The organism is Sphingomonas sp. Leaf5 (assembly GCF_001421155.1).
GTDB lineage: Bacteria > Pseudomonadota > Alphaproteobacteria > Sphingomonadales > Sphingomonadaceae > Sphingomonas.
In genome coordinates this window covers 1-114,691 of the sequence record NZ_LMJZ01000024.1, presented here as the reverse complement: position 1 = coordinate 114,691, position 114,691 = coordinate 1, and the positions used below count along the sequence as shown (strand labels likewise).

The following is a 114,691-nucleotide window of genomic DNA, read 5'->3' as shown; positions in this document are numbered from 1 at the left end:
CGGCAACGGCGTCCTCGACATCGGCGACCTCGGCACGCAGATCGCGCGCACCAACACCGCGACCCAGCGGCAGCGGATCAATGGCGGTCGCGCCGATCTCGGCTGGGATCTGGGCGGCGGTAGCCGGTTCGATTTCGGCGGCACCTATACCGATGCGCAGATGACCAGTGCGCGGGTGCAGACGCAGCAGCAGCTGGGCGACTGGGGCATCACCGATCCTGGCATCGTGCAACGGCTGGCGTCGAACGTCGTCAAGACCTTCTGCCTCGACTGCAAGTTCGACACGTTCAGCCCGGCGGACGTGAAGCGCACCGCGTTCCGCGGCAACGCGGTCGTGCTGAACGACCTGTTCTCGAACTTCTATGCCGCCAACCCGATCAACACGACCGCCAATGATTTCGACAGCGTCGGCGAAAAGATCTGGGGCGTGTACGGCCAGATCACGTGGAAGGGCGAGATTGCCGGGCGCACCGCCAACCTGGTGTTCGGCACCCGCTACGAAGAGACGAAGGTCCGCTCGACCGCGTTGCAGGCGATCCCGTCGGCGATCAAATGGGATGCCGACAACGACTTCTCGTCGGTCATCTCGTCGTCCGCGTCGACCGTGTCGCAACGTGGCAGCTATACCAACCTGCTGCCGGCGGTCGATTTCAACATCGAGGTGCTCGACAATGTCGTCGCCCGCGCATCGGCCAGCCGCACGCTCGCCCGCGCCGATTACGGCAACCTGTTCGCATCGACCACGGCGGGCGCGCCTTCGCGGCCGGTGGCACTGGGCGGTCGTCCCACCGGTAACTCGGGCAATGCCGGGTTGCTGCCGCTGGTATCCGATAACTTCGACGTCTCGGTCGAATGGTATTACAAGCCGTCGAGCTATGTCTCGCTCGGGTTCTTCGACAAGCGGGTGCGCAACTTCATCGGGACCGGCGTCTTCAACCGCAGCCTGTTCGACCTGCGCGATCCGTCGTCGGGTGCGGCGGGCACGCGGTCGGGCACGGCGGCCGACCGGCTGCGCGCGCTGGGTGCCGACCTCAGCGACGTCAACCTGTTCACCTACACCGCGCTGCTCAGCCAGAATGGCGGCAACACCGCTCAGGCCGACGCCAATTTCCAGGCGAACCGGAACGCGGCGGGCGCGCTGAACCAGGATTACGTCAACAGCATCCTGCAATCGGTCGACATCTTCGCCAATGGACAGGACCCGCTCTACGACTTCGCAGTGTCGCAGCCGGTCAACAACCGAGACGGCCATATCTACGGCTTCGAACTGGCCGGGCAGCACTTCTTCGGCAACACCGGCTTCGGCGTGCAGGCGTCGTACACGAAGGTGTATGGCGACGTGAATGCCGATATCGCCGCCGACCCCAGCGTCAACGTGTTCGCGCTGACGGGGCTTGGCGACAGCGCCAACGGCTCGATCATCTATGACAAGAGCGGGCTGTCGGCGCGCGTGTCGTACAACTGGCGCGACAAGTTCCTTGCCGCGACCAACCAGGGCGACAGCCGCAACCCGTTGTTCGTCGCGCCGTTCGGTACGCTCGACTTCAACATCAGCTACGACCTGAACGACCGCATGGCGCTGTCGATCGAGGGCGTGAACCTGACCAGCGAGCCGCTGGTGCAATATGGACGCGATCGCAACGCGCTGGTGTTCGCGCAGGAACTGAAGCCGCGCTTCCTGCTCGGTGCCCGCTACCGCTTCTGATCACGGTCAAGTGACTGGAAAGGGCCGTTCGGACCGCCGAACGGCTCTTTTCTTTGCAACCCCTTCTTCATACCATGGCGGCACCCTGCCCCAAGGATCGCGATGCCCAACCCCGTGTTGCTCAACAATGTCGACCATCATGACCTGACCGTCGCGGTGGTGCACGACGCCGCGCATGGCGACGCGGTGAATCAGGTGCTGCTGTTCCCCAACGAGTTCGAGGCGGCACAGCGCGACTATCCGATCCTGTTCCGGCGCGACGATCGCGGCGGCGTCTATGCCGTCGCGCTGCTCGGGCTCGACCCGGACGACAATCTGTTCCTCGGTTCCGATGGCGGCTGGCCGGCAAGCTATATTCCCGCCGTCCGCCAGCGCGGACCGTTCGCGCCCGATCCGGCGGGCGAAGGCGTGCGCATCAACCTCGACGACCCGCGCGTGCGGCGCGACGGTTCGGGCGAGCCGCTCTATCTGCGCCATGGCGGCACCGCGCCCTATCTCGCGCATGTCGAGGCGGTGCTGAGCGTCATTCGTGAGGGGCAGGCGATCAACGCCCCGCTCTTTGCCGCATGGGAGGCAGCCGGATTGCTGCGCCCGACCACGATCGACGTCGATCTGGGTGACGGCCAGACCTGTGCCATCGCCGACATCCTCGTCATCGCCGACGACCGGCTCGATGCGCTGGATGCCGACACGCTGGCGACGCTGCATCGTAGCGGTGCGCTGCGCGCCGCATTCATGGCGTCGGCGTCGCTCGACAATATCCCGCGGCTGATCGAACGGCGGCAACGGCGGCACGCCGCATGACCCACCCGCGCGTCGTCCGGTCGATCGAGGCGGCGCGCACGGGCGGCTGGTCGCCGGCGGCGCTGGTCGCGGCGAACGAACCGGTGGTGCTGCGCGGCCTTGCCGCCGGCTGGCCGCTGGTCGCGGCGGGGCGCGACGGCCCGGACGCCGCCATCGCCTACCTCAAGCGGTTCGACAGCGGGCGGCCGGTCGTCGCCTTTACCGGCGATGCGGCGATGGGCGGGCGGTTCTTCTACCGCGACGATTGCAGCGGGTTTAATTTCGATGCGGACCGGGTCGGGCTGACCGCCTGTCTCGACCGCATCGTCGACGGACTCGACGATCCCGCCGCCCCCGCCATCTATGTCGGGTCGACCGATCTCGACCTGTACCTCCCCGGACTGCGCGGCGAGAACGACCTGCCATGGCCCGCCGGGACGCCCACGCCGATGGTCAGCATCTGGATCGGCAACCGCACGACCGCCGCGACGCATTACGACATGTCGAACAACCTTGCCGCGTGCATGGTCGGACGGCGACGCTTCACCCTGTTCCCGCCCGATCAGGTCGCGAACCTCTATCCAGGCCCGCTCGAACCGACGCCCGGCGGACAGGTGGTGAGCATGGTCGATCTGCGCGCGCCCGATCACGACCGTTTTCCCCGCTTTGCCGAGGCGATGGCGCATGCGCAGGTCGCGGAGCTGGAGCCGGGCGACGTCCTCTTCTACCCGGCTTTATGGTGGCATAATGTCGAGGCGCTCTCGCCGTTCAACGCCATGATAAATTACTGGTGGAACGACGCCCCGGCGTATGCCGACAGCCCGATGACGACCCTGCTACACGCGCTGCTGTCGCTGCGGGACCGCCCGGCGGCGGAGCGCGCCGCATGGGCGGCGATGTTCGACCATTATGTGTGGAGCGGCGGCGAGGAAGCCCGCGCGCATCTGCCCGCCGCGATCCAGGGCGACCTCGCCCCGCTCGACGAAGCCGCCGCCCGCCGGTTGCGCGCGCGCCTGTTGCAAAGGCTGAACCGATGACGCGCATGCGGATCGTGATCGCGGGCGGCGGCACCGCCGGCTGGCTCGCCGCCGCGCTGCTGACCCGGCAGCTGTCGTCGCTGGTCGAGGTGACGCTGGTCGAGTCCGAAGACATCGGTACGGTCGGCGTCGGCGAAGCGACGATCCCGACCATCCGTTCGTTCCACGCGCTGCTCGGCCTGGACGAAGCCGACTTCATGGGCGCGACCGGGGCCAGCTTCAAACTGGGCATCGCGTTCGAAAACTGGGCGCGCGCAGGCGACCGTTACCTCCACTCGTTCGGCGAGGTCGGGCGATCGACGTGGATGGGCGATTTCCAGCATTTCTGGCTGGAGGCACGGGCGCAGGGCGTGGCGGGGCCGATCGGTGCCTATTGCCTCGAACACGAGGCGGCCGAGGCGGGACGGTTCGCGACCGGGCCGGACGCGCCGCTTAACTATGCCTATCATTTCGATGCCGGCCGCTACGCGGCCTATTTGCGCACCCGCAGCGAGGCGCAGGGGCTGACCCGGGTCGAGGGCAGGATCGCCCGTGTCGAACGCGTGGGCGAGAGCGGCGACATCGCCGCGCTTGTGCTGGACGACGGACGGCGCGTCGCGGGCGACCTGTTCCTCGACTGCACCGGGTTCCACGCGCTGCTGATCGAACAGACGCTGGGCGTAGGGTTCGAGGATTGGGGCCATTGGCTGCCGACCGATCGCGCGCTGGCGGTGCAGACGGTCGCGACCGGCCCCGCGCCGCCCTATACCCGCGCCATCGCCCATGACGCCGGCTGGCGCTGGCAGATCCCGCTCCAGCACCGGGTCGGCAACGGGCTGGTCTACAGCTCGCGCCATTTGAGCGACGATGCCGCACGCGACCGGCTGCTGGCGTCGATCGAGGGGCAGACCCTGACCGAGCCGCGGTTGATCCGGTTCCGCACCGGGCGGCGGTTGACGACATGGGAACGCAATTGCGTGGCGATCAGCCTTTCGAGCGGGTTCGTCGAACCGCTCGAATCAACCAGTATCCATATGGTCATGATCGCGCTCACCCGCCTCGTCCAGCTGCTGCCGTTCGGCCATCCGGGCGAAGCGGCACGGGCGCGCTTCAATGAACAGTCGCGCCGCGAGATCGAAGCGGTGCGCGATTTCGTGCTGCTGCACTATCATCTGAACCAGCGGCCCGAACCCTTCTGGCGCGAACGGCGCGAGATCGCGCCGCCCGACACGCTGGCGGAACGCATCGCGTTGTTCGCGCAAGGGGCGCATGCCTATCAATCCGCCGACGATCTGTTCCGCGTCGGATCATGGTTGCAGGTGATGCTGGGCCAGCGGCTGGAACCGGCGGCCCATCACCCGCTGGCGAAAATGATGCCGCCGGGGCAGCTGGCCGCCGTGCTGCGCGACCTGAACGACGGAATCGCGGCGGGGGTAGCGGCGCTGCCGACGCATCAGCAGTTTCTCGACCAGTATTGCCGCAGCGGCGCGTGACGCGAGCGTCGGCGGATCGGCGCTACTCGCCGCGCCGATAGGGGCTGTGGATATTGTCGAGCCAGCCCGCGACCGTACGCGACGCCGGCACCACCGTTCCGCGCGGACGACGGGCAGCGGCGATATCGACGGTCGCCCCCTCGAAATGCAGTCCGGCGCGCCCGTTTTCGACCCAGCGTACGGTCGCCTCGACATGGTGGACGGTACCCATGGTGACCAATACCCGGTCGCCGGCGGCAAGATCGGCGAGATTGTCGATGCAAGTGCCCGTTTCGGACAGGTTGCGGACACGACATTCGACGACCTGACCGCGGGTTTCGATCCGCGCGTTCAGGATCACGCTGTGACGGCGCGGTCGTTCGGCGGACGATGCATCATCTTCGTTCATGACGACCATATCCTGGGGGATCGTCGGTCGGTGCCGGGCGGGCACCCGGCATCCGCGAAATTGGTGCCCCTGGCCGGGCTCGAACCAGCACTCCTCTCGGAATCCGATTTTGAGTCGGACGCGTCTACCAATTTCACCACAGGGGCACGCAGCGGTCCGTTAGCGCAAGCCGACAGCGCCTGCAACCGTCAGGAAAACACGTCGACGTCGTTGCTGCCATGGGGGTCCTTGGGATCGGGACCATAGCGGTTCGGCCCCGGCGTTCCGGGCAGGCACATGAAGATCAGCACGATCAGTCCGCCGACATAGGGAATGAAGCTGAGCAGCACCAACCACCCGGTCCGGTTCTGATCATGGAATCGCCGCACCTGCACCGCGATCGACGGGACGATCAGGGCAAGCCCCATCAGCCCCAACAGTATCAGCCACAGCGCCGGCAACCCGTTCGCCGGCGTGAAGTCGCTGTCATAGCTGAAGGCGCCGGACATCGCCGCAATCAAGCCGATCAGGATCGCGGCGATCAGATAGCCGAGCGAGAACATCCAGTATTCGAGCCGCCGGGACCGCCCCGAAAAATCCGCGTAACGCCGAAGCGGCAGCGTCATCCAATACATCGTCCATCTCCCCGTCATCGTCGCACCATATCGTCATCGTTGCGGTTCGCCGCGCCAATGGCAATGCTTCAATTGACCGGTGCCCGCCGCCGGTAACTCAGCGCTTCCGCGACATGTACCCGACCGACGCCTTCCGCCCCCGCCAGATCGGCGATCGTCCGGCTGACCCGCAGCACGCGGTGAAACCCGCGCGCCGACAGCCGCATCGTTTCCGCCGCCTGTGCCAGCAATGCCCGCGCCGCCACGTCGAGCACTGCTGCCTGTTCCAGCACGCTGCCGTCCGCCTCGGCATTGGTCCGCACGCTGGTTGCGGCATAGCGTTCGCGCTGCACCGCCCGCGCACTTGCCACCCGCGCCGCCACCTCCGCCGATCCCTCGGACGGCGGCGGCAGGACCAGATCGGCGGCGCTCACCGCTGCCATTTCGATCGCCAGGTCGATCCGGTCGAGCAACGGCCCCGATACCTTCGCCTGATAATCGGCGGCACAGCGCGGCGCCCGAGCACAGGCGAGCGCCGGATCGCCCAGATGCCCGCAACGGCACGGGTTCATCGCCGCGATCAGCTGCACCCGCGCCGGGAAGGTCACATGCGCGTTGGCCCGCGCGACGCTGACCTGCCCCGTCTCCAATGGCTGGCGCAGCGAATCGAGCACCGCGCGTTGAAATTCAGGCAGTTCGTCGAGGAACAACACGCCCAGATGCGCCATGCTGATCTCCCCCGGCTTCACCCGCAGCCCGCCCCCGGTCAGCGCCGCCATCGACGCCGAGTGGTGCGGCGTTCGGAACGGCCGCACCCGCGTCATCCGCCCGCCGGTCAGCGACCCCGCGACCGACGCGACCATCGACACTTCCAGCGCCTCGGCCGCATCGAGCGGCGGCAGGATGCCCGGCAGACAGGACGCCAGCAGCGACTTGCCCGCGCCCGGCGGGCCGACCATCAGCAGGTTGTGACCGCCCGCCGCCGCGATCTCCAGCGCCCGCTTGGCCGTCTCCTGCCCCTTCACCTGGCGCAGGTCGTTGCCGCTCCATGCGTCCTCCGCGCCGCCGGGCTGCGGATTGCCGAGCAGTTGTTCGCCCTTCAGATGGTTCAGCAGCGACAGCAGATCGGGTGCCGCGATCACCGGCGTGCCGGCCCATGCCGCCTCCGCCCCCTGTTCGGCCGGGCAGATCAGCGAACGCCCCTCGCCGCTTGCCAGCATCGCCGCCAGCAGCACGCCGGGCGATCCCGCGATCCGCCCGTCGAGGCTCAACTCACCGACGACGACAAAGTCGGCCAGCCCCTCGGCATCCACCACGCCCATCGCCGCCAACAGGCCCAGCGCGATCGGCAGGTCGTAATGCGATCCTTCCTTGGGCAGGTCCGCCGGCGACAGATTGACCGTGATGCGTTTGGGCGGCAGCGCCAGCCCGATCGCGGCGATCGCGGCGCGCACCCGTTCGCGGCTTTCGCCCACCGCCTTGTCGGCCAGTCCGACCACGACGAATGCGGGGACGCCCGGTGCCAATTGCACCTGCACCTCCACCCGCCGCGCCTCCAGCCCGAGATACGCCGCCGTCGATACGATCGCGACCATGAATGCCCCTGTTCCCCGTGTCCGGTCGTGTCCCGCATCAGGTCGGCCCGGTCAAGCGACCGCGCATCGCAGGCGTCTTGAACCGGCAACACACGGGTGGCATGGCAACCTATCATGCAGATCCTCCTCCTGGCGCTCGGTGCCTTGCTGATCCTCGCGACGCCGGTCGTCGCGGTGCTGCCGGGACCGGTCGGGATCTTCACCTTCGCCGCCGGGCTGGCGCTGATCCTGCGCAACTCGCGCCGGGCGCGCCGCCGCTTCGCGCGGACCATGCGCCGCTTCCCGCGACTGCGCGCGATGTCGGACCGGGCGCTGCGCCGTCCCAGTGCCAAGCGGCGGCGGCTGCGCGCGGAGACCATCCCGACCTCCGTTGACTTGAAGGCGGTGCATCGCTAAGGGGCTCGTCACGCGGCCGCCGTCACTGGCGGCTTTTTACGTTCTAGCAGTTTGAATACCCGGGGAATGAGTGATGAAGCGGACTTTTCAGCCGAGCAACCTGGTACGGGCCCGTCGTCACGGCTTCCGCTCGCGCATGGCGACGCCGGGCGGCCGCAACGTGATCCGCGCCCGCCGCTCGCGCGGCCGGAAGAAGCTGTCGGCCTGACCAAGATGCTTCGCCGCCGGGATTATCTGGCGGCGAATGCGGGACGCCGGGCGCCTATGCCCGGCTTCGTCCTGCTGGTGCGACAGCGCCGGGCGGACGAACTGGCCGAATCGCCGAATGCGATGCGAATCGGCATTACCGTATCGAAGAAGGTTGGAAACGCCGTCGTCCGCAACCGGATGAAACGGCGTTTTCGCGCGCTTGCCGCCGAAATGCTGCCCGATATGGGCGTCGCCGGTGCCGATCATGTGCTGATCGGACGCGCGAGCGGCATCGAACGCCCTTTCGACGATCTCAAGGCCGACCTGACCAAGGCATTGCGCAAGGTACGGCGGTGACCGGTGATGGCGAATCGCTCCGGCCGGGCATCGCCGCGCGCCTGCTGATGCTGGTCGCGCGCGCATGGCAATTGGGGCCGTCGCTGATCCTGCCGCCGTCCTGCCGCTATCAACCTTCCTGTTCGGCCTATGCAATCACCGCCATTGCCCGCTATGGCGCGGCAAAGGGGGGGTGGCTGGCCGCGAAACGGATCGCGCGCTGCCATCCCTGGGGCGGGCACGGCCACGACCCGGTGCCTTAGAGCCTGAGGATTTCGCGTGAAGAACGACCAGAAGAATTTCCTGCTGTTCGCGGTACTGGCTGCGCTGGTGCTGTTCGGCTGGCCGTATATCGCCAACCACTTCTTTCCGGCTGCCAATCCGCCGGTAACGAAGCTGGAGGACGGAAAGAGCAAGGCCGTAGCCAATCCGGCGACCGATCCGGCCGCCGACACCGCGAACGCGATTCGCGACCGGGCGCTCGTGCTGCGCGAAACCCCGCGCATTCCGATCGAAACGCCTGCCGTGCACGGATCGATCAACCTGCGCGGCGGGCGGATCGACGATCTGGTGCTGGTGAAGCACAAGGAAACGATTGACGCCAACTCGCCGCCGGTCCGGCTGCTGTCGCCGTCGGGCACCGTCGATGCCTATTTCGCGCAGTTCGGCTGGAGCGGCACCGGCGTGTCGGCCCCGCCCGCCGATGCGCAGTGGACCGCCAGCGGTACGAAGCTGACTCCGCAGACCCCGGTCACGCTGTCGACCACGGTCGGCACACAGCGGTACCAGATGCAGATCTCGGTCGACGACGGCTATATGTTCACCGTCCGCCAGAGCGTCGCCAATGCCGGACCGCAGCCGATCCAGGTCGCGACCTACGGCCTGCTCAGCCGCCGCGGCGCGCCGGTCGACAAGGATACGATGACGATCCAGGTCGGCCCGGTCTACGAAGCCGGCAACGGCGTGAAGTTCGACGTCAACTACAAGGACATCGACGAAAAGCCCGAAACCTTCGCCACCAAGGGCGGCTGGATCGGTTTCACCGACCATTACTGGATGACCGCGCTGATCCCCGATCAGGGCGTACAGCACACGCTGACGCTCAAGGGCGGCGACCAGCGGCATCAGGCCGATTATCGTTCGCCGACGCTGGCGACGCTCGCACCGGGGCAGGCGCTGATGCAGAGCGTCCGCTTCTTTGCGGGTGCCAAGGAGAACAAGCTGCTCAACGCCTATGAAGCGCAGGGCGTGCCCTATTTCTCGCGCTCGATCGACTGGGGCTGGTTCCGCATCGTGGAGGAGCCGATCTTCGTCTATCTCGACTGGCTGTTCCGTCTGGTCGGCAATTTCGGCGTCGCGATCATCCTCCTGACGGTCACGATCCGTGGCCTGATGTTCCCGATCGCCCAGCGCCAGTTCGCCTCGATGGCGGCAATGCGCGCCATCCAGCCGAAGCTGAAGGCGTTGCAGGAGCGGTACAAGGACGACAAGCCGCAGTTGCAGCAAAAGATGATGCAGCTGTACAAGGAGGAAAAGGTCAATCCGGTCGCCGGCTGTCTGCCGACGCTGATCCAGATTCCGATCTTCTACGCGCTGTACAAGGTGCTGTTGCTGACCATCGAGATGCGGCACCAGCCGTTCGTCGGCTGGATCAAGGATCTGTCGGCCCCCGATCCGGCGACGATCCTGAACCTGTTCGGCTATCTCGACTTCACCCTGCCGCACTTCCTCGCGATCGGCGTCGTACCGGTGCTGCTCGGCATCTCGATGTACTTCCAGTTCAAGCTGAACCCCGCCCCGATGGACGACATGCAGAAGCAGGTCTTCGGCCTGATGCCATGGGTGCTGATGTTCATCATGGCTCCGTTCGCGGTCGGGTTGCAGGTCTACTGGATCACGTCGAACCTGCTGACCATCGCGCAGCAGCAGTTGCTCTATGCCCGGCATCCGGCGCTCAAGCAGGCGGCTGCGAAGTGAACGACCTGCCACCCCCGCCGCCGGGCGACGACCGCTTCGATCCCGACCAGATCGAAGCGGCGCGCAAGATCTTTGCCGGACCGATCCAGTTCCTGAAGTCCGCGCCGGCGCTGGAGCATCTGCCCAGCCCCGACGTGCCCGAGATCGCCTTTGCCGGCCGGTCGAACGTCGGCAAATCGTCGCTGCTCAACGCGCTGACCGGCCGCACTTCGCTGGCGCGGACCTCGGTCACGCCGGGGCGGACGCAGGAACTGAACTTCTTCGACATCGGCACGCCGCTGAAACTGCGGCTGGTCGACATGCCCGGCTATGGTTTCGCCAAGGCACCCAAGGACATGGTCCGCAAGTGGCGCTATCTGGTGAACGACTATCTGCGCGGGCGGCAGGTGTTGAAGCGGACGCTGGTGCTGATCGACTCGCGCCACGGCATCAAGGACGTCGACCGCGACGTGTTCGAAATGCTCGACAAGGCAGCGACCAGCTATCGCATCGTCCTGACCAAGACCGACAAGATCAAGGCGACCGAACTGGAAGCGGTGTACGAAGCGGTCGGCGACGAAGTCCGCAAGCGTCCGGCCGCGCACCCCGACGTCATCTCGACGTCGAGCGAAAAGGGCATGGGCATCGCCGAACTGCGCGCGGCGGTCATCGAGTCGATCGGCTGACGTCGCGTCCGCCGATGGCTCGACACGCCACGGGCGACGTGGCACGAGCGGCCGCATGCTGAAGCTCATCATCGGGAACAAGGCCTATTCCTCCTGGTCGCTGCGCGGCTGGCTGGCGGCCAAGCTGTCGGGCCTGCCGTTCGAGGAGGTCGTCGTGCCCCTCTACGACGCCGACTGGGACAAGCGCCGCGAGGGTGACGAGTTCGCGCCGTCGTCGGGCAAGGTCCCGATCCTGTGGGACGGCGACGAGATCGTCGTGTGGGACAGTCTGGCGATCGTCGAATATCTGAACGAGAAATCGGGCGGCGACAAATTCTGGCCGGCCGATCCCGCTGCGCGCGCGATGGCGCGGTCGATGGCGGCGGAAATGCATTCGGGCTTCGCGCCGCTGCGCCGCAAGCACAGCATGAACGTCCGCCAGGTCTATGACCCGACCCGGCCCGACGACGATGTCGCCGCCGACCTGTCGCGCATCTACGAGCTATGGGCGCAGGCGCGCGCGCGGTTCGGACACGGCGGCGACTTCCTGTTCGGGGAATTCGGCGCGGCGGACATCATGTTCGCACCGGTCGCGACACGGATCGTCACCTATTCGCTGCCCTGCCCGCGCTTTGCGATGGGGTACATCATCACCCTCATCAACCATCCATGGATGCAGGACTGGATCGCCAGTGCGCAGGAAGAGGAGTGGGTGCTCGAGCAATATGAGCAAGCGGTGAAGTAAACTCCTCCCCGCTCGCGGGGAGGAATTACGCTAAAAACGCCGCGATCGCGGCGCCCAGTTCGCGCTTCACCACCGCGCTCATATGGTTCCCCGGCGTCTCGACCAGCCGCGCATCGGGCAGCAGGTCGGCGAGCGCGCGGTGGCTGCCATTGTCGTCATCCTCCTCGCCGGCCAGCACCAGCACCGGCTGGCCGATCGCCGCCAGTTGCTCGCGCGAGGTATCGACGAAGGTGTCGAGGATGCCGAGCAGCGCCACCGGATCGCCGCCGGTGGTCTTTAGGAACGCCTCCGCCATCCATTCATTCGACCCGCGTTCGAAACTGCCGAGGTTGGTCAGGATGCGCCGGAAATGCGCCGCGCGCCGCCCGGTATCGAGCAACCCCTCCAGCCCCATGCCGCTCAGCACCAGCCTGCCCGGCGTCGCGCCCATCGTCACCATCCGCACCGCCGTGCGCGCGCCGAGCGAATAGCCGCCCAGATCATAATCGGTCAGCCCGAGATGCTCGATCAGCGCCATGCCGTCGCGGGCCAGCGCATCGGGCGGATAGGCGGCGGCGTCCTGCGGCCGGGCGCTGAGGCCGTGCGCGCGCAGGTCGGGCAGGATCACCCGCCGGCCGAGCGCCGCGATCTTCGCGGCATGGCCGTATTTGATCCAGTTGGTCTGCGCATCGCTGAAATAGCCATGGATCAGCACGACCGGCCGCCCCTCGCCCAGTTCGCTCCAGGCGATTTCGACCCCGTCGAAACTGGCGAAGCGATGCGTCGTAGGTTCAGGATGTGCCAAGTGCGTTCTTCCAGCGTTCGACGGTGGGGCCATGTTCGTCCGCGCGATATTCGGGCAGGCCGCGTGTGTCGAGCCATTGCGGATGGCGGCTTTCGACCCCGAAATGATGGTGCGGTCGGAACCGCGCCGGTTCGTCGAAGCTGCCGATCGTCAGATCGATGTTGTCGCCATCGGGAAATTCGAAGCTGATCGGCGTCCCGCAATCGCGACAGAAACCGCGCCTGGCGATCGGCGAGGACGCGTATAGATCGGGCTGTAGATCCCATGCCACGTCGTGCCTGGCCACGTTCTTGAACGCGATCGAGACGCCGCCGGTCGCGCGCTGGCACATGCGACAATGGCAGAGATAGGCGTCATCGTCACGGATCGTCACCGTATAGCGGATCCGCCCGCACTGGCATCCGCCCGACATGATCTCGGCCATGCGACATCCTTTCGTTGCCACCCCACAACCGCATGGCCCCTGTGCGGGTTCCGGTCATGGTCGGCGTCCGAATTAGCCGCTTCACCTGCCGCCCGATCCGCGATAGATATCCGCGCAATAAAAGAACATGGGAGAGGGTGCCGGCCTGACCGGAGATCGACGCCATCGCCCCCGCCCTGCCCCACAACGGCGTACCGCACAGCCGGTCCGAAGATGTCTATGCCATCGTCGTCGGATGTGTGATGATCGCGCTCGGGCTCGCGTTACTGCGTGCCGCAGGTCTGGTCACCGGCGGCATTGCCGGCATCGCGTTGCTGGTGTCCTATCTGGTGCCGCTGCCGACCGGCGTGCTGTTCACGCTGATCAACATCCCGTTCTTTCTGTTCGCCAAACGGGCGATGGGGACGCGGTTCATGGTGCGCACGATCGCGGTCAATGCCGGGATCGCGCTGTTCTCCACGATGGCGCGCTATGGGTTCCGGATCGTCGAAGTGCATCCGGCCTTTGCCGCGATTGCCGGCGGTACCGTCATCGGCATGGGCATCCTCGCGCTTGCCCGGCACGATGCCGGGGTCGGCGGAACCGGTGTCGTGACGCTGTGGCTGCAACGCACGCGCGGCTGGAATGCGGGACGGACACAGATCGCGATCGACCTCGGCATTCTCGCGACGTCGTTCGCGGTGGTGGCACCGGTGCAGGTCGCATGGTCGGCATTGAGCGCAGCGGCGATCAGCGGCATCCTGATCGCATGGCACCGGCCGGGACGCTACACGGGGTACTAAGGGCGATCGATGTTCACGAACCGATCACATCTCTCCCCTCCCTTCCAGGGAGGGGAGCAACATCGTAAAATCGTCGACGAATATCGATCGGCCCAAGGCCTGATGCGTTAGCGTTTACCCTCAAGCCACCAATACCGGCCGGCCATGGTCGCGCAACATCGTCGCGGCGCGTTCGGTTGCCGCGCGGATATCGTCGGCCAGCGATTTGACCTCGCGTGCCACCACCGCGAAACCGGTACCCGCCTCGCCCGCCCGTGCTGCCTCGATCGCGGCATTCAGCGCGACCAGCCGCGTCTGGGCAGTGATATCGCCGATCGACGCGACGATCCCGGCCAACTGGTTCATCGCCGACTGCAACGCTTCCCGCTGTTCCTCCAGCGCCGTGCGGAAGCGGTTGCCCTCGTCCAGCCGCGCCTGCACCTCGCGTTCCAGTACGATCTGCCGGGTCATGTCGGTGCCGATCTTGACGATCGTCGACGGGCGCCCCTGCGGATCGAGCACCGGATTATAGGTCCCCTGCAACCACACGTCGCGACCCTGTCGATCGATCCGGCGGTATAGTCCGCCCTCGAACGCTCCCGCCGCCAGCTTGCGCCAGAATGCGGCATAGGCCGGCGATACGGCGTCGGCCAACGAACAGAAGATGCGGTGATGCCGTCCGCGAACCTCGCTTAGGGTATAGCCCATGGTGCCGAGGAACGCGTCGTTGGCCCATAAGATCGTGCCGTCGAGCGCGAATTCGATCACCGCCTGCGACCGGCAGATCGCTTCCCATGCACCCCGGTGCACGGCATCGTCGCGGACGGTTCCCGTATCCATGCGCCGACCCTAGCACGGATCGGTTAACGACCCTTTAGGACATGCGCGTGCTTCGAACCGAACTGCGTCCGCGAACGTACCGTCAGTCCTTGCGCAAGTGGCGACGTCCCAGCAATTCAGCGATTTGCACGGCGTTCAGCGCCGCACCCTTGCGCAGATTGTCCGACACGCACCACAGCGCCAGACCATTCTCGACCGTCGAATCCTCGCGCACGCGGCTGACATAGGTCGCGAAGTCGCCGACGCATTCGATCGGCGTCGCGTATCCGCCGTCCTCGCGCTTGTCGACCAGCATGATGCCGGGAGCCTCGCGCAGGATCTTCTGCGCATCTTCGGCCGACAGCTCGTTTTCCATCTCGATGTGGATCGCTTCGCTGTGACCGACGAACACAGGCACGCGGACACAGGTCGCGACGACCTTGATCTTGGGGTCGAGGATCTTCTTGGTCTCGACCACCATCTTCCACTCCTCCTTGGTCGACCCGTCGTCGAGGAAGCTGTCGATGTGCGGGATCACGTTGAACGCGATCTGCTTGGTGAACTTCTTGGGGTCCGCACTGTCGCCGACGAAGATGTTGCGGCTCTGTTCGAACAGCTCGTCCATGCCCGCCTTGCCCGCGCCCGACACCGATTGATAGGTGGCGACGACGACGCGCGTGATCTTGGCGGCATCGTGGATCGGCTTCAGCGCCACGACCATCTGCGCGGTCGAGCAATTGGGGTTCGCAATGATATTCTTCACGCGATATCCGTCGATCGCCTCGGGGTTCACTTCGGGCACGATCAGCGGCACGTCGGGGTCCATGCGGTACAGCGACGAATTGTCGATCACGGTGCAGCCGGCGGCGGCGAACTTCGGCGCATAGACCGCGGTCGCTTCGCTGCCGATCGCGAACAACGCCATGTCCCAGCCGGCCGGGTCGAAATGCTCGATATTCTGGATCTTGTACTGCTTGCCGGTCTCACCGAAATCGGCCATGTCGCCGGCCGAGCGCGACGATGCCAATACTGCCAGATCGTCGATCGGAAATTCGCGCTCCGCCAGGATGTTGAGCATTTCGCGACCGACATTGCCGGTCGCCCCGGCGACGACTACCCGATATCCCACTTGCTTACTCCGCGATCAAATCTTGCGCGCGGAATAGCCCTTTCGCAGCTTTTGTAAAGTCACGCCGCCGCCAGCGTCGGCCCCGGCAGGACCTCCGGCACCCCCCGCGGATGGCGGAATGGCTGGTGCTGCCAATAGGCGAGACTGCGCCACGCCCATTCCAGCGGCCCCATCGCGAAGAACCGTGCCCAGATCAACGCGGCGAGCGCACTTACGACGATGACCCCGGTCGCGATCGCGAACTGCCCGGCATGGCCGTAGCGGCCCCACAGGTTGAAGCCGTACGGCGCGAACAGGATGTGCAGCCCGATGATCTGTTCGACGAAATAGACCGAGAACGCCATCCGCCCGACCGTCTTTAGCGGCGCAAGGACCCGCGTGCCCGCGACCGATCTCATGGCCAGATTGACGGCCGCGACATGGCCGATGCTCACCGCGATCCGCGCCGCCTCCTGCGTGAACCAGATCGTCTTGGCCGTGGGCAGCATCGGCATCAATTCGACCACCCCGATCGCGCGCGCGGTCAGGCCGAAGCCATAGGTGGCGAGCATCAGCCCGAGATAGAAGCGCGACGTCCGCCCGCCCTGGATGATCCGCCATTTCCACAGCGCGATTCCGATCAGCATCGTGCAGAACGCCTCGACGACGACCATCACCAGCAATCCCTTGCCGATCATGAACTTCATCCAGCCGTCCCAGTAATAGCTGGCATAGGGCAGCCAGCCGCCGGCATGCGCCTTGCGCTCCTTGACCAGATCCTTCGCCATTTTCTCGTTCGGCCGGCGACGCTCCAGCTTCTTGTTCCATTCGGCCAGCGCCTTGGCATCGTCCTTCGCCACCGGTGTGGCCGCGATCCGTGCCGCCTGCGCCCGCTCGACCTTCGTCTGGAGGGCGACCCGGTCGACATACTCCATGCCGCCCATCGCCAGATTGGCCACCATCATCAGACTGCCCAGCGCGACCAGCGCCTTCGGCCCCAACAGGCGGAACGGGAACAGGAACAGCGACGCGATCGCATAGACGGTCAGGATATCGCCGACCCACAGCACGACGAACACGTTGACCAGCCCGAAGAACAACAGCCACAGCGTCCGGCGATAGAACAGGTCGGCGACTGCCACCGGCCCGTCGGGCCGCATCGCCCGCGCGGTCAGCACCATGAAGCCCGCCCCGAACAGCAGCTCGAGCACGCCGCGCTGCGTCCCTTCGAGGAAGATCGTGACGAAGCCCCACGCGACCCGGTCGATCGGCGTCCACCCGATCCAGCGGAAGTCGGCGAACAGCAGCGTCGTCGCCGACGCCTGCATCGTCACGTTCATATAATAGATGGCAAGGATCGCCAGACCCCGCAGGACGTCCAGCACCTCGATCCGCGCACGCCCCGTGACCGGTGCGATTCCGCCCGCAACTTCCCCCATCGCCCGACTCCCCCAAGCCCCTGCGCCGAAACGCTAGGCGCGGGGAAAGTCGGACGTCAATACGCCATTTGGAGGTTACTTCCCGACGACCTGCCGATCGAGGAAATCGAGGATCGTCTCCCACAGATGTTCGCTGATCCCCGGTCCGCCGACGCGGTGGGTCTGCCCCGGATACAGCATCAATTCGAACGGCGTCGCCGATTTCTGCATCGCCGCCATCATCGCCGTCGAATGTTCGAGCACGACGTTGTCGTCGGCCATGCCGTGGATCAGCAGCAGCGGATCGCGGATTTTCGCCGCATCACCCACCGTCGCCGATGCCGCATAGGCTTCGGGCACGGTACGCGGATCGCCCATATAGCGTTCGGTATAATGGGTGTCGTACAATTCCCAGCGCGACACCGGCGCGCCCGACACGCCCGCCGCGAACACCCCAGGGGCCTTTTCGAGCATCTTGAGCGTCATATAGCCGCCATAGGACCAGCCATAGGTCGCGATCTTGTCCGGCGCGACGAACGGCAGCGTCTTCAGATAATTGGCCCCGGCGATCTGGTCGTCGACCTCGACCGTGCCCATCGCCTGATGAATCTGGTCCTCGAACGCCTTGCCGCGTTCGGGCGAACCGCGATTGTCGATCTCGAACCAGATCCAGCCGCGGTCGACCAGATACTGGCGCAGCGCCCCGCCCCATGCCCGGCGCACGACCTGACTACCCGGCCCGCCATAATGCGAGAAGAACACCGGATAGCGCTTGCCCGGCTCCAGCTTCGGCGTGATCATGTTCCAGTACAGCGTCGACCCGTCGGCGGCCTTGATCGTTCCGAACTCGGTCGGACGATGGCTGGCGACATAGGGCGCATAGGGGTGATCGCCGGTCAGCGCATTTTCGTTGATCCACGCGATCCGCTTGGCGGCGGTATCGGCCAGATAGGTCTGCGACGGCTGATCGGGGTTGGAGCGCGACACGATCAGCCGCGACGCCTTTCCATCCATCGACGCGCTGTACGACCAGCCCGGCTCGGTCATCCGCGTGACCACGCCCGGCTTGTTCAGGTCGACGCGGTACAGCTGCCGTTCGAGCACGTCGTCCTTGTTCGCGAGGAAATAGACGCGCCCCTTCGCCTCGTCGACCCCGGCCAGATCGGACACCATCCATTTACCGCTGGTCAGCTGCGCCCATTTGCCGCCCTTCCAGCGGTACAGATGGGCATAGCCGTCGCGTTCAGACGTCCAGATCAGGCTGCCATCCTTCATCAGGTGATAGGCGTCGGACAGGTTGACCCAGCTCTTCGGCCCGGTTTCCTCGGTGAACAGGATCGTCGCCGCCCCCGTCGCCGGATCGACGCGCAGCATGTCGAGCTTCGTCTGCGTCCGGTTCTGCCGCTGGACCAGCAGCGCCTTGCCATCGGGGGTCCAGTCGACCCGCGCCAGATAGATGTCGGGATCGGGGCCGAGATCGACCTTCACCTTGCCCGACCCGTCCGGCTTCATGACATAGAGCTCGACCAGCACGTTGGGCGTTCCCGCCTTGGGATAGCGCTGCTGATAGATGCTGGTCCCCTCCGCCCCGATCGCGGAGCGGGTGACGATGCCGACCGGTGCCTCGTCGAAGCGTTCGACCGCGACCAGGGCGTCGTCGGGCGACCACCAATATCCGGTGCGGCGGTTCATTTCCTCCTGCGCGACGAACTCCGCCTCGCCGAAATGGACGGTATCCTTGCCCTCGGTCGTGACCGGCGTCTCACGCCCGGTCTTCAGGTCGAGCGTCACCAGATTCTGGTCGCGCACGAAGCTGACATAGCGCCCCTCGGGGCTGACCACCGGGTTCAGCTCGCCGCTCTCGCTATTGGTCAGCCGGCGGACATTGCCGTCGATCGACGCGAGATACAGGTCGCCGTCGAGCGGCACGAGGATCGACTTGCCATCGGGTGCCCAGTCATAGGCGAGGATGCCACGCTTGCCGGTCAGCGACCGGTCACGCTCGCGCTGCATCTTTTCGGCTTCGGACAGCGCGGCGCCGGTGCCGACCTTCTTCGAATCGACCAGCATCCGCCATTCGCGGCTGGTCGTGTCCATCGCCCACAGGTCGAACCGCTCGCGCTCATCGGCACGGTTGCGCAACAGCGTCACATATTTGCCGTCGGGCGACAGGCGCAGATTCTGTGGGGCCGCCCCGTTCAGGTCGGGACTGGCAAAGACCCGTTCGAGCGTCAGGTCGCCCGGCTTCGCCGGTTCACTCGCCATGCCGGCCTGACCCATTGCCAGCAACGCCGCACCCATCAACCATTTGACCATATTGCCCCGTATGTCCTGCGGTCCAACCGCGTCGATCGTATCAACGGTTATCGCTTCCCCGGGGGCGCAGGTAAATGGGGGAGTTTGGGCCTACTTTCTCCCCTCCCTGGAAGGGAGGGGCCGGGGGTGGGTCGGCTTGCGAGGGAGCGTTACGCCAACCAACTGGCCGACCCACCCCCGCCCCCTCCCTTGTCAGGGAGGGGAGAGTGTCGTCTCCCCTACATCGCCTCGCCCGGATCGACGCCCCACAGCCGCGCCTGCTCGACATAGCCGCCGCGCCCGCGCACGTCGAAGAAGCACCACGCGCCGTTGCACCGCGACAGCCGCCCGACCACGCCCGGCGCCGCGCGCCACACCACCGCCGCACCCGATTGCGGCGATGCGCGCAGTTCGATCACCTCGCGCCCGACAAAGGCGGTGCGACGGTCGCTGAGCAACCCGACCTGCAACCAGCCGCGCGTGCCATCGGGGTCCTCGACCCGGCGCCAGTCCTGATAGATATCGACGACCTTGATCGGCAAATCGGCCCGCCGATACACCCATTGCGTCGGGTAATTCTTGCCGGGACCGCTGCGCATCCGCGCCTCACCCGCCGCGATCGACGCGTAATAAGGCGGCTTGCGGCGCTGCGCCTCCGCCGATCCGGTCGCCAGCACCACCAGCATCGACGCGACCGCGATCGATCGCCTTGCGAAGCGCATGTTATCGTCCCCTTTTGTCCGAACCCCGCCTCTATCGGCAACCGCACCGTGCCCGCAAGCCGTTGACGCAGGTTCGCCCAGTCGCCAATCCGGTACCCATGACCGGTTCCACTCCCCCGCCCCGCCATCCGCGAGTCCAGGTGACGCGGCGTCTGCCGGCGGCGACCGAGGGGCGGATGGCGACGCTGTTCGACACGGTGTTCAGCCCCGACGACCACGCCTTTACCCGCGACGAACTGGCCGCCGCGATGGCCGATTGCGACGTGCTGGTCCCCGCCGTCACCGACGTGATCGATGCCGCGCTGATCGACGCCGCGCCCGATCGCCTGCGCCTGATCGCCAATTACGGCGCGGGCGTGAACCATATCGACCTGAAGGCGGCCCGCGCCCGCCGGATCATCGTCACCAACACGCCGGGCGTCCTGACCGAAGATACCGCCGACATGGTCATGGCGCTGATCCTCACCGTGCCGCGCCGGCTGGCCGAGGGCGAGAAGCTTGTCCGGTCGGGCGAGTGGAAGGGGTGGAGCCCCGGCGGGATGCTCGGCCACCGCATCGGCGGCAAGGCGCTGGGCATCATCGGCATGGGCCGCATCGGTCAGGCGGTCGCACGGCGCGCCCGCGCCTTCGGCCTGTCGATCCATTACTACAACCGCCACCGCCTGCCCGACGTGGCCGAGGCCGAACTGGGCGCGATCTGGCACGCCGACCTCGACGAAATGCTGGGCGTGATCGACCTGCTGACGATCCACACCCCGCGCAATGCCGACAGCGAAAACCTGCTCGACGCCCGCCGCATCGCCCGCCTGCGCCGCCACGCCTATCTCATCAACGCCTCACGCGGCGGCATCGTCGACGAAGAGGCGCTGATCGACGCGCTGGAGCGCGGACGCCTCGCCGGTGCCGGGCTGGATGTATGGGCGCACGAACCGGCGATCGACCCGCGCCTGCTGGCCCTACCGAACGTGGTAATGACCCCGCATATGGGTTCGGCGACGCTGGAAGGCCGCGTGGCGATGGGGGAAAAGGTGATTACCAACATCCGGGTATGGGCCGACGGGCATCGGCCGCCGGATCAGGTGTTGGAGGGGTTGCGGTAACGCGAATGGTCGAAAGGCAGATTTCAACCAAGAGCCAACAGTAGATCATGTCCAGCGCATGAACGCTGCCGTTGCTGTCAATCTACCGTTTGCCGACCATCATGCTGCGTGTAGCATCGCAAGTAATTTGGTTCGTTACTTTCTGATACCACCAATCTGATGACTCGCGCGCATTGTCTATCCGCTCCTGCGACAGATATGCAGATGGTTGGTCCAGTTGTTCCGACCACAGCCCTAAGCCGAAACCGATTTGCAACGCCTTTATCCGCCACCATGGCACGGTTTCTGCGACTGCGAAAATAATATCCATGCGATACATCGACTGCGCTGCCTCTTTCAGCGTCGATTGCGGATCGCTTACTCGTTCAACAATTGCGGATAGTTGTAACCGGCCTCCGCAGCGTTCAGCAATGTCCACCAACGTGGTGTCCGGTTCCAACTCGCCGCTGTACCAACTTGGGTATTGGAGCAAGGTCGAGGAGCGTGGCCACATCTCGTTCAGCATTTGTTGCCGCGTCGCCCTCAGAGACAAAACGTTTACGCCCGGCCTACCAAACATTTGCACGCCGATTAGCAGCAAGGCGATTGCTGCCATTGCGCCTCCTAGTCGTCGAGCGATCATGCGCTCAGCGTAGCAAAGGCATCGCTCCGTTCAATGTCCGACTTACCGCCAAAGCAGGCTATTCCAAACTTTCCTACACAGCCCCTGACTGCCAACATCGCCGCCGGTCCCTGCCAAACCCGCGCTCTTTGACACCGCTGCTCCACGCAACAAACAAACACTGTGCAAGTGTGACCTTTGTGACCTTTGGCGGAAATGCCCGGCCCAATCGACATGGAAGGGAGCCGACTGAAGATAGCGCAACCGATCGAAATTTACGTCACCCCGGACTTGATCGAGACCTCTGCGAAAGTACTGATTCCTGCCCCCCTGCCGTACCCCCGCATAGGCGGAGGTCCAGGGTTCCAAGCGCAAGCCGTTGTTCTGCTTAACTCTGGCCCCCCGCCTGCGCGGGGGTACGGCGACTTTCTGGCCAAGTTTGCGACTTTCGCAGAGGTCCCGACTTGATCCGGGGTGACGACGAACGGTACGACATCGCGAAACGGCGACCGCCCTTACCCGTCCAGCCCCGCCAACCACTCGCCGATCATCGCCTGCCCCGCCCGGACCGCCGCCGGACCCAGCGTCCGATATTCCTCGGTCAGGCTGCCGCGATGCTTCGGGCAATCGAGATAATCGAGCCACGCCTCGAACCGCGCATCCTCGCCCATCTCGGCATGGAATTGCAGCGCCAGCAGGTTGCGCCCCCGCCGGAACCCCTGCCGATAGCGCGGCGTCGTCGCCAGCAACTCGGTCCCGTCGGGCAAATCGAAGGTATCGCCATGCCAGTGCAGCACCGGCACCCCCGCGACATGGCGCAGCGGGCTCGTCAGGTCCGGCGTCAGGTCGACCGGCGCGAAACCGATCTCGCACCCGCTGCCCTTGTACACGTCGGACCCCATTGCCGCCGCCATCATCTGCGCGCCGAGGCAGATGCCCAGCGTCGGACGATCCGCCACCAGCCGCCGCGACAGCGCGGCGATCTCGCCTGGAATCCATGGATGCTCGGCCACGTCATAGACGCCCATCGGCCCGCCCATGACGATCAACAGGTCGGGCGCGGTCAGGTCGGCGGTCGCGAAGGCCGGATCGGTCACGTCGATCCGGTCGATCGCATATCCCGCCGCCTCTACCGGGGCACGGTATCCGGCACAGCCTTCATAGGGAACGTGGCGAACGATCAGCGCGGATTTCATGGGGCATAGTCTATCGCGCCGCAGGTTAATGGCACCTGTAATGTTTCTTTGTGTTGCAATGGGACGGGTTTGGAACCCCGGCGACGCAAAATCATTACCCGGACGTAGCGTAAACAGGAGTAACCCGATGAGAAAGATCGTGACTATCGCCCTCGCCCTCGCCGCCGGCAGCTCGCTGACCGCCTGTTCGACGCTGCGCGGCGGTGCGATCGGCGCGGCGGGCGGTGCCGGCATCGCGGCGGCGACCGGCGGCAATGTCGAAAAGGGCGCGGCAGTAGGCGGCGTCGGCGGTGCGGTGGTCGGGACCGTCGTCGACGATTGATGCGGAACGACCGGGGCGGCACAACGCCGCTCCGGTCAGCCGTTCAGCAGCGCGATCCGGGCGAGATCCTTCTCCCGCCCGAACCGCGCGAGCATCGCCACCAGTTCCGCCCGGTCGGGCACCGGTACCGTTAGCCCTTCGCCCACCTCGACCAAGATCCGCGATCGAGGCCGGATCGGCTCCCACCGGCCCGCATGGCAGAGTTCGAAACCGGCCATGCACTCTACCTCGACCCCAGCCACGTCCAGCGCGGCATAGAAGCGCGACCGGAATAGGCCGTTATCATCCGGCGTGCGGACCCGGACCCCGGGCAGTGCGCGGATCAGCGCGACATCCTCGATCCCGATCAGAAGATCGATGTCGCCGACCGCGACCGGCCGCCGGGAATGGAGTGCGACCGCCGCCCCGGCGATGACCCACCAGGGTGCCGTCGCGGCCCGCAACACGCCGACCATCATCGCCAGCGCGTGGCGATGCGCCGCCGACAGCCCGGCCATCAATCGCCGGTGAGGATGCGGTCGACCAGCTGCTTCACGCTCGGCACGAAGCCGTTCGAATAGAAGGGGTCACGCTTGAAATTATACGCGGCATGGCCGGCGAACATCAGGTTCCGGTCGGTCGGCCCGCCATGGGCGATGTCCTGCAACGTCTTCTGGATACAGAAGCTGCGCGGATCGGCCAGTCGTCCGGTCGAATTGGTCTCGCTATCGGCCCAGCTCGAAAAGCTGCACTGCGACAGGCAGCCCATGCAATCCGCCTGATCCTTGCGAATGACGCCCTTCTCCTCGGGCGTCACGAACACCAGCGTATTGTCTGGGGTCTTGAGCGCGTCGGTGAAGCCCAGCCCGAACCATTCGCGCGCACGGAACAGATCGCCCTGCGTCACCCAGAAATTCCTGCCCTTCACCCCGACGTCGAGCTGGAAGACATGGTCGCCCGCCTCCTGCGTCGAAAAGGCGATCTGCCGCTCCGACCGCGCTTCGAGGCTGCGGAGGAACGGGTTGCGGACCGCCGACGAATAGAAGCCGGTCGGGCTGAACCGGTGCAACAGCACCTCGCCCCGCTCGATCTCCATCAGCTTCGCCTTCCACTCGGGCGGAATCGGGCTTTCCTGCGTCAGCAGCGGGCGAGTGCCGAACTGGAACGCGATCTTGCCCAGCTCGGGATTGTCGATCCACTCGTTCCAGTCGCGCAGATACCACACGCCGCCGGCCATCACGATCGGCACGTCGTCGGAAATGCCGCCCTCGCGCATCGTCGCGCGCAATTCCTTCACGCGGGGATAGGGGTCCTGCGGCTCCAGCGGGTTCTCGGCGTTCGACAGGCCGTTATGCCCGCCGGCCAGCCACGGGTCCTCATACACCACCGCTGCCAGCCACTCCGCCGCCTTCGAATAGGCACGCTTCCACAGCGCGCGGAACGCACGGCCCGACGACACGATCGGCAGATAGCTGACGCCGTAGGACGCGGTGATCTCGGACAGCTTGTACGGCATGCCCGCGCCGCAGGTGACGCCCGACACCAGCCCGCGCGTCCGCTCCAGCACGCCGTGCAGGATGCGCTGCGCCCCGCCCATTTCCCACAGGACGTTGATGTTGATCGCGCCGTTGCCGCCGGCGATCTCCCATGCGCGCCGCACCTGCTGCACCGCACCCTCGATCGCATAGTCGATCAGTTCCTCATGGCGTTCGCGGCGGGTCAGCGCCTTGTACACCTGCGGGATGATCTTGCCCTCGGCATCATAGCTGTCGGCATTGACCGCAGACACGGTGCCGATGCCGCCTGCCGCCGCCCATGCACCGGCCGATGCGTGATTGGTCGCGGCAACGCCCTTGCCCCCTTCGATCAGCGGCCAGACTTCGCGACCGTTATAGACGATGGGCGACAGACCTTTGAACAACATAACCTCCAGCGGGAACTTCGGTGCGGGCGGACGGGCCGACGATCGCATAGGAGCGTCATTAATCGCAGCGGACGCCGAACGCGAGCAAATTGCGTGGATCGCACGGTGCCGCACCCGCTGAACCACGTTACCCGCCGCCGGGCCGGGTCTGGCAAGCTGCTACCCCAACGCCCCCGGCCGCCCGATCGCGCGTTCGTACAGCGCCTTGTAGCTCGCGATCATGGTCGTCTCGTCGAACTCGGCATAGGCCTTGGCGCGGTTGCTCTCGCCGACATACTGGCGGGCGGCGGCATCGACGGCCAGCGACTGCAACCGGTCGCGCAGATGCACTTCTATCCGGTCGTTGCCCAGATACGGCCGGTTCGGGTCGGACACCATCCGCGCGATATCGCCGACCGGGGGCGCGACGATCGGCAGCCCCGCCGCCATCGCCTCCATCACCGAAATCGGCTGCTGCTCGCTCTTCGACGACAGCGCGAAAATATCGAACAGCCCCATATAGCGCCACGCCTCGGGCAGGAATCCGGGCAGGTGGACGCGGTCGTCGATCCCCATCGCCTCGGCCGCGTCGAGGATCGCCTGCCGCTCCGGCCCCTCACCGACGATCACCAGCCGTACCTTGACCGAAATCCCGCCGACCGACCGCACCAGCAGCGGCAGGTCCTTCACATCGCGCAGTCCTGCGACGCAGCCGATCACGATCTCACCCGGCTTGCGCCGAAAGCCGGGGATCGCATCGGGTGCCGGCCCGTGCGCGAACCGGGCGACCGGCACGCCGTTGCCGATCAGGTGCAGTCGTCCCTCGGGCTGTTTCCACGCCGTCTGTGCGACCTGCAACAGCCGCTGCGACGGGACGACCAGCGCATCGGCAGCGCCCAGTGCGAAGCGGCGATACAGGTTGCGCACCGGGTTCAGCCGGGTCGCCTCGTCCTCGTTGAAGCCGTCCTCGTGATGGATCACCGGCGGCGCGCCCTTGGCGAACACGCGCTTCGCCATCACCCCGTCGATCGCGCCCCAGTTATAGGTCAGCACCAGATCGAAGCGGCGCATGAACTTCGCGATCGCCTCGAACCGGGCGACCGATGGCTTGCCGGTCAGCGGCGGCGGGTTCTGCGCGATCTCATAGCGGATGTGGTTGCCGATCGCCGCCTGCGCCTCGGTCCGCTCGGGTACGCCCGATACGATCGTGTGGACCGCGTTCGATCCCCACGCGTGCATCAGCCGCACCGCCCGCGCCTCCTTGCCGCCATAGGCGAAGGAGGAATGGAGGTGGAGAATGCGGACCGGCGCGGTCACGCCCCCGCCACCCGCGCCAGCAACCGGTCGATCGCCGCCGCTGCCGCCGGTTCGGTCAGCGTCGGGGCATGGCCGACCCGCGCGACCGTCGTCAGGTCGGCGCTATCGATCCGCTCGGCCATCGCCGCACCGACCTGTGCGGGCAGGATATCGGACAATTCGCCGCGAACGATCGACACCGGCTTGCCCGCCAATGCCGCATAGGCGCGCCACATGTCCGGCCCCGCCTCGTTGCCCGGCACGCGGAACGGCTCGGCGATCTTCATGTCATAGTCGAGGAGGATGCGGCCCGCCGAATTCAGCCGGTGTACCCGCTTGGCCATGTGCAGCCAGTCCTGCACCTCATACCCCGGATAGACGTCGCCGTTATTCTCCGCGACCGCGCGCGCCGCGTGCATCCACGTCGGATGGCTGACCTGCCGGCCGACATAGCCGCGGATGCGCCCCAGCCCGACCGGATCGAGTTCCGGCCCGACATCGTTCAGCAGCGCCGCCGCGATCCGGTCCCGATCGGTCGCGGCCAGCAGCATCGTCAGGATACCGCCCAGCGAGGTGCCGAACGCGACGACCTGCGGCAATTCCAGCTGGTTCAGCAGCGCCTCGACATCCTGCAGATAGACGAGCGGCACATAGGTCATCGGATCGCGGGCATAGCCGCTCTCGCCGCGCCCGCGCATCTCGGGCACGATCAACCGCCATTCGCCCGCCAGCCGGTCGGCGACATCCTCCCAGTCGCGCGCATTGCGGGTCAGCCCGTGCAGGCACAGGATCGCCGGTCGATCGGCCGGTCCGCCATAGTCGCGATAATGCAGCCGGAGGCCGTCGTTCGACCACCAATAGCCATCGGTGAAGCGTTGCTTGTCGGATAGCGCCATCGCCCCCCATATCGCCGCATGGCCGAAAACCCGCAACCCGCTCGCTATCGCCCCCGCACCGATATTATGGGTCTCGGCGATCCGTTCTACGACGCCGTGGCCCCGGCCTCGTTCCCGACGCACATCTTGCGCTTTCGCAACGACGACGCGGCGGCGCAGATCGGAATCGGGTCGGGCGACGGCACCGCCGACACCCTGCCCCTGACCGACGAAGCATGGCTCGACCATTTCGGCCGCTTCACCCCCCTGCCCGGCAGCATCCCGCAACCGCTGGCGCTGCGCTATCACGGCCACCAGTTTCAGTCGTACAACCCCGATATCGGCGACGGACGCGGCTTCCTGTTCGCGCAGGCGACCGACCACCGCGACCGTCTGCTCGACCTCGGTACCAAGGGGTCGGGCCAGACGCCGTATAGCCGGTTCGGCGACGGGCGTCTGACGCTGAAAGGGGGCGTGCGCGAAGTGCTGGCGACCGAGATGCTGGGGGCGCTCAACGTCCCCACCTCGCGCAGCTTCTCGCTGATCGAGACCGGCGAGGAGCTGGTCCGCGGCGACGAACCGTCGCCGACCCGTTCGGCGGTGCTGGTCCGGCTGAACCACAGCCATGTCCGCATCGGCACGTTTCAGCGGCTCGCCTACGAACGCGACGCCGAAGCGATGCACCGGCTGGTCGACTATGTCCTGACCCGCCTGCATCGTCGCACACCGGGCAGCACGCCGGCGATCGACCTGTTCGACGAAGTGGTCGGTCGGGTCGCCACACTCGCAGCGCGGTTCATGGCGGCCGGGTTCGTGCACGGCGTGCTCAACACCGACAACATCAACGTCACCGGTGAGAGCTTCGACTATGGTCCGTGGCGGTTCGCCCCGACCTGGGACGCGGGCTTCACCGCCGCTTATTTCGACCATCATGGCCTTTACGCCTTTGGTCGTCAGCCCAACGCGATGCACTGGAACGTCATGCAACTGGCGGTGGCGCTGCGCACCGTGGTCGACGCACCGCCGCTGATCGAGGTGCTGGAAACCTTCCCCGAACGTCATGCCGCGGCGGCAGCCGAGGCGTTGCTATGGCGGCTGGGCGTCCGGCCCCGTGATTCCGCCAGCGACCGCGCGCTCGCCGATGCGGTTACGACCGCGCTCGCCACCTCGCAGATGCCGATCGACGATTTCTATTTCGAAGCGTTCGGCGGCTGGCTTCCCGAAGGCGACGACTGGACCACGTTCGAGGAAGTCCGCGCGCGGCTGTCCGATTATCGTCCGCGCCGCGACCGCAGTCATTCCTATTGGTCCGACGGCACACCCTGTTCGATGCTGATCGGCGAGGTCGAGGCGATCTGGGCCGCCATCGCCGAACGCGACGACTGGACACCGTTCCACGAAAAGGTCGCCGCGATCCGCCGCATGGGACAGGCGCTTGCCTGAACGTGACCGATCGTAGCACATAACTGGCATCGTCGCGCGATCTGGTCCAAGGATGCGCAGCAAACAGGAGCCGGATACAACCACGCATGGCCGAACTCGTCTCGACCGAACCCGCAACCGGCGCGACCCTGTGGCGCGCTCCGATCGGCGATGCCGATACCGAAGTCGCCGCCGCCCGTGCCGGCTGGGCCGGCTGGGCCTCGCGCTCGCTCGCCTACCGGATCGAGGCGATGCGCCGCTTCGCCAATGTCGTGCGCAGCCGGTCGGAGGCGTTTGCCGATGTGATCGCCCGCGAAACCGGCAAGCCGCTGTGGGAAGCGCGGACCGAGGTCGAAACGGTCATCGCGAAGGTCGAGATTTCGATCACCGCCTATGGTGAACGCACCAGCCAGCGCCGGCTGGAGGCGCAGTCGAATTCGCGCATGGCGCTCCGCCACAAACCGCATGGCGTGCTGGCGGTATTGGGGCCGTATAATTTCCCGGCGCATCTGCCCAACGGCCACATCATCCCGGCGCTAATCGCCGGCAATGCGGTCGTGTTCAAACCGTCCGAGAAGACCCCGGCGAGCGGCGCGTTCCTTGTCGACTGCTACCGCGCGGGCGGCGTGCCCGAGGATTGCGTCCGGCTGCTGATCGGCGGTCCCGAACAGGGGCGCGCGCTTGCCGACCATCCCGATATCGACGGCTTGCTCTTCACCGGATCGGCCCGCACCGGCATCGCGCTCAACCGCCAGTTCGCCGAAACGCCCGACAAGATCCTCGCGCTCGAAATGGGCGGCAATAACCCGATCATCGTCTGGAGCACGCCCGACCTGTATGCCGCCGCCGTGCTGGTGGTGCAGTCGGCGTTCACCTCGGCTGGACAACGCTGCACCGCCGCGCGTCGCCTGATCGTCGAACGGCGGCTGGCCGAACCGCTGCTGGCCGAGATCAACCGGCTGTGCGAACGCCTGATCATCGGCGAACCCCATGCCGATCCCGCACCGTTCATGGGGCCGGTCATCGACAACGAAGCTGCCGATCAGTTGACGGAAAGCTTCCTGTCGCTCACCTCCCGCGGTGGGCGTCCGCTCCGCTTCCTGCAGCGGCTGGTCGACGGGCGTCCGTTCCTGACCCCCGGCATCATCGACATGTCGGATACCGCCGAACGCAGCGACGTCGAACTGTTCGGGCCGTTGTTGCAGGTGTTCCGCGTCGACAGCTTCGAAGCCGCCATCGCCGAGGCAAACAATACCCGCTACGGCCTGTCGGCGTCGCTGATATCGTCCGATCCGCAGCTGTATGACGGCTTCTGGGCCAATATCCGCGCCGGCATCGTCAACTGGAACCGCCCGACCAACGGCGCGTCCTCCGCCGCGCCGTTCGGCGGGATCGGCTGGTCGGGCAATCACCGCCCCTCCGCCTATTACGCCGCCGACTATTGCGCCTATCCGGTCGTATCGACCGAAGCCGAGCAGGCGCGCGCGTCGATCGGTATCGGGCTGCGCAACCAATAGGCCGCTAAACAATCCCTTCCCGCCTCCCAAGCAAGCGTCGGTTGCTTGGGGGCGGCGTCACCCGCATCTACGCTATCATGGCAACGCTACTCGATCCGAACGCGCGCGGGCGCGTCATTCTCGTCGGGGCGGGTCCGGGCGATCCCGGCCTGCTGACCGTCCGCGCGGTGGAGGCGCTCAAGACCGCCGACGTCGTCGTCCATGACGGGCTGATCGATCCGCGCGTGCTCGATCTGGCTCCGGCGACCGCACAGCGCATCTCGGTCGCCAAGCAGCGCGCCCGCCACACCCTGCCGCAGGAATCGATCAACGCGCTGATCGTCGCCCACGTGAAGACGGGCGCGATCGTGATCCGGTTGAAGGGCGGCGACCCGTTCATCTTCGGCCGCGGCGGCGAGGAGGTGGACGCGGTGCGCGCCGCCGGCCTGCCGGTAGAGGTCATTCCCGGCGTCTCGGCGGCGCTCGGCTGTGCGGCCGGCGCGATGCTGCCGCTGACCCATCGCGACTGGTCGTCGGCGGTCAGCTTCGTCGCCGGCCAGTGCAAGGGCCTGTCCGATCAGGACTGGTCGGGCCTTGCCGGACAGGGCCGCACGCTGGTGATCTACATGGGCGTCGCGACTGCGGAGGCCATTGCCGACAAGCTGATGGCCGATGGCGTCGCCCCCGACATGCCGGTCGCGGTGCTGGAACGCGGCACCTATGCCGACGCCCGTGCGCTGCGCACCCTTCTCGCCGATCTCGGCCCGATGGTCGCGCGTGAGGATGTGAAGAGCCCGGCGGTGATCGTCGTAGGGGAAGTCGTGCAACTGGCCGATGCCGAGGACAAGCTCGGCAACTGGGCTAAGGCTGCGGAGGCACTGGCATGAAGCTGCTGACCGGAAACGATCTCGCCAGCGGCGACGTGACGTGGTGGACCGGCCGCGACTGGTCCCGCCATGTCGAGGACGCCGCCGATGTCGGCGAGGACGGCGAACGCATCGCCTCGGTCGAGGAAGCGGCGCGGCGGGTCAACGTGCCCTATGTGATCGATGCGGTGGCGACGCCCGAAGGCCCTCGCCCGGCGCATATCAAGGACCGCATCCGGGCGCTGGGTCCGACGGTGCGAACCGACCTGACGCTCAAGCCCGCCGATCCGCAAGCCGGAGCGTGGGTCATATAAATCCTCCCCGGCACGGGGAGGGGGACCATGCACAGCATGGTGGAGGGGGTTGGCCTGCTCCACGACGGTTGCGTTGCGCGGCACTCCCCCTCCACCAGCCTGCGGCCGGTCCCCCTCCCCGCCAAGCGGGGAGGATTTAGGAAGAAGCGATGTACCAGTACGATACCTATGACCAGTCGATCGTCGATGCCCGGGTCGCGGAATTCCGCGATCAGGTCGAACGCCGCCTGTCGGGCCATCTGACCGAGGACCAGTTCAAGCCGCTGCGGCTGATGAACGGCCTTTATCTCCAGCTTCACGCCTATATGCTGCGCGTCGCCATCCCCTACGGCACGCTGTCGTCGGCGCAAATGCGGGTGCTCGCTGACATCGCGCGCACCCATGATCGCGGCTATGGCCACTTCACGACGCGGCAGAACCTCCAGTTCAACTGGATCAAGCTGGCCGACACACCCGACATTCTGGAAAAGCTGGCGAAGTTCGAGATGCACGCCATCCAGACCAGCGGCAACTGCATCCGCAACATCAGTTCCGACCAGTTCGCCGGTGCTGCCGCCGACGAGACGACCGATCCGCGTCCATGGGCGGAATTGCTGCGCCAGTGGAGCACCTTCCACCCCGAATTCAGCTACCTGCCGCGCAAATTCAAGATCGCGGTGATCGCGGCGGACGAAGACCGCGCGGCGATGCGGCTGCACGACATCGGTCTGCGCATCGTCGAACGCGACGGCGTGGCCGGTGCGCAGGTCTATGTCGGCGGCGGCATGGGCCGCACCCCGATGATCGCGCCGCTGGTCAACGACTTCGTGCCGCTGTCGGACCTGATGAGCTATCTGGAAGCCGCCTTGCGCGTCTACAATCGCTACGGCCGCCGCGACAATATGTACAAGGCGCGGATCAAGATCCTGATCCACGAGATCGGCGTCGACAAATACCGTGCCGAGGTCGCCGACGAATTCGCGCATATCAAGACGCTGGGCATCGACCCGCCGCAGGCCGAATTCGACCGCATCGCCGCCTTCTTCGCCGATCCGGCCTATGCCGACACGTCCGGCGACGCGCCGATCGATCGCAGCGACGCCGGCTTCGCGGCATGGCTCGACCAGAATACCCATGCGCACAAGCGTGCCGGTTACACGATCGTCACGATCAGCCTGAAGCCGGCCGGCGGCATCCCCGGTGACGCATCGGCCGATCAGATCGACGCAATGGCCGATCTGGCCGAGGCGCACAGCTTTGCCGAACTGCGTGTCACCCATGCGCAGAACATCGTCCTGCCGCATGTCCGTTCGGTCGATCTGCGCACGGTCTATGACCGGCTGGTCGCGATCGGGCTGGCCGAGGCCAATCTCGACCTCATCACCGACATCATCGCCTGCCCCGGCCTCGATTATTGCAGCCTTGCCAATGCGCGGTCGATCCCGCTCGCGCAGAAGATCGCCGATCGCTTCGCCGATCCGGTGCGCCAGCGCGATCTGGGCGAATTGAAGCTGAAGATCAGCGGCTGCATCAACGCCTGCGGCCATCATCACGCCGGGCATATCGGCATTCTCGGCGTCGACCGGAAGGGTACCGAGAATTTCCAGCTGTTGCTCGGGGGATCGGGTGCGGAGGACGTGTCGCTCGCCAAGATCACCGGCCCCGGCTTCTCGGAGGACGGCGTGGTCGACGCGATCGAGCGGGTGACCGACCGCTATCTCGCCGAACGTGCGACCGGCGAGCGTTTCGTCGACACCTATCGCCGGATCGGCATGGAACCGTTCAAGGAGGCCATTTATGGTTGAGCCACTGCGCCTGCGCGACGACGCTGCGCATGACGAACCCGCCGTCACCCTCGACGCGTTTCTGGGTCAGTCGAACGCTACCGCTGTGCGGATCGAGGCGGGCGACGATGCGCGCCTGCTCCTTCCGCATCTCGACCGGCTGGCGCTGATCGAGATCAGCTTTCCGAAGTTTCGCGATGGGCGCGGCTATTCCGCCGGACGTATCCTGCGCGAGGCCGGCTATACCGGCGAATTGCGGGCCGAGGGCGATGTGCTCGTCGACCAAATTCCGCTGATGCGCCGCTGCGGCTTCGACAGTTTCGCCCCCGCCGCACCGGTCGATGCCGCCGCACTGGCGCGCGCGTTCGAACGCTATGACCATGTCTATCAATCGGCGGCCGACGCGCAGGTGCCGGTGTGGAAATTACGTCATGGCTGATGCCGACCCCGATATTCGCGTCCGCGACCGGCTGGACATCGCCCCGCGCTTCACCACCGCCGATGCGCAGGCGCTGAACGACCGCTTTCAGGGCGTATCGACGCACGACATGCTGACCGTGGCGTTGCGCGAACGCCTGCTCGGCAATGTCGCGGCAGTGTCTTCGTTCGGGGCGGAGTCGGCGGTGTTGCTGCACCTGATCGCATCGGTCGACCGGTCGGTGCCGGTACTGTTCCTCGAAACCGGCAAGCATTTCCCCGAAACGCTCGCGTATCGCGACCTGCTGGTCGACCGGCTGGGCCTGACCGATTTCCGCAACCTGCGCCCCGATCCGACGCTGCTGGCGGCAAAGGACGCGACCGGGTTGCGCTGGTCCTACGACCCCGATGGCTGCTGCGACCTTCGCAAGGTCGAACCGCTTGCGCGCGGTCTGGCCGGGTTCGACGCCAGCTTCACCGGTCGGAAAGCGTTCCAGTCGACGACCCGCACTGCACTGCCGCGCTTCGAAATCGACACATCGGACACGGTCGGCCGGCTGAAGATCAATCCGCTCATCACCTGGACGCCGGCCGATATCGACGCGTACTTCGCCGAACATGACCTGCCACGCCACCCGCTGGTCGAACAAGGTTTTCCGTCGATCGGCTGCCAGCCCTGCACCAACCGCGTAAAGCCGGGCGAAGACCCGCGCTCGGGCCGCTGGGCCGGTTGGGAAAAGGTCGAATGCGGCATCCACACGCCGCTACCAGACGGGGATCCGAACCTCCCGAGCTTCTGACCCACGCTTGCCCCGCCCCGGTTTCCGGCGCAAAGCGGCGCGATGCAGCAATCGGCAGTCGCCTATTTCACCAACGGCCGGATCATCATCGCACCGGTCTCCCGCACCATGTCGGGCGATACCATCGCGACCGATCCCAAATGGTTCGGCAAATCGGCAAAAAAGTCCGTCGTCGCACAGTCGATAGGCGATGCCCTGTCGGGATCGCACAGCGGCGTAGCCGATCCGACGCCCGAACAATGGAAACGCCAGTTCATCCCCTTTCAGGACGCGGCGGCGGTCAAGAACTTCAAAACGTTCATGCGCGAGGCTCGGCGCGTCGATATCGACCGGACCGGTAACACGGTCGTGCTTACGCCCTCCGACAATCTCGGCGCGAACAACGGTTTCGAACCGCGGCCGGACGATGCAAAAACGGTCACCACCGGCCATGACGAGGCGGTGGCCGCCGCACTGCTGGTCCTGCTCGGGTTACGGCCGGATCCGGCATCCACTTCCACCGAAGCCTGACCCACACGTCGCCCCGGCACAGGCTGGGGTCTGTTGCGGCACCTGCTACGTTCTGTCTGTAAGAGACCCCGGCCTGCGCCGGGGTGACGTCGACAGCGGGAAAGCGATCCGCCGCAAACGTCACCCCGGCGCAGGCCGGGGTTTCCAGGTTACGCTGCCCTTACGCCCAAGGCTTGGTCCGCACCGCATGGTCCGCTGCACGCGCGGTCAGCGCCATGAAGGTCAGCGACGGGTTGACGCACGATACCGATGCCATCTGCGCGCCATCGGTGACGTACAGGTTCGACGCGTCATGCGCCTGGCTCCAGCCGTTCAGCACCGACTTGCGCGGATCGGCACCCATGCGGGCACCGCCCATCTCGTGGATCGCGTCGCCGGGGACATGCTCCCCTTCGTAACTGCGAACGTTGGTCAGGCCCGCCGCCTTCAGCATCTTCTCGCCCTCGATGCGGGAATCGGCCATCATCTTCAGCTCGTTCTCACGGAACTTCACGTCGAACTTCATCAACGGCACGCCGAACCGGTCGACCTTGTTCGTATGCAGCGAAACCCGATTGTCGGCATAGGGCAGGCATTCGCCGAACGCGCCCATCCCGAACTTCCACGGGCCATATTGCCGCATGCCGTGCTTCATGTCCTTGCCGAAACCGACCGGGGCCATCGGCTCGCGCCGGGCGCTGCCCTGATAGCCATAGCCTCGACGGAAGCCGACGCCTTCCTCGCCCTTCAGGTTGCGGAAGCGCGGGACATAGACTCCGCCCGGCCGCCGGCCATATTCGATCATGTCGGTCATGCCGGGGACATCGCCTTCGACCCCGACGCGGAAGATATGGTCCATGACATAGCGGCCCAGCGTACCGCTGGCGTCGAAATGACTGCGCCCGCCGCCGCCCATCCGCGAATTCATCAGGATCTGCGTCGATGCCATGGCCGACGCACACAGGAAGACCAGGTTCGCCTGCACCGTTTCCGCCTGCCCCGTCTTGGCATCGACGAAGCGGACGCCGGTCACCTTCTTGCGGGCGGCATCATATTCGAGGTTGGTGACGACTGCATCCGACCGCAGCGTCAGCCGCCCCGTCGCCCGTGCCGCCGGCAGCGTCACCGCCTGCGTCGAGAAATAGGCACCGAACGAACAGCCATTGCCGCACTGATTGCGGAACTGGCACTTGCTGCGGTTCTGATCCGGCTTGTCCTCGGTCATGTTGGACAGGCGAGTGTTGATTAGTTTGCGGCCCGGAAACTTGGTTTCCAGCTCCTGCTTCAACCACTTTTCCGCGACGTTCATCGGCATCGGCGGCTGGAATTCGCTGTCGGGCAGGTACGGCAGATTTTCACGCGATCCCGATACGCCGATATATTTTTCGACATAGCTGTACCACGGCGCGACGTCGTCATAGCCGATCGGCCACGCACCATCGACGCCTTCGCGCTTGTTCGCCTCGAAATCGTCGGCGCTCCACCGGAACGTCCAGCGTCCCCAGATCAGCGATTTGCCGCCCACGGCACCGGGGCGAATCCAGTAGAATTTCTCGCCTTCGTCGAACGCATAGGGGTTCAACCGGTCGTCATTGTAGAAGGACCGGTTGCTCGGCGAGACATAGCCATGTTTGGCGATGAAATAGTCGCTGTCCATCAGCGGCTTGGGCATCTGATTGCGCGCCGGCACCTCATAGGCCGGCTTGCCGTCGTACGGATAGCCATCGATATGCTCGACCATGCGGCCACGGTCGAGCATCAGGACGCGCAGGCCCTTTTCGGTCAATTCCTTGGCGGCGAACCCGCCGCTGACGCCCGATCCGATGACGATCGCGTCGAACCTGTTGGTGACTGCCATGTTTCCCCTCCCAGGGTATTTGTTTAGTAACGCAGCGCCTTGAGCGTCCGGAAACTGGTGGTGACGTCGGGCAGATAGGGCGCGGGTGCCTGATCATTCTCGACATAGAAGTGACGGACGCCGGCACTGCCGCGACGGCGGAACAGCGCAGCGAAATCGGTCTTGCCGGCACCGACCGCGGTCATGCTGCCATCGGCGCGCGCGTCCTTGACGTGGTACGCATAGAGCCGCGGCCCGAGCCGGTCGATCCATGCGCCGACATCCTCGCCGGCATGGCCGACCCAGTACAGGTCGAGCTCGATCTTCACCAGCGCCGGATCGGTCGCCTTCAGCAATCGCTCGTACAGGCTGACCCCGCCCGGCTTCACCGTGAATTCGAAGTCGTGGTTATGATAGGCGAAGCCCAGCCCGGCCTTGCGCAGGTCGGTTGCGAAGCGGTTGAAGTTCGGCATCGCCGCATTCCAGCCGGCTTCGTTGCGATGCTGGTCGACCATGTACGGCAGAACGACCGTATCGGCCCCAAGCGTCTTGGCCATTTCGACCTGCTTGTCGAACGCGCCGAGCAACGCTTCGTACGGCACGTGGATCGACGGTGCCTTGAGGCCCAGCCGGTCCATCGTCCGCCGCAGCAGCTTGTGGTCCATGGCGTCATAGCCGCCACCGCCATATTCGACTTCCTTATAGCCGATACGGGCGAGGTCGCCGAGCGTCTTGACCGGGTCCTTCTGGAACAGGTCGCGCACCGTATAGAGCTGAAGCCCGACGGCCTTGATCTGCGCCGCCTGCGCGATGCCGGTGACGCCGAGTGCGGCGATGCCGCCTGCCCCGGCCAAGACGTGCCTGCGATTGACGATCATGCGCTGTACACCTTGTTGACCTGCGAATAGGGAAAGGCACCGTTATATTCGCCCGGTACCGGCAGATATTCGCGCTCCTGCGTCATGCCGATTTCCGACGTATAATAGCCGGCGATGACCAGCTGGCGGAATGCTTCGAAGAAGGTCTTGCCGCCCGGAATCTGGTCGTTCATCGCCAGCGTCAGCAAAGCGTCCTGCTGCGCCGGCGTCGCCTTGGCACCCGTGACCTTATAGTCCGCCATGCTGCGCTTCTCGATCGCATCCAGCCCGGCGACGATCGGCACCCGCTCAGCCGGATAGGACCAGTCGGCGAGTAGCTTCTCGATATAGGCCGGCACGCCCGCGGCGATCGCGCCCGGCGTATCGGTGGTCGGGATGACGCGTTCGCTCAAGCCCGTCATCAGCGCGCGTTGCGGCGCGGTGAACACGGCGGCGCTCGGCGGACCATCGCTGATCGTCGGCACGCCGACCGGTCCTTGCGCTCCGACAGCGCGCGCGAGCGGCGCGTACAGCGCGGTGCCGAACATCGCCGCGACACCGGCCAGAGCCGTCCTGCGATCGATCATTTGCTGTTCTCCTTCAGATCCTGCGCGATCGCGCTCTCGGGCAGCGGTCGTACCCAGATGTTGCGGAACGACACCGGCGAGTCATGATCCTGCAACTGGATCGGCGCGGCATCGCCATGCGCCTCGTATTTGGCGATCTGCCGCCAGATCGTCGTGCCCAGCATCGCCTGATGATTTTGCACCACCACCCCGTTCAGGATCGCGGTGACATAGGCCGGTCGCACCAGCGACCCGTCGGCGGCAAAGCGCGGCCGTTCGAACACGACGTCATAGGTCTGCCATTCGCCGGGTTTGCGCGACGCATTCACCAGCGGCGGCTTGAAGCCATAGACCGCGCCGACCGTGCCATCGGCATAGGTCGGGTTCTGATAGCCATCTAGGATCTGCACCTCGTAGCGCTGCATGAACCAGATGCCGCTATTGCCGCGATCCTGCGACGTCTTGGTCGGCGGATTGGGGCTGCGGAATTCGAGGTGAAGCTGCACGTCGCCGAAGCTCTGCTTCGACACCAGATCGCCGCCACCTTTGCCACCCGGCCCTCGCGCCGGTACGGTCATCACACCGTCCTTGACCGGCCATGGCGTACCCTTTGGCGACCACGCGTCGGTCGAGCGCCCGTCGAACAGCACGATCGCATCGGACGGCGCACCGCCCGGCTGTTCCGCGGGCGTCACGACCGTCGGCGTCGGCCGGTCGGCATCGTGAACCTTCCACTGTCCGCCCGGCAGTATCGGCGTATCCCTGAAACCCGGCTTGTCCTGCGCACCGGCGGAGCCCGCCAGCGCCATCAGCACCGATCCGAGCACCGTTATCGTACGGAGCCTCATCATCCCCTCCCCTTCATGCCTGGTCGATCCGGCGATAGGCTGCGACCAGCGCATCCTCCCCCGGCCGACCCTTGATCGAATTGCCATGTTCCATGCCGATCACGCCGGCATAGCGCTTGTTCCGCAGCCATTTGACGACGGTGGCATAGTTGATTTCGCCGGTCCCCGGCTCGTTGCGGCCGGGATTGTCGCCGAACTGGATATAGCCGATCTCGTCCCAGCAGGTGTCGAGCGTCGGGATCAAATTCCCTGACTGAATCTGTTCGTGATACAGATCGGCAAGAATCTTGACCCCCGGACTGTTCGCACCGCGCGCGACGGCATAGCCCTGCGCGACGGTCTGCATATAGACGCCGGGATGGTTGGTCCGCGTGTTCAGCGGTTCCATGACCATGGCGATGTCATGCGGCGCGACGATATCGCCCGCGCGGCGCATCACGTCGATGACCCGTGCGGTCTGGATGTCCTGCGGCACCTTCGGGTCCATGAACCCGGTCACCACCGTCATCCGCGTCGCCGACAGCCGCTTGGCGACCTCGATCGACGCGCGGATGTCGTTCAGGAACGCTTCGCGCTCGGCACCGTCGTTCGCGCCCAGCAGCGGCCGCGATTGCGCCCATTTCGGCATGCTGGCGACGAACACGCCCATCGTCATGCCGCGCTGTTGCAGCGCCTTCGCCATCGCCGTCTGTTCGGCGATACTGCGCCCGGCCGCCTCGTTATCTTCCCACGCCATGAAGCCCTGATCGGCGGCATAGGCTATCTGTTCGATCCGGTCGCCACGGCTGGCGAAGCTGCCTTCGTGCGGCGCGAATTTCAGCGAGAAGCGCGCAGCGTTGCTGCCGCCGCCTTCGCGGCGTTGCGACGCACGTACGCCGGTGGCCAGCGTCGCGGCGGCGGCCCCTGCGATGACCGTGCGCCGCGACACGCCGCTCACTTGGCCGACGTCAGATAGGCGATGATGGCGGCACGCTTCGCCGGATCGGGCGTCGAGATCGGCATCCGCGTACCCGGCACCTTCTTGGCCGGTGCCGTCAGATACGCGTCGAGCGTCTTGGCGTCCCAGCGCAACTTTGACGCCTTCATCGCCGGCGAATAGTTGAAGCCCGGCACCGACGCCGCAGGCCGTCCGACCACGCCGAACAGATTGGGGCCGATGCCATTGCGGCCACCCTTGTTGACCGTGTGGCACGCCTTGCAGGCGTTGAACGCGGGCGGTGCCGCGGTCTGGGCGGTGGTTGGCGTCGCAGTGGCAAGCAGCGCGGTCGCACCGGCCGCACCCACGATTGCCATACCCGTCAGCAGTTTCATCTTTACTCTCCCGCTTCCACTGGGGTCCATTTTCGGTCGGAGCTCGCATTCGCGATCACCGCCTCGATAAAATTCATCGTCCGCAGACCATCGGTCAGGCCGGGGACGAAGCGTTCGTCCTGCCCGCGAATCGCCGCCGCAAACCCTTGATACAGATTGGCAAAGGCTTCGATATAGCCCTCGGGATGGCCCGAAGGCGTACGCAGCAATGCCTGGGTCGATCCGGCCAGTCCCGGCCCGCCCGCCCGCACCACTTCGGCCGGCCGGTCAAGCCAGCGCAGCGTCAGCGTGTTCGGCTCCATCTGCGCCCATTCGAGCGTGCCAAGCTCTCCCGACACGCGCAGTTTCAGGCCATTCTCCTCGCCCGCCGCGACCTGGCTGGCCTTCAGCGTGCCGCGCGCCCCGCCATCGAAGCGCAGCAGCGCACTGACATCGTCGTCGAGCCGCCGCCCGGCGACATGCGCGGTCAGGTCGGCCAACACCTCGCTCACCCGCTCGCCCGAGACATGCTCGGCCAGGTGAAAGGCATGCGTGCCGATATCGCCCAGACAGCCGCCCAGCCCGGCCTTCGCCGGATCCGTGCGCCATTCGGCCTGCTTGTTACCTTCGCCATCGATTGGTAAACTTAGCCACCCTTGCAGATACTCGACCTGAACGAGCCGGATCTTGCCGAGATCACCGCGCGCGACGCGGGTGCGCGCCTCTTCGACCAGCGGATAGCCGCTGTAGGTGAAGGCCAGCGCGAATTTCGCACCGCTCTTGCGCGCCGCCGCAGCGATGGCGCGCGCTTCGTCGCTGCTCATCGCCATGGGTTTTTCGCAGAAGACGTTGATGCCCGCTTCCAGTGCGGCGATCGCCATCGGCGCATGCAGGTGGTTCGGCGTGACGATCGCCAGCGCGTCGATCCGCTCGCCCTCCGGCAGCGCGCGTTCGGCCGCGATCAGCGCGTTCAGATCGCCATGGACACGCTGCGGGTCGAGCCCGAGCGACGCACCGCTGCGGGCGTTGCGGTCGGGGTCGCTGCTGAACGCGCCGGCCACCAACTGCCAATCGCCGTCCAGCGCCGCCGCCTTGCGGTGGATCGCGCCGATGAACGCGCCCTCGCCACCGCCGGCCATGCCCAGCTTCAACGCCCTGCCGCTCATTCCGCCGACAATCCCATCAGCTTGCGGATCGCCGCCCGGTCGACGCCGCTCTTGGCGAAATCGTCGAAGGCGTGATCGGTCAGCTTGATCATATGCGCCTCGATGAACGGAGCGCCTTCGCTGGCACCATCGTCGGAGTTCTTGAGCGCGCACTCCCATTCGAGCACCGCCCAGCCATCATAGCCATATTGCGCCATGCGGCTGAACACGCCCGAAAAATCGACCTGTCCGTCGCCCAGCGAGCGGAACCGCCCCGGACGATCGACCCAATCCTGATAACCGCCATAGACGCCCGAGCGCCCGGTGGGATTATATTCGGCATCCTTGACGTGGAAGCACGAAATCCGGCCGTGATAGCGATCGATGAAGTCGAGATAATCGAGCTGTTGCAGCACGTAATGCGACGGATCGAACAGCAATCGGGCGGCATTATGCCCCTTCACCGCCTCGAGGAAGCGTTCCCATGTCGCCCCGTCGTGCAGGTCTTCGCCGGCATGGACCTCGAACGCGCAATGCACGCCATTGTCCTCGAACACGTCGAGGATCGGGGTCCAGCGCCGCGCCAGTTCGGCAAACGCTTCCTCGACCAGCCCGGCGGGCCGCTGCGGCCACGGATAGACATAAGGCCATGCCAGCGCACCGGAGAAGGTCGCATGCGCCTTCAGCCCCAGATTAGCGCTGGCCTTGGCCGCCATCTTGACCTGCTCGACCGCCCAGACCTGCCGCTCGGCAGGTTTGCCGTGCACTTCGGGCGGCGCGAAGCCGTCGAACAGCGTGTCATAGGCGGGATGGACCGCGACCAGCTGCCCCTGCAAATGGGTCGACAGTTCGGTCACTTCGATACCGTGGTGCGCCAGCTTGCCGCGCAGATCGTCGCAGTAATCCTTGCTCTCCGACGCGGTTTTCAGGTCGATCAGCCGCGTGTCGCACGGGATCTGCACGCCGACATAGCCGAGGCCCGCGGCCCATTCGGCCATGTTCTCCAGCGTGTCGAACGGCGCCTTGTCGCCCATGAACTGCGCCAGGAAGATGCCCGGCCCCTTCATTCCCGTCATGCCAGCGTCTCCTTGCGACGATCGTCGCGGAAGGTGAATTGGAACAGCAGCGCGATCGCCGCGGCGGCGACCGCCGGATAGATCCACATGCCCTGCCAGTCGGCGATGGTCGGCGTGGCCGGCAGCTGCGCATAGATCATCGCGCCGATCTGCGAGCCGAGGAGCATCCCGACGCCATAGGTGAACAGCGTCAGCATGCCCTGCGCCTGCGCATTGACGCCCTTCGGCGTGGCGATGGTGCCGACATAGATCGCCCCGGCGACGAAGAAGAAGTCGTAGCACACGCCATGCAGCGCCACGCCGACATAGATCGCCCACATCCCCGACCCGCCGTCACCGATCGCGAACAGCGCATAGCGCAGCGCCCATGCGGCCATGCCGACCAGCAGCAAAGGCTTCACGCCGAAGCGGCGATAGAGCCATGGCATCGAGAACATGAACACCAGTTCAGACATCTGCCCGATCGCCAGCGTCCCGCTGACATTCTCGATCCCCGCCGCGCCGACATAGGGCGAGGCATAGGCGTAATACATCGCCAGCGGCACCGAGATCAGCGTCGCGCAGAGGATGAAGATCAGGAACGACTTCTGCCGCATCAGCCCGAACGCCTCGACGCAGAAAACCTGCGCCAGCACGCTGCCGCCCTGCGGCTTGTCGGCCTCGACCGCCGGCAGGGTGAAGCTGTAGACGCCGAGCGCGATCGACACGACCGCCGCGACCCAGAAGATCTTCGGGCTGGCGGACAGTCCCGCCCAGCCGATGATGAGGCCGGCGGCGATCCAGCCGATCGTACCGAACGCGCGGACGAACGGGAAATTGTCGGTCCGGTCGCCAAAGCTCTTGAGCGCGATCGTATTCGCAAGGCCGACGGTCGGCATGTACAGGATCATGTAGCCGAGCAGCAGCCACACGAACGTCCCGCCCTTTTCCGGGGTCAGCAGCGTCGGCAGCAGGTACAGCAGCACGCCGCCGACCAAATGCAGGATCACCATCAACATGCGCGGCGCGACATAGCGCACCGCGACCATGCCGAGCAGCAGCGACCCGACGATCGACGCGATCGGCCCCATCGAAAACGCGTTGCCGATCAGATTGCCGATCCCGACCGTCTGCATCACCAGGCCGAGCGTGACCTGCCACGCTCCCCAGATGAAGAACTGCATGAACATCAACGCGCTTAGCCGCGCGGTCAGACTTCCGTCGACCGATCGATCGGTCACGGGCCCGACACCCTCCGCTATGGCCATCAGCCACCCCTCCGCAGTATTGTCTGCTAATTCGTTTGCAACGCTAGGTAGGTCGACGCGCCCTGTAAAGACGCGATATCATCGACTTCCGCAAACCGGCGATTTACAGGCTGTTACATCCGGCGCGTCGGCGCGCCACGGTTTTGGCAGGCATTTCCATATGACGCGCAGTTTTCAGCCGATCCGTGAATGGCACGACGTCGATCGTCTTCGGTTCGAGACGGAGATCGTGCCGCTGCGCCAGCCGGCGGTCCTTCGCGGGATCGCCGCGTCGTGGCCGGCGGTTCGGGCCGCACGGCAGTCGGACGAGGCGTTGCGCGACTATATCGAGGCGACCGATCTCGGCAAACCGGTCCCCGCCTTTCTGGGGCCGCCGCAGATCAACGGGCGATTCTGGTACACCAACGACCTGCGCGGGCTGAACTATCAGCAGCGGATCGCCCCGATCGGCGAATTGCTGCGCGCGCTGATGAGCGTGCGGGACGAGGAACAGCCGCCGGCCTTCTATGCGGGCGCGGTGCCGATCGCCGAAAACTGCCCCGACTTCGCCCGCGACAATGTGCTGGGCGTTGCCGGTCCGGGCGCGGTCGCGCGGCTGTGGGTCGGCAACCGCGTCACCGTGTCGACCCATTTCGACATGTCGGAAAACGTCGCGGTGGTGGTCGGCGGACGACGCCGCTTCACGCTGTTCCCGCCCGAACAGGTCCGCAACCTGTATGTCGGGCCGTTCGACTTCACCTTTGCCGGGCCGCCGGTCAGCATGGTCGACCTGCGCAATCCCGACCTCGAACGCTATCCGCGCTATGCCGAGGCGCTGGAAACCGCATTGGAAGCCGAACTCGAACCCGGCGACGCGATCTACATCCCCTATATGTGGTGGCATCAGGTCGAGGGGCTGTCGCCGATCAACGTCCTCACCAACTATTGGTGGCCCCTGACCCCGCGCGATTGGCAGGGGTCCCCCTTCCGCTCGCTGATGCACGCGGTGATGAGCATCCGCGACCTGCCCGAGCGCGAGCGCGACATATGGCGGACATGGTTCGACCATTATGTCTTTGGTGCGGGCCATGACGCCGTCACCCACCTTCCGGCCGCCGGTCGCGGCGCGCTGGGCGAGATGACGCCCGACAGGGCACAGCAGGTGAAGCATTATCTGATCGACGACCTGCGTCGTTAGGACGGACTGCGACAAAACCGGTCGATGAACGCCATATGGTCGGGCATCGCCCGCACCCCGGCATCCATCGCGCCGGCGATATGGGTCATGCGGCGATCGAGTTCGTCCTGTGACAAGATGTTGGCGATCGGATGATGCCGCTTCGGGTGGATATTCTGCCCGTGCAGCACCGCCAGCCAGCTCGTCTCGCTGAACAGTTCGTTGTCGTGCCGGTACAGCCGCGCATTTTCGCGAAAGATGGCGATGCGTTCCTCGAGCGACGCCGGGATCGCCATGTCACGACAACGGCGCCAGAGTGGGCTGTCGTTGCGGGCCGTCGCCTTGTAATGCAGGATCAGGAAGTCGCGGACCTGTTCATACTCCAACCGCGTGCGCCGATTGTAATAATCGATATCCGGCTGATTGAACGACCGATCGGGGAAGTTGGTCAGCAGCCGCGCAATCCCGGTCTGGATCAGATGAATCGACGTCGATTCGAGCGGTTCGAGAAACCCCGCCGCCAGCCCCAACGCGACGACATTCCGATCCCACGCCTTGCGCCGCACCCCCGCCGTGAAGCGCAGGAAGTTCGGGTCCGCCAGCGGTGCACCGTCGAGACCGTCGTTCAGCATCGCCAGCGCCGTGTCGTCGTCGACATAGTCCGAACAATAGACATGGCCATTGCCGGTGCGCGACTGGAGCGGGATGCGCCAGCGCCAGCCGACGCTGGTCGCGGTCGCGCGGGTATAAGGCGTCGGATCGCCGACGCGGGCGCAGGGCCGCGCCACCGCCCGATCGCATGGCAGCCATTCGCGCCAGTCGTCATAGCCAGCGCTCAGCGCGCCCTCGATCAACAGCCCGCGAAAGCCCGAGCAGTCGATGAACAGGTCGCCCGCGACGCGGCTGCCATCGTCGAGCAGGACATGATCGACATGGCCGTTCGCACCGTTCAGCGCGACGTCGACGATCCGCCCCTCGGTCCGCACGACGCCCGCCGCTTCGGCCCGTGCGCGCAGATATTTGGCATAGAGCGCGGCATCGAACTGAAACGCGTAGCTGATGCCGGCCAGCGGCGATCCGCGACGCGACGGATCGGGCCGCATGAATTTGCCCGCCCGCGCCGCACCGACGCCGATGCTGAAGCGATCGAGCGGCAATGCACCCCCCGCCTGCGCGTGGCGATACCAGAAATGGTGGAAATGGATGCCCTCCATCTCCTGCCCATAGGTGCCGAAGGGGTGGATATAGCGCTCGCCAATCTGCCCCCAATCGACGAATTCGATGCCCAGCTTGAACGTCGCGCAGGTCCGCCGGACGAAATCATCCTCGTCGATGCCGAGCAGGCGATTGAAATACTGGATGTGCGGGATCGTCGCCTCGCCGACGCCGACCGTGCCGATCGCTTCGGATTCGACGACGCGGATCGCCATGCCGCTGCCGGCCAGCATGTGCGACAGCGCCGCCGCCGCCATCCATCCGGCCGTGCCGCCGCCGACGATCACGATGCTGCGGATGTTCGCCTCGCTCATGCCGCCATCGCCGGTGCCGGGCAGTAGCGGGCGAGGAAGTCGCCATGCGTCGGCATCCGCGCCACCGCCGCCGCCATCGCGTCGTGCATCGACGCGAGGCTGCGTGCGACATCGCGTTCGGGCAGCGTCGCGACGATCGGATCGGAGGACGTCGGCACGATCCCCTGCCCCAGCATCACCGCGACCCAGCTCGGCCGGGTGAACAACTCGTCATTGTAGCGGAACACGCGTCCGGTTTCGCGGAACAGTTCGATCTTGTGAAGCAGCGTATCGGGCAGTCGCATGGTGCGGCAATGGTTCCAGAACGGCGTGTCGTCTCGCGTGGTCGCTGCATAATGCAGGATGATGAAGTCGCGCACCTGTTCGAACTCGGTGCGCATATGGCGGTTATATTCGGTGCGCAGGATGTCCGGAATGTCGCCGCGCGGGAACAGCGAGATGAACCGGCTGATCCCCTCCTGAATCAGATAGATCGACGTCGATTCGAGCGGTTCGAGAAACCCCGCCGCCAGCCCGATCGCGATGCAGTTGCCCGACCAGAAGGTATCGCGACACCCTGCCCTGAACCGGATGCGACGCGGATCGGCAAGTGCCGGCGCATCGAGACCGGCCAGCAGCGTCGCACTCGCCGCTTCCTCGGTCGTGAAGGCGCTGGCAAAGATATGGCCGTTGCCGACCCGCCGCTGCGTCGGGATGCGCCATTGCCAGCCGGCGTCGCGCGCGGTCGCGCGGGTATAGGGGGTCGGCGGCCCGGCATGTTCGCTCGGCACCGCCAGCGCGGTATCGCACGGCAGCCAGTGGCTCCAGTCGACGAACCCGCTGCCCAGCGTCTCGCCCGCGAGCAGCGCCCGGAACCCGGTGCAGTCGAAGAAGAAATCGCCCGCGACCCCGCGTCCGTCGGCAAGGGTCAGGCCGGTGATCGCGCCATCCGCCCCCCGCCCGACCGCACCGACGATCCCCTCGATACGGACGACGCCGCGCTTCTCGGCATAGCGGCGCAGGAAGCGGGCATAGAGCGTCGCGTCGAAATGATAGGCATAGCGGATCTGCGACAGCACCGATCGCGGGTTCGGGTCGGGCAACGCGAACCTGCCCGCCCGTGCCGCCACCGCGCACAGGCTGTATTCCTCGATCAGTTGCGGCGCGCCATGCTCGCGGGCCCGCAGCCAATATTGGTGGAAGTCGATTCCCTGCATGTCGACGCCATGCTGACCGAACGGGTGGACATAGCGATCCCCCCTGGCACCCCAGTCGACGAACTCGATACCCAGTTTGAACGTCGCCTGCGTCGCGGCCATGAACTCGGCCTCGTTGACGCCCAGCATCTGGTTGAAAGCGAGGATGTCGGGGATCGTCGCTTCGCCCACCCCCACCGTGCCGATCGCATCGGATTCGACCAGGGTGATCGCGACGTCCTTCGGATCGAGCAGGCTCGACAGTGCGGCGGCGGTCATCCACCCCGCCGATCCGCCGCCGACGATCACGATCCGGCGCAACAGCGGCGCACTCATACCATTCCCCGCTTCAGATATTGTTCGAGTTGCGCGCGATAGAGGCGCGCGGGCGGCAGCTTCGCCACCGCCTGTTCGATGTCGCGTTCCATGGCCGACAGATACTGCCGCACCCGGCCCGGGTCGGCGCGATCGGCCAGCCGGTCGTGCCGACGGGGCCGCGATCCCAGCCCCAGATGCAGGATCGTCCAGTCCTCCGGGTGAAAGGGTTCGAGGTCATAGGCGACCAGCACCCCGCGATCGGCGAACATGGCCAGCTTGCGCGCGAGCTTCTCCGGCACACACTCCGCCGTCGCCGCCTGCCAATAGGGGCCGTCCGGCAGTCCGTCCGCCGTAAAGAACGCGCGCTGGAACAGGTCAGCATGGTCATGATCGTCGGCGAACCGGCGATCATATTCGCGCGCCTCGACCACCATGTCGCGCCGCGCGGGGATCAGCGTCAGCAGCCGTTGAATATCCTGTTCCAGCAGCATCATCGGTGCCGGCGTCAGAGGCTCGACTACCGCCGCCGCCTGTCCGATGCCGACGCAATTGCCGACCCAGCCGTGCGACCGGCGGCCAAGCACGACCTCGGCTGGACCCGCCGCCGACACCCGCATCCGGCGGACGCGCCCTTTCAACGGGGTCTCGCTCTGCCAGCCATCGGGCGTCACCCGCACCGTCCGCAGTGGCGTTTCGTCGCCCCCCGCATCGTCCTCGACCGCGAGCGCGATCCGTCGCGTCCCCCGCCAGTCGGGTGCTAGTGCCGCCAGCAACAGCGCAGCGGGACCGCTGCAATCGACATACAGGTCGGCGGTCAACAGCGAGCCATCGTCCAGCCGCACGCCCGCGATCGCACCGTCCGCAACCTCTACACCGACGACCGAACCGCCGACCCGCTCGACCCGCCCCGCCGGCACCGCCGCCGCGAACAACGCGGCATAATCGACCGGGTCGAATTGATAGCCATATTCGGCGCGGCCCAGCGGGTGCTGGCCGTCGCCCTCGCGCGGCGGATGGACGAACACGCCGCGCCGCGCCGCCTGTACCCCGGCGATATAGGGCGTGATCGCATCCCCCCCGACCAACGCCAGATACTGATGCAGTTGCACCCCGTCGATCACCGGGAACGGCAGCGCAAATCCCTGCATCCAGCCGCGCCCGCCCCAATCGGCATAGCGCGTTCCCCAGGAGAAGCTCGTATCGCTGGTCAGGATCAGTCGCCGCTCATCGACCCCGGCCGACAGGTTGAAGGCATAGGCCGACGGCGCGGTCACGCTGCCATAGAACAGGTCGCTTGCCCGCTGGTCACCCGCATCCACGCGCATGATCGCGACATGCGGCGGCAGCTGCGCCGCCAGCGTCGCCACGGTCATCTCGGCGGCCAGTCCGCTGCCGCACACCAATATGCGTCCGACCACTGCGGATGTTTCGACCCCCTGCATCGTCGGTCAGGCCGCCAGACCGGCCGCGGCCGGCGATCGGCGGATATAGTCGGCATGGTCAGGCGTCGCCTGCACCGCCTGCGCCACCGCACGCCGTAGCGCCGCCGCCCGAGCGGCGATCGTCGCATCGTCCTGCGCCAGCACGCGCGGATCATATCCCTTCGGCATCAGCCTCTGCCCCAGCATGACCGCCACCCAACTGGGCGGCAGGAACAATCCGAACTGATAGGGTACGACATAGCCGCGCGTCAGCCACGCATCGATCTTCGCCTGCAAACTGTCGGGCAAGGTCAGCGCACGGAAATGCCGCCACATCTCGCTGTCCTCGCGCTCGGTCGCGACATAGTGGAGCAACAGGAAGTCGCGCACCCGTTCGAAATGCAGCGCCATCCGCCGGTTATATTCGGCGATATCGCCCACGGCGAAGGCGCGTGTCGGGAACAGCGCCAGCAATTCGGTGATGCCGTCCTGGATCAGATGGATCGACGTCGATTCGAGCGGTTCGAGAAACCCGCTGGCCAGCCCGATCGCCACGACATTGCGCTTCCAAAAATCGCGCCGCCGCCCCGTCGTGAAGCGCAGCCGTCGCGGCTCGGCCTGCATCGGCGCGTCCAGATTGGCGATCAGCTGTTCCTGCGCATCGTCGTCGGAAATAAAGCTGCTGCAATAGACATGACCGTTGCCGACCCGGTGCTGCAACGGAATCCGCCACTGCCACCCCGCCGTCCGTGCCGTCGCGCGGGTATAAGGGCCGAGCGGTCCGCGACTGTCGGTCGGTACCGCGACCGCCCGGTTGCACGGCAGCCAGTTGCTCCAGTCGTCATAGCCCGACTGAAGCGCCCCTTCGATCAGCAGCCCACGAAACCCCGAGCAGTCGACGAACAGATCGGCGTCCAGCACCCGGCCATCGGCCAGCGTCACGCCGCGGACGTGACCATTCTTACCATGCAGCGCGACGTCGACCACCTTGCCCTCGATCCGCTCGACGCCACGCGCCTCGGCATAGCGCCGCAGGAAGCGGGCATAGAGCGAGGCGTCGAACTGATAGGCATAGCCGAAGCTCGATTCGACCTGCCGCACGTCGCTGCCCGGATGGCGGAAGCGATTGTGTTCGGCGGCGATCACCGGGAACGAATAGTCGTCCAGCCGGGTCGCGTCGCCCAACTCGTGCAACCGCAGCCATTGGTGGTAAAACGGGATGCCGTCGTCGGTCGGTCCGTAATTGCCGAACGGATGGATGTAGCGGTCGCCGATTCGACCCCAGTCGCAAAACTCGATACCCAGCTTGTACGTCGCTTCAGTCGCCCGCATCAGGTCCGATTCGGCGATACCGAGCGTCGTGTTGAACGCGCGGATATGCGGCAGCGTCGCCTCCCCCACCCCGACCGTTCCGATTTCGTCCGATTCGATCAGCTGCACCCGTACGCCCAGACCCTCCAGCCTGTTCGCAAGCGCAGCGGCGGTCATCCATCCGGCGGTGCCGCCACCGACGATACAGACGCGTTCGATGTCGTCCGGTCCGGTCACGTCGCGCCCGACCCGGCCATCGTCAAATCCGTCATTGTGCCGTCCTCTCAACAGTCACGACGCGGCGCACAAGAGTTGCTGCAATTACAGCTGAACCTCATTGCGATGCAGCATACGCTTAATACGTAATGTTAGTTTGCTTAATAGACAAAGCGTCGCCGACGGACAATTGTCAACGACCTCCTTTAAATATGTTACCGCTATCTTGCCGGGGTAAATCAGATCCGTTATGCCTCCAATCGTTGCCGCACCATTGCCTGCCGTTTCGTATCGATAAACGAAAAAACGAGCAGCAAGGATCGAGCACAGGGGACACCGGGCGGCGCGCCAAGACGCCGCTACAGGGAGGGGATTGATTGATGAAGATGCAGGTACTCGCGTATCCGTCGCGTTCGGCCAGGCGGTTGCTGATGGCCACGTCGGCGCTGACCCTGGCGCTGACGCCGGCGGCGGCCTTCGCCCAGACCGCGATCACGCCGCCGGACGAGAAGGTTCCCACGCCGCTGGCCAACGCGCAGGACGCGACGCCCGAAGGGGAAATCGTCGTCACCGGTATTCGCGCCGCGCTTGAATCGGCCAAGGAAATCAAGCGCCGCTCGTCGACGTTCGTCGATTCGATCACCGCATCGGACATCGCGACGCTGCCCGACCTGTCGGTCGCCGAAGCGATCGGTCGTATTCCGGGCGTCACCATCTCGCGGTTCCCGACCAACGGCGGCAGCCCCGACTTTCCTTCCCCCGAAGGTCGCGGCAACCTCGTGCGCGGCCTTGGCTTCGTACGTTCGGAATTCAACGGTCGTGACGCATTCTCCGCCAATGGCGGTCGCTCGCTCGACTTCTCCAGCATTCCGCCCGAACTGGTCGGCGGCGTCGACGTCTACAAGAACCAGAGCGCCGACCTGATCGAAGGCGGCATCGGCGGCACGATCAACCTGCGCACGCTCGAACCGTTCGACAGCAAGAAGGACCTGTTCGTCGTCGCGTTCGACGGCACGTTTTCCGATCTTCGCGAAAAATGGTCGCCGCAGGGCAGCATCACCGCGGGCAAGCGCTGGAAAACCGGCATCGGCGAGATCGGCATCCTCGGTTCCTATTCGCGCTCCCGGCTCGATTCACGGATCAACGGCTGGCAGCAAAGCCCGCCGATCCCGCGCGTCCTCGACGCCAACGGCAACGTCCCCGAAACCGGCAACTTCAACGACGACAACCGGACCAACGAATTCATCGGGGCCGATCCGTCGCGCATCGTCGGCATCACCCCCGGCTTCCAGCTGCGCAACACCGACTTCGATCGCGACCGCATCAGCTATTACGGGGCGGTGCAGTGGCGCAACGACAGCCTGCAGGCGACGTTCAAGTATATTCGCGTCGAAACCAAGATCAACAGCACCGAGCGGACGCTGGAATGGTTCCCCGATCATAATGGCGGCGTCCAGATCGGCGTCCAGAACATGCAGCTGAACAAGAACTGGGGTTCCAGCGGGCTGCCGATGTGCAGCGGCCCCGGTGGTCGTCCGGTCGCTCCCGGCGATTGCGAAACCCTGTATCCGGTACAGGGCGGCCTGATGGAATCGGGTCTCGTCACCAGCAACAACGATTCCTGGACGGGTGCGCGCGGTCGCGACATCGGCATGCTCGGCGTCGGCAAGCAGGAGGAAGCGACCACCGAAGATTTCAGCCTGAACCTGAAATGGACCGCGAGCGAGCGGCTGTTCGTGACGGTGGACGGTCAATATACGAAGGCCGATGCCAGGCAGCGGCAGATTTGGGGTGGCATGAACAGCTACTTCAACTATTCGGTGAAGCCGGACCTCGACCACCCGCGCGTCGAATTCTTCATCGATCCGACGCACCGCTTCAATCCCGGCAATACGCGCTTTACCGGCGACCGTGATCCGGTGACCACCGACGGTGTCATCACCACGCCGGGCATCTTCATTCCGACGCCGACCAGTTCGAGCGACTTCAACGGTGCCAATTTCCAGTTCGCCGCCGATCAGTTCCAGAACGGCGAAGGCGACCTGTACTCGCTGCGCGGCGACCTGAGCTACGACGTGTCGGGCGCGGACGGCCTTGCCGGCTGGTTCGACAGCGTGAAGTTCGGTGCCCGTTTCGCTGAGCGCAGCCAGGTCAATTCGGAAATGGCGCTAAACTGGGGTGCGATCGCGCCGGCATGGGCCGGTGGCTATGGCATCGCCGGCACGTTCCAGAACCCGAACAAGGGCTTCGAAGCGGTCAGCTTTAAGGACTTCTTCCGTGGCGACGGCGTCATTCAGGGCAGCAACACCGACTTCGTCTTCGTGAACCAGAATATCCTCAACGACTATTCCGCGTTTCGCAAATATATCGCCAGCGAACCGCAGCTGGCGACACTGGGTAGCTGGGTCCCACGCGGCACCGACAACGGTACGCGCTTCGGCCAGGGCATCTATCGTCCCGAGGATACGTCCGACATCACGGAGCGGACGAAGAACGCCTATGTCCGCGTCGACTTCAAACATGATTTCGACGGCGACATGTCGATCGACGGCAATATCGGCGTGCGGTACGTCCGTACCGAGCTGCAATCGTCGGGCTTCCAGGCATTTCGGCCGTTCAATCCCGATCTGCCGTCCTGCAGCCTTACCGGCGGTCCGGGGCAGCAGAATTGCCAATACACGTTCGACCCCGACACCGGTAAGCGGCTGCGTACCGACGACGCCGAAAGCCGCGACGACATTCGCGACTTCGCACCGCAGGCGGTCGCCTATGCAGAACAGGCCGCGATCCCGACTACGCTCAACCTTGTTGACGAACGGTGGCTGCCGTCGTTCAACATGAAGTTCAACCTGAACCGCGAGATGCTGTTCCGCTTCGGCTACAGCAAGGGGCTGAGCCGACCGAACGTGCAGGATCTGCGCGCGTCGCAGGAATATGTGGTCACCACCACCACCACCCGGTACGACCAGATCACCGATCGGAACGACCCGCTATTCGGCGTGGATCGCGGTGCGCAGGACGTCTCGGCCAGCGAAATCCGCGTCAGCCGCGGCAACCCGTTCCTGAAGCCGACGACCGCCGACAGCTTCGACCTCTCGTACGAATGGTATTTCAAGGGCGGCTATCTGTCGGTCGCGGGCTTCTACAAGAGCCTGTCGAACATCATCACCAACGGCGACCTGTCACTGGGAACGACGACGCTCGACGGCAAGACCCTGAACATCGTCTACAACGGCGCGGTCAATCAGGCGAAAGCCAAGGTGAAGGGCGTCGAGGTCGGGTATCAGCAGTTTTTCGACTTCCTGCCGGGGCCGTTGAAGCATCTCGGCGTCCAGGCGAACTACACCTTCATCGATGCGACCACGACACCGCCAGGCAACGGTGCCGACGCCAATGGCGACGGGGTGCCGGACGATGTGACGCAGGTGTTCCGCTGGGGCGTCAGCGACCTGCTCGGCCAGTCCAAGCACATCGCCAACGCGGTCGCGATCTATCAGGACAAGGTGGTCGAGGCGCGTCTCGCCTATAACTGGCGCTCGTCGTACCTGCTGACCTATCGCGACTATGTAACGGGCAACCCGATCTTCGCGGAAGATGCAGGCTTCCTCGACGCGTCGCTGAAGTTCAACATCGGCAACCTTCAGATCCGCGGATCGATCGCCAATATCCTTGACACCAAGAGCAAGGCATATGGCATCATCGACACCGATGGTCAGAAGTATGACCGGTTCAGCTTCCTGAACGATCGCCGTATCGTAGTGGGCGCGCTGTTCCGTATCTGACGTCGACAGCACAAACACATCGGGGGAGGTGCCACCGGGACCTCCCCCTTTTTTTTGCGTCAGGACCGACCGGTCATTCGTCCAGACCGCTGAACCCGCTGCCGGCATAGTCGCTGAACTTGGTGATCTGCGGCTCGAACTTCAGCGTGACCTTGCCCGTCGCACCGTGGCGCTGCTTGGCGATGATGAGCTCGGCGAGGCCATAGACCCGTTCCATATCCATCGCCCATTTGGCATGGTCCTCGAACACCTTCGCATCGTCGCCGTCGCGCGGACGCTTCGGCTCCTTGGCCGCGACATAATAGTCTTCGCGGTACACGAACCAGACCATGTCGGCGTCCTGCTCGATCGAACCGGATTCGCGAAGATCGGACAATTGCGGCCGCTTGTCTTCCCGCTGTTCGACGGCACGCGACAACTGCGACAATGCCATCACCGGCACGCCGATATCCTTGGCAAGCGTCTTCAACCCGCGCGAAATCTCCGAGATTTCCTGCACGCGGTTGTCGCTGCCCTTGCCCGACCCCTGCAACAGCTGGAGATAGTCGACCACGACCAGCCCCAGTTCGCCGTCCAGCTTGCGCTGCAACCGGCGGACGCGGGTGTGCAGCCCTGAAATCGTCAGGCCAGCGGTATCGTCGATATAGAGCGGCAGCTGTTCGAGATCGGCGGCGGCGTTGGCGAGGCGGGTGAAATCCTCCTTGCGGATCTTGCCCATGCGCAGCGCTTCGGAACTGATCGACGCCTGCTCCGCCATGATACGCGTCGCCAGCTGGTCGGCGGACATTTCGAGCGAGAAGAACGCGACCTTGGCCCCGACCGACTTGCCCTTTTCCATGCCGGCGCGCTGATCGTCCATGTACCGCTGGGCGGCGTTGAAGGCGATGTTGGTGGCGAGCGACGTCTTCCCCATGCCGGGGCGGCCGGCAAGGATGATGAGATCGCTGTGGTGCATGCCGCCGATCCGGCCGTTGATCGAATCGAGCCCGGTCGTGACGCCCGACAGACCGCCGCCCGAATTCATCGCGCGTTCGGCCATGCGGACCGCCATCGTCGTCGCCTGCGCGAACGATTTTACCGCATTGGTCGTATTCCCCTCGGCCGCGACCTTGAACAGCGCTTCCTCGGCCGCCTCGATCTGCTTTTTGGGGTCGACTTCGGTCGAAGTGTCGGTGGCGTTTTCGACCAGCGTGCGCCCGACCGTAATCAGCGCGCGCAACTGGGCAAGGTCGTAGATCTGCTGCGCGAACTGGCGCGCGCCGATCAGGCTGGCATTGCTGCCGGTGATCTCGACCAGATATTGGGTGCCGCCGCGCGCCGCGAGCAATTCGTCATTGTCGAACATCGGGCGCAGCGTCACCGGGCTGGCGATCATGCCGGTGCGGCGCACATCGCGGACCCGTTCGAAGATGCGCGCATGGGCGGGATCGTAGAAATGTTCGGTGTCCAGCCGTTCGACCATGTCGTCGGCAAGGCCGTTGTCGATCAGCATCGCGCCGAGCAAGGCCGCCTCCGCGTCGACATTGTGGGGCACGCGCGGTGGTTGCGGGGGAGTACCCCCGCCGATGCTGTGAACAGTAGCCATCGCCCCTTCTCCCAGACCTGGGGCTTACGCTCAACCGGTTGACAGCGCATTTTGCGGTGGACGCCACGCCACGAAGCGGCGACAGGAGGCCATGGCCGATCCCCGGATCATCGACGTCACCCTCGACGAGCGCACGATCCTGTGGCGCAGCGCCGATATCGAGCAGGAACGACGGATCGCGATCTTCGATCTGCTGGAGGCGAATCACTTCGCCCCGGCCCGTATGTCGCCCGACAATTATGCCGGTCCGTACCGCATCGCGCTGTCGGTGCCAGAGGGGCGGCTGGCGATCGATATTGCGCGCGAGGACGGCAGCCTGATCGAGACGCTGGTGCTGGGCATGGCGCGCCTGCGCCGCCCGATCCGCGATTATTTCGCGATCTGCGACAGCTATTACAAAGCCATTCGCCAGGCGACCCCGCACGAGATCGAGACGATCGACATGGCCCGGCGCGGCATCCACAACGAAGCGGCGGAGGCGCTGCGCGAGCGGCTCGACGGCAAGGTCGAGATCGATTTCGACACCGCCCGCCGCCTCTTCACCCTGATCTGCGTGCTGCATATCAAGGGCTGATGCGGTTCAGATCGATTCTCGTCGCGCTGGCGGTGCTGGCGCTCGTCGCGCTGTTCGCGTGGCGATGGTCGTTCGGCTGGACGCCCGAACGCGCCCGGTTTCCGGTGCAGGGCCTGACGGTCTCGGCGGCGGACGGCGCGATCGACTGGCCGACCGTCCGCGCGCGGGGGGCGGACTTCGCCTATGTCACGGCATCGCAGGGGACGCAGCGCGATGCGGCGTTCGAGGCAAACTGGAACGGCGCACATGCCGCCGGACTGCGGCAGGGCGCGCTACACCTCTTTTCGCTATGCGAGCCGACCGCCGATCAGGTCACCGCCTATCTGACCACCGTGCCGCGCGCCGCCGACGCCCTGCCTGCGACGCTGGCGCTCGACTTCGCCGACGACTGCGCCACCCGCCCGACGCGCGCACAGGTGCTGACCGCGATCCGCGGCTTTCTGGCCCCTGCCGAATATCATGACGGCCGGCCGATGATGCTGCGCATTTCGCCGGCGTTCGAGGACGAATATCGGGTCAGCGCGGCGATCGTCCGCCCGCTCTGGGCGCAGCGGCGCTTCTTCGAACCCACCTATCTGGCGCAGCCATGGCGGATGTGGCAGGCGAACCCGGCACGGCGGTTCGATGGCGTCGCGCGTCCCGTCGCGTGGAGTGTAGCCGCCCAATGACCGATCCCGCCGCCCTGATCGACGCCGCGCGCGCCGCCGCCGCAAACGCGCACGCGCCGTATTCGCGCTTCGCGGTGGGCGCGGCGCTGTTGATGGACGACGGATCGATCGTCACCGGGGCCAATTTCGAAAATGCCAGCTACGGCCTGTCGCTCTGCGCCGAGACCGTCGCGATCGCGACCGCCTCCGCCGCCGGCCGCCTGCGCCAGATCGTCGCGATCGGCGTGATCGGCGGCGCGATGGACGCGGACGGCCGCGCCACCGGCACCACGCCGGTCAGCCCGTGCGGCCGCTGTCGACAGGTCATCAACGAAGCCGCGCAGATGGCCGGCCGCGACCTGCCGGTCCATTGCGGCGCGGCGGAGGGCGATTCGATGCGGACCTATCGCCTGTCCGAGCTGTTGCCCGACGCCTTCGGGCCGGCCGATCTCGGGATCGGCTGACCGCCTTCACCACGTCGGGTATGAAGCCGCTTGCCCTGCCCCCGCGATCCGGCGATGGAGCGGCCAGCAGCAAGAGGGCATGATATGACGATCCTGTCGGATCACTGGATTCGCGAAACCGCGCTGGCGACGGGGATGATCGAACCCTTCGTCGAATCGCAGCGGCGCGAGGGCTGCATCAGCTATGGCCTGTCGTCCTATGGCTATGACGCGCGGGTGTCGGACGAGTTCAAGATCTTCACGAATGTCGACTCGGCGGTCGTCGACCCGAAGGATTTTGCGCAGAACAGCTTCGTCGATCGCAAGACCGACGTCTGCATCATTCCGCCCAACAGCTTTGCGCTGGCGCGTACTGTCGAATATTTCCGGGTACCGCGCGACGTGCTGGTCATCTGTCTGGGCAAATCGACCTATGCCCGCTGCGGCATCATCGTCAACGTGACCCCGCTAGAGCCGGAATGGGAAGGGCATGTCACGCTGGAATTTTCGAACACGACGCCGCTGCCCGCCAAGATCTACGCCAATGAAGGCGCGTGCCAGTTCCTGTTCCTGAAGGGCGACCAGCCGTGCGGGACCAGCTATGCCGACCGTGCGGGCAAATATATGGGCCAGCGCGGCGTGACGCTGCCGCGGCTCTGACCATGATCGGGCGGAACTGGACCGGACGGAGCGCCGTGGTGCGGTCGGCGGCGTTGCTGCCGATCCTTGCGCTGTTCGGCCCGAAGCTGCCGATGCCATGGGCGTTCGTGCTCGGTGGAATGCTGATCGCGTGGTTCGCCTTCGTCTGCGCGCGCGTCGCGATCAACGATCATCGCAAGGCGTCGGAAACCCCGCCCTTTCGCCCGTTTCGCCGTTCACGATAGGGCGGACGCGGCGGCGCGATCGTCTGCGGCACCTCCCATGGATGCCGCCCGCCGCCCCGCACCGTCGTCACCCGAGCGTCGGCCAGCGATATGGCCACTCCGCCGGTGCCGGCGAGCGTCGTCCGGTCGAGCTTCAGCCAGCGCGGGGTGCAGGCGGCGGGCAGACGCCGGTCGCTGACCACGATGTCGGCGCGGCGGCAGGCGGCGACCAGTTCCGCCCATGGCACCGCATAGCCGCTGCGGGTGGCGACGATTGTCCAGCGCCGGTCGCCCGCCTGCCGGGTGGCGATGCACAGATCGGCGCTGCATTTCACGCCCGGCTGCTCCGACAATGGCGGCAATGTGCCCTCGACACCGCCGCCTTCGCCCAAAGTCGATCGGACATAATCGCCCGCCCGGTCGCGCAGGATCGCCATGCCGCCGGCCGGCGTCGCCAGCGCCAGATGCCGTCCGTCGCCGGTCACCAGCAGGTCGGGTGCGGGCGTCGCCAACGCCCACAGCCCACCGATCGCCAGCGGCACCAGACCCCAGCGCCGGATGGCCGTGCGCCACAATGCGATCCACAGGCCGCCGGCCACCATCAGCGCGAACGCACCGTCCGGCATCGCGGGCAACGCCGCGACCGACCCCGGTGCCGCCGCCACCGTCCGGGCGATCCACAGCAGCAGCGCCAGCGACCGCTCGACCACCCACCATGCCGGCGCGCCCAGCCCGCCGAGATCGAGCAGCAGCGCCAGCGCCTCCAAGGGCATGGTGACGAAGGTCGTCAGCGGGATCGCCACGATATTGGCGAGCGCACCGTACAGCCCGGCCTTGTGGAAATGATACAGGCCGATCGGCATCAACGCCGCCTCGACCAGCAGGCCGGTCAGCAGCAGCGAGCCGAGACTGCGCGCGAACCGCCGCCAGACCGCTTCGTCGCGTTGCAGGAACCAGCGATGGACGCGAGGATGTTCGTGCAGCGCGACGATCGCGGTGACGGCAGCGAAACTCAGCTGGAAACTCGGACCCGCCAGTGATTCGGGCAGGACCAGCAGCACCAGCAACGCGCCCGTCGCGATCAGCCGCAGCGTGATCGCTTCCCGCCCCAGCGACAGCGCGGCCAGCACCAGCAGCGCGGCGATACACGATCGCACCGTCGGCACGTCCGCCCCCGAAAGCCAGGTATAGGCGAGCGCGGTCATCGCCCCCGCCCCTGCTGCCACGACCGGCAGCCGGCACCGCAGGGCGATCGGCGGGAACAGCGCCAACAGCTTCAGCACCAGCGTCATCGTACCGACGACCACCGCCGTCACGTGCAGCCCGCTGATCGACAGCAGATGGGCGAGGCCCGAGCGCCGCATCGCTTCGGCATCGGCTTCGGCGATCGAGCCGCGGTCGCCGGTCACGAACGCGGCGGCGATCCCGCCCTCGCTGCCATCGACGCGTGCGACGATATGGCCGGTCAGCGTCGAACGCAGCGCGGCATTGCCCGGATCGCCCGGCGCGACGACCCGGATCGGCGCGAAACCGCGTCCGGTCGCGCCGATCCCCTGAAACCACGCGGTCCGCGCAAAGTCATAGGCACCGGGCAGTGCCGCGGTCGGTGGCGGCATCAGCCGGGCGCGCAAGGCGATAGTGGCTCCCGGCGTGATACCGGACGGCAGGTCAGCCTGGGCGATGTTGACGCGGATACGCGGCGGCAATCCTCCCCTGTCTGGAAAAGAGGGGCTAGGCGTGGGTTGGCCCGCGAGAGACCGGGACGCCGCGCCAGGCGGAACCCTACCCACCCCCAACCCCTCCCTTCCAGGAAGGGAAGCCAGGGAGATCGGTGCCAGCGTCAGCCTTACCAATTCCCTTGCCGGGAGCGGCTCGACCCGCTCGACCCGCGCCTCGAACGCCGTGACGACCGGCCGGGCCAGCACCGGTGCCGCGACCCGTTCCGCCCGCCACCAGATCAACCCGCAGCCCAGCATCACCAGCAATCCGCCGATGGTGATCGCCCGCGCCGTCCGCGTCCCCCATGGCACGACCAGTCCGGCCAGTGCCACCGCCAGCCCGGCCAGCAGCACCGCCGCCCACGCCGCCGGCCCCGGCAGCACGAACCACGCCGCGATGCCCGACCCCAGCGCGACCGGCATCCACAGCGGCAATTGCCCCCGCTCCGCCTCGGCAAAGCGTTCCAGCGCGGCGAGGAACCCAGCCCCGACGTGCGTGGTTTGAAGCAGGCGGGGTGCCATGCTAGGGGCGTTCGCGGCTGAGCTTGCCATATCTGTTCCACCCGATTTCTGGGAGCATCCGCGCTTGGGCGCAACCACTTCCGCGACGCCTGTCGTCACCCGTTTCGCGCCGTCGCCGACCGGCTTTCTCCATATCGGCGGCGCACGCACCGCGTTGTTCAACTGGCTCTATGCCCGTCGCCATGGCGGTCGTTTCCTGCTGCGGATCGAGGATACCGATCGCGCGCGGTCGACCCAGCCGGCGATCGATGCGATCCTTGAGGGGATGCGCTGGCTCGGCCTCGACTGGGACGGCGATGCCGTGTTCCAGTTCGCACGCGCCGATCGCCATGCCGCCGTCGCCCGCCAGTTGCTCGACGCCGGCCATGCCTATCGCTGCTATGCCACGCCTGAGGAACTGACGGCGTTGCGCGAGGAACAGCGCGCCGCCGGCAGGCCGATCCGTTACGACGGCCGCTGGCGCGACCGCGCGGCCGAGGACGCCCCTGCGGGTGCGCCGTTCGTCGTCCGTCTGAAGGCACCCAAGGAAGGGTCGGTCACGATCGCCGATCAGGTGCAGGGCGAGGTCACCGTCGCCAATGCCGAGCTCGACGATTTCGTACTGCTTCGATCGGACGGTACGCCGACCTATATGCTCGCGGTCGTTGTCGACGATCACGACATGGGCGTGACGCACGTCATTCGCGGCGACGATCATCTCAACAACGCCTTTCGCCAGCTCGCGTTGATCCGCGCGATGGACGCGGTCGAAGGCGGCTGGCCCGATCCGGTCTATGCCCATGTGCCGCTGATCCACGGTGCGGACGGGGCCAAGCTGTCGAAGCGCCACGGCGCGCTGGGTGTGGAAGCCTATCGCGACGAACTGGGCGTGCTGCCCGAGGCGCTGAACAACTATCTGCTGCGTCTCGGCTGGGGGCATGGTGACGAGGAGATCATCAGCCGCGAGCGTGCGACCGAGGTGTTCGACCTGTCGGGCGTCGGACGTTCGCCGTCCCGTTTCGATACGAAGAAGCTGCTGAACCTCAACGGCCATTACATCCGCGAGGCCGACGATGCCCGCCTGGCCACGCTCGTCGCGGAGCGGTTGCCCGACGGGATCGACCGTGACCTGTTGCAGCGCGCCATGCCGGTGTTGAAGGTCCGCGCCGCCGACATCAACGAACTGGCCGCCAATGCCGCCTTCTTTTTCAGGTCGCGCCCGCTGGCGATGGACGATGGGGCGACCACGCTGCTGACGCCCGAGGCACGGGCGATCCTGACGCAGTTGCACGCCAAGCTTGACGCACTCGCAGCATGGGATACGGAGACGATCGAAGCTGCGGTACGCGAGGTGGCGGAGGCAGCGGGGTTGAAGCTGGGTGCCGCCGCGCAACCGCTTCGCGCCGCGCTGACGGGTTCGCGCACCTCACCGGGGATTTTCGACGTGCTGGCCCTGCTGGGCCGCGAAGAGAGCCTCGGCCGCATCGAAGACCAGATGGCCAAACCGGCCGCATAACCTAACAGGAGACGCCAGATGGCCGATAACGCTAAACTGCAGGTCGCGGGCAAGGACGTCGAATTTTCGGTGCGATCGGGCACCATCGGCCCCGACGTCGTCGATATCCGCAAGCTATATGCGCAGACCGGCGCGTTCACCTACGATCCGGGCTTCACGTCGACCGCCAGCTGCGATTCGGCGCTGACCTATATCGATGGCGACGAAGGCGTGCTGCTGCACCGCGGCTATCCGATCGGGCAACTGGCCGAAGAATCGTCGTTCATGGAAGTCGCCTATCTGCTGCTGAACGGCGAACTGCCGTCGGGCGACGAACTGGGCAATTTCACCAACACGATCACCCGCCACACGATGCTGCACGAACAGCTCGCGACCTTCTATCGCGGCTTCCGTCGGGACGCGCACCCGATGGCGATCATGTGCGGCGTAGTGGGCGCGCTGTCGGCATTCTACCATGACTCGACCGACATCACCGATCCGGTCCAGCGGACGATCGCGTCGCACCGTCTGATCGCCAAGATGCCGACGATCGCGGCGATGGCGTACAAGTACAGCGTCGGGCAGCCGTTCCAGTATCCCGACAATTCGCTCAGCTACACCGGCAACTTCCTGAAGATGACCTTCGGCGTGCCGGCCGAAAAGTATGAAGTGAACCCGGTCGTCGAAAAGGCGCTGGACCGCATCTTCATCCTCCACGCCGATCACGAACAGAATGCGTCGACCTCGACCGTGCGTCTGGCCGGTTCGTCGGGGGCCAATCCGTTCGCCTGCATGGCCGCCGGCATCGCCTGCCTGTGGGGTCCGGCGCATGGCGGGGCCAACGAAGCCGCGCTCAACATGCTGCGCGAGATCGGCACGCCGGAACGCATTCCGGAATATATCGCCCGTGCCAAGAACAAGGACGATCCGTTCCGCCTGATGGGCTTCGGTCACCGCGTCTACAAGAATTACGATCCGCGTGCGACCGTGATGCAGAAGACGGTGCGCGAAGTGTTCGAATCGCTCGGCGTCAACGATCCGGTCTTCGAAACCGCACTGCGGCTCGAGGAACTGGCGCTGTCGGACGATTACTTCATCGAAAAGAAGTTGTTCCCGAACGTCGACTTCTATTCGGGCGTCATCCTGTCGGCGATCGGCTTCCCGACCACCATGTTCACCGCGCTGTTCGCGCTTGCCCGCACCGTCGGCTGGGTCGCGCAGTGGAACGAGATGATTTCGGACCCCGAACAGAAGATCGGCCGTCCGCGTCAGCTCTACACCGGTCCCGCACAGCGCGATTACGTGCCGGTGGGGCAGCGCTGAGATGCGCATCGTCCGGCGCGTAGTGATGATCGTTGGTGCGATCCTCGCGTTCGTCGGGCTATTCTGGCTGGGTCAGGGGATGGGGATCATCCGCTGGCCCGCCAGCTCGTTCATGATCGACCAGTATCTGTGGGTCGTCACCGGATCGGTCGTCGCCGCGCTCGGCTTCCTGCTGGTCCTCATCGCACGGCGACTGCCCGGCCGATAAGCCGCATCGACTCGGGCGCGGCGCGCCCGGGTCCGATCGATCCATGCCGGCCCCGAACATCGACCGGCGCGCGCCTTTCCCACATCGATGATCGCCGCCCGCGACCAACCCCGACGCCGCAAGTCACGGGCAACCTCTCCGCCCGACGTCCGACTACCGCCCGAACGTTACCGTTGGTCAACCGGAAATTTATCGGGCACCCGCGTACTTAAATCGATCTTAATCCCCGTCTGTCAGAGAAATCGGCAGCTCTACTGGGGGCAAGATCGAATGACCTCTGCTTTTTGCGTACCCGCCAACTTGTCGATGGCCAATATCGGTGCCGTCGCCGATGAACTGCGCGTTCTTCCACCGGACGGGGACATCGTCCTCGACGTCGCCGATCTGGCTGCCCCGGACCTCAGCGTCCTGCAGCTGATCGAAAGCCTGCGTGTGGAGGCCCGGCTGCATGGCGGCACCGTCCGTCTTGCCGCGCCGGCCAACGACGCGCTCACCGCCCTGCTGCGCCGTGCCGGCTTCGCCGACGCACCGATGCCGGCTGCCGATCATGATTTCTGGTTTCACGGAGTATCCCTGCAATGACCGCCTCGATCCTCGCCGTCGATGATTCCGCTAGCCTGCGCATGGCGATCCGCATCGCCCTGTCCGGTGCCGGCTACACGGTCACCGAGGCCGGCGACGGTGTGGAAGGTCTGGCCAAGGCGACCGCGACCAAGTTCGACATGATCGTCACCGATCTGAACATGCCCAACATGGACGGGCTGTCGATGATCCGCGAACTGCGCAAGCAGCCGGCGCAGGCCGGGGTGCCGATCATCTTCCTGACCACCGAATCCGATCCGGAGATGAAGAATCAGGCCAAGGCCGCCGGTGCCACCGGCTGGCTGGTCAAGCCGTTCGTCCCCGATCAGCTGGTCAAGATCGCCCGCAAGGTGCTGGGCCGGTGATGGCCGACGATCCGATCGCCGCCTTTCGCGTGGAGGCCGGCGAGGTGCTCGATCAGGTCGAACAGGGGTTGCTCGACCTAGGCCACCGGCTGGACGACTTGGACCTCGTCAACGCCGTGTTTCGCGGGCTGCATACGCTGAAGGGCTCGGGCGCGATGTTCGGCTTCGACGCCCTCGCCGGCTTCACCCACCACTGCGAAACCGCGTTCGACCGCGTTCGTAAAGGACAGGTCCCCGCCACCGCCGGACTCGTCTCGGTCATCCTGTCGGCGCAGGACCATATGCGCGCGCTGGTCGACGGCGACGCACCCGCTGCCGAGGGCGACGCGATCCTCGCCCGCCTGCAACAGGCGATCGACGCAGCATCGGGCACCGCCCCCGCCCCCGCCCCCGCAAAGGCACCGACCGGAACCGGGTGGCAGATCGCGTTCAGCCTGCCGGTCGATGCGATGGCCAACGGCACCAACCCGCTGATGCTGCTCGACGAACTGCGCGAACTGGGCGACTGCACCATCGTCGCCACGACCGACAAGGTCCCGCCGCTGTCGACGCTGGTCCCGACCGAATGCCATGTCGGCTGGAACGTGACGCTGATCGGCGACGTCAAGCGCGACGATATCGAGGATGTCTTCATCTTCGTGATGGACGACATGGCATTGGCGATCGAGCCGCTCGCCGTGGAGGGTACCGACGACGCGCCGGCCGACGCCGCCCCGATCGCCGAAGCGCCGGTCGCCGAGGAGATCGTCGCCATCGCGTCCACGGTCGCCATCGCACCGCCCGCCGACACCCCCGCCGCCCGCTCGACCGCCAGGGCCGAGGAAAGCGTGCGCGTCCCCGCCGGGCGTCTCGACGCGCTGATGGACCGGGTCGGCGAACTGGTGATCGCCCAGAGCCGCCTGTCGCAATGCGCCAACCGGGGTCAGGATCTGGTGCTGCGATCGGTTTCCGAAGAGATCGAACGGCTTGCCGGCGAATTGCGCGACACGATGATGGTGATGCGCATGGTACCGGTCGGATCGCTGTTCTCGCGCTTCCGCCGCCTGATCCACGATCTGGCGCGCGACACCGGCAAGACGATCGAATTCGACACCGCCGGCGAAGCGACCGAAGTCGACAAGACCGTGATCGAACGCCTGTTCGACCCGATGGTCCATCTGGTCCGCAACAGCTGCGACCATGGCCTCGAAACGCCCGACGACCGGGTCGCCGCCGGCAAGCCCGCCGCCGGTTCGGTCAAGCTCGCCGCGCATCAGGCCGGGGGCGAGGTCGTCATCACCATCCGCGACGACGGCCGTGGCATCAACCGGGCCCGCGTCCGTGCCAAGGCAGAGGCGAACGGCCTGATCCAGCCCGATCAGGCGCTGAGCGACCACGACCTGCTCCAGATGATCTTCGCGCCGGGTTTCTCGACCGCCGCGACCGTTACCAGCCTGTCGGGCCGCGGTGTCGGCATGGACGTGGTGAAGCGGACGATCGAGGGCCTGCGCGGATCGATCGACGTACAGTCGACCGAGGGCGAAGGATCGCTGATCGCGCTACGCATTCCGCTGACGCTGGCGATCATCGACGGTCTGCTCGTGCGCGTCGGCACAGGCCGCTACGTCATTCCGCTGACCGCAGTCGAGGAATGTATCGAACTGTCGCTGGAGGACGATCTGCGCCATCGCGGTCGCAGCCTCATCACCCTGCGAGAAAAGCTGGTCCCGTTCCTGCGCTTGCGCGAGATGTTCGCCACCGATACCCGCCCCGATCCGTTCCAGAAGATCGTCGTCGTATCGACGCCGCAGGGCCGGGTCGGCCTCGTCGTCGACCAGATCATCGGCAATCATCAGACGGTCATCAAGCCGATGTCGGCGCTCCACCGCGACGCCGCCACCTTTGCCGGCGCGACGATCCTCGGCGATGGCGAGGTCGCGCTGATCCTCGACATCGCCCAGCTCATCGCGCTCGGCCAGCCTCGTGAGGAGACGCTGCGTGCAGCCGGTTGAGAACCACCAGGCCGCCGGCCTGGTCCCATGGAACAGCGACGATCAGCTCGAAGTGCTGGTCTTCGACCTCGGCGGACAGAGCTTCGCCCTCGAAGCGGTGCTGGTCCGCGAAATCCTCGACATGATGCCCGAAACGCGGGTGCCGGGTGCGCCGGCGCTGGTCGGCAACGTCATCAACTTTCGCGGGCGGATCATCCCGCTGGCTGACCTGCATCCGGCGTTCGGTATGGACGTGTCGACCTCGACCAAGGACAGCCGGATCGTCGTCATCGAAATCGAGCTCGACGGCGTACCGACGATCATCGGCCTGCGCACCGACAAGGTGCACGAAGTCGCGACCTTCGCGGCGACCAGCAGCGAGACCGCGCCGGTCGTCGGTCTGCGCTGGCGGCGTGAGCATGTCCGCTCGCTGGTCCGGCACGGCGACGACGACATCGTCGTGCTGCCCGACCTTACCGCGATCTTCCAATCGATTACCCGCGACCATGCCGTCGCTTCATCCATTCACTGATCCCTAAGGGGGGGATAGAATCATGCGTGCAACGTTGAAGATGAAGCTCGGCGTCACTTTCGGAGTGATGATCGCCCTGCTGCTGGCGGTGGTTACCATCGGTATCACCAAGATGGGGACGATGAACCAGAGTTTCGTCGAACTCATCGACGGTCCGGTGTCGCGCCAGAACCGCAACCTGACGATCAAGGTCACGCTCAACGAACTGCTGCGTCTCGAAAAGAACATGGCGCTGAGCGATGACATGACGTTTGTCGGTCAGCTCGATCAGGAATCGGTCGCAAAGGTTGCCCAGCTCGATCAGATGATCGCGGTCGCGATCCAGAAAACCGCCGAACGGTCCAGGCCGGACTGGGCGAAGGTCGACGCGAACTGGCAGGAGTACAAGGGCGTCAACGCCAAGATCCGGACGCTCGCACTGGCCAACAACGATGCCGACGCAGCCCGTATGACGCTGACGACGTCGCGCGAACTGATGAAGAGGATGTCGGCGTCGCTGGACGTTCTCATTCAGCGCAGCACTGAGAAGATGGCCGAATCGCGGGCTGAGACCGAAGCGGCCTACAGCGGCGCTCGCACGATGCTGCTGACCGCGGCGGTGATTGCCGTCCTGATCGCCATCGGTGGCGCGCTGTGGATCAGCATGATCGTGTCGCGTGGTCTGAAGCGGGTCAGTGTCGCGCTGGACGCGGTTGCTACCGGCGACCTCGACAATGAAGTGACCGTTACCAGCAACGACGAGATCAAGGATCTGGTCGATACCGTCAATCGCATGACGGTTGCCCTGCGCAAGTCGGCGACGCTGGCCGACACGATCGCCAAGGGCGACCTGACCGTCGATCACACGCCGCTGTCCGACAAGGACCAGCTGGGCCATGCGATGGTGTCGATGGTCGAGCGGCTGCGCGGCGTGGTCGGCGATGCGAGCGGCGCCGCCGACAATGTCGCGGCGGGCAGCCAGCAGCTTTCGGCATCGTCGGAACAGGTGAGCCAGGGCGCGACCGAACAGGCGGCGGCGGCCGAGGAAGCATCGGCGTCGATGGAGCAGATGGCGGCCAACATCAAACAGAATGCCGACAATGCCGCCCAGACCGAAAAGATCGCGCGCCAGTCGTCGAAGGACGCNAGCATCGGCGTCGATGGAGCAGATGGCGGCCAACATCAAACAGAATGCCGACAATGCCGCCCAGACCGAAAAGATCGCGCGCCAGTCGTCGAAGGACGCCGAGGCCAGCGGTGTCGCGGTCGAACGCGCCGTCGGCGCGATGCGGACCATCGCCCAGAAGATCGGCATCGTGCAGGAAATCGCCCGCCAGACCGACCTGCTGGCGCTGAACGCGGCGGTCGAAGCAGCCCGGGCCGGCGAGCATGGTCGCGGCTTCGCGGTCGTCGCTTCGGAAGTCCGCAAGCTGGCCGAACGCAGCCAGACCGCGGCGGCCGAGATCAGCGCGGTATCGGGCGACACGGTGCAGGCAGCGGCGCAGGCCGGCGAGATGCTGACCAGGCTGGTCCCCGACATCCGCCGGACCGCCGAACTGGTGTCCGAAATCAGCGCGGCCTGCCGCGAACAGGATATCGGTGCGTCGCAGATCAACCAGGCGCTGCAACAGCTGGATCAGGTGACGCAGCAGAACGCATCGGCATCCGAACAGATCACCTCGACCTCCGAGGAACTGGCCGGACAGGCGGAGGAACTGCAGTCGAGCATCGCTTTCTTCCGGATCGACGATGGTTCGGTCGCGGCGACGAAGCGCCCCGCCCCGACCAAATCCGCAAAGGCCAAGACGGCACCCGCACCGAAAGCCAAGGCAAAGGCCAAGGCGAACTCGGTCGCCGACCAGCAGGCCCGCGCCCGTGGCTTCGCGCTCGACCTGATGCAGGGCGGGCCGGACGGGGACGACGCCGCCTTCGGACGCGCGGCATGACCGGCGCGGCACCGGTGCAGGTCGTCACCTTCGGCCTGGGGGAAGAGGTGTTCGCGGTCTCCGTGACCATGGTCCGCGAGATCCTTGATTATACGCCCGCCTTTCGCGTACCCGGCGGACCGGCATGGATGCTGGGCCTGACCGATGTGCGGGGTCAGGGGGTGCCGATGGTCGACCTGCGCACCCGGCTCGGCCTGTCGCCGGTCGAACCGACGCTGGCCACCCGCGTGCTGATCGTCGACGTCGCCCTGCCCGACCGGACGCTCGCGCTCGGTTTGGTGGTCGACCGGGTGATCGCGGTCGCGACCTTCGAACGCGATCGGCTGGAATCCGCACCCGATGTCGGGATGCGCTGGCGGTCCGACTATATCGAGGGGGTGGTTCGCGAAGCCGACGGCTTCGTCGTCATCATCGACACGGCGGAAATTTTTTCCAACGACGACCCCGCGATCGCGACCCTCGCCGCCGCAGCCTGACCCCGGCACCGCGTCGCATCCGAAGGCGGGATGCGACACGGCCGGCGATCCACCCATAAACCCGAAAACAGATCAGAGGATGCCTATCATGTCGATGTTCGCGCAGTTCAAGCGTTCCGCCCGGCCCGCCACGGCGATTGCGGAGATCCACGCCCTGACCCGTTCCATCGCCGCCGGCGACCTGTCGCAACGGCTGCGCGAGGATGCGGCGACGGACGAGGCGCGCGACATGCTGGCGGCGGTCAACGCGTTGCTCGACGCCGCGCTCGCCCCCGTTTCCCGGCTCGATGCGGCGGTGACGCATGTTCTGGCGGAGCATGATCGCGGCGACATCGACGTGATGCTGATGACCGATGCCTTTCCCGGCGATGTCGGCCACATCGCGAGCCAGGTGAACCGGCTGGTCGGTGCGCATATCGATACGAAGAAGGCGGCGCTGGGCTGCGTTCGCGAGCTGGCGAACGGCCATTTCGATGCGCCGTTCGATCGCCTGCCGGGCAAGAAGGCGTTCATCCACGACACGATCGAAACGTTGCGTGGCAATCTGCGCATGCTGATCACCGAAATGAACCACATGTCGGCCGAACATGATCGCGGCGACATCGACGTGCAGGTCGCTGCCGACAAATTCCCCGGCGACTTCCGCACGATGGCGATCGGCATCAATACCATGGTCGCCGGCCATATCGCGGTGAAGAAAAAGGCGATGGCCTGCCTCAAGGCGTTCGGCGAGGGCGATTTCGAAGCGACGCTCGAACCCTTCCCCGGCAAGAAAGCCTTCATCAACGAAACCATCGAAACGCTGCGCAGCAATTTCAAGGAAATCTCCGGCGAAATCCGTCGCCTGATCGGCGCGGCAACCGCCGGTCGGCTGAACGAACGCGGCAACGCCGCGCGGTTCGCCGGGGACTATGCCGCCATCATCGCCGGCATCAACGGGATGCTCGACGCGATCATCCTGCCGATCGCCGAGGGCAATCGCGTGCTGGACCGCGTCAGCACCGGCGACCTGACCGGCCGGGTCGAGATCGCGTGCGAGGGCGATCATCAGCGGATGAAGGACGCCATCAACCGTCTGGTCGACAATCTGTCGAAATTCGCGAGCGAAGTGGCATCCGCCTCCGACCAGGTCGCCTCGGGCAGCCAGCAGCTGTCGGCATCGTCGGAACAGGTGAGCCAGGGCGCGACCGAACAGGCGGCGGCGGCCGAGGAAGCATCGGCGTCGATGGAGCAGATGGCGGCCAACATCAANGTCGGCATCGTCGGAACAGGTGAGCCAGGGCGCGACCGAACAGGCGGCGGCGGCCGAGGAAGCATCGGCGTCGATGGAGCAGATGGCGGCCAACATCAAACAGAATGCCGACAATGCCGCCCAGACCGAAAAGATCGCGCGCCAGTCGTCGAAGGACGCTGAGGCCAGCGGTGTCGCGGTCGACCGCGCCGTCTCAGCGATGCGGACGATCGCCCAGAAGATCGGCATCGTGCAGGAAATCGCCCGCCAGACCGACCTGCTGGCGCTGAACGCGGCGGTCGAAGCGGCACGGGCCGGCGAACATGGTCGCGGCTTCGCGGTCGTCGCATCCGAAGTCCGCAAGCTGGCCGAACGCAGCCAGACCGCTGCCGCCGAGATCAGCGAAGTGTCGGGCGACACGGTGCAGGCAGCGGCGCAGGCCGGCGAGATGCTGACCAGGCTGGTCCCCGATATCCGTCGGACCGCCGAACTGGTGTCCGAAATCAGCGCGGCGTGCCGTGAACAGGATATCGGTGCGTCGCAGATCAACCAGGCGCTGCAACAGCTCGATCAGGTGACGCAGCAGAACGCATCGGCATCCGACCAGATTTCGTCGACCGCCGATGAACTGGCGAACGAGGCGGAGGAACTGCAGACCAGCATCGCCTTCTTCCAACGGGCCGATGGCCCCGCGAAGGCACCCGCGACCGTGGCGACGGCTCCCGCGCGACGCGCACCGGCCAAGGGCAAGGCGAAGACGCCCAAGGCACCGGTCAAGGCGCGTGGCGGCAACATCGCCGAGCAGCAGTCCCGCGTCCGTGGCTTCGCACTCGATCTGTCGCAGGGCGGCAGCGATGCCGAAGACGCCGATTTCAGCCGGGCGGCATAACCGCCGCCCTGCGCCTTGCCCGCCCCCGGAGCTGACGACGTGACCGTCGCCGCCACGTCGATCGATTGGAACCTGCCCGATGTCCGCACTGCCCGCCCTCTCTCCCGATCAGGATCGACTGAGCCCATCTAAATTCGCGCGGCTGTCGGCGCTGATCTTCGACAAGACGGGGATCAAGATGCCCCCCAGCAAGGCGACCATGTTGCAGGGCCGGTTGCAACGGCGGATGCGCGAGGTCCATATCGACACGCTGGATGCCTATTGCGATCATCTGTTCGACGGCAGCGCGCACCCCGACGAGATGACCCACCTCATCAACGCGGTGACCACGAACAAGACCGACTTCTTCCGTGAACCGGGGCATTTCGACTTCATGGCGCACACCGCGCTGCCGACCCTGGCCGATACCGGCCAGCGTCGCATCCGGGCGTGGAGCGCCGCCTGTTCGACCGGGGCCGAACCGTACACGATGGCGATGGTGCTGGACCAGTTCGCGCAGAAGACCGGCGTGGAGTATGGCATCCTCGCCACCGACATCGATACCGCCGTGCTCGAAACCGCGCGGCGCGGCATCTATCCGGCGGAGCTGGTCGAACCGGTGCCGGCGACCCTGCGGCAACGCTATGTCGCCACCTCGCGCGACCGTCAGTCGCCCCAGGCGCGGATCGTGCCGGCGCTGCGCTCCGCGATCGGCTTCGCCCGGCTGAACCTGATGGATGCCAGCTACCCGGTCGGTTCGCCGATGGACATCATCTTCTGTCGCAACGTGCTGATCTATTTCGACAAGGAGACGCAGGAAAAGGTGGTGCGCCGGCTGTGCGACTGCCTGCGTCCCGGCGGCTACCTGTTCCTCGGCCATTCGGAATCGATCGCCGGCATGGACCTGCCGGTCTCGACCGTTTCCTACACCGTTTTCACGAAGGACTGAGCATGGCCAAGATCCGCGTCCTTGTGATCGACGACAGCGCCAGCGTGCGCCAGGCGATGACCGCCATTCTGAACGAAGACCCCGAGATCGAGGTGATCGCCGCTGCCGCCGATCCCTTTGCCGCCGCGCGGTACATTCAGGAGGAAATACCCGACGTCATCACCCTCGACGTCGAAATGCCGCGCATGGACGGCGTGACGTTCCTGCGCAAGCTGATGAGCCAGAAGCCGATTCCCGTGGTGATGTGCTCATCCCTGGTCGAGGAAGGGTCGGAAACGCTGCTGCATGCACTGGAAGCCGGCGCGGTCGACGTCATCCTGAAACCGCGCCTGGGCGTCGCCGATCACCTGAACGATTCCAAGATGCGCATCCGCGACACGGTGAAGGGTGCGGCCCGCGCCCGGCTGCGGTCGCGCAGCGCATCGGGCCGTATCAGTTCGCCTGCCGAAAAGCTCACTGCCGATGCCGTCCTGCCGCCGCCCACCGGCCGTGCGATGAGCCGCACGACCGAAATGGTCGTGTGCATCGGCGCGTCGACCGGCGGGACCGAGGCCCTGCGCGAGGTGCTGGAGGCACTGCCCGCCAACTCGCCCGGCATCGTCATCGTCCAGCATATGCCCGAAAGCTTCACCCGCGCCTTCGCGAAACGGCTGAACGGCCTGTGCCAGGTCGATGTGAAGGAGGCCGAGGACGGCGATACGGTGATGCGCGGCCATGTGCTGATCGCACCCGGCGGCCTGCGCCATACCCTGCTCGAACGGCAGGGCGCACGCTATGTCGTGGCGGTCCGCGAAGGGCCGCTGGTCTCGCGCCATCGCCCGTCGGTCGACGTGCTGTTCCGATCGGCCGCGCGCAACGCCGGGTCGAACGCGGTCGGGATCATCATGACCGGCATGGGCGACGACGGCGCGCGCGGCCTGCTCGAAATGAAGCAGGCCGGTGCCCGCACTTTCGCACAGGACGAAGCGACCTCGATCGTGTTCGGCATGCCCAAGGAAGCGATCGCGCGCGGTGCCGCCGATCGGGTCGTACCGCTTCATAATATTGCCCGCGAATTGCTGATGGCCACGGCGCGATGATCGCTGCCACCGCCCCCAGCCGCCCTCTCGCCTAGGACCCACGTGATGCAGCATTTACGGATCGACACGGCGCAGGCGATGACGATCGAGGCAGCCGATCTGAAGCGGATGCTCGCCCTGATGGCGGCGAGCATGGACGCGCGCTTCGTCCGCGCCGGCACGACGCTCGCGACCGCGATCGACACGATCGACCGCATCATCACCTCGATCGAGGGGGTGACCGGGGCACTGGACGAAAGCGTCGCGGGTATCGCCGTCACCCGGCTGAAGGACGTCGCCGGACAGCTCGACGCGCTGCCCGTGGTACAGGCCGAACGCGAAGCCGACATGGCGCGCCTCGGCACCGCCTCGCGCGTGCTGCGCGACCATGTGATGGACATGCGGCAGGCGCTGCGCGTGCTCCACATCTATGGCATGAACATCAAGATCGCCGCCTCGGGCGAGGCCGCGTTCGTCGGCTTCGTCAACGACATGGGCCAGCGGCTGGCGGCGGGCGAGGAACATCTCGAAGGCTTCCTCGCCAAGCTGAAGGAATTGTCGGGCAGCGTCGGCAGCGTGCAGCAGGCCGGCCGCCTGCTCGCGACCGAGGCGAAGAAGATCCTGCCGGCCGTGCCCAAGCGGCTGACCCACGACGCCGACGCATTGCACGGCCATCTGGGCAATGTCGCCGCCATGGCGCGCGAAGTGGCGTCGATCGCCCGCACCGTGCAGGGCCGCGTCGCGACGATGCTGGGCGCGTTGCAGGTCGGCGACAGCACCCGCCAGCGGGTGGAACACGTCGTCTCGGCACTGCAACTGCTCGACGGGCTGACCCTCGCCGAACCGGCGCACGAGGAAGTCACCGGGGTCGTCCACCACCTGCTCGCCGCGCTGCTGGAGGCGAGTTCGGTCGATTTCGACCGCGACGCATCGCTGCTGGTCGCGTCGCTCAAGGCATTGCAGCCCGACACCCACGGCCTGCTGACCCTGATCGAGGACGATGGCGGCAGCAACGGCCGCCCATTCCTGATGCAGATCGACCAGGCGGTCGGCGAGATCGCGATCCTGACCGGACAGTTGCAGGAAGCCGACCAGCGTTCGGCATCGATGCTGGGCCTCATAACCGAAACGGTCGACGAACTGACCGGTCGCCTCGAACATCTTCAGCGCGTTCAGTTCAACGTTCAGGACATCGCCACCAACACCCGGCTGCTGTGCCGCCGCCATGGCGATCTGGGCAAGGCGGTGTCGGTCGTCGCGGGCGAGGTGGACATCTATGCCCATTCGCTCGGCAACGCGATGCGCGGCATCGGCCAGCCGATCCACGAACTGGCCGAGGTCAACGCCGCGCTCGCCGCCAAGCGCGACAATAGCATCGGGGGCGACATGGGTACCAAGCTGGCCCAGGCGCTGAGCGTCATCCGCGAGGGGTGCCAGCGCACCGACATGGCGGTGCGCGAAGGCGGCGACGACGCCCGGCAGTTGATCGAACTGTTGACCATCACCGGCGACGAGATCGGTGCCGAACTGGCGCTGGGCGCGACGATGCGACAGGCGGCGATCGTGCTGTCGGCCAGCACGCTGTCGCCCGACCTGTCCGACGACGCGCTGGACACGCTCGGCACGCTGCTGCCGCAGATCGCCACGCTCTACACCATGGCGCAGGAACGCGACATCCACGCGGCGAACGTCCCCCCCGGCTTCGCGGTCGCAAGCGCGGTCGTCGAGGAAGACGAGGACGACGACGGACTGTTCTGAGAAGCCATCTGACCGGACACGGCCTGCTTCTCACCCAAGCGGGCCGCTATCCCCGGCGCGGGGAAACCGCTAGAGCGCGGGCGTGTCCACCCCCGTGCCCCCGACCCGATCGCAACGCCTGAAGACCGCGACCACCGACCTGCACGACCGGCTCGATGCGCGGATCATGGCGCTCGATCCCTTCGCCGCGCCCGAACGCTATGTCCGGTTCCTGCGCGTGCAGCAGGCGTTTCACGACGCGCTCGCCCCGCTCCATGCCGACCCGGCCTTGCGGGCGCTGATCCCCGATCTCGCCGAGCGTGATCGTTCCGCCGCGATCGCCGCCGATCTGCGCGACGTCGCACTCCCGCCGCCCGCGTTGCCCGAGGCCGATCCGGTGCCGGCTGACTTGCCCGCCGCACTCGGCTGGCTCTACGTCGCCGAGGGATCGTCGCTGGGCGCGGCGTTCCTGATTCGGGCGGCGCAGCGCATCGGCTTCGACGCCGATCATGGCGCGCGCCATCTTGCCGGCCATCCCGATGGTCGCGCCGCGCACTGGCGACGCTTCATCGCCGTGATCGACGCTGCGGCGATGACCGATGCGGAGGAGGCACGCATGATCGATGCCGCGCGCGCCGCCTTCGCCCGGTTCCGTGCGCTAACCGAGGCGGCCTTCGCCTGACGCGACGGCCAGCGTCTCGCGCACGCGGGCCAGCGCCATCTCGACCGGCTCCGCCTCCCCCATCAGCGCGAAGCTGCCGGTCAGGTCGAACATGCAATGGCCGTGGACGGTCGCTACCAACGAGCGGGCGAGATGCGGCACTTCCGGTGCCTTTTCCGCTGGCAGCACCGCCGCGATTTCGCGGATCACGATCCGGGTAAGTTCGCCGCGCTGGCGGTGATCTTCGTCGGGCAACACGAAATCGCCGGGCAGATGATGGTCATAGATTGCCAGCCACAGATTGCGGTTGGTCCGCGCGAACGCGAAATAGCTTTCGACCAGACAGCGGATGCGGTCGCCGCCGCTCGCCGCCAGCATCGCCTCCAGATCCCTCGCCCAGAGGCCGAAGGTTCGCGTGTTCAGCGCGACGACGAACCGGTCGTAACTGCCGAAGACGTTGTAGAGCGTGCCGATCGAATAGCCGATCCGCTTGGCGACCTCACGCGCCGAAAACCGTGCGAACCCGACCTCGGCCAGATGCCGATGCCCCTCGACCAGCAGCATGCGTTCGATCTCCGCGCGGCTGTGATCCGACCTGCGTCCCATGGCGCGGGTGATAGCATCGAACGCGGGCGAAGCGACCGCGAAAGTGGCGCATTCTTACCCCGCCGGCGCGTCGAACCGCCCCGGCAGCACCAGCACGAACCGCGCGCCCTGTCCCGGCGCACTGTCGACCAGGATGTCGCCGCCCATCGCCCGTGCCAGCCGCCGCGCGATATACAGGCCAAGGCCGCTGCCCCCCGCCTCGGTCGGGTCGACCCGGCCGAACTTCGCGAAGATGCGCTCGTGATCGGCGGCGGCGATGCCCTTGCCCTGATCGGCGACGATCACGCAGGCATTGTCGCCATCGCGTTCCAGCCGGATCCACACCGTGCCGGTCGGCGGCGAATATCGCACCGCATTGCCGATCAGGTTGACCATGACCTGCAACACCCGCCGGAACTCGCCATGCGCGGGCAGCGAATCGTCAAACGACGGCCGATCGATCCGGACATTGCCCTGCACCGCCCGCACCGCCAGCAATCCCGCCGCCCGTCGCGCGACATCGGCCAGGTCGATCGCCTCGTCCGCGACCTCGAAATCGGTCCGCTCGATCGCCGACAAATCCTCCAGATCGTCGACCAGCCCCATCAGGTGGCGGCCGGCACTGGCGATATCGGCGGCATAGGCGACATAGTCGTCGCGCAACGGACCATCGGCCTGCGCCGACATGCTGTCAGCATTGGCGATGATCCGCCCCAGCGGATGGCGCAGCGCCCGCCCGATCCGCCGGCTGAACCCGTCGGGCAGGTCGGTGTTCGGCTCGCCCACGGGCGTCGTGAAGGGGGCCGGTGGCGGCGGATCGATCGCATGGACCGCGCCGTCGAACCCGGCGAACTGACCGCGCGCGTCGATCCCCGGTACCGCCGACAGCCGGACCCGGTGCCGGGTGCCGCGAATACCCGCTTCCTGCCCGTCGAACCGTGCCTGCGACGCCAGCGCGCCGAGAATCGGAAACCCGCCCTCGCCATCGTCGCTCAGCGAAAACAGGCGGGTGATCGGCTGCCCCAGCACCGTCTGCGAATCGAACCCGAACCGGTCCCCGGCCTGATCCGATACATGGGTCAGGTGCAGCGCCGCATCGGTCGTCCACATCCAGTCGGCATCGGCGCGCAGGAAATCGGCGGCGCGGCGCGGGGCGTGGACGGCCTCCCACGGCGCGCCCGCTTGCCAGCCGCTGACCTCCAGCCGGATGCCGAGCTCGTCGGGTTCGGCACGCACCGTCAGCGTCACGTCGTCATCGCCATCGGCAGCGACGATCGCCCGGGTCAGCGGAATGCCCAGCCGCCGGACCAGCCGGACCAGCGCGGCGATCTGCGGCACCGCGACCGCCCGCCCCTGTCCGCCACCGGCCCGGCGATTCAGATCGGCCAGTCGCGGTTCGGCGTCGAGCAACAGCCCGTCCGCCGACAGCCGCCCGATGGCGGGCGCCGCGCCTAACCGCATATCGATCACTCAGCAGATCCCAACGCCAACATCGCGGCATGATATTCCGCATCCAGTGCCATCGGGGCAAGTGCCACACGCGCCGCTTCGGGCGTTACCGCCATGATACTGTCGATCCGGTCGGCGAATTGTTCGATATCGCGCAGCGGCTCGGCCTCGGTCAGGGCAAAGCCGATCCGCGCGATCGTCGCCCGATCGGTCGCCAGCGCCCGCAGCACGACCCACAGCCGCGCGCCGTCGGTGTCGATCACCAGATCGCGGACCCGGTCGAATGCCAGCCCGCTCGCCCGCGCGATGAACGCGACGAACAGCACCAGCCGCCCGTCGCCGATCGCCTCGGTCAACAGCGCGGGCACTTCCTCACCCTGTGCATCGATCGCCTGCGCCAGCCGCATCGCCGCGATCTCCAGCGGCACCAGTTCGCCCTGCATGTCGATCGCGCGGCGCACCGCTTCGGCCAGCGCGGCGTCGAGCGCACCGATCGCCTCGCCCGCCGGCACCGATTCGCGCAGCGCCGCCGCGACCCACCATGCGATCCGGGCATGGAGCGGCCGGACCAAATCGACTGCCGCGACGCCGCCATCGATCACCGACCCGCGCCGCGCCTGCGCCGCCAGCATCGCGATCGCGGCGGCGGAGACCAGCCGGTCGCTCGCCTGTGCCAGCCGTGCGATCATCGTCGGCCGGTCCCCGACCTCGATCACCATCGTCGGCAGCGCGCGGGCGATCGTGTCGAGCCGGACGCGGGCGAACAACTCGCCGAACAGTGCCGGATCGCGGAACAGCCCCGCCCGCCGGACGCGGCCGAAGGTCGACGGCACCATCCGCAGCCCCTGCGCCACCTCCCCCTGCCCGCGCGAGGTGAGCAGCCGCACGGCATGGTCGCGGATCTCGCCCTCGACGCTGGCGACGGTCGCGCGCATCGTCGCGTCGAGCCGCGCCGCCGTGCGATCGTCGATCCGGGCGTCGACGGGCAGGTGAAAATGATCGGCCGCCGCGCGCAATCGGCGATGGCCGGCGCGCTCGGCCGCCGCGACATGGTCGAGCAGATAAGCGGCGGAAGCATCGGCATCGCGGGTATCGAGCAGATCGTCGGACATGGTACTCGCATTAACCAATGGCGGTTAAGGCGATCCTAAGCCCGACGCCGCAAATGTTCGATAGCATGGGCAAGCGTAACGCCTGCATGAACCGCGACCAATGCCAGCCCCGCCGTCACGATGCCAGCCAGTGCGAATGGCGCAACCAGTACCAAGGCCGTCGCCGCCGTCGCCGCCCAAGGCGGTCGAGGTGCCGGAATCCGTCGTGTCAGGATCGTTACGACGACCCCTGTCAGCGCCAGCACCGCCGCCGTTCCCGCCGACACGATCAGCGACTGGACCAGCCCGATCCCAAGGATTCCTGCCACTCCAAGCACTTCCAGCCCGCGTTCCTGCAAGGCGGCATGACCGTCCTCGCCGCGCAGCCAGCCAAGCAGCGAACCCGCCGACAGCAGCACCATCGCCATGAACAGCAACACCGCCGCGCCGCCGACGTCCCAAAATGGGATCGCGGCCAACCCGAAAAGGCCGAGCACGCCGCCAGCGATACCGACCGCGATATCGGGCACCTTGCGCCGGACCAGCAACGGCAGGACCAGCCGCGTGACAGGCGTGAAGACGAACCGGTCGATCCATCCGGTGCGCTGTTCGGCCAGCGACGCCAGCACATCCTTGCTGCGCACCTCCAGCGTACCGGCATCGCGCTCGACCCCGTGCCCCGACCGCGCGGCCTTGGCCGGCAGCAGGACGTGCTTCGCGCGGGCCTGGGTCGCGACGCGCAGCAGCGTCGACTGGAAATCATATTCGCGCGGCAGCCGGGCGGCGTCCTCCAGCCGATCGACCGACAGCGTCGCGACCCCGGCCCAGCAATGCCCCGAATCGACCCGCTCGACCGATGTCGCATCGCCGGTCGGGGTGACCAGCAGCGTGTCGGCCGGCTCCAGCGCCATGTTGGCGACCACCGCATCGGTCGTGACCAGCCCGTCGGCCAGCGCGACGATGACCGCCAGCGGGTGCGCCTTCGCCTTCGCTTCCTCGGCCGACCGCACGATATCGACGGTCGTCCCGCGCCGCCCGATGCGATTGACCGCCGCCGCCAGCGCGGGCGTCATCCGCCCCACCGCGACCAGCAATTGTGCCGCGCCCGCCGCGATCAACAGCCGTGCCTGATATTCGATCAAGCTCATACCGCCGAACGGCAGGGTCGCCGCCAGCACGCCCGGCTGGTGTTCGGCTTCTTCGGTCGCGAAAATCAGGCCGGTGAGCATCGCGTCCGGTTAGGCGGTCACGACCCGCAACGCCAGCCCCGCCCGCGTCGCCCGGTACAAGGTGCCGCCGGTCAGTGGCGCGGGAACACCGGTCGTCCCCGGAAAGGTGATCGGCAATCCTCTTAGCGACCGCACCGCCAGATAGGCGAACCCCTCCGCCTCCAATGCGTCGCCGTCCCAGCCATGGGCGTCGCTCGGCTCGACGATGACGCCGGCACGCTCGGCGATCATCCGTAACATCACGGGATTGTGCCGTCCGCCCCCACCGACGATCAGCCGCGTCGGTCGCGCCGGCAGCCGGTCGATCGCCTCGGCGACGCAGGCGGCGGTGAACGCGGTCAGCGTCGCCGCCCCGTCCGCCGGCGACAGTCCGCGCGCTGGCTGGATGGTAAAATCGTGCCGGTCGAGCGACTTGGGAATGGGCATATCGAAAAAGGGATGATCGAGCATGCCCGTAAGCACCGTCTCATCGACCCGGCCCGATCCCGCCAGCGCACCGCCTTCGTCAAAGCGCGCACCGCTTTCCGCCTCGACCCAGCTATCGACCAGACCATTGGCCGGCCCGGTATCGAACGCGACCAGATCGTCGCCGTCGCCGACATAGGTGATGTTGCCGACCCCGCCGAGGTTCAGCACCGCGACCGGTCGCGCCATCCCCGCCGCCCGCGCGGCATGATAGACCGGCAGCAACGGCGCCCCCTGCCCGCCGGCCCTTACGTCGTCGACACGCAGGTCGGCGACGACATCGATCCCGGTCGTCGCCGCCAGTGCCGCGCCGTCGCCCAGCTGCCACGTCCAGCCCTTGTCGGGACGATGCGCCACCGTCTGGCCATGGAAGCCGATCACATCGACCGACCGCGCCTCGACCCCCGCCCGCTCCAGCAGCGCGGCGACGGCGGCCGCATGAGTGCGCGTCAGCAACGTCTCGGCCCGCTCGATCAACGGATGCTCGCCCGGATCGTTGAACAGAAGCGCCAGCTCCGTCGCAGCGGACAAGGCAGCGCGGTCCTCATCGCTGTACGGCGTACCGACGAACGCCACCGGCCGCACGTCGCGCTCGCCATCGGTTTCGAGCAGCGCCGCGTCGATCCCGTCGAGCGAGGTTCCAGACATCAGACCGATCGCAAGCATGGACTTCTCCGCCGGGCGTTCATCCCGCCCCATACACGCTTCATACCACTATCCCGGCAAGCGCGAAGTCGAGATCCGTGGACTTTGGTGCGGTGGCGACGCTACACGGCCGCATGACCGCATACACGTCCGACCTGCTGCGCACCCTGTCCGAACGGGGCTATATCCATCAGCTGACCGATGCCGCCGGCCTTGACGCGCTGGCGAACCGGCAGGTCGTACCGGGCTATATCGGCTTCGATCCGACCGCGCCGTCGCTGCACGTCGGCAATCTGGTCTCCGTCATGCTCCTGCGCCGGATGCAGCAGGCCGGGCACAAGCCGATCGTGCTGATGGGCGGCGGCACCGGCAAGATCGGGGACCCCAGCTTCAAGGACGAAGCCCGCAAGCTGTTGGCCGAAGACGGCATTTCCGCCAACGTCGCGTCGATCAAGCGCATCTTCGAACGCTTCCTGACCTTTGGCGACGGTCCGACCGATGCCGTCATGTTCGACAATGCCGAATGGCTCGACCGGCTCGAATATATCCCGTTCCTGCGCGAGGTCGGGCAGCATTTCTCGGTCAACCGCATGCTGTCGTTCGATTCGGTGAAGCTGCGCCTCGATCGCGAACAGTCGCTGTCGTTCCTCGAATTCAACTACATGATCCTGCAGGCCTATGACTTCCGCGAATTGTCGCAGCGTCACGGCTGTCGCCTGCAAATGGGCGGCAGCGATCAGTGGGGCAATATCGTCAACGGCATCGAACTTGCCCGCCGCATGGACGGGACCGAAGTGTACGGCGTCACCACGCCGCTGATCACCAAGGCCGACGGCAGCAAGATGGGCAAATCGGTCGATGGCGCGATCTGGCTGCACGAGGACCAGCTGCCGCATTTCGATTACTGGCAATTCTGGCGCAATACCGACGACCGCGATGTCGGCCGCTTCCTGCGCCTGTTCACCGACCTGCCCTTGGGCGAGATCGCCCGGCTGGAGGCGTTGCAGGGTGCCGAGATCAACGAGGCGAAGAAGATCCTCGCCAACGAAGCGACCGCCATGTGTCGCGGTGCCGATGCCGCGTCACAGGCCGCCGAAACCGCGCGCCGAACGTTCGAAGAGGGCTCGGCGGGCGACACGCTCCCGACCTTCGGCGTCAGCGGCGCGATCAACGTCGTCGACGCGCTGGTCGCACTGAACCTCGCCGCGTCGAAGGGTGAGGCACGCCGCCTGATCAAGGGCGGCGGCGCGCGCGTCGATGGCGAGCGGGTCGTCGATGAAGCGCAGGTTATCGCCGTCGACGCACCGGTGCGCGTATCGGCGGGGAAAAAGAATCACGGCCTGCTGACGCCGGCGGCCTGACTTCTCCCCACCCATTCCGTTTGGTTCGAGCAGCTTCGAGCGAAGTCGAGAAGCGTCCGTCGAGAACGCCGTAGTTTAGGGCACCCCCATCTCGACTACGGTTCTCGACAAGCTCGAAGCAAACGGAGGAGGTTGAGGAAGGGCTCAGCCCCGCCGGATCAGCACCGCCCCCACCAGCACCAGCCCGACCCCGGCCAACCGTACCGCGCTGATCGGCGTTCGCGGCAGGCCGATCAGCCCGAAGCGATCGATGACGACCGCCGCGACCAGCTGCGCCGCGATCATGATCGTCAGCATCGACGCCAGCCCCAGCCGCGGCGCGGCGAACGCCGCCGCCGCGACGAAGAACGCGCCATAGGCTCCACCCATAAACATCCACGGCCGCGCATCACGCAGGTTCGCCAGCGGCGTTCGGTCGGCCATCAACCACACGCCCGTCAGGATCACCGTCCCGACCGCGAACGACACCAGCGCCGCCAGCAACACCGACCCGATGCTCCGCCCGAGCGCAGCGTTGGTCGACGGCTGGACGGCAAGGCCGATACCGCCGAGCAAGGCGACGATCAGGGGAGCAAGGGCGTTCATGGGAGCTGCGCTATCGCGGCCCCATCACCGCGACAACCTTCTTGTCGTCATTCCGGCGAAAGCCGGAATCTACGGAGACGGTGACGTTTCGCCTACGTCGTAAACACCCGACACAATGGATTCCGGCCTGCGCCGGAATGACGGGCGTGCGGGTGAATGCTCGCCGCAAAAACTCGTCATTCCCGCGCAGGCGGGAATCCATACACATCAACCGTTCGGCTCCACCCGCACGGCAGCGACCAGACCATCACCCCGATCGCAACCGCCCGACGCCCGCATCCCGCTCGAACAGATACAGCGCCACTCGCGCCGCCTGCCCCCGTGGCCCCTCCAGCCCACCATCCCGATCGACCAGCAACCGCGCATCGGCATTGGCGACCGGCAGCAACTCGCCCAGCATCTCGGGGCTGGCCAACCGGAACATCGCCTCGCCCGACTGCCGCGTGCCCAGCAACTCGCCGCCACCGCGCAGCCGCAAATCCTCCTCGGCGATGCGAAAGCCGTCATTGCTCTCGCGCATCAGCGCCAGCCGCGCGCGCGACGTCTCCGACAGGCTGTTCCCCCGCAACAACAGGCACACCGACTTGCCGCCACCCCGCCCGACCCGCCCGCGCAACTGGTGCAACTGCGCCAACCCGAACCGGTCCGCCGCCTCGATCACGATCAGCGTCGCATTAGGCACATCGACCCCAACCTCGATCACCGTCGTCGCGACCAGCACGCCTGCGCGCGCCGCCGAGAACTCGGCCATCACCGCGTCCTTCTCCAGCGGCTTCATCCGTCCATGGACCAGCGCCACCTTGTCGCCGAACCGCTGGCGCAGCGCCTCGGCCCGCGCCTCGGCGGCAGCAAGGTCGGACTTCTCGCTCTCCTCGACCAGCGGGCACACCCAATAGGCCTGCTTCCCCGCCGACAAATGCCGCGCAAGGCCGTCGATCACCGCGTCGAGCTTGTCCTCCGACATCACCACCGTCTCTACGGCCTCGCGCCCCGGCGGCATTTCGTCCAGCCGGCTGACGTCCATCTCGCCATATTGCGCCAGCGTCAGCGTGCGCGGGATCGGCGTCGCGGTCATCACCAGCAGATGCGGCGGCCGCACCGCCTTCGCCTGCAACATCATCCGCTGCGCCACGCCGAAACGATGCTGTTCGTCGACCACCACCAGCCCCAGATCGCGATACGCCACCGCTTCCTGAAAGATCGCGTGCGTGCCGATCAGAATGTCGATCGACCCGTCAGCCAACCCCATCAGCACGCCCTCGCGCACCCGCCCCTTGTCACGGCCCGTCAGCGCGGCGACGGTGACCCCGGTCCCCGCCAATTGCCGCTGCAACGTCGCATAATGTTGCCGCGCAAGGATTTCGGTCGGGGCGAGCAACGCCCCTTGCGCCCCGCCCTCGACCGCGATCAGCAGCGCCATCAGCGCGACCAGCGTCTTGCCCGACCCGACATCACCCTGCAGCAGCCGCAGCATCGGCTGGGTCTGCGCCATATCGCCCTCGATCTCGCCGATCGTCCGCGACTGCGCACCGGTCGGCGTGTACGGCAGGTCGAGTTTGGCCCGCAGCCGCCCGTCGCCGGTCAGCGACCGCCCCTTACGCGCCCGTGCTTCACCCCGCACCAGCAACAGCGCCAACTGGTTGGCGAACACCTCGTCATAGGCCAGCCGCTCGCGCGCCCTGGCATCGGCCGGGTCGGCATGGATACGCGCCAGCGCCTCCTTCCACGCCGGCCACTCCCGCTTGGCAAGCAAACTCGGCTCGATCCATTCGGGCAGCTCGGGCGCTCGCTCGATCGCCTGCGCCGCCAGCAGCCCGACCCGGCGCGACGTCAGCCCTTCGGACAGCGGATACACGCCCTCGCGCTCGGGCAACGATTCCGCTTCTTCGAGCGGCAGCACATGGTCGGGATGGACCATCTGCAATTCCTGGCCGTACGTCTCCAGCTTGCCCGACACCAACCGCGTTTCGCCCAGCGGGAACAGCTTCTTCACCCAACCCGACGATCCGCCGAAATAGGTCAGGTTGACGATGTTGCCGTGTTTGTCCGCCGCATGGACCCGCGTCGGCCCGCGCCCCGCGCTGACCCGGTAATCGGTCGCGGTCAGCGGGATCGCGATCACCCGACCGGCATCCTGCGTCATCAATTCGTCGCGCCGCAGCCGGTCGACCCACCCGCTCGGCAGGTGGAACGCGACGTCGACCACGCGCCGCAGCTTCAACCGGTCGAGCGGTTTGGCCAGCGCCGGCCCCACGCCTTTCAACGTGATGACTTCGGCAAACAGCGGGTTGAGCAGATCGGGACGCATGACTATCTGGTCCTATATCCGAACCGGCGGCCGCTGCCAGCGTCCGTCGGTCTATCGCCATTGGAGTCCCATGGACCGCGAGACCCGCCTCAAGCGCCTGAAATTCCGCAGCTGGCATCGCGGCACCCGCGAAGCCGACCTGATGATCGGCGGCTATTTCGACGCGCACGCCGCGACATGGAGCGACGCGGACATGGACTGGTTCGAGGTATTTCTCGAGGAACAGGACGTCGACATCATGGCATGGGCGATGGGCGTCCAGCCCGCCCCGACGCAGTTCGACCATCCCGTCCTGCACGCGATGCGGAAAATGGATTTTGTGCCCGTTTCGCGCTGACTCCCTCTCCCCTTCAGGGGAGAGGGTCGGGGAGAGGGGCAGTCACAACATCCGCCCCGAACTCCCCCTCTCCCAACCCTCTCCCCCAAAGGGGGAGAGGGCTTTTAGGTAGCCGATGCCCGACCTCTCCAAGATCCTGTCCGCCCCCCGCTCGCTGACCCTCGCGGGCGTTCCGGCAGGCTTCCTCCCCGTCCTCCTCGCCGACCTCGCGCGTGGGACCAAGGGCGACCTCGTCTACATCGCCCCCGACGAAGCGGCGATGCGCGCCATCGCCACCACCGCCCCCTTCTTCGCCCCCGACCTGTCGGTCCTGCAATTTCCGGCATGGGACTGCCTGCCCTATGACCGCGCCAGCCCGACGCTGCGGTCGATGGCCGAACGTCTGTCGGCGCTCCACGCGCTCCAGACGGCGGCGAAAGGCCCCCGCCTGATCGTCACCACCGTCAACGCCGCGAGCCAGCGGACGCTGACCCCGTTCCGCATCCGCCAGCTGGTCGCGCGCCTTGCCCCGGGCGAGCGCATCTCGCTCCCCCGCCTCTCCGCGCTGCTGCAAGCGAACGGCTATAACCGCGTCGACACCGTTCATGACGCCGGCGAGTTCGCCGTCCGCGGCGGCCTCGTCGACCTGTGGCCGTCGGGCTCCGACTCGGGTCTCCGCCTCGACTTCTTCGGCGACGAGATCGAAACCGTTCGCACCTTCAGCCCTGAAGATCAACGCACCACCGGCCGCGTCGACGGCTTCACCCTGCTCCCCGCTTCCGAAGCGCTGCTCGACGAAGACTCGATCAAGCGGTTCCGCACACGCTACCGCGAGAAATTCGGTGCGACCGCGACCGGCGACCCGATCTATCAGGCGATCAGCGACGGCCGCCGCCTCTCGGGCATGGAACATTGGCTGCCCTTTTTCGAAGAGCGGCTCGAAACCTTCTTCGACCACCTTTCGCCCGAAACGGTCATCGTCCGCGACGCGGGCGTGCCGGCCGCCGCCGAACAGCGTTTCGAATCGATCGCCGACTATCACACCAACCGTGTCCGCGCGCAGACCAACGATCCCGGCAGCTACCGCCCGCTGCTCCCCGCCGCGCTCTATCTGTCGGCCGACGAATGGGTCGCCCGCCTGTCGGACACCGCCGCGCATCAGGTCACGCCCTTCCACGCCCCCGACAGCGCCACCTCGATCGATTTCGAGGTCGAGTCCCCACGCGACTTCACCCCCGAACGCACACAGCAGGCGAACATCTACGAAGCGGTCGTCGATCACATCGCCGCGCTGCGTAAGCAGGGTCGCAAGCCGATCCTCGCCAGCTATTCGGAGGGTGCGCGCGAACGGTTGATGGGCCTGCTCGCCGATCACGACCTGACCGGCGTCTCGACCGTCGAGATGTGGCAACAGGCGCTGGGCGGCGCGAAGTCGACCGTCTCGTTCGTCGTCCTGCCGCTCGACCATGGTTTCACCGCCGCCGATGTCGCGGTCCTGACCGAACAGGACATGCTCGGCGACCGCCTCGTCCGCCGTGCCAAGCGCCGCAAGAATACCGACGCCTTTCTTCAGGAACTGGCCACCCTCTCGCCCGGCGATCTCGTCGTCCACGCCGACCACGGCATCGGCCGCTATGTCGGGCTGACGCAGGTGCCGGTGGCGAAGGCCCCGCACGACTGCGTCCAGCTCGAATATGCCGGCGGCGACAAGCTCTACGTGCCGGTCGAAAATCTCGAAGTCCTCAGTCGCTATGGCGCGGGTGAGGAAGGCGCATCGCTCGACCGCTTGGGCGGCGAGGCATGGCAGCGGCGCAAGGCGCGGATGAAGGACCGCATCCGCGAAATCGCGGGCGACCTCATCGCCACCGCCGCCAAGCGCGCGATGCGCCCCGCCGACATCGCCGAACCGGACGCGGGCGGCTATCCCGCCTTTGTCGATCGGTTCCCGTATCAGGAAACCGACGATCAGGAACGCGCCATCGCCGACGTCCTCGAAGACCTTGGCGCGGGACGCCCGATGGACCGCCTCGTCGTCGGCGATGTCGGTTTCGGCAAGACCGAGGTGGCGCTCCGCGCCGCCTTCGTCGCCGCCATGGCCGGGATGCAGGTCGCGATCGTATGTCCCACGACCCTCCTCGCCCGCCAGCATTACAACAACTTCAAGGCCCGCTTCGAAGGCTTCCCGATCGAAATCGGCCGCCTCTCCCGCCTGGTCACCGCGACCGAGGCGAAGAAGGTCCGCGACGGCCTGACCGACGGCACCATCGACGTCGTCGTCGGCACCCACGCCGTGCTGTCGAAACAGGTCGATTTCAAACGGCTCGGCCTCGTCATCGTCGATGAGGAACAGCGGTTCGGCGTGACGCACAAGGAACGGCTGAAGGCGATGAAGGCCGACGTCCACGTCCTGACGCTCACCGCCACCCCGATCCCGCGCACGCTGCAAATGGCGATGTCGGGCCTGCGTGAACTGTCGGTGATCCAGACCCCGCCGGTCGATCGCCTCGCGGTCCGCACCTACATCATGCCATGGGACCCGGTCGTGCTGCGCGAGGCGTTGCTGCGCGAACATTATCGCGGCGGGCAGGCCTATTTCGTCACCCCGCGCATCGCCGACCTGCCCGATATCGAGAAATTCCTGACCGAGGAAATTCCCGAAATCCGCTACGTCGTCGCCCATGGCCAGATGGCCCCGACCGAGGTCGAGGAACGCATGTCGGCCTTTTACGACAAGCGGTACGACCTGCTCGTCTCGACCACCATCGTCGAGAGCGGCCTCGATATTCCGTCGGCCAATACCCTCATCATCAACCGCGCCGACAAATTCGGCCTCGCCCAGCTCTACCAGCTGCGCGGCCGCGTCGGGCGATCCAAGACCCGCGCCTATGCGTACATGACCACGCCCCCCGAACGGCTGGTCAGCGACGCGGCGGAAAAGCGGCTGAAGGTCCTGTCCGACCTCGAATCGCTGGGTGCCGGTTTCCAGCTCGCCTCCCACGACCTCGACATTCGCGGTGCCGGCAACATGCTCGGCGACGAACAATCGGGCCATATCAAGGAAGTCGGCTTCGAACTCTACCAGTCGATGCTCGAGGAGGCGATCCTCGACGCCAAGGCCGGCGGCATCCGCGACGACAAGCCCAAAGACTTCTCGCCCGCGATCACCGTCGACGCGCCGATCCTGATCCCGGAGGACTATGTCCCCGACCTCGACCTGCGCATGGGCCTCTATCGCCGCCTCAACGACGTCGAGGACCGCGCGGGCATCGACGCCTTCGCCACCGAACTGATCGACCGGTTCGGCAAACTGCCGGTCGCCACCGCCAACCTGCTGCAACTGATCGAGGCGAAGCTGAACGCGAAGAAGGCTTGCGTCGCCAAGATCGACATCGGTGCCAAGGGCGCGATCGTCAGTTTCCATGAGGACAAGTTCCCGAGCGTCGAAGGGCTGCTCGCCTATGTCGACAAGCTGGCCGGCACCGCGAAGCTCCGCCCCGACATGAAACTGGTCATCAGCCGCAGCTTCGGCGACCCACAGGCGCGCCTGAACGCGGCGCTCCAGATTTCGCGGGGACTGGCGAAGGCGGCGGGGTAGAAGCCGGTCTTCCCGTTTCACGGAAGCGATCGGCTGTTTGGAGTCGCTTTCGCTCAAACGTGATCGCCCTCACCCTTCCGCGGCCGTGCCGCTCCCTCCCTCTCCCGCCGGGAGAGGGAAAGACGCCGAAGGCGGCGAAGGGTGAGGGCAACCAAAGGCGATAGAGTTTGACCCTAGCGCAGCCGGATTCCCACCGTTCGTACCCGACGCCTCCCCGGCCGTCCCCTCCACCATTGGCTCGCGCCGTTACGGATGGGCCCGCGACCAACGCACATTGAATCTCTCCGGCATCATCATGCCTCGGTACGACCGTCTCCCGGATACTCCAGGTCGAGCGTCGCGGTGAAGTGGCAGCCGGTGTCGGTCTTCTGGCGCGAAACCACGCCGTTCCGCTGCTTGGCCAGCAGGCGGACGAGGCGGGAACCCATGCCGCTGACCACGTCTTCGGCGCAACCGGCACCATCGTCGCGGACGTCGATCCGCAAGCCGCGGCTCGTTCGTTCCACGATCACGTCCACTGCACCCCCGCGATCGTCGGGGAATGCATATTTGAAGGCGTTGGTGACGAGTTCGTTGACGATCAGCCCGATCGTGACCGCATCGGCACTGCTGATCGCGATCGTGGACGCTTCGAGCCGCACTGCAATCGGCCGGATGCCCCGCAGCAGATCGCCCAATCCCGTGCATAGCCCGCGCAGATAGTCGCCGATATCCACTTCTCCGATGCCTTCGCGGTAGCGCAGCCGGTCCTGCGCCGCAGCGATCACGTTGACGCGCGCGACGGCCGTCGCCAGCGCTTCCTGCACCGCCGGATCGCGACTGGAGCGCGCCTGAAGTTGCAGGGCGGACCCGATGATCGCCAAATCATTCTTGGTCCGGTGCGCCAGCTCGTCCAGCAACAGGCTCTTGTTGCGCTCCGCCCGGTCGAGCCGCGCCGCGACCTGACGCAGCGTATCGGTGACGGTGACGACGAAGCCGCTGGTCAGGATGAATATGCCGAGCGGGACGAGGCTGGCCAGCGGCAGCGTAAGGCTGTTATATGGGTAGATGAAGAAATAGGCCGAACTGGCCGTCGACAGGGCGATGGCAAGAAGCCCGCATCGGCGATCGAACAGCAGGGCCGCGAGAAATACCGCCGGCGAGAATAGCAGCGTCGGGAAACTCTGGAGCGGTTGCCCCAGGAGATATCGCACCATGGTCGCCACCGCGACGATCGCCACCGTCCCTGCGATCGACACCGCCAGCGACGGCACATGCCGGGGGAACCACGCGGGCAGCGCAGTCGATGTTTCAGTCGTCATCGCGGCTCACCGTTTCCGGTTTACGGGGCTCGATCCACAGGCACCTGACCAATACCCAGGCTGCGACGGTGAGCGGCCCGCCGAGCAGTATCCCGACGATACCGAACATGCCACCGAACAGGAAGAGCGCGAACAGTGTCACCGCAGGCGGAATCGATACTGCAAAGCGCATCACCAGCGGTGCCATGGCGTTCCCCTCGATCTGCTGCCACACGACGAAGAAGCCCGCCGTCCACATGAATGTCTCCACGCCCGTGGTCAGCGCGATCAGCAGCGCCGGCACCGCACCGAGAAAGGGGCCGACGAGCGGGATGAATTCGAACAGTCCGGCCACAATCGCCAGCGCCAGCGCCGATGGGACACCGATCAGCGTCAATCCGATCAGCACGGCGAAAAAGGTTGCAGCCATCGACACCAACTGCCCCAGCAGCCAGTTGCGCAGGGCATCGCCCGTTTCCCGCACGGCGACACCCGCGCGGGACCGAGCGGAGCGCGGGAGCATCGCCAGCATTCCCTTGTGGTACTCGGCCGGGCTCGCCGCAAAGTAGATGCCGCCCAGCACTGCGAGCAAGAGTCCGGTCATCGCAGCCGTCATCATCCCGAACATCGATTGTGCGACCGATGCGATCGTCGAGCCGTCCGGGGAGACCGTATCGATCACGCTTTGCACGCGGTCTTCGCCGACCCATGCCGCGAAACGCTGCCATGCGTCCGGCAGCGCATCGCCCAGACCAGACAGTTGCGACCGAAGTTCCTGTCCGAACAGAATGCCGACGCCGGTCAGCAGCCCGAGGATCAGCACCCCCGCGAGCGCGATCGCCCATCCCTTGCGAAGCGGCAGGACGCGACACAGCCCGTCGGCCGCAGCATGCAATATCACCGCGACCAGCACCCCGGCAAAGGCCAGCAACAGCACGTCGTGCAGCCGCCAGATCACGATTGCCAGCGCAACGAGCGGTCGCGATCGACATCGTCGCGCGGCAATATGCATGGGATGTCGGATATCCCGGCGGGCGTCGGACGCGCGACGTCCTGCATATTCCGGCGAACCGCCCGGTCGACCTGCGCATCACCGCAACGGACGTGATCCACAGCTTCTGGGTGCCGCGCCTCGCAGGCAAGATGGATGCGATACCGGGTCATACCAACACGTTGCGGATCCAGGCCGATCTGCCCGGCACCTATCGCGGCGAATGCGCCGAATATTGCGGGACCGGCCATGCGGGCCACGGCTTTACCGTCGTCGCACACGATGCCGCCGAATGGACCGCCTTCATTGGGGAGCGCGCGCGATGAAGGCGTTGCGACTGCATCACGAACTGACCGCGATCTGGCGTACCGAACCGGGCTGGCGCGGCGCGCTGCGCTCGGTCAACCACAGCGACATCGGCAAGCGCTTCATCGTCGCCGCCTTCGTCTTCTTTGCGATCGGCGGCGTGCTGGCCATGCTGATCCGCGCGCAGCTCGCCACGCCGCGTAGCGCGTTCGTCGGGCCGGAGGTCTATAACCAGATCTTCACGATGCACGGCAGCATCATGATGTTCCTGTTCGCCATCCCGATGTTCGAGGGGCTGACGATGTACCTGTTGCCCAAGATGCTGGGCAGCCGCGATCTCGCCTTTCCACGGCTGTCCGCGCTTGGCTGGTGGTGCTATCTCTTCGGCGGCACGATCATCATCGTCGCGATGCTGGCGGGTGTCGCGCCCAACGCGGGATGGTTCCTGTATCCGCCGCTGTCGGGCAAGACCTTCACGCCCGGCATCAACTCCGATGTCTGGCTGCTCGGCATCACCTTTGTCGAGATTTCGGCGATGTCCGCCGCGATCGAGATCGCGGTTTCGGTCCTGAAGCTACGCGCCCCGGGAATGCGGCTGGACCGGATGCCGATCTTCGCATGGTACATGTTGGCGACGGCAGGGATGATGATCTTCGGCTTCCCGCCATTGATCCTCGGATCGATCCTGCTGGAGATCGAGCGCGCGTTCGGATGGCCGTTCTTCGATCCCGCGCTCGGCGGCTCGCCGCTCCTGTGGCAGCATCTGTTCTGGCTGTTCGGCCATCCGGAGGTCTACATCATCTTCCTGCCCGCGGCGGGCGCGGTATCGACCATCCTGCCGGTGATGGCGCGCACCCGGCTGCTGGGATATGGTGCGATCGTCGCGGCGATCATGGCGCTCGCCTTCCTCAGCTTCGGGCTGTGGGCCCACCACATGTTCACCACCGGCATTCCGCACATGGCGCTGGGCTTCTTCTCCGCTGCGTCGGCGCTGGTCGCGGTGCCGACCGCGGTGCAGATCTTCGCCTGGCTCGGCACGCTGTGGGGCGGCCGGCCCGAGATGAAACTGCCGATGCTGTACCTCATGGGCTTCTTCATCGTCTTCGTCCTGGGCGGGCTGACGGGCGTGATGCTGGCGATGGTCCCGTTCGATGGGCAGGCACACGATACCGCGTTCGTCACCGCGCATCTGCATTACGTGCTGGTCGGCGGGTTCGTGTTCCCGATGCTGGCCGCCGCTTATTACTGGCTTCCCCATTTTACCGGACGGCAGCGGGTGATGCGGATCGGCGAAGCGGCGTTCTGGCTGATCTTCATCGGTTTCAACATGACCTTTTTCCTGATGCACCTGACCGGACTGCTGGGAATGCCGCGGCGGGTCGACACCTACCCCGACGGGATGGGCTGGACGCTCCTGAACCTGCTGTCGTCGGTCGGCAGCTTCGTGCAGGCGTTCGGTTTCGCGCTGTTCCTGATCGACGTCGTGCTGCAGATCAGGCTGGGTCGACGGCACGCGCGCGATCCCTGGAACGCGCAGACGCTGGAATGGGCGATGCCCACCCCGGCCCCGGATTACAACTTCGCCAGCATCGCCACGGTGAGCGATCGCGAACCGCTGGCGACGATGCCCGATCTTGGCGTGCGGCTGGCGCGCGGCGAGGGGCTGCTGGCGGTGGCGCGGAACGGCTGGCGCGAAACGATCGCGGTCGACATGACCACCGGCAAGCCCGACCATGTCGCGATCCTGCCGGGCAACAGCTGGTTGCCGATCGTCACGGCCGCGACACTCGGCGGCTTCTTTCTGTCGATGCTTGCCGGCCTGTATGTCGTCGCGCCGCTGTTCCTGCCGGTGGTGGCGTGGCTCGGCTGGCGCTGGGCGTGGACCAATGGGCGGCGCGAGGACACCGGGCAGGTGGACGTCGGACAGGACCGCCGGTTGCCGACCAGTCTCGAGGCAGCGCGCACCACCGGCTGGTGGGGCAGCGTCCTGGCGCTCGGTGCCAGCGCCACGCTGTTCGCGTCATTGCTGTTCGGCTACGCCTTTCTCTGGACGGTGGCACCCAACTGGCCGCCGCCCGCGCTGATCGCGCCCTCGCTGTTCGCGCCCCTGCTGGCGGTAGCGGGTGCGGGTTGTGCCGTCGTGATGGCACGACGGGGCAGGACGGCGATCGCGGCCGGCGGACAGGGTGCCGTCGTGCTGGCCCTCGTCATGCTGCTGGTCGAGGCGGCACCGTCGCCGACCGGCCATGCCTATGCCGCGACCAGTGCCGCGGTCGCTGCCTATGGCGTCTTCCATGCGGTGCTCGCCATGCTGATGCTGGCGTTCGTCGTCGCGCGGCAACGGGCCGGCTTCCATTCCGCTGCCCGTTCGGGCGAGCTTCGGATCGTGCGGCTGTGGAGCGATCACGCCGCGGGTGCCGGAGCCTTCTGTGCGATCCTGCTCGTCGTGCCGGGGTGGCTGGCATGATCGTACTGCTGCGCCTGTCGGCAGGGCTGATCGGTTGGGTCGTCGCGTTCTGCCTGATGTACGGCCTGCACGGGATTGGCTGCGCACGACGGTGGGACCGGGTCGACGCCCTTGGCGGCGACCTGCACCGCACGGCGCTGGTCGCCACCTGGCTGGTCTGTCTGCTCGCGACGCTGTTGGCGGCGGTGTATCTGTCGCGCCGACGAACGACGTTGCTCGATCGAGCCACCATGGCGACGGGCTGGACCGGTTTCGTCGCCACTGCCGTCACGTTCGTGCCGCTGCTCATCATTCCGTCCTGCCTGTGATGCTGGTCGGGAACTTTGCTGCGATGCGGCATTTTAAAAACCATCGACATCACGCGGGGCCGAAATGACCGACCGTTCGACGAAACCGCGGATCGCGCGTGCGCTGCAGGGTGGCGGCAGGATCGGAATGCCAAACGCGCGTGGTGGCTGGCGGATCGTGCTGCTGGCGGTGCAGACGGTCGCCGGGCTGCTGGGGCTGGCGATGCTCGGACTCGGCCTGTGGCTGATCGCATTGGGCGGAAACTGGTATTACGCGATCTGCGGCGCGCTCCTGACCGCAGGCGCGATCGCCACATGGCGCGGCCATCACCCCTTCGGACTGATCGGACCGGTCGCGGCGCTGGCACTCAGCATCGTCTGGGCCGTGTGGGAAATCGCGGGCAAGGGCTGGCAGCCGGTATGGGCGATCGATCTGGCGGCGCGGATCGGCGTGATCGGCGCGCTGGCCGTGGTCGCCCTCGCCGCATGGCGCGCGGGCAGCGGCGACGCCCGACACCGGCGCGTCGTCTACATCGGCACCGGGGCGGGACTTGCCCTCGTGGTCGGCGGTATCGCACTGGCATGGGAGCGTCCGACCGGACCCGGCACCGCTGCCGCCTCCGTCGCCTACCCCGCCGATACCGACTGGACCGCGTTCGGTGGCACCAACGCCGGCGAGCGTTTCTCCCCCGCCGGACAGGTGACCCCGGCCAATGTCGGCACGCTGCGCGAGGCATGGCGCTTCCACACCGGCGACGAACAGCCGAACGAGCGCGTCCATTACGCGGCACAGAACACGCCGCTCAAGATCGGAGACACGCTGTTTCTATGCTCTCCGGGCAACATGGTGTTCGCGCTCGATCCGGGCACCGGCGCGGAACGCTGGCGGTTCGATCCGAACGTCGCCCCGCGGGCGATGGAATCGATGTTCAGTGCCGCCTGTCGCGCGGTCGGCTATCATGCTCGGGCGGACGCAGGCGATGCGACCTGTGCGCGGCGGGTGTTCGTCGCGGCGGCGGACGGACGGCTGATCGCGTTGGATGCCGCGCGGGGCACTCCCTGCTCCGGCTTCGGGCGCGGCGGTACGGTGGACCTGACCGCGGGCATGGGGTTGCGCGAACCCGGTCATGCGTCGAGCAACTCGGGGCCGGCGGTCGTCGGCGATCTGGTGATCGTCGGCCAGCAGGTCAGCGACAACCAGCGGCGCGACGCGCCATCGGGCGTGGTGCGCGCGTACGATGCGACCGACGGGCGGCTGCGCTGGGCGTGGGACGCCAAGCGGATCGATCGGCCGCAAGTGCCGCTCGCGCCTGGGGAAACCTGGCCGGAGGGGACGCCTAACGTCTGGAACGTAATTTCCGCCGACGAAGGGCTGGGGCTGGTGTTCCTGGCCACCGGCAATGCCGGCAACGATCATTTTGGCGGCAACCGCGAGGCGGCGGACGACCGTTTCTCCTCCGCCGTCGTCGCGGTGGACGCGGCAAGCGGTGCAACGCGCTGGGCCTTCCGCACGGTCGACCGCGACCGGTTCGACTATGATCTCGGCGCGCAGCCCGTTGTGACCACGTTGCCGATCGCGGGCGTGAACCGGCGCGTCGTGATTCAGGGCACGAAGACCGGATCGCTGTTCGTGCTCGACGCCGCGACCGGTCGCCCGTTGCGCCCGATCGCGCAGGTACCCGCACCACAGGGAGGCGTATCGGGCGAGATTCTGTCGCCGACCCAGCCCCAGTCGATCTTCTATCCCAATTTCGCCGGGGTGCCGCAGCGTAATCCCGAACGGATCGACGCGCGCCACGCCTTCGGCCTGACCCCGATCGACGCCGCGCTGTGCCGCATCCAGTTTCAGCGGATGCGCTATGACGGGATGTACACACCCCCGACCGATCAGGGCCTCGGCACGCTGCTCTATCCCGGTACGATCGGCGGGCTCAACTGGGGCGGGCTGGCGATCGACCAGGCGCGCGGGCTGGTCATCACCAACAACAGTCGGCTCGCCAACCAAGTACGCCTGATCCCCCGCGCGGACGTGTCGGACCCGGCGATCGGCGACGGCGGCCGCCGCCCGGATCAGGCGGTCGCTCCGCAAAAGGGTGCGCCATGGGGTGTCGACCGGCCGATCTGGCTGTCGATCCTGGGCGTGCCGTGCAACACCCCGCCATGGGGCTTCATCGCCGCGACCGACCTTAACACCGGCCGGCTGGCATGGAGCAAGCCGCTCGGCAGCGGCTTCGACGCCGGTCCGCTGGGCGTGCCGATGCGGGTCCGCATCCCGCTCGGCACCCCGAACATCGGCGGCGCGGTGACGACTGCCACCGGCCTCACCTTCATCGCCGCGGCGCAGGACAACTATCTTCGCGCGTTCGAAACGGCCACCGGACGGCTATTGTGGAGCGGGCGCCTTCCGGCGGGCGGACAAGCATCGGCGATGACGTACATGCACAAGGGCCGGCAATATGTGGTGATCGGGGCGACCGGACACGGCCAGTTGCAGACGAAGGCCGGCGATGCGCTGGTGGTGTACGCGCTGCCGCGATGATGTCGGGATGCCAGAATGCAGGCGTCGTCGTGGGCAGTGGGTTCCGGGCGGAACCCTCCCGATGCACGATGCAACCTGTCCGAGGCGCGACGCAGGACGGTTCGTCGGGAACACCCATCGCGGCGTCGCGGCATCTTGCCGTCTCTTCACCTTGAAGATTGCATGATCGGGTCCGCGACGGTCATTCCCGCAGTCGAGACGGCGGGATATGACTGCCGGATCAGGCCTGTATCGCCGGGACCAGCGCCGGCCTGTCGATGAAGGGGATAGCGCGTCCGGAATTGAAGGCCAGTGCGGTCAGGCTGAACTCGACGCGGACCTTCTCCAGCCCATGCATCAGAAACGCCCCCCTCGATGCGTCCACTGCTCGATCGACTGTAACGGATGCCCGACGGTAGCATCGCGGACAGGAATCCGACCGTTGAGGTTTCATCGACCCTGTCATCGTCACGCGATGGTGCCCGATCGACCACCCGTTTCGAAAAGGCCCGGTCAGCGCATCGGCCCGCGACCGACGCCGCTTTCCGACTTTCCTACACCGCAACCGACTGCCAAATTCTGCTGCACACCGTATCCCGCCAAGCTCCTTGACCCAGCCGCTCCCCGTCTCGAACGCAAACAGCGCGCAAGTGTGACCTTTGTGACCTTTGGCGCGCCCCCGCCCGAAAAAGCCTAATAATTCAACTGCAACTGCGTTCGGATCACGTCACCCTCGGCCCGTCCCGACCGCCGTTCGTCCGCCTCGGCGCGTTCCATCCGCGCATAGGCCAGCGTCAGTTCCAGCGCCGGCACCGGCTGGAACTCGATGCCCAATTCGATCTCGTCGGTCTCCAGCCGCGGCGCGTTGACCGCCGCCTTCCACCCGCCGCGATAGGTCTGCCAGCGGACATAGGGCATGAACGGCCCGACCGGCGACCGCCGCACCCGCGCGGTGCCCTGTACATAGCCACCGTACAGCGACCGGGTCGTGATGTCGCGCAGCACCGGGTCATATTCCGGCCCGCGCCCCCAATTCCATTCGGCCTGCACCCCGAAGGGCTGCGGATACAGGATCGCGTGCAACCCGATGCGATCGTCGGCAAAGGCGACCGGACTGACCCCGCCGGTGCGGATTTCGGGCTGGACGCGATTGGTATAGCCGCTCGCCCCGACCTCCAGCACCTGCTTGCCGCCGATCTCGAACGGCCATGTCGCAAGGGCCACCGCCATCACCGCATCGTTCGCTTCCTCGCGATTGATGCCCTGTCCGTTATATACGCCGATCCCGAACGCACCGTAATTGCCGAACAGCTTCTGCCCGTCCTTGGTCAGCCGTTCCCAAATATCGTCGACCTGCTGCGGCGTATAATAGGCGACGACACCGATATCGCGCTCGCTCGGCACCCCGCTGTTGATGGCATCGCTGCGGTCGAGCGTCAGCCGGTTCGACGACGACTGCATATTCTCCCACCCGAACGGCACCTTCGACTGGCCGAAGCGGAGGCGGAACCGCTTGTCGGTGTCGAGGAACGCATCGAAATAGGCGTCGCGCAGTTGCAGGAACCCCTCGCGCCGCTCGCCGACCGACTGGTTCGACACGGCGGTCGCGAAATCGGGCTGAAGATAGAACGACACCCGATCGCCCAGATCGCCCTGCAACACCAGCCGGATGCGACGAAAGGTGAAGCCGGTGTCGTCGCCGATGCCACTGTCATGGACCGAGCGCAGCCGGGCGATCCCGTCCGGTGCCGTGCGATCGCCGGAGATGATCTCGTTCAGCCGCAACTGGGTATAGCCGCGCAGCCGGATGCGGTCGTACCATTTCTCGCGCGATGGCCTGGCCGGGGCGGCGGCGACCTGCGTCGGGGCCGCAGGCTCGGCCGCGACCGGGGCCGGCGTCGTCGCCGGCGCAGCGGCCATGACGGACGGTTTGGCCGCCGTCTGCGCCGCCTTCATTTCGGCGATGACCGCCTTCAACTCGTCGATCTGCCGCTGAAGCTCCTGCACCGTCTGCGCCGCAGCGGGCAGTGGGACCATGAAGGATGCGGCGACCGCCGCGGGCAGGAAGGGCTTCATGGACCCGCGCCATGCCGCTGCGGCACGACGCGGGTCAAGCTATGATGATGACGCTTCGTTCACGTCCTACATATGCAGCGTACGACCATAGGCCCCGAGCACCGATTCGTGCATCGATTCGGAGATCGTCGGATGCGCGAACACCGTCTCGGTCAGTTCCTTCTCGGTCGTCTCGAGCTGGCGGGCGATGACATAGCCCTGGATCATCTCGGTCACTTCCGCGCCGACCATGTGCGCGCCCAGCAGTTCGCCGGTCTTGGCATCGAACACCGTCTTCACGAAGCCTTCGGCTTCGCCCAGCGCGATCGCCTTGCCGTTGCCGATGAACGGGAATTTGCCGACCTTGACGCTGTAGCCCGCTTCCTTGGCCTTCGCCTCGGTAAAGCCGACGCTGGCGACCTGCGGCCGGGCATAGGTGCAGCCGGGGATATTGTTCTTGTCCATCGCGTGCGGATGGACGTCCTTGTCGCCCAGCGCCTTGGCGATGGCTTCGGCGGCGATAACGCCCTCATGGCTCGCCTTGTGCGCCAGCCACGGGGCACCGGTCACGTCGCCGATCGCCCAGATGCCGTCGACATTGGTCTTGCCATAGCCGTCGGTCTTGATGTGGCCGCGCTCGGCCTCGATCTTCAGCGCTTCCATGCCGATATTCTCGGTATTGGGCACGATGCCGATCGCGACGATCGCGTGGCTGAACTCGACCTGTTCGACCTTGCCGTCCGGCCCCTTGATCGCGGCCTTGACCCCTGCCGGGCTCGCTTCCAGCTTTTCGAGGCCCGACTTGGTCTTGATCGTCATGCCCTGCTTGGTCAGCGCCTTGTGCATGAACTCGCTGACCTCGGCGTCCTCGACCGGCATGATCCGGTCGAGCATCTCGACGATCGTCACGTCGGCGCCCATGTCGTTGTAGAAGCTGGCGAACTCGACACCAATCGCGCCCGAGCCGATGACCAGCAGCTTGGTCGGCATTTCGGGCGGTACCATCGCATGACGGTACGTCCAGATCTTCGCGCCATCGGCCTTGGCGAACGGCAGGTCGCGGGCACGCGCACCGGTCGCGATGATGATATGCTTGGCTTCGAGTTCGGTGGTCTTGTCGCCCTGCTTGACGCTCAGCTTGCCCTTGGCAGTGATCGTGCCGACGCCTTCATGGACGACGACCTTGTTCTTCTTCATCAGCCCCTTGACGCCGGCATTCAGCTGCCCGGCGACCTTGCGGCTGCGATCGACGACCTTGGCGAGGTCGAACGCCGGCTTTTCGTTCGACAGGCCGTATTGCGCGGCGTGCATCATGTAGTGATAGATTTCGGCCGAGCGCAGCAGCGCCTTGGTCGGAATGCAGCCCCAGTTGAGGCAGATGCCGCCCAGCCGCTCGCGCTCGACGATCGCGACCTTCAGGCCAAGCTGGCTCGCGCGGATCGCCGCGACATAGCCGCCGGGGCCGGAGCCGAGCACGATCAGGTCGTAAGATTCAGCCATCACTTTACCTTTTCGCTCGATGCTGCCCGGTCGAGCAGCCGTAATGATTGCAGGAAGATATCAGGATCAGGCGGTGATCGCCCGCGGCTTGCGGTCTTCGTCGATCGCGACGAACACGAAACGCGCCTGCGTCACGCGGTCGACCGCCTCGCCGAACCGATCGCGGCGCCATGCCTCGACCTCGATCGTCATCGAAGTGCGCCCGACCTTCACCATGTCGGTATAGACCGACACTTCGTCGCCGACCGCTACCGGTGCGTAGAATTGCATGGCGTCGACCGCGATGGTCACCGCGCGCCCCTTGGAATGACGCGCCGCGACCAGTCCCGCCGCCATGTCCATCTGCGACATGATCCAGCCGCCGAAGATATCGCCATACGGATTGGTATCGGCAGGCATCGCCGTCACGCGCAGCGCAGGCTGGCCGACCGGCGGCACGGCGTTATTCTCGACCATCCTGCATCCCCCCCTTGGCACGTTCCTCGGCCATGGCCCGCTGCGCCTGTCGCACGCCGAGAATGACGACGACGGCCATCGAAACCCATGTCACCAGCCAGATATCGTGCCGACCCCGCGGATAGGACCATGCCGACAGCCAACCGATCCCCCATGCCGCCACCAGTCCGGCAACGACAGAGGCAATCTCGGTCAGCAGCCGCATACGCATTTACGCGATCAGGCCGAGGGGCGACTCCACCAGCGCCTTGAAGAGCTTCAGCATCTCCGCCCCGTCCGCGCCGTCGATCGCGCGGTGGTCGAAGCTGCCGGTCGCGGTCATGACCGTCGCCACGCCCAGCGCATCGTCGACGATGTACGGCCGCTTCTCGCCGGCACCGACCGCAAGGATCATGCCCTGCGGCGGATTGATGACCGCTTCGAACTGCTTGATGCCGAACATGCCCATGTTCGACAGCGACGCGGTACCGCCCTGATATTCCTCGGGCTTCAGCTTGTTCTCCTTGGCGCGGCGGCCAAGGTCCTTCATCTCGGTGCTGATCTTCGCCACGCCCTTGTTCGCGGCATCGCGGATGATCGGCGTGATGAGGCCGGTCGGCGTCGACACTGCCACCGACACGTCGGCGCGCGAATACTGCACCATCTCGTTACCGAGGAAGGTGACGTTGCACTTGGGGCTGTTTTCCAGCGCGACGCCCAGCGCCTTGATCAGCAGATCGTTGACCGACAGCTTCACGCCGCGCGCGTCGAGCGACTTGTTCAAATCGCCGCGCAGCTTGAGCAACGCATCCAGACGGATATCGACCGTCAGATAGATGTGCGGAACCTGCTGCTTCGATTCGGTCAGGCGACGCGCGATCGTCTTGCGGATGTTCGACAGCTTCTCGACCGTGTGCGGGATCGAATCGTCGAACCACACCGCCGCGGGCTTGGGTGCTTCTGCGACCGGAGCGGGAGTTGCCGCGGCGCTCGGTGCGGGCGCAGCCGATTCGGTCTTGGGCGCGCTCGCCGCACCCGGCTTTGCGTTCTCGACATCGGCCTTGACGATGCGGCCGTTCGGGCCGCTGCCGGCGATACCCGACAGCTCGAGGCCCTTGTCGGCGGCGATCCGGCGCGCCAGCGGGCTGGCCTTCACGCGACCACCATCGCTCTGCGCGGCACCGGCACCGGCCGGACGGCCGTGGTCCGACGTACCCGCAGGAGCCGGCGCGGCTTCGCTGCCGGTCTTGTTCGGATCGGTCGGGTCGGGTTTGCCCTTGAACTGGTCGTCGGCAGGCTCGGGCGTTTCCGCCTTTGTGGGCGCAGCGTCGATCGCCGACGCATCCTCGCCCTCTTCCAGCAGGATCGCGATGACCGCGCCGACCTTCACATTGTCGGTACCCTCGGCGATCAGGACCTTGCCGATGGTGCCTTCATCCACGGCTTCGAATTCCATCGTCGCCTTGTCGGTTTCGATTTCCGCCATGATGTCACCGGATTTGACGGTGTCACCTTCCTTCACCAGCCATTTGGCCAGCGTCCCCTCTTCCATGGTCGGGGACAGGGCGGGCATCTTGATCTCGATCGGCATGGGGCAGATTGGTCCTCTCAGGCTCGTCGCGCCTCTTCGCTGTCGGGCGCGTCCGGGTCAAGCCCCGGTACAGCTTGCACGACGCCGCCGAACCGGCGCATGAACGCCGTTCCGGAGCGGAGGACATCGTGCGGACATATCTGGTCGTCGTCGACGAAAGCCCCGAAAGCGCCGTTGCGCTCCGTTTCGCCGCCCGTCGCGCGGTCAAAACCAATGGTGGCGTCGAGGTATTGGCGCTGGTCGAGCCGCAGGAATTCGCCCCTTGGGGCGGCGTGCAGGCGACGATCGAGGAGGAGGCGACCGAACGCGCCGAAGCCTTGGTACAGGCGGCGGCAGGCACGCTGATCGCCGAGTCGGGACTGCAACCGCATCTGACGGTCCGCACCGGCGACGGCCCGCGAATCGTGCGCGAGATGATCGCCGCCAATCCCGATATCGCCGCGCTGGTGCTGGGCGCCGCCGCGACCGGATCACCGGGACCGCTGGTCACCCATTTCGCCGGAACCGATGCCGGCGCGCTGCCCGTCCCGTTGATGATCATCCCCGGCAGCCTCGATCGTGCCGGGATCGACCGCCTGAGCTGATCGCCGGACAGCCGGCGTTCAGCTTCGCAACGTCATGCAACGATAGAGATACCGTGCGGGGGAGAGCGTCGCTTGCGAGTCGCGCTCGATCCCCCGCGGGCTGCTGCTGTTCGCCGGATGTCCGGCAGCGTCCTCTCTTATTATTCAGCGCAGCACTGGTGAGGGGCCGTTAGCGCGGAAGCGGCACAAAAAAAAGGGCCGGCAAAGCCGACCCTGTAAAGTTTTAGGAGAGGATGCCTGAAAGGCACAGTCGTTGTGCACCGCACCCGGTCCGTTAGCAATTGCAAAAAACGAAACCAAACATTCTATTTAGACAATTTAACCATCCGGCCGGTGGGTTTTCGCGCGCAACGGGTATCTGCCGAAACCGGTTGAGCCGCTGCGGATAAGATTGCATCCTCCCGCAAATGCGCCAGATTCTGCTCCTGCCCGCCCTGTTGATCGCCACCGCCGCCCCGGCCCGCGACGCCCCCAAGCCCGATCGGCTGCGCGCCGACGTCGCCAGATTGGTCGGCTTTGGCACGCGCCATACCGCGTCCGACTCCGATCATCCGACGCGCGGCATCGGCGCGGCGCGGCGGTGGTTCGCCGACGAACTGACCCGGATCGGACGCGATTGCGGTGATTGCATCACCGTCGCGAACATTGCGCGCGGCTTTACCGGCCCCCGTGCGCCGCAGGGCGTGAACGTCGTCGACGTGCTGGGCTTCCAGCGGGGACGCGATCCCCGCCGAGTCGTGATCGTCATGGGCCATATCGACAGCCGGGTCAGCGACGTGATGGACGCGACCAGCGACGCGCCGGGCGCGAACGACGATGCGTCGGGCGTGGCGCTGATGCTGGAGGCGGCACGTATCCTGTCGAAGGAGAAATTCGACGCGACCATCGTCTATGCCGCGCTGTCGGGCGAGGAACAGGGGCTGTGGGGCGCGCAACTGCTGGCCGACACCGCCCGGGAAAAGGGCTGGGTGGTGACCGCCGTGCTGAACAACGACATCGTCGGCAACACCATCGGACAGGATGGTCGCCGCGTCGCCGACCGGGTGCGCGTCTTTTCGGAAGGCATTCGCGCGTCCGAATCGATCGATCAGCAGATCGCCCGCCGCGCCGCCGGTGGCGAGGACGATGGCCCGTCGCGCGCGCTGGCCAAGACCGTCGATGTCGTGGCCGCGACCCTGCCCGGCGGCGTCGACGCGTTTCTCGACCGACGGCCCGACCGCTTCGGCCGGGGCGGCGACCACGAACCGTTTCTGAAGCTGGGCTATCCTGCGATACGGTTTTCGGTCGGTGTCGAAAATTACGATGCGCAACATCAGGACCTGCGCCGCGACGGAACGCGGATCTATGGCGACACGATCGACCGGATGGACTTTTCTTATCTGGCGAAGGTCACCGCGCTGAACGTCGCGACGATCGCCCGACTGGCCGCCGCACCGGCCGCCCCCGTGACCGCATCGATCGAAGGTGCGCTGTCGACCGACACCAAGGTCCGCTGGTCGCCGGTCGCGAACGCCGCCGGCTATCGCATCCGCTGGCGGCGCAACGATGCGCAGGCGTGGACCGAGCAGCGCGACGTCACCGGCGTCGAAGCGGTGCTGAAGGGCGTCATCGTCGACGATCACTTCGTCGCGGTGTCGTCGCTGTCGGCGAACGGTGCGGAGAGCATACCGACCTTCGCCGGCAGCCCGCCCCGCTGACCTTTTCTACCGCCGCAACATCTTCGACCGATACACCCGCCGCGGCGCAGCCCGCCGCGGCTCATAGGTCACGACGTCCTCGGTCGTCGTCGTGACCACCGTCGGATGCTCGACCGTCACCGTCGTGATCGTGCGGGGCGGATAGTAATAGCCATCGGCGACATACCCCCCCGCCGGCCCCTCGGTCGTGGTGGTCGCCGTGGTATAACTGCGCGCGACGGGCGCCGCGCCGATATGCCGCTCGACATAGCGCGTACGGGACGGCGGAGGCGGTCCGATCGGCTGCACCTGCTCGCGCATCGGGCCGAACACGACCTCCGGCGCAACGGGCAGGTCGTCGAAGCCGTCGTCATAGCGATCGTCGGGCGCAATCGGCACGTCTTCATACGGCAGCGGATACTCCGCCCCGTAACCCGGCTGCGGCGGGGGTGGAGGCGGTGGCGGAGCGCGGCGATCCTCGGCCCGGTCGATTGCGGCGCCGGCCAGCGCGCCGACCCCGGCCCCCAGCACCGTACCGCCCAGCCGGTTGCCGCGTCCGGCGATCACGTTCCCTGTCACCGCGCCCGCGACACCGCCGATCACGGCCCCGCCGATGCCGTCATCGCGCCGTTCGGCCGCATAGCGTTCAAAATCGCGATCGTCGCGGACATAGCGCCCGGTATCACGCGCGTCCCAATCAAGGCCGCTGCGAACGTCATAGACCCGCCCGTCGCGATCGGCGAGCACGGCATCGTCATAATAGCGATACCAGCCATAGCCCGCCTGTGGCCGGCTCAGCCCATAGCCCGACCAGTCCTGAATGAAGAAGCTCGGGGCGACCCAGTAGCGCGGCAAGACCCAGCCGCGCGCCGGCGGGCGATACGCCGCCCATCCGCCCGGCGCATAGGTGCCGCCGACCCAGCGCCCGCGCACCTTCCCGCCCCAACGCGGTCCGGGCAGGTTCACGCGCGGCGCACCGGCCTGGACCGCCGCCCCGCGCGGCAGCGCCGCAGGTGCCTGCCCCACGCGCTGCGCCTGTGCGACACCGATGGTCAGGCCGGAGGTGGCAAGGAGCGCAACGGCGGCAGCAAAGAACGGCGTTCGCATCGGCCGAAAAACTCCCTGAACGGCGAAACAACGGTTCGACGCCCTATCATGCCGCCCGGTTCCGGGCCAATCCGGTGCCGGTGTCCCGCCCGTCCCGTGCCGGGTCAGGCGATCCGTGGCCCCAGCACCGCGACCAGTGCCTCGCATCCCGCCCGATCCGCATCATCGAACCGTCCCGGCAACGGGCTGTCGAGGTCGAGCACCCCGATCAGCCGCTCGCCGACCACGACCGGGACCACCAGTTCGCTGCGGCTATCGGCGTCGCAGGCGATGTGACCGGGAAACGCATGGACGTCGGCGACAAGCTGGCTTTCGCGCGAAGCCGCCGCCGTGCCGCACACCCCGCGCCCCATCGCGATGCGGATGCACGCCGCCTTGCCCTGAAACGGGCCGAGCACCAGTTCGTCCCCGACCAGCCGATAGAACCCGGCCCAATTGAGATCGGGCAAATATTGCATCAGCAATGCCGAAACATTGGCCATGTTGGCGATCGCGTCGCGCTCGTCCGCCGTCAGCGCGTCGAGCGCGCCGAGCAGGTCGCGGTACAGGTCGCCCTTGGCGCCGGTGGCAATATCGAACTGGTACATGCCTCGCGATGTAGGCGGAACGGAGCCGCGTTCCAATCCTCCCCGCTCGCGGGGAGGGGGACCAGCGAAGCTGGTGGAGGGGGATCGCCACGCAATGCAACCGTTCCGTATGCGGACCTCCCCCTCCACCACCGCTTCGCGGCGGTCCCCCTCCCCGTTCCGGGGAGGATCTAATCCATCCGCACTTTGCCCCGCCCGGCCTTGACCTGCGACCGCCCCTTCTTCGCATCGACCCGCCGTACCTGCGACGCCTTGGTCGGTTTGGTCGCGCGGCGCTTCTTCGGCACGATCGTCGCCTCGCGGATCAGGTCGAACAACCGCTCGCGCACTTCGCGCCGGTTCATCTCCTGCGATCGCGACCCATCGGCGCGCAGCGTCAGCACCCCGTCCTTGGTCAGTCGCGATCCCGCCAGCACCGCCAGCCGGTTCTTGACCGCATCGGGCAGTCCCGGCGACGCACCCACGTCGAACCGCAACAGGACCGCGCTGTCGGTCGTGTTGACATGCTGTCCGCCCGGACCCGACGCACGGGTAAAGCTTTCGACCAGCTCGCCGCTATCGATCGAGATCGACCGGGTGATCGGGATGCGCGGCACTTTAGATTTCGTCGAACCCCGCCGCGACGAAGCTGCGCGGCCACGGCGCGGTCACGTCGATCGCGGGCTTGTTGTCGCGCGGCACCATCAGGCCGACGGCGTGGAGCAACATGCCGCTCCGCCCGCCCTGCCCATAGACCGGATCGCCCGCCACCGGACAGCCCAGCCCCTCGGCCATGTGTACGCGGATCTGGTGGGTACGGCCCGTTTCGGGGAACAGCGCGACCAGCGCGCGGTCGCCGACCGTCCGCAGGACGCGCCAGTTGGTCCGCGCCGGCTTGCCCTTCGCATCGCCGACCATCCGCCAGCCGTCCTCGACGCTGCTGACCTTGGCCAGCGCCATGTCGATCTCGCCCGATTCGCCGGCGGGGATACCGTCGAGGATCGCCAGATAGCGTTTGGTCACCCGCCCCTGTTCGAATGCCTGCTGGAACCGGGCATGCGCCTTGGGATTGCGCGCCAGCAACAGGCAGCCGCTGGTATCGCGGTCGAGCCGGTGTACCGGCGTCGGTTCGCGTTGGAAGGTGAAGCGCAGTTCGTCCGCGCGGCTGACGATGCTGGGCGATCCGTCACGAGGCGGATCGACCGGCAGGCCGGCGGGCTTGTCGAGGACGATCGCTTCGCCGTCGATGAACAGGACTAGGTCGTCGAGCATTTGCCTCCCTTGCCATCGTTGGCGACGCCGTGCCAGTGCGCTCGCGCGGTCAACCGCCCAAGCCGGAGACCATCGTGCGTCGATCCTTCGTCCTTACCTGTCTCATGATCCCGCTCGCCGGCTGCGCGCCAGCGACGCCGCAGGCTCCGGTGCCGGTCGCTGCGCCCTCCCCGGTCGCCACGCCGGCCGCGCCGCCACCGGCAGCGATCCCGACCCCGTCTGCTCCGGTCACCGGCCCGGTCGCGCTGTGCGGACGCGGCACCGTCCAGCGTACCGCCGACGGTCGCCTGTTCCATCATTTCCCCTATCCCGACACAGCGGCAAGCACGCTGATCGACGCCCCGCCGGCATTGGGCGCGTCGTGCAAGGTCCACCCGGCGATGCTGCCCGACCTCACCCGCCTGCTCGCCGCTGCCGATGCCGATCCGGTGGTCGCAGGCACGGTGCGCGCGGTATCGTGCCATCGTTCGGTCGCGCTCCAGCAACTGACCTTTTGCGGCGGTATCGGTCCCGATGGCTCGGGCAGCTTCGCCGAACGCTCCTGGGCCTCCGCCCCGCCGGGGTTCAGCGAGCATTCGACCGGTTACGTCATCGACTTCGGCAGTGCGACCGCGCCTGCGTGCGATGCCGACGCCTGTTTCGGCGCTACCCCCACCGGCCGCTGGCTCCGCGCCAACGCCGCCCGGTTCGGTTTCGAAATGTCGTTCCCGGCGGGCAACAAACAACAGGTGAAATGGGAACCGTGGCACTGGCGCTGGGTCGGCACGACGGCCAGCGAAGCCGGCACAGTCCCGGCACGAACGATGTTCGCGACGGCTCGCGCACAGTTTCCGGCCGAACCGAAGGTCGACTGAGCGGCAACGAAAAGCAAAAATGGGTTCACGCGGAGGCGCGGAGACGCGGAGGAGTTCCGCGCGTGACAACCTCACCCGCGTCAGCAGGCCTCATTCGTCGCAGCCGCAGACCCGGTATCCCGTTCGCGGGTCGGTCGCCACGATCGAGCCTCTCTGCGCCTCCGCGCCTCCGCGCCTCCGCGTGAACCCATTCTTCCTATTTGGCGGCCGTAACCCCCGCATCGGTCTGCACGACCGGCTTCATCGTCCCGTCCGGGTTATAATACAGCCGCTCGACCGTCACCGCGCGCCGCCCGATCGCACCGTTCAGGTCGCCGATCGCCAGTGTGGCGTTGTGCAGGAACAGATACCAGTCGCCCTTGAACTGCGCGATGCCGGGATGGATGGTGAAGCTGTATTTCCCCGAGTCCGTAAGCTCGCCGCGATAGGTCCATGGCCCCTTGATCGACGGCGCGGTTGCATAGGACACACGTTCGTCGCGATGCTTCGACCGGTCGAGCGAGGCGTAGGTCAGGTAATAGGTGCCGTTCCGCTCGTGCAGCCACGGCCCCTCCTCGAAATGCGGCGGGGTGATGTCGGTGATCGGCCCGTCGATCTCGATCATGTTGGGCTTGAGCTTCGCGATATAGCATTGCCGGTTGCCCCATGCGATCCACGTCGTCCCGTCGCGGTCGGTGAAGACGGTCGGATCGATATCCTCCCAGCTATGCGTGCCCTTCGGCGTCATCTGGTTGGTGATCAGCGCCGACCCCTTGGCATCGACGAACGGGCCGGTCGGCTTGTCCGACACCGCCACCGCAATTGCCTTGCCCGGATGGGTGTCGTCATGCTCGACCGCGGCATAGAACCAGTATTTGCCGTTCTTCTGGATCGTCTGCGATGCCCAGGCATCGGCCTTCGCCCATTTGAAGTCGGCAACCTTCAGGATCGGGCCGTGATCGGTCCAGTGGCGCATGTCGGTGGTCGAATAGACCAGCCATTCGCGCATGTTGAACATCTGATCGCGTTCCGCCTGATCGTGCCCGACATACAGGTACAGCCGGTCGCCGACGACCAACGGCGCGGGATCGGCAGTGAACTTGTCGCGAATGATCGGGTTGCTGCCCGCTACCGGTGCCGCACGATGCTGCGCCGGCGCTGCTCCCGCTACCGCCGCCAACGCCACGGCCATCCATCCCAAATTACGCACGCGCCTCTCCCGTCCTTGTTTTGACGGGATGATAACCGATAGCGTTACCATTCCAACCATTTACGGTCATGGCCCGGGCTGATTTCCGACCCGCCGCACCGTCGATGGAAAAGGGGCGACCCGTGGGCCGCCCCGTTCCTTCTTATCCGAACACCTTGGCCGCGAGTTCGGCGATCCGCTTGCCCTGATGCCGGGCACCGCCCAGTTCGATCTCGGTCGGCTGACGGCTGCCGTCGCCGCCGGCGATCGTCGACGCGCCATAGGGCGTGCTGCCGTTCACTTCGTCCAGCCCGGTATGGCCTTCATAGGCATAGTCGAGCCCGACGATGGTCAGCCCATGATGCATCAGGTTGGTGATGATCGAGAACAGCGTGGTTTCCTGCCCGCCATGCTGGGTCGAGGTCGAGGTGAAGGCACCGCCGATCTTGCCGACCAGTCCGCCCTTCGCCCACACGCCGCCGGTCGTGTCCCAGAACGCGGCCATCTGGCTCGACATCCGGCCATAACGCGTGCCGGTCCCAACGACGATCGCGTCATAGTTGGTCAGTTCGTTGGGATCGGTCAGCAACGCGTGATGATCGGCAACGACGAAGCCCGCCGACTTGGCGACCTCGTCTGGGGCCGTCTCGCGGACGCGGCGGACATCGACGTCGGCCCCGCCCGAACGGACGCCTTCGGCAACGGCGTCGGCCATCTTCGCGATATGCCCATAGGACGAATAATACAGCACCAGAACCTTGGCCATGTGGCGATACTCCCGTTCGGTTGTTCGGTTATTCGGAATCGACCAGGACGATTTCGGCGTCCCTGGTCGCGGTGATGGTGACGGTCTGCCCGCCGACCAGCGCGGCACCGTCGCGCGCCTCGAAGGCGACTCCGTCGATGGTGATCGCGCCGGTTGCCGCGACCAGATAGGCGTGACGCCCTGCCCCCACGCTATGTTCCACGCTTTCCCCGGCCTTCAGCGTCGCGCCCAGCACGCGGGCGTCGGCACGGATGCGCAGCGCATCGCCGTCATCGTCGAAACCGCTGGCCAGCACGACGAACTTACCGGAGCGTTCGCCCTTGGGAAACGGCTTGGCGCCCCAGGTCGGCGCGCCGCCCTTCTGGCGCGGTTCGATCCAGATCTGGAAGATGCGGGTCGTCTCCGGCTCCAGATTATATTCGGCATGGCGCACGCCGGTCCCGGCGCTCATCACCTGCACGTCGCCCGCCGCCGTGCGGCCCTTGTTCCCCAGCGAATCCTGATGGGTGATCGCGCCCGACCGGACATAGGTGATGATTTCCATGTCCTTGTGCGGATGCGCCGGAAAACCGCTGTTGGCGGCGATCTCGTCGTCGTTCCACACCCGGATCGCGCCCCAGCCCATCCGCTGCGGGTCGTAATAGTTGGCGAAGCTGAAATGATGGCGGGCGTTCAGCCAACCGTGATCGGCATGGCCCAGGCTGGTGAAGTCACGTTTGTCGATCATCGTCGATCTCCTTGCTTGACCCCCAAGATAAGCACCGCGATCATGACGTAAATGGAAACGTCGGAAACCGATCGTTTCGTGATGGAGGGTATATGCGGCTTCCTGATTTCGAAGCATGGGCGATGTTCGCCTGCGTGGTCGAGCATCGCTCGTTCAGCGCCGCCGCCCAGTCGATCGGTGTATCGAAGGCGACGGTGTCGAAAGCCGTCGCCCGGCTGGAAGTGTCGCTCGGCACCACCCTGTTCCACCGCACCTCGCGCCGGCTGACGCTGAGCGACGCCGGTCAATCGCTGGCGGAACGTGCCGGCCGCATCCTTGCCGAGGCACAGGCGGCGGAGGAACAGGCGCGCGACGCCGCCGCCGCCCCGACCGGGCTGGTGCGGGTCGCGGCACCGATGTCGTTCGGCCAGACCCATGTCGCCCCGGCCGTCGCCGACTTTCTGAAGGCGCATCCGGGCGTCGAGATCGACCTGACCCTGTCCGACGCCAAGGTCGACATCGTCGCAGACGGCATCGACATCGCGCTGCGCATCGCCGAGTTGCCCGACAGTTCGCTGCGCGCGCGGCGGCTGGGGCCGGTCGCGGTGCGGATCGTCGCCTCGCCGGGCTATTGGCAGGAACGGGGCCAACCTACCCATCCCGCCGATCTCGGCGGCCATGCCTGTTTCCGCTACACCAACATGCCCAACCCGCTCTGGCATTTCCGGCGCGGCGACGAGGAGGTGAGCGTCCGGCCGGGCGGCCCGCTGGCGGTGAACAATGGCGAGGCGATGCTGCCCGCGCTCCGCCTCGGCCTCGGTGTCGCGCGCCTGCCCGACTTTCTGGTCGATGCCGATATCGCCGCCGGCCTGCTCGAACCGGTGCTGCCCGACTGGTCGAACGGGGCGGTCGCGTTGCACCTGTTGACCCCGCCCGGCACGCTGCGTCCGGCCCGCGTCGCGGTGCTGATCGACTTTTTTTCCAGCCGCTTCCGCACGCTTTGCCCCCGCGATTAGGAAGGGAATCATACCCCTTGTCTTAACCAACAGATTTCATGGAACATTTCACATTAGTAGGAAATTAACCTTTTGCGTTCAGAGGTGTTTACGTTAATGTTTTGGTCGCGCGCAGGGTTTTGGAACGCGTGCCGCGATACGGGGGATTGCCGATGCGCGTGCTACTGATCGAGGACGAGCCGAATACCGCCAAGGCGATCGAGCTCATGCTGACGACCGAAGGGTTCAATATCTACACGACCGATCTAGGCGAGGAAGGCCTCGATCTGGGCAAGCTGTATGATTACGACATCATTCTGCTCGACCTGAACCTGCCCGACATGCACGGCTATGACGTGTTGAAGAAGCTGCGGGTCGCCCGGGTGCAGACGCCGGTCCTGATCCTGTCGGGCATCGACGAAATGGATTCGAAGGTCCGCTCGTTCGGCTTCGGTGCCGACGATTACGTGACCAAGCCGTTCCACCGTGAGGAACTGATCGCGCGCATCCACGCCGTCGTCCGCCGGTCGAAGGGGCATTCCCAGTCGGTGATCCGCACCGGCAAGCTGGCGGTGAACCTCGATGCCAAGACGGTCGACGTCGACGGCGCGCGGGTCCATCTGACCGGCAAGGAATATGCGATGCTCGAACTGCTCTCGCTGCGCAAGGGCACGACGCTGACCAAGGAAATGTTCCTCAACCATCTCTATGGCGGGATGGACGAACCGGAACTGAAGATCATCGACGTCTTCATCTGCAAGTTGCGCAAGAAGCTCAGCATGGCCTGCGAAGGCGAGAACTATATCGAAACCGTCTGGGGCCGTGGCTATGTGCTGCGCGAACCCGATGAAGTGGGCGAAGCCGCCGTCGCCTGACGACCCGGCTGCGACCACCCCCCGCGCGCAATGTTGCCCTGGCGAAAGCCGGGGCAATTGCGTTTCGGGGCGGGTTGGGGACCGACGAACTTTAGGACCTCCACGGACGCTCCCGATGGTTGCAGGCCGAAGCGCTACAACCATCCGTCGCCCCGGACTTGATCCGGGGCCTCGCTTCGTACCGACCGCCATCAAAAGGGCGACCCCGCACCAAGCCGCGCCCAATGCAAAGGTCGCGCGCCTAGCCGCCGCGTAACCGTACCCCCGCGCAGGCGGGGATCCAGCGCCAAGCAGAACAACGGCCTGTGCCAGCGGCGCTGCCGAAGTCTCGAACACCTCATGGTGACGAACCCATCGCCAAAGTGCAAAACCCTAGGCGGGATTGACATTCAGTTCGCTCGGCGCAGGACTAGCGTTCCATCCCCTTTCGTCACTCCCGCGCAGGCGGGGATGTGGATTCACGTTTGAAGTGCACCGGTTGAGATGCGCAGGAATGCCTCGGCGGGGGTTTGGAAGTCGAGACATTTTCTGGGGGTGTCGTTGATGCG

Annotated in this window: 108 protein-coding genes, 1 tRNA gene and 2 pseudogenes (1 of these 111 cut by a window edge); 57 read left to right on the top strand and 54 right to left on the bottom strand. The window is 66.3% G+C overall.

What is annotated here, in order from left to right; translation table 11 throughout:
- The 4 genes from ASE50_RS16690 to ASE50_RS16675 all read left to right on the top strand — a co-directional run.
- Positions 1–1,705 carry the 3' portion of a TonB-dependent receptor gene (locus ASE50_RS16690; RefSeq protein WP_056403231.1) on the top strand. It extends 1,442 nt beyond the left edge of the window, so the window shows 1,705 of its 3,147 coding nt (coding positions 1,443–3,147); its start codon lies beyond the left edge, outside the window; the stop codon is at positions 1,703–1,705.
- A gap of 102 nt (positions 1,706–1,807) precedes the next feature.
- On the top strand, positions 1,808–2,509 hold the full coding sequence (locus tag ASE50_RS16685; protein WP_056403228.1) for a SapC family protein: 702 nt from the start codon (positions 1,808–1,810) through the stop codon (positions 2,507–2,509).
- Positions 2,506–3,525, top strand: a complete 1,020-nt coding sequence (locus ASE50_RS16680) for a cupin-like domain-containing protein (RefSeq protein WP_056403227.1) — start codon at positions 2,506–2,508, stop codon at positions 3,523–3,525. The genes ASE50_RS16685 and ASE50_RS16680 overlap by 4 nt, the downstream gene beginning before the upstream one ends.
- On the top strand, positions 3,522–4,997 hold the full coding sequence (locus ASE50_RS16675) for a tryptophan halogenase family protein (RefSeq protein ID WP_056403225.1): 1,476 nt from the start codon (positions 3,522–3,524) through the stop codon (positions 4,995–4,997). The genes ASE50_RS16680 and ASE50_RS16675 overlap by 4 nt, the downstream gene beginning before the upstream one ends.
- A 22-nt stretch (positions 4,998–5,019) precedes the next feature.
- Here the strand turns inward: ASE50_RS16675 and ASE50_RS16670 are convergent, their stop codons facing one another.
- The 4 genes from ASE50_RS16670 to ASE50_RS16655 all read right to left on the bottom strand — a co-directional run bounded on the left by ASE50_RS16670 (position 5,020) and on the right by ASE50_RS16655 (position 7,573).
- Positions 5,020–5,385 (bottom strand): PilZ domain-containing protein, encoded by a 366-nt coding sequence (locus ASE50_RS16670; protein WP_162235902.1) that lies wholly within the window; start codon positions 5,383–5,385, stop codon positions 5,020–5,022.
- Positions 5,386–5,446: 61 nt separating this feature from the next.
- A tRNA-Leu gene (locus ASE50_RS16665) sits at positions 5,447–5,531 on the bottom strand.
- 42 nt (positions 5,532–5,573) lie between these two features.
- Positions 5,574–5,990, bottom strand: a complete 417-nt coding sequence (locus tag ASE50_RS16660; protein ID WP_321163380.1) for a DUF805 domain-containing protein — start codon at positions 5,988–5,990, stop codon at positions 5,574–5,576.
- 77 nt (positions 5,991–6,067) lie between these two features.
- A complete protein-coding gene (locus tag ASE50_RS16655) occupies positions 6,068–7,573 on the bottom strand; it encodes a YifB family Mg chelatase-like AAA ATPase (protein WP_056403214.1) in 1,506 nt (501 codons plus the stop codon).
- Positions 7,574–7,687: 114 nt separating this feature from the next.
- On the opposite strand from ASE50_RS16655, the gene ASE50_RS16650 reads away from it, so the two are divergent.
- From ASE50_RS16650 to ASE50_RS16620, 7 genes are all read left to right on the top strand, one after another.
- A complete protein-coding gene (locus tag ASE50_RS16650; RefSeq protein WP_056403211.1) occupies positions 7,688–7,969 on the top strand; it encodes a hypothetical protein in 282 nt (93 codons plus the stop codon).
- Positions 7,970–8,042: 73 nt separating this feature from the next.
- Positions 8,043–8,177, top strand: coding sequence for a 50S ribosomal protein L34 (rpmH, locus tag ASE50_RS16645; protein ID WP_055760361.1), 135 nt, complete (start codon positions 8,043–8,045; stop codon positions 8,175–8,177).
- Positions 8,178–8,182: 5 nt separating this feature from the next.
- The gene (rnpA, locus tag ASE50_RS16640) at positions 8,183–8,515 is read left to right on the top strand and encodes a ribonuclease P protein component (RefSeq protein ID WP_056403208.1); all 333 of its coding nucleotides are present in this window, start codon (positions 8,183–8,185) and stop codon (positions 8,513–8,515) included.
- Positions 8,516–8,544: 29 nt separating this feature from the next.
- The gene (gene yidD, locus ASE50_RS16635) at positions 8,545–8,757 is read left to right on the top strand and encodes a membrane protein insertion efficiency factor YidD (RefSeq protein ID WP_056403487.1); all 213 of its coding nucleotides are present in this window, start codon (positions 8,545–8,547) and stop codon (positions 8,755–8,757) included.
- A gap of 16 nt (positions 8,758–8,773) precedes the next feature.
- Positions 8,774–10,471, top strand: coding sequence for a membrane protein insertase YidC (yidC, locus tag ASE50_RS16630; protein ID WP_056403205.1), 1,698 nt, complete (start codon positions 8,774–8,776; stop codon positions 10,469–10,471).
- A complete protein-coding gene (gene yihA, locus ASE50_RS16625) occupies positions 10,468–11,136 on the top strand; it encodes a ribosome biogenesis GTP-binding protein YihA/YsxC (protein WP_055995385.1) in 669 nt (222 codons plus the stop codon). The genes yidC and yihA overlap by 4 nt, the downstream gene beginning before the upstream one ends.
- A gap of 55 nt (positions 11,137–11,191) precedes the next feature.
- Positions 11,192–11,860: a glutathione S-transferase family protein gene (locus ASE50_RS16620; protein WP_056403200.1), complete on the top strand. Its 669-nt coding sequence runs from the start codon at positions 11,192–11,194 to the stop codon at positions 11,858–11,860.
- Positions 11,861–11,885: 25 nt separating this feature from the next.
- Here ASE50_RS16620 and ASE50_RS16615 read toward each other — a convergent pair whose 3' ends face one another.
- The gene (locus ASE50_RS16615; RefSeq protein WP_235512410.1) at positions 11,886–12,644 is read right to left on the bottom strand and encodes an alpha/beta fold hydrolase; all 759 of its coding nucleotides are present in this window, start codon (positions 12,642–12,644) and stop codon (positions 11,886–11,888) included.
- The gene (locus ASE50_RS16610; protein ID WP_056403195.1) at positions 12,631–13,068 is read right to left on the bottom strand and encodes a GFA family protein; all 438 of its coding nucleotides are present in this window, start codon (positions 13,066–13,068) and stop codon (positions 12,631–12,633) included. Before ASE50_RS16610 ends, ASE50_RS16615 begins: the two co-directional genes overlap by 14 nt.
- Before the next feature lie 242 nt (positions 13,069–13,310).
- Between ASE50_RS16610 and ASE50_RS16605 the strand changes: the two genes are divergently transcribed.
- On the top strand, positions 13,311–13,850 hold the full coding sequence (locus ASE50_RS16605) for a YitT family protein (RefSeq protein WP_082439084.1): 540 nt from the start codon (positions 13,311–13,313) through the stop codon (positions 13,848–13,850).
- Positions 13,851–13,970: 120 nt separating this feature from the next.
- Here the strand turns inward: ASE50_RS16605 and ASE50_RS19710 are convergent, their stop codons facing one another.
- The 5 genes from ASE50_RS19710 to ASE50_RS16580 all read right to left on the bottom strand — a co-directional run bounded on the left by ASE50_RS19710 (position 13,971) and on the right by ASE50_RS16580 (position 20,191).
- Positions 13,971–14,669, bottom strand: coding sequence for a PAS domain-containing protein (locus tag ASE50_RS19710; RefSeq protein ID WP_056403189.1), 699 nt, complete (start codon positions 14,667–14,669; stop codon positions 13,971–13,973).
- An 82-nt stretch (positions 14,670–14,751) separates the two neighbouring features.
- Positions 14,752–15,777 (bottom strand): aspartate-semialdehyde dehydrogenase, encoded by a 1,026-nt coding sequence (locus tag ASE50_RS16595; protein WP_056403186.1) that lies wholly within the window; start codon positions 15,775–15,777, stop codon positions 14,752–14,754.
- Between the two features lie 59 nt (positions 15,778–15,836).
- Entirely contained in the window at positions 15,837–17,195 is a 1,359-nt protein-coding gene (locus ASE50_RS16590; protein ID WP_056403183.1) for a DUF418 domain-containing protein, read from the bottom strand.
- A 75-nt stretch (positions 17,196–17,270) separates the two neighbouring features.
- A complete protein-coding gene (locus tag ASE50_RS16585) occupies positions 17,271–19,490 on the bottom strand; it encodes a DPP IV N-terminal domain-containing protein (RefSeq protein ID WP_056403177.1) in 2,220 nt (739 codons plus the stop codon).
- Between the two features lie 218 nt (positions 19,491–19,708).
- Positions 19,709–20,191, bottom strand: coding sequence for an SH3 domain-containing protein (locus tag ASE50_RS16580; protein ID WP_055995410.1), 483 nt, complete (start codon positions 20,189–20,191; stop codon positions 19,709–19,711).
- A gap of 98 nt (positions 20,192–20,289) precedes the next feature.
- Here ASE50_RS16580 and ASE50_RS16575 point away from each other — a divergent pair, with 98 nt between their 5' ends.
- Complete coding sequence (locus ASE50_RS16575) at positions 20,290–21,291, top strand: 2-hydroxyacid dehydrogenase (protein ID WP_056403174.1); 1,002 nt, start codon at positions 20,290–20,292, stop codon at positions 21,289–21,291.
- Between the two features lie 82 nt (positions 21,292–21,373).
- On the opposite strand, the gene ASE50_RS16570 is transcribed toward ASE50_RS16575, so the two are convergent.
- Positions 21,374–21,886: a hypothetical protein gene (locus tag ASE50_RS16570; protein WP_056403170.1), complete on the bottom strand. Its 513-nt coding sequence runs from the start codon at positions 21,884–21,886 to the stop codon at positions 21,374–21,376.
- Positions 21,887–22,407: 521 nt separating this feature from the next.
- Positions 22,408–23,088, bottom strand: a complete 681-nt coding sequence (locus tag ASE50_RS16560; RefSeq protein WP_056403162.1) for a glutamine amidotransferase-related protein — start codon at positions 23,086–23,088, stop codon at positions 22,408–22,410.
- Between the two features lie 127 nt (positions 23,089–23,215).
- Between ASE50_RS16560 and ASE50_RS16555 the strand changes: the two genes are divergently transcribed.
- Positions 23,216–23,410 carry a hypothetical protein gene (locus tag ASE50_RS16555; protein WP_056403158.1) on the top strand — a complete coding sequence of 65 codons (195 nt, stop codon included), beginning with the start codon at positions 23,216–23,218 and terminating at the stop codon, positions 23,408–23,410.
- A gap of 35 nt (positions 23,411–23,445) precedes the next feature.
- On the opposite strand, the gene ASE50_RS16550 is transcribed toward ASE50_RS16555, so the two are convergent.
- The 4 genes from ASE50_RS16550 to ASE50_RS16535 form a co-directional block, all read right to left on the bottom strand.
- Complete coding sequence (locus ASE50_RS16550; protein ID WP_056403155.1) at positions 23,446–23,907, bottom strand: hypothetical protein; 462 nt, start codon at positions 23,905–23,907, stop codon at positions 23,446–23,448.
- Positions 23,907–25,310 (bottom strand): NAD(P)H-dependent flavin oxidoreductase, encoded by a 1,404-nt coding sequence (locus tag ASE50_RS16545; RefSeq protein WP_056403485.1) that lies wholly within the window; start codon positions 25,308–25,310, stop codon positions 23,907–23,909. The genes ASE50_RS16550 and ASE50_RS16545 overlap by 1 nt, the downstream gene beginning before the upstream one ends.
- 162 nt (positions 25,311–25,472) lie before the next feature.
- On the bottom strand, positions 25,473–26,609 hold the full coding sequence (locus tag ASE50_RS16540) for a glycosyltransferase (protein WP_056403151.1): 1,137 nt from the start codon (positions 26,607–26,609) through the stop codon (positions 25,473–25,475).
- A complete protein-coding gene (locus ASE50_RS16535) occupies positions 26,606–27,484 on the bottom strand; it encodes an alpha/beta fold hydrolase (RefSeq protein WP_056403148.1) in 879 nt (292 codons plus the stop codon). The genes ASE50_RS16540 and ASE50_RS16535 overlap by 4 nt, the downstream gene beginning before the upstream one ends.
- An 18-nt stretch (positions 27,485–27,502) precedes the next feature.
- Here ASE50_RS16535 and ASE50_RS16530 point away from each other — a divergent pair, with 18 nt between their 5' ends.
- The 8 genes from ASE50_RS16530 (at position 27,503) to ASE50_RS16495 (ending at position 35,051) form a co-directional block, all read left to right on the top strand.
- Positions 27,503–28,906 (top strand): protein adenylyltransferase SelO family protein, encoded by a 1,404-nt coding sequence (locus tag ASE50_RS16530; RefSeq protein WP_056403145.1) that lies wholly within the window; start codon positions 27,503–27,505, stop codon positions 28,904–28,906.
- An 86-nt stretch (positions 28,907–28,992) separates the two neighbouring features.
- On the top strand, positions 28,993–30,402 hold the full coding sequence (gene astD / locus ASE50_RS16525; RefSeq protein ID WP_056403141.1) for a succinylglutamate-semialdehyde dehydrogenase: 1,410 nt from the start codon (positions 28,993–28,995) through the stop codon (positions 30,400–30,402).
- Positions 30,403–30,479: 77 nt separating this feature from the next.
- Positions 30,480–31,268 (top strand): uroporphyrinogen-III C-methyltransferase, encoded by a 789-nt coding sequence (gene cobA / locus ASE50_RS16520; RefSeq protein WP_056403138.1) that lies wholly within the window; start codon positions 30,480–30,482, stop codon positions 31,266–31,268.
- The gene (locus tag ASE50_RS16515) at positions 31,265–31,561 is read left to right on the top strand and encodes a DUF2849 domain-containing protein (protein ID WP_056403135.1); all 297 of its coding nucleotides are present in this window, start codon (positions 31,265–31,267) and stop codon (positions 31,559–31,561) included. Before cobA ends, ASE50_RS16515 begins: the two co-directional genes overlap by 4 nt.
- 149 nt (positions 31,562–31,710) lie before the next feature.
- Complete coding sequence (locus tag ASE50_RS16510; protein ID WP_056403132.1) at positions 31,711–33,345, top strand: nitrite/sulfite reductase; 1,635 nt, start codon at positions 31,711–31,713, stop codon at positions 33,343–33,345.
- Entirely contained in the window at positions 33,338–33,763 is a 426-nt protein-coding gene (locus ASE50_RS16505) for a DUF934 domain-containing protein (RefSeq protein ID WP_056403130.1), read from the top strand. The genes ASE50_RS16510 and ASE50_RS16505 overlap by 8 nt, the downstream gene beginning before the upstream one ends.
- Positions 33,756–34,541 carry a phosphoadenylyl-sulfate reductase gene (locus tag ASE50_RS16500; protein ID WP_056403127.1) on the top strand — a complete coding sequence of 262 codons (786 nt, stop codon included), beginning with the start codon at positions 33,756–33,758 and terminating at the stop codon, positions 34,539–34,541. The genes ASE50_RS16505 and ASE50_RS16500 overlap by 8 nt, the downstream gene beginning before the upstream one ends.
- A gap of 42 nt (positions 34,542–34,583) precedes the next feature.
- On the top strand, positions 34,584–35,051 hold the full coding sequence (locus ASE50_RS16495; RefSeq protein WP_056403124.1) for a hypothetical protein: 468 nt from the start codon (positions 34,584–34,586) through the stop codon (positions 35,049–35,051).
- A 160-nt stretch (positions 35,052–35,211) separates the two neighbouring features.
- Here the strand turns inward: ASE50_RS16495 and ASE50_RS16490 are convergent, their stop codons facing one another.
- Genes ASE50_RS16490 through ASE50_RS16450 form a run of 9 tightly spaced genes read right to left on the bottom strand, consistent with a single transcriptional unit; the run spans position 35,212 to position 43,869 of the window.
- Positions 35,212–36,888, bottom strand: a complete 1,677-nt coding sequence (locus ASE50_RS16490; protein ID WP_056403121.1) for a GMC family oxidoreductase — start codon at positions 36,886–36,888, stop codon at positions 35,212–35,214.
- Positions 36,889–36,911: 23 nt separating this feature from the next.
- Complete coding sequence (locus tag ASE50_RS16485) at positions 36,912–37,745, bottom strand: sugar phosphate isomerase/epimerase family protein (RefSeq protein WP_056403118.1); 834 nt, start codon at positions 37,743–37,745, stop codon at positions 36,912–36,914.
- The gene (locus tag ASE50_RS16480) at positions 37,742–38,311 is read right to left on the bottom strand and encodes a gluconate 2-dehydrogenase subunit 3 family protein (protein ID WP_056403115.1); all 570 of its coding nucleotides are present in this window, start codon (positions 38,309–38,311) and stop codon (positions 37,742–37,744) included. Before ASE50_RS16480 ends, ASE50_RS16485 begins: the two co-directional genes overlap by 4 nt.
- On the bottom strand, positions 38,308–39,141 hold the full coding sequence (locus tag ASE50_RS16475; RefSeq protein ID WP_235512409.1) for a DUF1080 domain-containing protein: 834 nt from the start codon (positions 39,139–39,141) through the stop codon (positions 38,308–38,310). Before ASE50_RS16475 ends, ASE50_RS16480 begins: the two co-directional genes overlap by 4 nt.
- 10 nt (positions 39,142–39,151) lie before the next feature.
- Positions 39,152–40,075 (bottom strand): hydroxypyruvate isomerase family protein, encoded by a 924-nt coding sequence (locus tag ASE50_RS16470; protein ID WP_235512408.1) that lies wholly within the window; start codon positions 40,073–40,075, stop codon positions 39,152–39,154.
- Positions 40,072–40,449 carry a c-type cytochrome gene (locus ASE50_RS16465; RefSeq protein WP_156347510.1) on the bottom strand — a complete coding sequence of 126 codons (378 nt, stop codon included), beginning with the start codon at positions 40,447–40,449 and terminating at the stop codon, positions 40,072–40,074. The genes ASE50_RS16470 and ASE50_RS16465 overlap by 4 nt, the downstream gene beginning before the upstream one ends.
- 2 nt (positions 40,450–40,451) lie before the next feature.
- Positions 40,452–41,594 (bottom strand): Gfo/Idh/MocA family protein, encoded by a 1,143-nt coding sequence (locus tag ASE50_RS16460; protein WP_056403111.1) that lies wholly within the window; start codon positions 41,592–41,594, stop codon positions 40,452–40,454.
- Positions 41,591–42,649 carry a sugar phosphate isomerase/epimerase family protein gene (locus ASE50_RS16455; RefSeq protein WP_056403108.1) on the bottom strand — a complete coding sequence of 353 codons (1,059 nt, stop codon included), beginning with the start codon at positions 42,647–42,649 and terminating at the stop codon, positions 41,591–41,593. The genes ASE50_RS16460 and ASE50_RS16455 overlap by 4 nt, the downstream gene beginning before the upstream one ends.
- A complete protein-coding gene (locus ASE50_RS16450) occupies positions 42,646–43,869 on the bottom strand; it encodes an MFS transporter (RefSeq protein ID WP_235512407.1) in 1,224 nt (407 codons plus the stop codon). Before ASE50_RS16450 ends, ASE50_RS16455 begins: the two co-directional genes overlap by 4 nt.
- 187 nt (positions 43,870–44,056) lie before the next feature.
- On the opposite strand from ASE50_RS16450, the gene ASE50_RS16445 reads away from it, so the two are divergent.
- Positions 44,057–45,073: a cupin-like domain-containing protein gene (locus ASE50_RS16445; RefSeq protein ID WP_056403102.1), complete on the top strand. Its 1,017-nt coding sequence runs from the start codon at positions 44,057–44,059 to the stop codon at positions 45,071–45,073.
- Here the strand turns inward: ASE50_RS16445 and ASE50_RS16440 are convergent.
- From ASE50_RS16440 to ASE50_RS16425, 4 genes are read right to left on the bottom strand one after another with little or no spacing between them, the layout of a single operon-like run.
- Positions 45,070–46,581: a tryptophan halogenase family protein gene (locus tag ASE50_RS16440; protein ID WP_056403099.1), complete on the bottom strand. Its 1,512-nt coding sequence runs from the start codon at positions 46,579–46,581 to the stop codon at positions 45,070–45,072. The genes ASE50_RS16445 and ASE50_RS16440 overlap by 4 nt on opposite strands.
- Complete coding sequence (locus ASE50_RS16435) at positions 46,578–48,092, bottom strand: tryptophan halogenase family protein (protein ID WP_056403095.1); 1,515 nt, start codon at positions 48,090–48,092, stop codon at positions 46,578–46,580. Before ASE50_RS16435 ends, ASE50_RS16440 begins: the two co-directional genes overlap by 4 nt.
- Positions 48,089–49,492: a tryptophan 7-halogenase gene (locus ASE50_RS16430; RefSeq protein WP_162236200.1), complete on the bottom strand. Its 1,404-nt coding sequence runs from the start codon at positions 49,490–49,492 to the stop codon at positions 48,089–48,091. Before ASE50_RS16430 ends, ASE50_RS16435 begins: the two co-directional genes overlap by 4 nt.
- Before the next feature lie 30 nt (positions 49,493–49,522).
- Positions 49,523–51,043 carry a tryptophan halogenase family protein gene (locus ASE50_RS16425; protein ID WP_268794946.1) on the bottom strand — a complete coding sequence of 507 codons (1,521 nt, stop codon included), beginning with the start codon at positions 51,041–51,043 and terminating at the stop codon, positions 49,523–49,525.
- 359 nt (positions 51,044–51,402) lie between these two features.
- Between ASE50_RS16425 and ASE50_RS16420 the strand changes: the two genes are divergently transcribed.
- Positions 51,403–54,804, top strand: coding sequence for a TonB-dependent receptor (locus ASE50_RS16420; protein WP_056403090.1), 3,402 nt, complete (start codon positions 51,403–51,405; stop codon positions 54,802–54,804).
- A gap of 73 nt (positions 54,805–54,877) precedes the next feature.
- Here the strand turns inward: ASE50_RS16420 and ASE50_RS16415 are convergent, their stop codons facing one another.
- Positions 54,878–56,389 carry a replicative DNA helicase gene (locus tag ASE50_RS16415; RefSeq protein ID WP_055995492.1) on the bottom strand — a complete coding sequence of 504 codons (1,512 nt, stop codon included), beginning with the start codon at positions 56,387–56,389 and terminating at the stop codon, positions 54,878–54,880.
- Between the two features lie 91 nt (positions 56,390–56,480).
- Between ASE50_RS16415 and ASE50_RS16410 the strand changes: the two genes are divergently transcribed.
- The 5 genes from ASE50_RS16410 (at position 56,481) to ASE50_RS16390 (ending at position 58,937) form a co-directional block, all read left to right on the top strand.
- On the top strand, positions 56,481–56,963 hold the full coding sequence (locus ASE50_RS16410; protein WP_056403087.1) for a UPF0262 family protein: 483 nt from the start codon (positions 56,481–56,483) through the stop codon (positions 56,961–56,963).
- On the top strand, positions 56,963–57,631 hold the full coding sequence (locus ASE50_RS16405; protein ID WP_056403085.1) for a GH25 family lysozyme: 669 nt from the start codon (positions 56,963–56,965) through the stop codon (positions 57,629–57,631). The genes ASE50_RS16410 and ASE50_RS16405 overlap by 1 nt, the downstream gene beginning before the upstream one ends.
- On the top strand, positions 57,628–58,074 hold the full coding sequence (locus ASE50_RS16400) for a cytidine deaminase (protein WP_056403081.1): 447 nt from the start codon (positions 57,628–57,630) through the stop codon (positions 58,072–58,074). Before ASE50_RS16405 ends, ASE50_RS16400 begins: the two co-directional genes overlap by 4 nt.
- Positions 58,075–58,158: 84 nt before the next feature.
- Positions 58,159–58,713 carry a dCTP deaminase gene (dcd, locus tag ASE50_RS16395; protein ID WP_055995505.1) on the top strand — a complete coding sequence of 185 codons (555 nt, stop codon included), beginning with the start codon at positions 58,159–58,161 and terminating at the stop codon, positions 58,711–58,713.
- Positions 58,714–58,715: 2 nt separating this feature from the next.
- Positions 58,716–58,937 carry a hypothetical protein gene (locus ASE50_RS16390; protein ID WP_055995508.1) on the top strand — a complete coding sequence of 74 codons (222 nt, stop codon included), beginning with the start codon at positions 58,716–58,718 and terminating at the stop codon, positions 58,935–58,937.
- Here the strand turns inward: ASE50_RS16390 and ASE50_RS16385 are convergent.
- Positions 58,883–61,156: a ComEC/Rec2 family competence protein gene (locus ASE50_RS16385; protein WP_235512406.1), complete on the bottom strand. Its 2,274-nt coding sequence runs from the start codon at positions 61,154–61,156 to the stop codon at positions 58,883–58,885. The two genes, ASE50_RS16390 and ASE50_RS16385, sit on opposite strands and share 55 nt — an antisense overlap.
- A 64-nt stretch (positions 61,157–61,220) precedes the next feature.
- Between ASE50_RS16385 and gltX the strand changes: the two genes are divergently transcribed.
- From gltX to ASE50_RS16315, 16 genes and pseudogenes are all read left to right on the top strand, one after another.
- Positions 61,221–62,651 carry a glutamate--tRNA ligase gene (gene gltX, locus ASE50_RS16380; protein ID WP_056403078.1) on the top strand — a complete coding sequence of 477 codons (1,431 nt, stop codon included), beginning with the start codon at positions 61,221–61,223 and terminating at the stop codon, positions 62,649–62,651.
- An 18-nt stretch (positions 62,652–62,669) separates the two neighbouring features.
- Positions 62,670–63,953 (top strand): citrate synthase, encoded by a 1,284-nt coding sequence (locus ASE50_RS16375; protein WP_056403075.1) that lies wholly within the window; start codon positions 62,670–62,672, stop codon positions 63,951–63,953.
- A gap of 25 nt (positions 63,954–63,978) precedes the next feature.
- A complete protein-coding gene (locus ASE50_RS16370) occupies positions 63,979–64,161 on the top strand; it encodes a hypothetical protein (protein ID WP_055997145.1) in 183 nt (60 codons plus the stop codon).
- A gap of 306 nt (positions 64,162–64,467) precedes the next feature.
- On the top strand, positions 64,468–64,743 hold the full coding sequence (locus ASE50_RS19775) for an STAS domain-containing protein (RefSeq protein ID WP_056403073.1): 276 nt from the start codon (positions 64,468–64,470) through the stop codon (positions 64,741–64,743).
- Positions 64,740–65,108, top strand: coding sequence for a response regulator (locus ASE50_RS16360; RefSeq protein ID WP_055995518.1), 369 nt, complete (start codon positions 64,740–64,742; stop codon positions 65,106–65,108). Before ASE50_RS19775 ends, ASE50_RS16360 begins: the two co-directional genes overlap by 4 nt.
- Positions 65,108–67,099 (top strand): chemotaxis protein CheA, encoded by a 1,992-nt coding sequence (locus ASE50_RS16355; protein WP_414882364.1) that lies wholly within the window; start codon positions 65,108–65,110, stop codon positions 67,097–67,099. The genes ASE50_RS16360 and ASE50_RS16355 overlap by 1 nt, the downstream gene beginning before the upstream one ends.
- On the top strand, positions 67,086–67,610 hold the full coding sequence (locus tag ASE50_RS16350) for a chemotaxis protein CheW (RefSeq protein ID WP_056403067.1): 525 nt from the start codon (positions 67,086–67,088) through the stop codon (positions 67,608–67,610). The genes ASE50_RS16355 and ASE50_RS16350 overlap by 14 nt, the downstream gene beginning before the upstream one ends.
- Before the next feature lie 22 nt (positions 67,611–67,632).
- Positions 67,633–68,735, top strand: a pseudogene (locus ASE50_RS19565) (HAMP domain-containing protein); the annotation flags it as partial.
- 1 nt (position 68,736) lies between these two features.
- Positions 68,737–69,535: methyl-accepting chemotaxis protein (locus tag ASE50_RS19560; RefSeq protein WP_235512405.1), on the top strand; the 799-nt coding region annotated here is incomplete at its 5' end.
- Positions 69,532–70,011 carry a chemotaxis protein CheW gene (locus ASE50_RS16340; RefSeq protein WP_082439081.1) on the top strand — a complete coding sequence of 160 codons (480 nt, stop codon included), beginning with the start codon at positions 69,532–69,534 and terminating at the stop codon, positions 70,009–70,011. The genes ASE50_RS19560 and ASE50_RS16340, both read left to right, overlap by 4 nt.
- A gap of 79 nt (positions 70,012–70,090) precedes the next feature.
- Positions 70,091–71,262 (top strand): annotated as a pseudogene (locus ASE50_RS19555) (HAMP domain-containing protein); the annotation flags it as partial.
- Between the two features lies 1 nt (position 71,263).
- Positions 71,264–72,131, top strand: an 868-nt coding sequence (locus ASE50_RS19550) for a methyl-accepting chemotaxis protein (protein ID WP_235512404.1), incomplete at its 5' end; no start/stop codon positions are given.
- A 79-nt stretch (positions 72,132–72,210) separates the two neighbouring features.
- Positions 72,211–73,059 (top strand): CheR family methyltransferase, encoded by an 849-nt coding sequence (locus tag ASE50_RS16330; RefSeq protein WP_056403064.1) that lies wholly within the window; start codon positions 72,211–72,213, stop codon positions 73,057–73,059.
- 2 nt (positions 73,060–73,061) lie between these two features.
- Positions 73,062–74,138, top strand: coding sequence for a protein-glutamate methylesterase/protein-glutamine glutaminase (locus tag ASE50_RS16325; RefSeq protein WP_056403062.1), 1,077 nt, complete (start codon positions 73,062–73,064; stop codon positions 74,136–74,138).
- Between the two features lie 45 nt (positions 74,139–74,183).
- Positions 74,184–75,875, top strand: coding sequence for a hypothetical protein (locus ASE50_RS16320; RefSeq protein ID WP_056403059.1), 1,692 nt, complete (start codon positions 74,184–74,186; stop codon positions 75,873–75,875).
- Positions 75,876–75,957: 82 nt separating this feature from the next.
- Entirely contained in the window at positions 75,958–76,536 is a 579-nt protein-coding gene (locus tag ASE50_RS16315; protein WP_056403056.1) for a biliverdin-producing heme oxygenase, read from the top strand.
- Here the strand turns inward: ASE50_RS16315 and ASE50_RS16310 are convergent.
- From ASE50_RS16310 to ASE50_RS16290, 5 genes are read right to left on the bottom strand one after another with little or no spacing between them, the layout of a single operon-like run.
- Positions 76,513–77,121 (bottom strand): TetR/AcrR family transcriptional regulator, encoded by a 609-nt coding sequence (locus tag ASE50_RS16310; protein ID WP_056403055.1) that lies wholly within the window; start codon positions 77,119–77,121, stop codon positions 76,513–76,515. The two genes, ASE50_RS16315 and ASE50_RS16310, sit on opposite strands and share 24 nt — an antisense overlap.
- A gap of 54 nt (positions 77,122–77,175) precedes the next feature.
- Positions 77,176–78,561, bottom strand: a complete 1,386-nt coding sequence (locus ASE50_RS16305; RefSeq protein WP_056403468.1) for a sensor histidine kinase — start codon at positions 78,559–78,561, stop codon at positions 77,176–77,178.
- Positions 78,562–78,566: 5 nt separating this feature from the next.
- Positions 78,567–79,661 (bottom strand): DUF2336 domain-containing protein, encoded by a 1,095-nt coding sequence (locus ASE50_RS16300; RefSeq protein ID WP_056403050.1) that lies wholly within the window; start codon positions 79,659–79,661, stop codon positions 78,567–78,569.
- A 35-nt stretch (positions 79,662–79,696) separates the two neighbouring features.
- On the bottom strand, positions 79,697–80,869 hold the full coding sequence (locus ASE50_RS16295) for a hypothetical protein (RefSeq protein ID WP_056403046.1): 1,173 nt from the start codon (positions 80,867–80,869) through the stop codon (positions 79,697–79,699).
- Between the two features lie 9 nt (positions 80,870–80,878).
- Positions 80,879–82,000 (bottom strand): anhydro-N-acetylmuramic acid kinase, encoded by a 1,122-nt coding sequence (locus ASE50_RS16290; protein WP_056403465.1) that lies wholly within the window; start codon positions 81,998–82,000, stop codon positions 80,879–80,881.
- 113 nt (positions 82,001–82,113) lie between these two features.
- Here ASE50_RS16290 and tyrS point away from each other — a divergent pair, with 113 nt between their 5' ends.
- Entirely contained in the window at positions 82,114–83,340 is a 1,227-nt protein-coding gene (tyrS, locus tag ASE50_RS16285; RefSeq protein WP_056403462.1) for a tyrosine--tRNA ligase, read from the top strand.
- A gap of 144 nt (positions 83,341–83,484) precedes the next feature.
- On the opposite strand, the gene ASE50_RS16280 is transcribed toward tyrS, so the two are convergent.
- Positions 83,485–83,925 carry a DMT family transporter gene (locus ASE50_RS16280; RefSeq protein WP_056403043.1) on the bottom strand — a complete coding sequence of 147 codons (441 nt, stop codon included), beginning with the start codon at positions 83,923–83,925 and terminating at the stop codon, positions 83,485–83,487.
- Positions 83,926–84,172: 247 nt separating this feature from the next.
- The gene (gene recG, locus ASE50_RS16275; protein ID WP_056403039.1) at positions 84,173–86,233 is read right to left on the bottom strand and encodes an ATP-dependent DNA helicase RecG; all 2,061 of its coding nucleotides are present in this window, start codon (positions 86,231–86,233) and stop codon (positions 84,173–84,175) included.
- Positions 86,234–86,303: 70 nt separating this feature from the next.
- On the opposite strand from recG, the gene ASE50_RS16270 reads away from it, so the two are divergent.
- Both ASE50_RS16270 and mfd read left to right on the top strand, forming a co-directional pair.
- Entirely contained in the window at positions 86,304–86,570 is a 267-nt protein-coding gene (locus ASE50_RS16270) for a succinate dehydrogenase assembly factor 2 (protein ID WP_056403036.1), read from the top strand.
- Positions 86,571–86,685: 115 nt separating this feature from the next.
- Positions 86,686–90,144, top strand: a complete 3,459-nt coding sequence (mfd, locus tag ASE50_RS16265; protein ID WP_056403033.1) for a transcription-repair coupling factor — start codon at positions 86,686–86,688, stop codon at positions 90,142–90,144.
- A gap of 293 nt (positions 90,145–90,437) precedes the next feature.
- Here mfd and ASE50_RS16260 read toward each other — a convergent pair whose 3' ends face one another.
- Positions 90,438–91,445 carry a sensor histidine kinase gene (locus ASE50_RS16260; protein ID WP_082439080.1) on the bottom strand — a complete coding sequence of 336 codons (1,008 nt, stop codon included), beginning with the start codon at positions 91,443–91,445 and terminating at the stop codon, positions 90,438–90,440.
- Entirely contained in the window at positions 91,435–92,382 is a 948-nt protein-coding gene (locus ASE50_RS16255; protein WP_056403031.1) for an AI-2E family transporter, read from the bottom strand. Before ASE50_RS16255 ends, ASE50_RS16260 begins: the two co-directional genes overlap by 11 nt.
- Before the next feature lie 2 nt (positions 92,383–92,384).
- On the opposite strand from ASE50_RS16255, the gene ASE50_RS18890 reads away from it, so the two are divergent.
- The 4 genes from ASE50_RS18890 (at position 92,385) to ASE50_RS16235 (ending at position 98,014) form a co-directional block, all read left to right on the top strand.
- On the top strand, positions 92,385–92,741 hold the full coding sequence (locus tag ASE50_RS18890) for a cytochrome c oxidase subunit II (RefSeq protein WP_235512403.1): 357 nt from the start codon (positions 92,385–92,387) through the stop codon (positions 92,739–92,741).
- Positions 92,738–95,188 (top strand): cytochrome c oxidase subunit I, encoded by a 2,451-nt coding sequence (gene ctaD / locus ASE50_RS16245; RefSeq protein WP_056403028.1) that lies wholly within the window; start codon positions 92,738–92,740, stop codon positions 95,186–95,188. Before ASE50_RS18890 ends, ctaD begins: the two co-directional genes overlap by 4 nt.
- A complete protein-coding gene (locus tag ASE50_RS16240; protein ID WP_056403025.1) occupies positions 95,185–95,496 on the top strand; it encodes a hypothetical protein in 312 nt (103 codons plus the stop codon). Before ctaD ends, ASE50_RS16240 begins: the two co-directional genes overlap by 4 nt.
- A gap of 64 nt (positions 95,497–95,560) precedes the next feature.
- Positions 95,561–98,014 (top strand): PQQ-binding-like beta-propeller repeat protein, encoded by a 2,454-nt coding sequence (locus tag ASE50_RS16235; RefSeq protein ID WP_082439077.1) that lies wholly within the window; start codon positions 95,561–95,563, stop codon positions 98,012–98,014.
- Positions 98,015–98,234: 220 nt separating this feature from the next.
- Here the strand turns inward: ASE50_RS16235 and ASE50_RS19545 are convergent, their stop codons facing one another.
- From ASE50_RS19545 to ASE50_RS16210, 6 genes are all read right to left on the bottom strand, one after another.
- Positions 98,235–98,378: a hypothetical protein gene (locus tag ASE50_RS19545; RefSeq protein WP_235512402.1), complete on the bottom strand. Its 144-nt coding sequence runs from the start codon at positions 98,376–98,378 to the stop codon at positions 98,235–98,237.
- A 308-nt stretch (positions 98,379–98,686) separates the two neighbouring features.
- Positions 98,687–100,069 (bottom strand): porin, encoded by a 1,383-nt coding sequence (locus ASE50_RS16230; protein WP_056403022.1) that lies wholly within the window; start codon positions 100,067–100,069, stop codon positions 98,687–98,689.
- A gap of 66 nt (positions 100,070–100,135) precedes the next feature.
- Complete coding sequence (gene lpdA, locus ASE50_RS16225) at positions 100,136–101,548, bottom strand: dihydrolipoyl dehydrogenase (protein WP_056403019.1); 1,413 nt, start codon at positions 101,546–101,548, stop codon at positions 100,136–100,138.
- A gap of 66 nt (positions 101,549–101,614) precedes the next feature.
- Positions 101,615–102,004: an acyl-CoA thioesterase gene (locus ASE50_RS16220; RefSeq protein WP_056403017.1), complete on the bottom strand. Its 390-nt coding sequence runs from the start codon at positions 102,002–102,004 to the stop codon at positions 101,615–101,617.
- On the bottom strand, positions 101,991–102,215 hold the full coding sequence (locus tag ASE50_RS16215) for a hypothetical protein (RefSeq protein WP_235512401.1): 225 nt from the start codon (positions 102,213–102,215) through the stop codon (positions 101,991–101,993). Before ASE50_RS16215 ends, ASE50_RS16220 begins: the two co-directional genes overlap by 14 nt.
- Positions 102,216–103,574 (bottom strand): pyruvate dehydrogenase complex dihydrolipoamide acetyltransferase, encoded by a 1,359-nt coding sequence (locus tag ASE50_RS16210; protein WP_056403014.1) that lies wholly within the window; start codon positions 103,572–103,574, stop codon positions 102,216–102,218.
- Positions 103,575–103,702: 128 nt separating this feature from the next.
- On the opposite strand from ASE50_RS16210, the gene ASE50_RS16205 reads away from it, so the two are divergent.
- Both ASE50_RS16205 and ASE50_RS16200 read left to right on the top strand, forming a co-directional pair.
- Positions 103,703–104,158 (top strand): universal stress protein, encoded by a 456-nt coding sequence (locus ASE50_RS16205; RefSeq protein ID WP_056403454.1) that lies wholly within the window; start codon positions 103,703–103,705, stop codon positions 104,156–104,158.
- Positions 104,159–104,565: 407 nt separating this feature from the next.
- Complete coding sequence (locus tag ASE50_RS16200; RefSeq protein WP_056403011.1) at positions 104,566–105,855, top strand: M20/M25/M40 family metallo-hydrolase; 1,290 nt, start codon at positions 104,566–104,568, stop codon at positions 105,853–105,855.
- Between the two features lie 6 nt (positions 105,856–105,861).
- Here ASE50_RS16200 and ASE50_RS16195 read toward each other — a convergent pair whose 3' ends face one another.
- The 4 genes from ASE50_RS16195 to ASE50_RS16180 form a co-directional block, all read right to left on the bottom strand.
- Complete coding sequence (locus ASE50_RS16195) at positions 105,862–106,941, bottom strand: RcnB family protein (RefSeq protein WP_056403009.1); 1,080 nt, start codon at positions 106,939–106,941, stop codon at positions 105,862–105,864.
- A 104-nt stretch (positions 106,942–107,045) separates the two neighbouring features.
- Positions 107,046–107,528, bottom strand: coding sequence for a GAF domain-containing protein (locus ASE50_RS16190; protein WP_056403006.1), 483 nt, complete (start codon positions 107,526–107,528; stop codon positions 107,046–107,048).
- 170 nt (positions 107,529–107,698) lie between these two features.
- Positions 107,699–108,124 carry an alternative ribosome rescue aminoacyl-tRNA hydrolase ArfB gene (arfB, locus tag ASE50_RS16185; RefSeq protein ID WP_056403003.1) on the bottom strand — a complete coding sequence of 142 codons (426 nt, stop codon included), beginning with the start codon at positions 108,122–108,124 and terminating at the stop codon, positions 107,699–107,701.
- 1 nt (position 108,125) lies between these two features.
- The gene (locus tag ASE50_RS16180) at positions 108,126–108,779 is read right to left on the bottom strand and encodes an RluA family pseudouridine synthase (protein ID WP_056403000.1); all 654 of its coding nucleotides are present in this window, start codon (positions 108,777–108,779) and stop codon (positions 108,126–108,128) included.
- 104 nt (positions 108,780–108,883) lie between these two features.
- Between ASE50_RS16180 and ASE50_RS19300 the strand changes: the two genes are divergently transcribed.
- Positions 108,884–109,633: a M15 family metallopeptidase gene (locus ASE50_RS19300; protein WP_056402996.1), complete on the top strand. Its 750-nt coding sequence runs from the start codon at positions 108,884–108,886 to the stop codon at positions 109,631–109,633.
- Positions 109,634–109,829: 196 nt separating this feature from the next.
- Here the strand turns inward: ASE50_RS19300 and ASE50_RS16170 are convergent, their stop codons facing one another.
- From ASE50_RS16170 to ASE50_RS16160, 3 genes are all read right to left on the bottom strand, one after another.
- A complete protein-coding gene (locus ASE50_RS16170) occupies positions 109,830–110,822 on the bottom strand; it encodes a glycoside hydrolase family 43 protein (RefSeq protein WP_235512400.1) in 993 nt (330 codons plus the stop codon).
- Positions 110,823–110,964: 142 nt separating this feature from the next.
- Entirely contained in the window at positions 110,965–111,567 is a 603-nt protein-coding gene (gene wrbA / locus ASE50_RS16165; protein ID WP_056402994.1) for an NAD(P)H:quinone oxidoreductase, read from the bottom strand.
- Between the two features lie 28 nt (positions 111,568–111,595).
- Positions 111,596–112,294, bottom strand: coding sequence for a pirin family protein (locus tag ASE50_RS16160; RefSeq protein ID WP_056402991.1), 699 nt, complete (start codon positions 112,292–112,294; stop codon positions 111,596–111,598).
- Positions 112,295–112,386: 92 nt separating this feature from the next.
- Between ASE50_RS16160 and ASE50_RS16155 the strand changes: the two genes are divergently transcribed.
- Both ASE50_RS16155 and ctrA read left to right on the top strand, forming a co-directional pair.
- On the top strand, positions 112,387–113,289 hold the full coding sequence (locus ASE50_RS16155; protein WP_056402987.1) for a LysR family transcriptional regulator: 903 nt from the start codon (positions 112,387–112,389) through the stop codon (positions 113,287–113,289).
- A 152-nt stretch (positions 113,290–113,441) separates the two neighbouring features.
- Complete coding sequence (gene ctrA, locus ASE50_RS16150) at positions 113,442–114,143, top strand: response regulator transcription factor CtrA (RefSeq protein ID WP_055995608.1); 702 nt, start codon at positions 113,442–113,444, stop codon at positions 114,141–114,143.
- Positions 114,144–114,691 lie beyond the last annotated feature (548 nt).

What these genes read in the sequence shown, in the direction of transcription:
- mfd (WP_056403033.1), top strand. Translation starts at nt 86,686, where the DNA reads ATGCCCGACCTCTCCAAGATCCTGTCCGCCCCCCGCTCGCTGACCCTC.
- lpdA (WP_056403019.1), bottom strand. Translation starts at nt 101,548, where the DNA reads ATGGCTGAATCTTACGACCTGATCGTGCTCGGCTCCGGCCCCGGCGGC.
- ASE50_RS16460 (WP_056403111.1), bottom strand. Translation starts at nt 41,594, where the DNA reads ATGAGCGGCAGGGCGTTGAAGCTGGGCATGGCCGGCGGTGGCGAGGGC.
- ASE50_RS16685 (WP_056403228.1), top strand. Translation starts at nt 1,808, where the DNA reads ATGCCCAACCCCGTGTTGCTCAACAATGTCGACCATCATGACCTGACC.
- ASE50_RS19710 (WP_056403189.1), bottom strand. Translation starts at nt 14,669, where the DNA reads ATGGATACGGGAACCGTCCGCGACGATGCCGTGCACCGGGGTGCATGG.
- ASE50_RS16575 (WP_056403174.1), top strand. Translation starts at nt 20,290, where the DNA reads ATGACCGGTTCCACTCCCCCGCCCCGCCATCCGCGAGTCCAGGTGACG.
- ASE50_RS16560 (WP_056403162.1), bottom strand. Translation starts at nt 23,088, where the DNA reads ATGAAATCCGCGCTGATCGTTCGCCACGTTCCCTATGAAGGCTGTGCC.
- ASE50_RS16320 (WP_056403059.1), top strand. Translation starts at nt 74,184, where the DNA reads ATGCAGCATTTACGGATCGACACGGCGCAGGCGATGACGATCGAGGCA.
- ASE50_RS16510 (WP_056403132.1), top strand. Translation starts at nt 31,711, where the DNA reads ATGTACCAGTACGATACCTATGACCAGTCGATCGTCGATGCCCGGGTC.
- ASE50_RS16240 (WP_056403025.1), top strand. Translation starts at nt 95,185, where the DNA reads ATGATCGTACTGCTGCGCCTGTCGGCAGGGCTGATCGGTTGGGTCGTC.
- ASE50_RS16585 (WP_056403177.1), bottom strand. Translation starts at nt 19,490, where the DNA reads ATGGTCAAATGGTTGATGGGTGCGGCGTTGCTGGCAATGGGTCAGGCC.
- ASE50_RS16155 (WP_056402987.1), top strand. Translation starts at nt 112,387, where the DNA reads ATGCGGCTTCCTGATTTCGAAGCATGGGCGATGTTCGCCTGCGTGGTC.
- ASE50_RS16495 (WP_056403124.1), top strand. Translation starts at nt 34,584, where the DNA reads ATGCAGCAATCGGCAGTCGCCTATTTCACCAACGGCCGGATCATCATC.
- recG (WP_056403039.1), bottom strand. Translation starts at nt 86,233, where the DNA reads ATGCGTCCCGATCTGCTCAACCCGCTGTTTGCCGAAGTCATCACGTTG.
- ASE50_RS16400 (WP_056403081.1), top strand. Translation starts at nt 57,628, where the DNA reads ATGACCGATCCCGCCGCCCTGATCGACGCCGCGCGCGCCGCCGCCGCA.
- ASE50_RS16490 (WP_056403121.1), bottom strand. Translation starts at nt 36,888, where the DNA reads ATGGCAGTCACCAACAGGTTCGACGCGATCGTCATCGGATCGGGCGTC.
- ASE50_RS16535 (WP_056403148.1), bottom strand. Translation starts at nt 27,484, where the DNA reads ATGGCGCTATCCGACAAGCAACGCTTCACCGATGGCTATTGGTGGTCG.
- ASE50_RS16670 (WP_162235902.1), bottom strand. Translation starts at nt 5,385, where the DNA reads ATGAACGAAGATGATGCATCGTCCGCCGAACGACCGCGCCGTCACAGC.
- ASE50_RS16215 (WP_235512401.1), bottom strand. Translation starts at nt 102,215, where the DNA reads ATGCGTATGCGGCTGCTGACCGAGATTGCCTCTGTCGTTGCCGGACTG.
- rnpA (WP_056403208.1), top strand. Translation starts at nt 8,183, where the DNA reads ATGCTTCGCCGCCGGGATTATCTGGCGGCGAATGCGGGACGCCGGGCG.
- tyrS (WP_056403462.1), top strand. Translation starts at nt 82,114, where the DNA reads ATGACCGCATACACGTCCGACCTGCTGCGCACCCTGTCCGAACGGGGC.
- astD (WP_056403141.1), top strand. Translation starts at nt 28,993, where the DNA reads ATGGCCGAACTCGTCTCGACCGAACCCGCAACCGGCGCGACCCTGTGG.
- ASE50_RS16505 (WP_056403130.1), top strand. Translation starts at nt 33,338, where the DNA reads ATGGTTGAGCCACTGCGCCTGCGCGACGACGCTGCGCATGACGAACCC.
- ASE50_RS16390 (WP_055995508.1), top strand. Translation starts at nt 58,716, where the DNA reads ATGATCGGGCGGAACTGGACCGGACGGAGCGCCGTGGTGCGGTCGGCG.
- ASE50_RS16340 (WP_082439081.1), top strand. Translation starts at nt 69,532, where the DNA reads ATGACCGGCGCGGCACCGGTGCAGGTCGTCACCTTCGGCCTGGGGGAA.
- wrbA (WP_056402994.1), bottom strand. Translation starts at nt 111,567, where the DNA reads ATGGCCAAGGTTCTGGTGCTGTATTATTCGTCCTATGGGCATATCGCG.
- ASE50_RS16650 (WP_056403211.1), top strand. Translation starts at nt 7,688, where the DNA reads ATGCAGATCCTCCTCCTGGCGCTCGGTGCCTTGCTGATCCTCGCGACG.
- ASE50_RS16410 (WP_056403087.1), top strand. Translation starts at nt 56,481, where the DNA reads ATGGCCGATCCCCGGATCATCGACGTCACCCTCGACGAGCGCACGATC.
- ASE50_RS16260 (WP_082439080.1), bottom strand. Translation starts at nt 91,445, where the DNA reads ATGACGACTGAAACATCGACTGCGCTGCCCGCGTGGTTCCCCCGGCAT.
- ASE50_RS16235 (WP_082439077.1), top strand. Translation starts at nt 95,561, where the DNA reads ATGACCGACCGTTCGACGAAACCGCGGATCGCGCGTGCGCTGCAGGGT.
- ASE50_RS16570 (WP_056403170.1), bottom strand. Translation starts at nt 21,886, where the DNA reads ATGGCAGCAATCGCCTTGCTGCTAATCGGCGTGCAAATGTTTGGTAGG.
- ASE50_RS16360 (WP_055995518.1), top strand. Translation starts at nt 64,740, where the DNA reads ATGACCGCCTCGATCCTCGCCGTCGATGATTCCGCTAGCCTGCGCATG.
- ASE50_RS16385 (WP_235512406.1), bottom strand. Translation starts at nt 61,156, where the DNA reads ATGGCACCCCGCCTGCTTCAAACCACGCACGTCGGGGCTGGGTTCCTC.
- ASE50_RS16405 (WP_056403085.1), top strand. Translation starts at nt 56,963, where the DNA reads ATGCGGTTCAGATCGATTCTCGTCGCGCTGGCGGTGCTGGCGCTCGTC.
- ASE50_RS16160 (WP_056402991.1), bottom strand. Translation starts at nt 112,294, where the DNA reads ATGATCGACAAACGTGACTTCACCAGCCTGGGCCATGCCGATCACGGT.
- ASE50_RS16330 (WP_056403064.1), top strand. Translation starts at nt 72,211, where the DNA reads ATGTCCGCACTGCCCGCCCTCTCTCCCGATCAGGATCGACTGAGCCCA.
- ASE50_RS16195 (WP_056403009.1), bottom strand. Translation starts at nt 106,941, where the DNA reads ATGCGAACGCCGTTCTTTGCTGCCGCCGTTGCGCTCCTTGCCACCTCC.
- ASE50_RS16475 (WP_235512409.1), bottom strand. Translation starts at nt 39,141, where the DNA reads ATGATGAGGCTCCGTACGATAACGGTGCTCGGATCGGTGCTGATGGCG.
- ASE50_RS16655 (WP_056403214.1), bottom strand. Translation starts at nt 7,573, where the DNA reads ATGGTCGCGATCGTATCGACGGCGGCGTATCTCGGGCTGGAGGCGCGG.
- ASE50_RS16590 (WP_056403183.1), bottom strand. Translation starts at nt 17,195, where the DNA reads ATGGGGGAAGTTGCGGGCGGAATCGCACCGGTCACGGGGCGTGCGCGG.
- ASE50_RS16370 (WP_055997145.1), top strand. Translation starts at nt 63,979, where the DNA reads ATGATCGTTGGTGCGATCCTCGCGTTCGTCGGGCTATTCTGGCTGGGT.
- ASE50_RS16180 (WP_056403000.1), bottom strand. Translation starts at nt 108,779, where the DNA reads ATGCTCGACGACCTAGTCCTGTTCATCGACGGCGAAGCGATCGTCCTC.
- ASE50_RS16200 (WP_056403011.1), top strand. Translation starts at nt 104,566, where the DNA reads ATGCGCCAGATTCTGCTCCTGCCCGCCCTGTTGATCGCCACCGCCGCC.
- ASE50_RS16465 (WP_156347510.1), bottom strand. Translation starts at nt 40,449, where the DNA reads ATGAAACTGCTGACGGGTATGGCAATCGTGGGTGCGGCCGGTGCGACC.
- ASE50_RS16455 (WP_056403108.1), bottom strand. Translation starts at nt 42,649, where the DNA reads ATGACGGGAATGAAGGGGCCGGGCATCTTCCTGGCGCAGTTCATGGGC.
- cobA (WP_056403138.1), top strand. Translation starts at nt 30,480, where the DNA reads ATGGCAACGCTACTCGATCCGAACGCGCGCGGGCGCGTCATTCTCGTC.
- ASE50_RS16485 (WP_056403118.1), bottom strand. Translation starts at nt 37,745, where the DNA reads ATGATCGTCAATCGCAGGCACGTCTTGGCCGGGGCAGGCGGCATCGCC.
- ASE50_RS16270 (WP_056403036.1), top strand. Translation starts at nt 86,304, where the DNA reads ATGGACCGCGAGACCCGCCTCAAGCGCCTGAAATTCCGCAGCTGGCAT.
- ASE50_RS16415 (WP_055995492.1), bottom strand. Translation starts at nt 56,389, where the DNA reads ATGGCTACTGTTCACAGCATCGGCGGGGGTACTCCCCCGCAACCACCG.
- ASE50_RS16580 (WP_055995410.1), bottom strand. Translation starts at nt 20,191, where the DNA reads ATGCGCTTCGCAAGGCGATCGATCGCGGTCGCGTCGATGCTGGTGGTG.
- ASE50_RS16660 (WP_321163380.1), bottom strand. Translation starts at nt 5,990, where the DNA reads ATGACGCTGCCGCTTCGGCGTTACGCGGATTTTTCGGGGCGGTCCCGG.
- ASE50_RS16680 (WP_056403227.1), top strand. Translation starts at nt 2,506, where the DNA reads ATGACCCACCCGCGCGTCGTCCGGTCGATCGAGGCGGCGCGCACGGGC.
- ctrA (WP_055995608.1), top strand. Translation starts at nt 113,442, where the DNA reads ATGCGCGTGCTACTGATCGAGGACGAGCCGAATACCGCCAAGGCGATC.
- ASE50_RS16300 (WP_056403050.1), bottom strand. Translation starts at nt 79,661, where the DNA reads ATGTCCGACGATCTGCTCGATACCCGCGATGCCGATGCTTCCGCCGCT.
- ASE50_RS16305 (WP_056403468.1), bottom strand. Translation starts at nt 78,561, where the DNA reads ATGCGGTTAGGCGCGGCGCCCGCCATCGGGCGGCTGTCGGCGGACGGG.
- ASE50_RS16530 (WP_056403145.1), top strand. Translation starts at nt 27,503, where the DNA reads ATGGCCGAAAACCCGCAACCCGCTCGCTATCGCCCCCGCACCGATATT.
- ASE50_RS16480 (WP_056403115.1), bottom strand. Translation starts at nt 38,311, where the DNA reads ATGATCGATCGCAGGACGGCTCTGGCCGGTGTCGCGGCGATGTTCGGC.
- ASE50_RS16310 (WP_056403055.1), bottom strand. Translation starts at nt 77,121, where the DNA reads ATGGGACGCAGGTCGGATCACAGCCGCGCGGAGATCGAACGCATGCTG.
- ASE50_RS16440 (WP_056403099.1), bottom strand. Translation starts at nt 46,581, where the DNA reads ATGAGCGAGGCGAACATCCGCAGCATCGTGATCGTCGGCGGCGGCACG.
- ASE50_RS16515 (WP_056403135.1), top strand. Translation starts at nt 31,265, where the DNA reads ATGAAGCTGCTGACCGGAAACGATCTCGCCAGCGGCGACGTGACGTGG.
- ASE50_RS16675 (WP_056403225.1), top strand. Translation starts at nt 3,522, where the DNA reads ATGACGCGCATGCGGATCGTGATCGCGGGCGGCGGCACCGCCGGCTGG.
- ASE50_RS16220 (WP_056403017.1), bottom strand. Translation starts at nt 102,004, where the DNA reads ATGGTCGAGAATAACGCCGTGCCGCCGGTCGGCCAGCCTGCGCTGCGC.
- ASE50_RS16325 (WP_056403062.1), top strand. Translation starts at nt 73,062, where the DNA reads ATGGCCAAGATCCGCGTCCTTGTGATCGACGACAGCGCCAGCGTGCGC.
- ASE50_RS16605 (WP_082439084.1), top strand. Translation starts at nt 13,311, where the DNA reads ATGATCGCGCTCGGGCTCGCGTTACTGCGTGCCGCAGGTCTGGTCACC.
- rpmH (WP_055760361.1), top strand. Translation starts at nt 8,043, where the DNA reads ATGAAGCGGACTTTTCAGCCGAGCAACCTGGTACGGGCCCGTCGTCAC.
- ASE50_RS16435 (WP_056403095.1), bottom strand. Translation starts at nt 48,092, where the DNA reads ATGAGTGCGCCGCTGTTGCGCCGGATCGTGATCGTCGGCGGCGGATCG.
- ASE50_RS16280 (WP_056403043.1), bottom strand. Translation starts at nt 83,925, where the DNA reads ATGAACGCCCTTGCTCCCCTGATCGTCGCCTTGCTCGGCGGTATCGGC.
- ASE50_RS16210 (WP_056403014.1), bottom strand. Translation starts at nt 103,574, where the DNA reads ATGCCGATCGAGATCAAGATGCCCGCCCTGTCCCCGACCATGGAAGAG.
- ASE50_RS16355 (WP_414882364.1), top strand. Translation starts at nt 65,108, where the DNA reads ATGGCCGACGATCCGATCGCCGCCTTTCGCGTGGAGGCCGGCGAGGTG.
- ASE50_RS16375 (WP_056403075.1), top strand. Translation starts at nt 62,670, where the DNA reads ATGGCCGATAACGCTAAACTGCAGGTCGCGGGCAAGGACGTCGAATTT.
- ASE50_RS19775 (WP_056403073.1), top strand. Translation starts at nt 64,468, where the DNA reads ATGGCCAATATCGGTGCCGTCGCCGATGAACTGCGCGTTCTTCCACCG.
- ASE50_RS16420 (WP_056403090.1), top strand. Translation starts at nt 51,403, where the DNA reads ATGAAGATGCAGGTACTCGCGTATCCGTCGCGTTCGGCCAGGCGGTTG.
- ASE50_RS16500 (WP_056403127.1), top strand. Translation starts at nt 33,756, where the DNA reads ATGGCTGATGCCGACCCCGATATTCGCGTCCGCGACCGGCTGGACATC.
- dcd (WP_055995505.1), top strand. Translation starts at nt 58,159, where the DNA reads ATGACGATCCTGTCGGATCACTGGATTCGCGAAACCGCGCTGGCGACG.
- ASE50_RS16230 (WP_056403022.1), bottom strand. Translation starts at nt 100,069, where the DNA reads ATGAAGCCCTTCCTGCCCGCGGCGGTCGCCGCATCCTTCATGGTCCCA.
- ASE50_RS16550 (WP_056403155.1), bottom strand. Translation starts at nt 23,907, where the DNA reads ATGGCCGGGCTGTCGGCGGCGCATCGCCACGCGCTGGCGATGATGGTC.
- ASE50_RS16445 (WP_056403102.1), top strand. Translation starts at nt 44,057, where the DNA reads ATGACGCGCAGTTTTCAGCCGATCCGTGAATGGCACGACGTCGATCGT.
- ASE50_RS16290 (WP_056403465.1), bottom strand. Translation starts at nt 82,000, where the DNA reads ATGCTTGCGATCGGTCTGATGTCTGGAACCTCGCTCGACGGGATCGAC.
- ASE50_RS16620 (WP_056403200.1), top strand. Translation starts at nt 11,192, where the DNA reads ATGCTGAAGCTCATCATCGGGAACAAGGCCTATTCCTCCTGGTCGCTG.
- ASE50_RS16610 (WP_056403195.1), bottom strand. Translation starts at nt 13,068, where the DNA reads ATGGCCGAGATCATGTCGGGCGGATGCCAGTGCGGGCGGATCCGCTAT.
- ctaD (WP_056403028.1), top strand. Translation starts at nt 92,738, where the DNA reads ATGAAGGCGTTGCGACTGCATCACGAACTGACCGCGATCTGGCGTACC.
- ASE50_RS16295 (WP_056403046.1), bottom strand. Translation starts at nt 80,869, where the DNA reads ATGCTCACCGGCCTGATTTTCGCGACCGAAGAAGCCGAACACCAGCCG.
- ASE50_RS19300 (WP_056402996.1), top strand. Translation starts at nt 108,884, where the DNA reads ATGATCCCGCTCGCCGGCTGCGCGCCAGCGACGCCGCAGGCTCCGGTG.
- ASE50_RS16190 (WP_056403006.1), bottom strand. Translation starts at nt 107,528, where the DNA reads ATGTACCAGTTCGATATTGCCACCGGCGCCAAGGGCGACCTGTACCGC.
- ASE50_RS16555 (WP_056403158.1), top strand. Translation starts at nt 23,216, where the DNA reads ATGAGAAAGATCGTGACTATCGCCCTCGCCCTCGCCGCCGGCAGCTCG.